Raw genomic sequence first — 113501 nt, forward strand, 5'->3', positions numbered from 1 at the left:
GTGTTGGCCCAGCCGATATCGGCGACGATCATCATCCCGCGCGCACCTGCCTTGCCCGCCGCCCGGCCCAGAACCCGCCGAGCCAGAGCGGGGCGCTCAGGGCCGCGAGCGTGCCCCCGAGCAGCACGCCGGACGCCACCGGGCTATCGAGCCGATACGGCACCTCGGCGGGGTTGGTGACAGCGAGGTAGGCCGCTGCCCCAAGCGCGGGCCACAGCGCGTTGACCAGCACGGGCCAGACGGCGGTTGCGCCGCGCCAGCCGAGCCACGCCGCAAGAAGGGTTGCAGGGGCGCCTACCATCAGCATCGCGATTATCGCCGCTGCAATCGGCATCAGCCCTTGCCCTCCAGGTATTGCCGCTTGGCTTCCTCGGTCAGCCGATACTCCCGCACCATCTGCGCGATCGCCGCTTCGTCGGAAGTATCGGCGTAGCGAAACTCGCTGTCAGCGTAGCGGTTGATCTCCTGGATCACCATGTCGACGGTGATCGGCTGGCGCAGCTCCTCGATCATCGCCTTCTTGGTCTCGTAATCGCGAAACAGGAAGAGCTCGGGGTTTTCCATCCATTCGTCGGGCAGTTCGAAATCCATCGCCCGCACCTTGATCGCGTCGGTGATGTTCTTGATCGCGCGCCCGGTGAAGCGTGCGTCGGCCTCCTGGATGCCCTTGAGGTAGGTGCCCAGCTTGGCGATGGTATCGAGCTTGCCGATATCCTTCGCCACCCGCTCGAACACCCGCTCCAGCCCCGCCTCCTGCGGGCGGGCATGGCGCGCGAAGCTCTCGGCCACGGCGCGCTTGATCTCCTGCGCAGCGTAAAGCTCGTGGTCGCCCAGCGGGATCGAATGGTTCCTGCCCATGAGCAGGTGCAGGATGTCGATGTAATCCTCCCGCGTCTGCGGCCCGTCGACGAGAAAGCGCGCGCCCGCCCGCTGGCGCAGGGCGTCGTCGACGTTCTCGGGGTAGTTCGAGAACATGCCGAAGGTGCAGTTGCCGCGCACAACCGTGTTTGCGCCGGAAAAGCTCTCCATCAGCACGGCGGTGATCTCGAGTTGCCCCGCGCTCGACTGCCGATCGCCGCGCTTGCCGGCGAGCTGGTCGATATCGTCGACCGTGCCGAAGCCGATCACGTTCGGGTCGAGGATGGTGTTGATGAAGGCCTTGGCGTTCTGGGCCGACTTGCCCTGGTAGCTGTCGATGCTCTCGGTGCTCAGGTTCTGGTAGCGGAACGGGTAGCCCGCCACCTCGCAATAGCCGTGGATCAGCCCCGCCATCATCCGGATCAGCGTGGTCTTGCCGGTGCCGGGCTTGCCATCGCCCATGAAGGTGAAGATGAAGCCGCCAAGCTCGGCGAAGGGGTTGAGCTTGCGGTCGAAGTCATAGGCCATCAGCATCTTGGCCAGCTTCATCGCCTGGTACTTGGCTATGTGGTTGCCGACCACCTCGTGCGGCTTCTTGAAACTCATGGTGAGCCGGGTGCCACGCGCCTTGCGGCTCGGCGTGAAGCCCGAGATGGCGAAGTCGTCGGCGGCGACGTGGTAGTTCACCCCGGTGAAGGGGGTGAGGCGCGGCGCGGTCTGGGCGCGCAGGGCCACCTGCTCCATCAGTTGCTCGGCAAAGGCCATCACCGTGGCCACCAGCCGTGCCTCGTCGCCCGCCAGCAGCGCGATATCCTGGTCAAGCTCCCAAAGGCAGCCGTGCAACGCCAGCATCGCGTTGTCGGTCAGCACCTCCTCGACGCGGCCCACCTCTACGCTCACCTCGCCGGCATGTGGCGCGAGCAGGAACGACGCGGCGTTGGCGAAGACCGAAAGCGCCACCAGCGCCTCGGCCCCGAGCAGTTCCGAGAAGGCCTCCGCCCGGTCCGCACCCAGCGCCGCCTCGAGGTTCTGCTTCTTCATCGCCGCAAGCCCGGTCTGCCCGGCGTAGGCTTCGGCCACCGCGAGCGAGATCGCCAGCGCCCGGCGCAGCGCGTGCAGCACGGTGGCCTGCACCGGCGAGACGATCGGGTCGTCGCCGTCGCTCGCCTCGATCCGCGCGATCAGCCGAACCCCCTCGGGCCGCGCCGTCGAGCGCGTCACCAGTCCCGGCGTGGTCGAGCGAAACCGCCGCCCCGTGCTCACCCCGGGCGAACGCTCCACCGCTTCGGCCGCCACCTTGGCCTTGCCGATCCTCGGGGTATGGTCGAAGCCTTCGAGCATCGCCGCCGCCGCCGGGTAATGCGCCCGTATCTCCTCCTCGCGAAGCTCCATCCGGTCTGCCGGTAGTGACATGCCCTGTTCCTTCATCCTGTCCCAAATACCTCGGGGGTCACCCCGGGGGCGCGCCGTCGGCACGACGGGCAGCGCCCCCGGCCCTCACACGTAACTCAACACCCGCCCGCCCGGGCTCACCACGAACTTGCGCATCTGCCGGAACCCGGCCGGGTTCTTCTCGGCCAGAACCTGGAACGGGCGCTGCGGCAGGATGATCGCGCGGCTCATCCGCGTCACGCCGCTGTCGGCGCCGGTTGCGGCGAACGGATCGAGGGCGAAGATCTCGCGCTCGACGCTGCCGAACCAGCCGGATTTCTCCGTTTCCACCCGCTCGCTCTCGAGGTCTTCCACCGTCCAGGCCAGCGCCCAGTCTTCGCCCGGTGGGCTCTTGGCCTCCTCGAGCACCTCGCGCAGCGGCCCGGTCTGGCGGGTGAAGGCGTGCGAATACATCGGCCCGACGTGAATGCGCCTGAGCCGCTTGGGGTGCAGGTCGTCGAAGTCACGGTCGAAGCCGCTGGCGATGGTGACGAGCTTCAGCCCCGCCACCGATTGCGCCATCAGGTGCGCCTGCACCTCGGGCCAGCGGCTTTCGTCCTTTGGCAGCGCGGTGCGGCCGGTGTCTTCCACGTCCATCAGGTAGATCGTGGGGATGTTGAGCGTCGAGTCGTAGACCGCCCAGTGCACGAGGTAGCGCCGCCTCGGCGCGCGGCCCTCGGCGAGATTGCCGAGCCAGACCACGTCGGCGTCCATCTGCGGCCAGAACAGATCGCCGCGCGCCAGTTCCTCGTAGTAGAGCCGCTGACTCATCGCGAATTGCAGACGGGTCGGCACCTCGAGGCTGCCGACGATCTCGCTCACCATCCGGGCCTTCAGCTCCTCCGGGCCGGGCATGTTCTTGAGGTGCCGGTGCGCCTGTGCCGCGTCGGAGGCCATCTGCATCAACTCGGCGTGGATCGGGAAGCCCGATTCCTCGCGGTCGAAGGTGAGCCGGCCCGGCAGCGGCCCCTCGATCCGCCCGGCCATGTGATACTTGTTGGCCAGCGCCCGGAAGGTGAAGCCCAGCGCCACCAGATAGCGCGCCAGCACCTCGACCTCGCGGCGGCTGAGCGCGCCTTCCGCCTCGAACTGCGCCGCCACCCGCGCCATATGCCCGGTGATCGCCCGGAACTTGGCGAAGTAGCGCCGGGTGACCCGGGTGTCTTCGAGCGTGACGTGGTCGCGCATAAGGGCGTCGGGTTCAGGCATCGTCTCGGTCGGCTTCGTCCCATTTTCCAAGGCGCATCAGGCGCATTGCGGCAATCGTGACGCCGCCGATCATCAGCCCGCGCAGCATCGCACCCATGGTGTCCTCGCCGAAGGGGAGGGCTTCACCGAACAGCGCCATCGCGAAGGCGGCGGCCAATGCAGCGCCCATCGCGATCACCCAACGCAGCGGCCTGGAGAGATCGGACACCTTCACGCCCCGTAGAGGTTCTTGTCGTGCTTCTCGACGATCGCGGCGAAGCGGCGGGCGAAGCGTTCGTCGGCCTTGGCCTTGGCCTCCAGCACATCACGGGCAAACACCATGTGCTCCTCGTGCGCCTCCATCATGTCGGCCATCTTCTGGTTCGTCGCGGTGCCGATCGAGGCCATGGCGGCCTGCGCCTCCTTGTCGGTCTCCACCCCGATCTCGTTGATCCGGTGCGCCACGTCCTGCTGCTGCGCAGTTTTCAGAGACTTGGACAGAGCGTCGTAGAGCACCACGCGCTGCTTGGTATCGGTCTGCAGCTTGTTGATCAGCACCATCTGGGTGGCGGCCTGGTTCTGCAGGCTGTCGACCCAGGTCTTGCCCTTCTCGATGTAGCGCTCCAGCGTCTGGCTGCGGGCGAGCTTGACCTGCTCCTCCTGCACCAGCGCGTTGTAGCGCGCGTTCATCTCGGCAAGTTCGGTCTCCAGCTTGGTGCGCGCGGCGGCGTCCTGCTCCACCGCGATCTTGTTTTCCAGCTCGATGATCGCCGGGTCCATGCCTGCGATCTCGGCCCGCACCTGCTCCAGTTCGCCCACCGTCATCTCGCGGTCGTCCAGCGTTTCGGAAAGGTTCGTCTCCACCCGGGATTTCTGGTCGTTGAGCATGTCGAGCTGCCCCTGAAGCAGCTTCACGATCACGTCGGACTTCGAGATCAGATCCTGCAGCTTGTCGTCGATGGAAGCGGTGCGCATCCGCTCCTGCCGCAGGCTCTCGGACTTGTGGCGCGAAAAGATCCCGACGAAGCTTTCCCACCCCGTCTTCGAGCGCATCTCGTTGAAATCCTTCGAGAAGGCCGCCGTCACGTCATCGAGCCCCATGATCAGCTCGGCGATGTTGGCGTTCATGATCTCGGTATGGGCGTGCACGTCATCGAGGGTCGCGGTCTCGATGTCGATGGCGATGTCGTCGCCGGTTTTCAGCTTCGCCCGCGCGGTTTCGATCCGGGTGGTCAGTTCGGCGATCTTGCCCTGGGCCTCGGCCACCTGGGCCTGGCTTTCCCTGATCCGGGTGTCGAGGTTGGCAGCCATGTGTATCCCCTCAAAGTAAATGATCGTAACATCAAGTTGGCGTCAGCCTAGCGCGATTTCAACGGCATGGGGAGGCGCAATCCGGCGGATGGAGCGGATTTTAGCGATCACATATTCGCATTGCGTTATGTTTCCCTTTGCCTCGTGACCGGCTTGAGTGTTACTGACTTTCGGACCGCGAAAAGAGTCACGGTGGGGGATACGAGGGGGAGACCGGGTGGAGGCTGTTACCCTTACAACCGAGATGATGGTGGTGCTGGGCATCCTCGGCTTCACCATGTTCCTGTTCGTGAGCGAGATCGTGCGGGTCGACCTTGCGGCGGTGATCGTGATGGTGCTGATCGGCCTGTTGAGCTACCTGCCCGGCCTTGGCAACCTCGCCGATATCAGCCAGCTTTTCGCAGGCTTCGGATCGAACGCGGTGATCTCGATCATCGCGGTGATGATCATCGGTGCGGGGCTGGACCGAACCGGGATCATGAACAAGGTGGCGGCCGTGATCCTGCGCTTCGGCGGCACCAGCGAAAAGCGGATCATCCCGATCATCTCCTCGACCGTCGGTGTCATCTCGTCCTTCATGCAGAACGTGGGCGCGGCGGCGCTGTTCCTGCCGGTGGTTTCGCGAATCTCGGCGCGCACCGGGCTTCCCCTGTCGCGGTTGCTGATGCCGATGGGCTTCACCGCGATCCTCGGCGGCACGATGACGATGGTCGGCTCCTCGCCGATGATCCTGCTGAACGACCTCATTGCCGGGGCCAACGCCGATCTGCCCGACGATGAACAAATCGGCATGTTCGGCCTCTTCGCGCCCGCGCCGATCGGGATCGCCCTGATCGTTTCGGGCATTCTCTATTTCGTGTTGTTCGGCAACTGGCTCCTGCCCGCCCGCTCCAAGGGCGACGACGCCACCACCGGCCAGTCGACGGCGGATTATCTCAAGGGCACCTACGGGCTGAAGGCCGACCTGGTGGAAGTGGTCGTGCCCGAGGGCAACATCCTCGTCGGCCACAAGATCGACGACATCATGAACGCCCACCACCTCTATATCATCGGCACCTCCTACGCCGGGCAGAAGGTGGTCAATCCGCGCGTCTCGACAACGATCCTCGCCCCCTGCCGGCTTGCGATTCTCGGGCGGCGCAAGGTGATCATGGAAATCTGCGACATCTACGGCATCGAGGTTCTGCCCGAGCTTGATGAATTCACCGACGATTTCGCCCCGACCCGCGCAGGTGTGGCCGAGATCGTCGTCAAGCCGGGATCGTCGGTGATCGGCAAGACCCCGACCGAGTTGCGCTTCCGGCAATCCTTCGGCATGAGCCTGCTGGCGATCCACCGCGGCGAAGAGACGATGAGCCACGTGGAAACCTCGGATCACCCCGCCGTGGTGCTTGGCACGCAGCCGCTGCAGGCGGGCGACACGCTCGTGGTGCACACGCCGTGGGACATGCTTTCGCTGATGAAGCAGAACCGCGATTTCGTGGTGATCACCTCCGACTTCCCGGAAGAGGAATTGCGCCCGCGCAAGATGGGCTGGGCGCTCATGTTCTTCGCCATCGCCCTGTCGCTGATCCTGTTCACCGATCTGCGGCTGTCGCTGGCGCTGCTGGTGGGCGCGGCGGGCATGATCGTGACCCGCGTGCTCTCGATGGACGAGGCCTATCGCGCGGTCGGATGGAATACCGTCTTCCTGCTCGCCTCGCTGATCCCGCTCGGCATGGCGGTGCAACATACCGGCACCGCCGACTGGATCGCGCACCAGGTGCTCCTGCTTCTGCAAGGCTGGCCGATCTGGGCGCTGCAGGTCGGGATCGCGGTGCTTGCCACCGGGTTCACGTTGGTGATGTCGAACGTCGGCGCCACCGTGCTCTTGGTGCCGCTGGCGATTTCGATCGCCCGCGAGGCCGGGGGCGATCCGGCGCTTTTCGCCCTCACCGTTGCGGTTTCGACGTCGAACTCCTTCCTGATCCCGACCCACCAGGTGAACGCGCTCCTGATGGCCCCCGCCGGCTACCGCGTGGCAGATTTCCTGCGCGCGGGCGGGATCATGACGATCTTGTTCGTCATCGTGTCGCAAGGGGTGATGGCGCTGTTCTACTGAGATTGTGCCGCGCGGCGAACCCGCCTAACGTGGCGCCATGACCGATCTCACCCAGACCCTGCTCGCCGAAATCGCCGCCCGCCGCGAGGCGCTGGTGGCGCTCACCCAAGGCCTCGTGCGCATCCCCACGCTGAACCCGCCGGGACGGCAATATCGCGAACTCGTGGATTGGCTCGCCGCGCGGCTGCAGACGCATGGCTGGGAGGTGGAGCTGATCCGCGCCGAGGGCGCGCCGGGCGACAGCGATCGCTGGCCGCGCTGGAACCTGGTCGCGCGCATCGAGGGCGCATCCCCCGGAGATTGCGTGCATTTCAACGGCCATCACGACGTGGTGGAGGTGGGCGAGGGCTGGACCCGCGATCCCTTCGCCGCCGAGATCGAAGACGGGCGGATCTACGGGCGCGGCACCTGCGACATGAAGGGCGGCATCGCCACCGCGATCATCGCGGCGGAGGCTTTCGTCGCGGCCAACCCCGGCTTCTCCGGCGCGATCGAACTGAGCGCCACGGCAGACGAGGAATCGGGCGGCTATGGCGGCGTGGCCTACCTTGCCGAGCGCGGTTATTTCAGCCCCGAGCGGGTGCAGCACGTCATCATCCCCGAGCCGCTCAACAAGGACCGGATCTGCCTTGGCCACCGAGGCGTCTGGTGGGCCGAGATCGAAACCAAGGGCCGGATCGCCCACGGCTCGATGCCCTTCCTCGGCGACAGCGCGATCCGCCACATGGGGGCGGTGCTCGAAGAGATGGAGCGCGCGCTCTTCCCCCTGCTCGCCGGCAAGCGCACCGAGATGCCGGTGGTGCCGGACGGCGCGAAGCAATCGACGCTCAACATCAACTCGATCCATGGCGGCGAAGCCGAGCCCGAGCCGGGGTTCACCGGCTTTCCCGCGCCTTGCGTGGCCGACCGCTGCCGCATCGTGATCGACCGGCGGTTCCTGATCGAAGAGGATATCGCCGAGGTCAAGGACGAGGTGCGCGCGCTGATGGAACGGGTGAAAGCGGAACGCCCGGGCTTCGCCTACGAGATCCGCGAGCTGCACGAGGTGATCCCGACGATGACCGACCGCGACGCACCGGTGGTGCGCTCGACGGCGGCGGCGATCGAGAAGGTGCTCGGCGCGCAGCCCGACTACGTGGTGAGCCCCGGCACCTACGACCAGAAGCACATCGACCGGATCGGCAGGCTGCGCAACTGCATCGCCTACGGCCCCGGCGTGCTCGATCTTGCCCACCAGCCCGATGAGTGGATCGGCATCGACGACATGGTCGACAGCGCCGGGGTGATGGCGCTGGTGCTGGCGGAGCTTCTCTGAGCGGCACGGGTTGGCATGAGTGAAGCGGTTGGGCGCAAGGCGCGCGGTTCGTCGGATCAGACCTTCACGCGATGTTCGGCCTGACCGGTGATCCCGGTTTCCACCGCGAAGGTCAGGCCATCGTTCTCGGCAGGCGAGGCGATCCCCTCCGAGGCGCTTGTGGCGAACAGGGTTGTGAGGTGGGGCCCGCCGAAGGCCGGGCAACTGACCTGCCTCGCCGGAAGCGCGACCGCCGAGAGAAACCGCCCGTCGGGGGCATAGCGCGCGACCCGCCCGGCGCCCCACTGGGCATTCCACAGGCAGCCCTCGGCATCCACCACCGCGCCATCGGGGTTCAAGCCATCGCGCGAGAGATCGACGAACACCTCCGGCGCGCCATCGGGCCAGCCGGCATCGTCGAGCGTCTGGCGCTGGATGATGCGCCTGGCGGTATCGGTGAAATAGGCGAGGCGCCGATCGGGCGAAAAAGAGATCGCATTGGAAATCGTGACGCCCGCGAAAAGCCGTTCGAGCCTTCCTTCGAAGAACCGGTAGATCGCCCCCGCCCCCGGCTCCGCCGCCTTGCCCATCGTGCCGATCCAGAAGCCGCCGAACGGATCGGCGCGGCCATCGTTGGAGCGCGTTGCCGGGTTGTCTGCCTCCAGCGCCACAAGATCCTCGCGCGCGCCGGTCTCGATGTCGAAGCGAAACAGCGCGGTTTCCGAGGCGATCAGCAGGCGATCGCGGTCGATCCAGCCCGCGGCGGAAACGTGCTCGTCGAATGGCCAGTGGCGCGGGCCGTCTTCATCGCGGGTGAGCAGGCGTTTGCCGAGGATATCGAACCAGAACAACTGCTTCCGCTCGGGGTGCCACAGCGGCCCCTCGCCCAGCGTGCAGCGGCGGTGATCGAAAACCTCCGCCGTTGTCATGCCCACGCCTCGTCGTATGCCGACACGATTTCCTCCGCGCGGGCACGGACCTCGACCGGCGAAAGCCCCGGCGTGTAGATCGCCGTGCCGATCCCGAAGCCGGTTGCGCCCGCCGCGCGCCAGGCGGCGAAGTTCTCCGGCCCGGCCCCGCCGACGGCATAGGTCTCGGTCCCCGCAGGCAGCACGGCGCGGATCGCCTTCAGCCCGTCCGGGCCGATCAGGCTGGCGGGAAACAGCTTGAGCCCGTCCGCCCCGGCACGCAGCGCGGCGAAGCACTCGCTCGGTGTCATCGCGCCGGGATAGGAAGCCATGCCCGCCGCTTTCGTCGCGGCGATCACCTGCGGATTGGTGTCGGGCGAAACGACAAGCGTGCCCCCCGCATCGCGCACCTGTTCAACCTCGTCCACCGTCAGAACCGTGCCGGCCCCGATCCGCGCCCGCGCGCCCAGCGCATCGGCCAGCGCGGCGATGCTGTCGAGCGGGTCGGGCGAGTTCAGCGGCACCTCGATGATGCCGATCCCGGCCTCGACCAGTTCCGTGCCGATCGCAACCGCCTCGGCCGGTGTCACCCCCCGCAGGATAGCGATGATCTTGCGCTCCATGTCTTTCCGCCTTTTCTAGTTTCGCCCGGCCGAAGCCGCTTTCAGCCCGGCCAGCACCATCTCGTCACCATCGGCCACCTCGGGCAGGGCCCCCTGCGCCCGCAGAGCGGCGGCGTATCGCGCGATGAGCCCCGCGGCGCCCACCAGCGCCAGCCGCGTGCCCAGCCAGTAACCGCGCGCGCCCGCCAGTTCGAGGCCGATCAGCAGCCCCGAGAGCCGCGAAGCGGCGGCATCGGCATCAAGCCCGTGCAACAGCGCCTCGGCGCGCAGCCCGAAGAGCCGCGCCGTCAGCGCCTCGGGCCGTGCCATGCCATCGGCGACGCCGTCGATGAACGCGGCCTCGTCACTCCCATGTCCGACCGTGTGGCGCAGAACCGTATGGCCGGAGATCGCGGCGAACAGCTCGCCCGTCATCACCGTGCGGAAACTCACCACCTCGCCCGCGCTGACCTGAACCCACTTCGTATGCGTGCCGGGCAGGCAGATCGTGCCGTCGAAGTCCGGCACCGTGGCGAGAAACCCCGCGATCTGGGTTTCCTCGCCGCGCATCACGTCGGCGGGCCTGTCCTGGCTCAACCCCGGCAAGATCATCACGTCGAGGCGCGGATCGGCGGCGGGCGCGCGGGTGGCATGGGCCAGCCCCGGCGGCGCGCAGGGCACGGCTTCATAGGCCGCCTCGATCCAGCCCTGACGTGCCCCCACCATGCCGCAGGCGATCACCGGGGTGGCGCGCCCCTCCGCGAGGTGTGGCCCGACAAGCTCCAGCAAGGCAGGCTCGAAGGCATCAGGGGCAAGCCCGCCCATGCCCCTGTCGGAGGCAAGATGCGCGATCTCGCGCCCGGCGCCATCCATCACCCAGGCCCTGAGCCGCGTCGTGCCCCAGTCCACCGCGATCCAGTCCGCCGGGGCGCTCATCCCGTCACCACCACGCCACCATCCACCACCAGCGCCTGCCCGGTCATCATCCGGCTGGCCTTTGAGGCGAGGAAGAGGGCCGCGTCGACCATGTCGGCCGGCACGAGATGTTGCGGCAGGCATTGCCGTGCGAGATGCGCGGCGAGCGCCTCGGGGGTGGCCCACTTCTTCAGTTGCTTATCGGTGAGCACCCATCCTGGTGCGAGGGCATTCACCCGGATACCATCGGGGCCGAACTCGCGCGCGAGGCTGCGGGTCAGCCCGTTCAGGCCGGAATTGGCGCTGGTGTAACCGGGATAGGCCCCCTGCCCCATCATGTAGCTGATCGAGGTGACGTTGATGATCGCCCCGCCACCGGCCGCACGCATCCCCGCCACCACCGCCTGAGCGGCGAAGAAATGTGCCTTGAGGTTGATCGCCTGGGCCTGGTCCCAGAACGCCTCGGTGACCTCCTCGGTCTTGTGGCGCTGATCATTCGCGGCGTTGTTGACGAGCACCGTCACCGGCCCGTGGGCCTCGGCGGCCTCGGCCACCGCCGCCCTGAGCGCGGCGATGTCGGTGATGTCGCACGGGATGAACAGGGGCCGCGCGCCGTGGCGCGCCTCGATCTCGTCGCAGAAGGCCGTGCCATCGGAGCGCTGCACAAAGGCAACCCGCGCGCCTTGGGCGATGAACCCCTCGGTCAGCGCCGCGCCGATCCCGGCACCGCCGCCGGAGATGAACACGCTCGCGCCCGCGAGGTCGTGGAAGGTGGCGTATTCACTCATCAGTGGCTCTCCCGCGTGACCGGTCGGGTATCCTGCCCGACGAGAAAATCGAGATCGGCCCCCCGGTCGGCCTGCATCACGTGGTCGACGTAGAGTTTCGCATAGCCGCGCGTGTAATGCGGCGGATCGGGCTGCCAGGCGGCGCGGCGGCGGTCCAGCTCGGCGGAATCCACGAGCAGCTCCAGCGCGCCCTGCGATGCCGACAGCCGCACCCGGTCGCCGGTTTTCACCAGCGCCAGCGGCCCGCCCGCCTGCGCCTCGGGCGAGACGTGCAAAACCACCGTGCCGAAGGCGGTGCCCGACATACGGCCATCGGAGATGCGGACCATGTCGCGCACCCCCTGTTTCACCAGCCGGGCCGGGATCGGCATGTTGCCGACCTCGGGCATACCCGGGTAGCCCTTCGGCCCGCAGCCTTTCAGCACCAGCACCGTATCGGGCGTGACCGGCAGATCTTCGCGGTCGATATTCGCCTTGAGGTCTTCGATGTTCTCGAAAACGTAAGCCTCGCCCTCGTGTTCGAGCAGATGCGCGGTGGCCGCGGAGGGCTTGATGATCGCCCCGTCGGGCGCGAGATTGCCGCGCAGAACCCGCACGCCGGAGGCGGGCTTGAGCGGGTTCGCAAAGGGGCGGATCACGTCGTCGTTGTAGCATTCGGCGCCCTCGGCATAGGCCGAGATATCGCCGCCCAGCACGGTGCGCGCGGGCCGCAGCAGCGATGCGAGTTCCTTGAGCACCACCGGCATGCCGCCGGCATAGGCGAAATCTTCCATCAGGTACTGCCCGGACGGCATGCAATTGACGAGCAGCGGCACCTCGCTGCCGATCTCGAAATCGTCGAGCGAGAGATCGAGGCCCAGCCGCCCGGCGATTGCCAGAAGGTGCACCACCGCGTTGGTCGACCCGCCCACCGCTGCGTTGGCGAGGATGGCGTTCTCGAGGCTCGCGCGTGTCACAACGTCGGAGAACTTCAGCTCCTCCTCGACCATCCCGACGATGCGCCCGCCGGTCATGTGCGCGAGCGCCATGCGGCGCGAGTCGACGGCCGGCAGCGCCGCGTTCAAGGGCAGGCTCATCCCCATCGCCTCGACCAGCGAGGCCATTGTGCTGGCCGTGCCCATCGTCATGCACACGCCCTTCGAGCGGCTCATCCCGCTTTCGGCGGCCATGAAATCCTGCAAGGTCATCTCGCCCGCCCGCACCGCTTCGGAGAATTTCCACACGTCGGTGCCCGAACCGATATCGCGCCCCTTCCACTTGCCGTTGAGCATCGGCCCGGCGCTGACCACGATGGTCGGCAGATCGACCGAGGCCGCCCCCATCAGCTGGCCCGGCGTGGTCTTGTCGCAGCCACCCAGTAGCACCACGCCATCCATGCCATAGGCGCGGATCGATTCCTCCACGTCCATCGCCAGCAGGTTGCGAAACAGCATCGCGGTGGGCTTCATCTGGGTTTCGCCCAGGCTCATCACCGGGAACTCCACCGGAAAGCCCCCCGCCTCCCAGACCCCGCGCTTGACCCCCTCGGCCAGTTCGCGCAGCCCCGAATTGCACGGCGTGAACTCCGACCAGGTGTTGCAGATGCCGATCACCGGGCGGCCATCGAACACGTGGTCGGGGAAGCCCTGGTTCTTCATCCACGAGCGGTGGATGAAACCGTCCTTGTCGAGCTTGCCATACCAGGCGCGGTTGCGGCGGGTTTTCGTCATCGCTGTGCTCCTTCCGGGCGCTGCATCAACTTGCGGCAATACATGACCATACTCGTACTCCGAAATGATCCGGCGGCAAAAGGCATCAACTTTTTTCCTGCCACGGCCCCGACGAACCGAGCCGCCCAAGCCTTCGCCGGTGGAGCGCACCCGCGGACAGCGAAACGGCGCAAGCATTCGGTTGTGAAAGGCGGGCAGCGGGTCTCTCTCGTCCGAACCATGCCGAACCGCCCGCGTCAAGCATGGGCCAACCGTCGCGCGCAGGCCCGGGCGCGATCGAGGTCTGACAGCGCGCGCAGGCAATGCGCCGCGAACGGGATGGCCCGCGCCCGTCGCCAGGGCGCGGCTCGCCCCCGACGCACAGGAAAACGGCGAAATTCCTTGCACACTCGGCCGCCGCCGCGTTTCAATGCGGCACAGGCCCAAGCAGGACCGACAGGAAGGACACCCATGAAACAGTTCACCCTCGCTGCCGCGCTCGCGCTCACCGCCGGCATCGCCCACGCCCAGCAGGATACGATCACCCTCGGCATGGTGCTCGAACCGCCGAACCTCGACCCGACCGCCGGCGCCGCCGCCGCGATCGACGAGGTGGTCTATGCCAATATCTTCGAGGGTCTGACCCGCTTCGGCCCCGATGGCGCTGTGCTGCCCGCGCTGGCCCACAGCTGGGACGTGAGCGAGGACGGCACCGTCTATACCTTCCAGCTGAACGAGGGCGTGACCTTCCACGACGGCACGACGATGGACGCCGATGACGTGGTGTTCTCGCTCGACCGCGCCCGCGCGGAAGACACGACCAATGCCCAGAAGGCGCTATTCGCCGGGATCGAGAACGTCGAGGCGGTGGACCCGCTCACCGTGCGCGTCACCCTTGCCGAACCGAACGGGAACCTGCCCTTCAACCTGGCCTGGGGCGACGCGGTGATCGTCGCGCCCGAAAGCATCGAGCAGGCCGCCACCGCGCCGGTGGGCACCGGGCCCTTCGTCTTCGCCGAATGGCTGCAGGGCGACCGCGTCACCCTCACCCGCAACCCCGATTACTGGGGCGAGGCCCCGGCGCTGGCGCAGGCCACCTTCAAGTTCATTGCCGACCCCAACGCCGCCTTCGCCGCGATGATGGCCGGCGATGTCGATGCCTTCCCGAACTTTCCCGCGCCCGAAACGCTGGCGCAGTTCGAGGCCGATTCCCGCTTCAAGGTGATCGTCGGCTCGACCGAGGGCGAAACCATCCTCGCGATGAACAACGCCGAGCCGCCGCTCGACGATATCCGCCTGCGCAAGGCGATCGCCCACGCGATCAACCGGCAGGACATCATCAACGGCGCGATGTTCGGCTTCGGCACCCCGATCGGCACCCATTTCGCGCCGCACAATCCCGACTACATAGATCTCACCGGCCTCTCCGAGCACGACCCCGAGGCGGCGAAGGCGCTGCTGGCCGAGGTCGGCGAGGTGCGCCCGCTGCGGCTGATGCTGCCGCCGCCCAGCTACGCCCGGCGCGGCGGCGAGATCATCGCGGCGCAGCTGCGCAGCGTCGGGATCGAGACCGAGATCAGCAACCTCGAATGGGCGCAATGGCTTGAACAGGTGTTCTCGGGCAAGGATTTCGATCTCACCATCGTCAGCCACACCGAACCGGCCGACATCAACATCTACGCCCGTCCGGATTACTACTTCCAGTATGACAACCCGGAGTTCCAGGCGCTGATCGCGGAACTCGGCGTCACCGCCGACCCGGCCAAGCGCAGCGAGCTGAACCAGGCGGCCCAGGAGATGATCGCGCGCGATTACGTGAACGGCTACCTGTTCCAGCTCGCCAAGACCGGCGTTGCCGATGCCAGGATCGAGGGCCTGTGGGAGAACGCGCCGACGCAGGCGAACGATCTCACCGCCGTGCGCTGGGTGGAGTGATCTGCCGCCAGGCTTGCGGAGGGCGTCGGGGCGACCCGGCGCCCTTTCGCTTTTCAGCGGAGCGCCTTCGGCGCACAGGTTTGCCGGGGTGGGGGTTCCACCCCCACACCCCCGAGGTATTTCGGCCAGGATGAAGGAGAGCCGCGTTTTGGGTCTTTTTCGCCCCCGCGTGCCGGCCTAGGCTGGCGGTCATGTTGCGTTACGCCCTTACCCGCGCCCTCTCGCTCGGCCTGAGCCTCGTCGTCGCCTCGGTGGTGATTTTCGCGGTGATCGAGGTGATCCCCGGCGATCCGGCGGCCTATATGCTGGGCATGAACGCGACGCCTGAGGCGGTGGCGGCGCTGCGCGGGCAACTGGGGCTGGAGGGCAGCGTGGTGTCGCGCTACCTCGGCTGGGCGGGGGGGATGCTGAGCGGCGATTTCGGGGTTTCCTATACCTACAAGGTGCCGGTGGCCGATCTGGTGGCGCAGCGGCTCTGGGTCTCGTTGCCGCTGGCGCTCTACGCGCTGGCGCTGTCGACGCTGATTGCCTTTCCGGTCGGGCTGATCGCCGCGGCGCGGCGCGGCGGGGCCACGGATTACGGCATCATGGGCGCAACCCAGCTCGGCATCGCCGTGCCCAACTTCTGGTTCGCGATGCTGCTCGTCATGGTCTTCGCGGTGAACTTGCGCTGGTTCTCGGCCGGCGGCTTTCCCGGCTGGGAGGACGGGCTGCTGGCGGGGCTGAAGGCGCTCACGCTGCCGGCCATCGCGCTGGCCCTGCCGCAGGCCTCGATCCTTGCGCGGGTGATGCGCTCGGCACTGATCGAGACCCTGGGGCAGGACTACATCCGCACCGCCCGCGCCAAGGGGCTCAGCCGGCGCCAGGCGGTGCTGCGCCACGCGCTCAGGAACGCGCTGATCCCGGTGCTCACGATCATCGGCCTGCAGTTTTCCTTCCTGCTCGCCGGGGCGATCATCATCGAGAACGTCTTCTTCCTGCCCGGCCTCGGGCGGCTGGTGTTCCAGGCGATCACCCAGCGCGACCTGATCGTGGTGGAAAGCCTGGTGATGCTGCTGGTCTTCGCGGTGATCGTGGTAACCTTCCTCGTCGATCTCGCTTATGCCGCGGTCGACCCGCGGCTGAGGCGGCGGACATGAGGCTGGGCGCGCAACTCTGGGTCGGGGCGGGCCTCACGGCGGTGTTCCTGCTCGCGGCGCTCCTGAGCTTCGCCTGGACGCCACATGACGTCGAGGCGCTCAACATCGCCGACCGGCTGAAGCCGATGGGCGCGATCTACCCGCTCGGCACCGACCATTTCGGCCGCGATATCCTGTCGATGCTGATGGTCGGCGCGCGCACCTCGATCGCGGTGGCGCTGGTGGCGGTGGGCATCGGCATCGGCATCGGGGTGCCGCTCGGGCTGATCGCCGCGGCCAATCGCGGCTCGCTGCTCGACGAGGTGGTGATGCGCGGCAATGACCTCATCTTCGCCTTTCCCTCGCTGGTGATCGCCATTCTGATCACCGCCGTCTTCGGCCCGAGCGCGCTGAACGCGATCCTCGCCATCGGCATCTTCAACATCCCCGTCTTCGCCCGCGTCACCCGCGGCGGCGCGCTCAGCCTCTGGACGCTCGATTACATCCTCGCCGCCCGCGTGGCGGGCAAGGGGCGGCTGCGCATCAGCCTCGAACATATCCTGCCCAACATCACCAACCTGTTGATCGTGCAAGGCACGATCCAGTTCTCACTCGGCATCCTCGCCGAGGCGGCGCTGTCCTACGTCGGCCTCGGCGCGCAGCCGCCCACGCCGTCCTGGGGCCGGATGCTCGCCGAGGCGCAGACGATGATCTACACCAACCCCGCGCTGGCCATCCTGCCCGGCCTCGCCATCGTCGCCATGGTGCTGGGGCTGAACCTGATGGGCGACGGACTGCGCGACCTGCTCGATCCCCGGGTGCGGAGGGCGCGCGGATGATCCGGCTCGAAGACCTCTCGGTCACGATCCACGGCGCGCCGATCCTGAGCGAGGTCTCGCTCGATATCGCGCCGGGCAAGGTTACCGGGCTGGTCGGCGAGAGCGGCTCGGGCAAGTCGATCACCGCGCTCGCGATGATGGGGCTGCTGCCCCATGGCAGCACCGCTTCCGGCCATGCCTGGCTCGAGGAGGGCGACGTGCTGGCCAAGACCGAGCGCGAGATGTGCACCCTGCGCGGCAACCGCGTGGGGATGATCTTCCAGGAGCCGATGACGGCGCTCAACCCGCTCAAGACCATCGGCGACCAGGTGGCCGAGACGCTGGTGATCCATGGCCGCGCCACCAAGCGCGAAGCGCTGGAGATCGCCCGCGCGCGCCTTGCCCGCGTCGGGTTGCCGGAAGACCGCTTCCCGCTCGGCCGCTATCCGCACGAGCTTTCCGGCGGCCAGCGCCAGCGCGTCTGCATCGCCATGGCGGTGGCATTGAACCCCGAGCTGCTGATCGCCGACGAGCCCACCACCGCGCTCGACGTCACCACGCAAGCCCAGATCCTCGACCTGCTGAAAAGGCTAGTGGCGGAGGAAGGCATGAGCCTCTTGCTGATCACCCATGATCTCGCCGTGGTCTCCGGGCTCGCCGACCACGTGGCGGTGATGCAGGCCGGGCGGATCGTCGAACAGGGGCCGACGGAAGCCCTGTTCCGCAGCATGGCGCATCCCTATACACGCAAACTCTTCGCCGCCTCGTCGCACCAGCCGGCCCGGGTGGCGCAGGCCGAAGACGTGCCCCTGCTCACGGTCGAGAACGCGGTGCGCGACTATGCCACCGCGCGGCTGGGCATTTTCGGCCAACCCGGCCGCTTCCGGGCGGTGAATGGAGTGAGCTTCACGCTCAGGCGCGGCGAGAGCCTCGGGCTGGTGGGCGAGTCGGGCTGCGGAAAGTCCACCCTCACCCGCGCGATCCTCGGGCTCGATGCCTTGCAAGGCGGCGCGATCCGGCTCGACGGGCAGGAGATTCACGCCGGGCCGCATCTCGACGCAACCATACGCCGCCGCATGCAGGTGGTGTTCCAGGACCCCTATGGCTCGTTCAACCCGCGCTGGCGTGTCGAGCGGCTGGTGGCCGAACCCTTCCACCTCAGCCCGGAGCACCTGCCTGACCGGCGCGACCGGGTGGCGCGCGCGCTCGAGGATGTCGGGCTGGAGCCGGAGGCGATGCACCGCTTCATCCACGAGTTTTCCGGCGGCCAGCGCCAGCGCATCGCCATCGCCCGGGCGCTGATCACCAACCCCGACCTGATCGTGCTCGACGAGGCGGTTTCGGCGCTCGACGTGCGGGTGCGGGCCCAGATCCTCGACCTGCTCGCCCGGTTGCAGGAAGAGCACGGGCTGGCCTACCTGTTCATCAGCCACGATCTTTCGGTGGTGCGCAGCGTGACCGACCGGGTGATGGTGATGAAGGGCGGCGAGATCGTGGAAGAAGGGCCGACCGAGGCGGTGTTCGCAGCACCCGCGCATGATTACACCAAGGCCCTGATCGCGGCCACGCCGCGCATTCCCGCCGATTGGCAAGGAGAGCAGAATGCTTGAAACGCTCTGGTATGACCCGACACGGGTTTTCATCGCAGGCCGCTGGCGCGCACCTGAAGGCGGCGGGCAACTGCCGCTCGAAAACCCCTCGACGGGCGAGGCGATCGGCACCATCGCGCGCGGCACCGCCGCCGATATAGACGCCGCGGTGAACGCCGCCCGGAACGCGCTCGAGGGTGACTGGGGGCGGATGACGGCGCTGGAACGCGGCCGCATCCTCGCCCGCATCGGCCAGTTCGTGCAGGCCCGGGTGGACGATCTCGCGCTGATCGAGGCCACCGACGTGGGCAAGCCCCTGACGCAGGCCCGCAACGACGCCATCGCGCTCGCGCGCTACATGGAATTCTACGCCGGGGCCGCCGACAAGGTGATGGGCGAAACCATCCCCTACCTCGCGGGCTACACCGTCTACACCTTGCGCGAACCTCACGGGGTGACCGGTCACATCATCCCGTGGAATTACCCGATGCAGATCATCGGCCGTTCGGTCGGCGCGGCGCTGGCCATGGGCAACGCCTGCGTGCTGAAACCGGCCGAGGAAGCCTGCCTCACCGCGCTCGCCTTCGCCGCACTGGCCGAGGAGGCCGGGCTACCGCCGGGCGTGCTGAACGTGGTGCCGGGCTTGGGCGAGGAGGCGGGCGCGGCGCTCACCGCGCATCCGGGGGTGAACCACCTCTCGTTCACCGGCTCGGTCGGGGTCGGCCGGCTGGTGCAGAAGGCCGCGGCCGACAACCTCGTGCCGGTCACGCTGGAACTGGGCGGCAAGAGCCCGCAGATCGTTTTCGACGACGCCGATCTCGACGCGGCGCTGCCCTTCCTCGTCGGCGCCTGCATCCAGAACGCCGGGCAAACCTGCTCCGCCGCCTCGCGGGTGCTGATCCAGCGCGGGGTTTACGACACGCTCGTGGCGCGCATGGCCGACAGCTACAACGGCATGATCTCGGCCCCGGCGACGATGGACGCCAACCTCGGCCCGCTGATCTCGGCGGGCCAAAAAGAGATCGTGGAAGGCTACCTCGCGCGCGGCGCCGATCTGGCGGTCGCAGGCCGGGGCACGGTGATCGAGGGCGCGCCCGAGGGCGGGCATTACCTGCCCGCCACGCTGTTTGCCGACGTGCCGCCGGACCACGTGCTCGCGCAGGAAGAAATCTTCGGCCCGGTGCAGGTGGCCATTCCATTCGACACCGAGGAGGAAGCGGTGGCCATCGCCAACGGCACCGGCTACGGCCTCGTCGCCTCGGTCTGGACCGAGAACGGTGCGCGGCAGATGCGGCTGGCAAAGCGGATCCGCGCCGGCCAGGTGTTCATCAACAACTACGGCGCGGGCGGCGGGGTCGAACTGCCCTTCGGCGGCAGCGGGCTTTCCGGGCACGGCCGCGAGAAGGGGTTCGAGGCGCTCTACGGTTTCTCCACGCTGAAAACCGTGGCCGCGCATCACGGCTGAAACCGGGCGCGGCGCGGGCCTTCGTCAGACTTCCTCGACGCTCATCACCCCGGGCAGGCTTTTCAGCGCGCCCTTGATCTGCGGCGTCAGCGGGTAATCGGCGCCCAGGTCCATCTCCACCTCACCGGGCAGGTCGCCCCCCATCAGGCAGAGCGAGACGCTGCCGGGCCGCGCACCCTTGGCCATCTCGCCCGCGCGCGCGAGCAGGCTCGCCACCGGCGTCACCGCCTCGGCGCGGTCAAGGAACACCCTGAGCGCCATGCCACCGGCATCGGCGACGATGGTATCGACCGGCGCGATCGACCGCGCCAGCAGCTTGAGCTGCTCGCTTTCCATGTTGGCCTCGACGGTCAGCACCACGTTCTGCCCGACCTCGAGGTGATCGCGCGATGCCTCCAGCGTGTCGGAGAACACGGTCACCTCGTAGATCCCGGTCGGGTCGGACAGCCCGACGAAGGCAAAACGGTTGCCACGTGCCGATTTGCGCTCCTGCTTCACCGAAACCGCGCCCGCCATCTTCGCCACCAGCGGCGCGCGCTCGGCCTTGGCTGTCACCTCTTCCAGCGTCAGCACGCCCTTGCGCCGGAGCGCGGGCAGGTAGTCGTCGAGCGGGTGGCCGGAGAGGTAGAAGCCGATCGCCTTGTGCTCCTCGGCGAGCCGCTCGGCGGGCAGCCAGTCGCCCACCGGGCTGAGCCTCGGCTCGGGCAGGTCGTCGCCCGCCTCGCCGAACAGCGAAACCTGGTTCGAGGCGCGCTGCTCGTGGATCGCGGCGGAATAGCTCACCAGCGCATCGAGACTGTCGAACACCCGGGCGCGGTTCGGATCGAGCACGTCGAAGGCCCCGGCGCGCGCCAGCATTTCGAGCGAGCGCTTGCCCACGCGCTTGAGATCGACCCGGCGGGCGAGGTCGAACAGTGTCACGAAGGGCTTCTCGCCACCGTCGACCGTGCGCGCCTCTACGATCAGCTTCATCGCCTCTACGCCGACGTTCTTGAGCGCCCCCAGCGCGTAATGAACCCGGCCCTGCGAGACCGTGAAGGTCGCGCCCGAGCGGTTGACGCAGGGCGGCACGATCTCCAGCCCCAATCCCCGGCGCACCTCCTCGGCGTAAACCCCGAGCTTGTCGGTGAGGTGGATATCGCAGTTCATCACCCCGGCCATGAACTCGACGGGGTGGTTGGCCTTGAGCCAGGCGGTCTGGTAGCTCACCACCGCGTAAGCCGCGGCGTGAGACTTGTTGAAGCCGTAGTTGGCGAATTTTTCGAGCAGGTCGAACACTTCGGAAGCCTTGGCCTCGTCGACGCCATTTTCCTTCGCGCCCGAAACGAACTTGGGCCGTTCCTTGGCCATTTCCTCGGCGATCTTCTTGCCCATGGCGCGGCGCAAAAGATCGGCGCCGCCGAGCGAATAGCCCGCCATCTCCTGCGCGATCTGCATCACCTGTTCCTGGTAAACGATGATGCCTTGCGTCTCTTCGAGGATGTGGTCGATCAGCGGGTGGATCGAGGCGCGTTCCTTCGCGCCGTTCTTCACGTCGCAATAGGTGGGGATGTTCTCCATCGGGCCGGGGCGGTAGAGCGCCACGAGGGCCACGATGTCCTCGATGCAGGTGGGTTTCATGCGCCGGAGCGCGTCCATCATGCCGGAACTTTCCACCTGGAACACCGCCACGGTCCGGGCGCTGGCGTAAAGCTCGTAGGTCGCCACGTCGTCGAGCGGGATCGCACCGATATCGTTCTCGGCCCCCTCGGGCGGGTCGTAGAGCCGCGTGCCATCCGGGCCGGTGTGCAGATCGCGGCCCTGCGAATGGATCAGGTCGATCGCGTTCTGGATCACGGTGAGCGTTTTCAGCCCGAGGAAGTCGAACTTCACCAGCCCCGCCTGTTCCACCCATTTCATGTTGAACTGGGTGGCGGGCATGTCGGAGCGCGGGTCCTGGTAGAGCGGCACCAGCTCGTCGAGCGGGCGGTCGCCGATCACCACGCCGGCGGCGTGGGTGGAGGCATTGCGCAACAGGCCCTCTACCCGCTGGGCATAATCCAGCAGCCGGGCCACCACCTCCTCGCGCCGCGCTTCCTCGCGCAGGCGCGGCTCGTCCTTCAGCGCCTTCTCGATCGAAACCGGCTTCACCCCCTCCACCGGGATCATCTTCGACAACCGGTCGACCTGCCCGTAGGGCATCTGCAGCACCCGGCCCACGTCGCGCACGGCGGCCTTCGAGAGCAGCGCGCCGAAGGTGATGATCTGGGCCACCTTCTCGCGGCCGTATTTCTCTTGCACATACTGGATCACTTCCTCGCGGCGATCCATGCAGAAGTCGATATCGAAGTCGGGCATGCTCACCCGCTCGGGGTTGAGGAAGCGCTCGAACAGAAGCGAGTAGCGCAAGGGATCAAGGTCGGTGATCGTGAGCGCATAGGCAACGAGGCTGCCCGCGCCCGAACCCCGGCCCGGCCCTACCGGGATGTCGTGTTCCTTCGCCCACTTGATGAAGTCGGCCACGATCAGGAAATAGCCGGGAAAGCCCATCGATTCGATGATGCCAAGCTCGAACGCGAGGCGCTTTTCATAGTCCTCCACCGGTGCGGCGTGGGGAATGACGGCAAGCCGCGCGGCGAGGCCCTCCTGCGCCTGCCGGCGCAGCTCCTCCACCTCGTCATCGGCGAAGCGCGGCAGGATCGGCTTGCGGCGCTCGGCCATGAAGGCGCAGCGCCTGGCAATCTCGACGGTGTTTTCCAGCGCCTCGGGCAGATCGGCGAACAGCGTCGCCATTTCCTGTGGGCTCTTGAAATAATGCTGCGGCGTGAGACGGCGGCGCGGCTCCTGCTGGTCGACGTAAGCGCCGTCGGCGATGCAGATCAGCGCGTCATGCGCCTCGTAGAGATCGGCCTTCGGGAAGTAGACATCGTTTGTGGCGACGATCGGCAAATCCATCGCGTAGGCCATCTCGACGAAGCCGCGCTCGGTGAGCCTCTCGGCCTCCGGCAGCCCGCCGCCCTCGCCCGGATGGCGCTGAAGCTCGACGTAGAGCCGCCCCGCATGGGCGCGCGCGAGCCGGGCCATCAGCGCCTCGGCCTCGGCGCGGTGGCCGATCTGCAGCAGCTGGCCCACCGGCCCCTCGGCGCCGCCCGACAGGCAGATCAGCCCCTCGGCATGCGCCTCCAGTTCCTCCAGCGTCACCTGCGGCAGCCCGTCGTGCTTGCCAACGTAGAGGCAGGAGTTGAGCTTCATCAGGTTCAGGTAGCCCGCCTCGTTCTGCGCCAGCAGCACCAGCGGCGCGGGCGGGCGGGGCTTGGAACCCGGCGCCGGCGCATCCCAGGCCACGGTGATCTGGCAGCCGAGGATCGGCTGCACCCCGGCGCCCGAGGCCAGCACCGAGAATTCCAGCGCGGCGAACATGTTGTCGGTGTCGGTTACCGCGACGGCAGGCATGCCGGCCGCCTCGCACATCCCGGCGAGCTTCTTGACCGGCATCGCCCCTTCGAGAAGCGAATACTCGGTGTGCAGGCGCAGGTGGATGAATCGGGGCTGATCGGGCATGGCGCGAGTGTAGGGCGGCAGGCCGCGGGGGCAAGCCGCGAAATCGTGAATCGGCGTCAGCCCCGGGGTGTGAGCGCGGTCACCCGCCCGCGGAAGTAGGCCTCGTACCCGTCGGGATAATCATACCCGACCTCGGCACCGGTGGGCACGCGCCGCCCGCCGATCTCGACATAATCGAAAAAGCGCCCGCGCCAGTCGAGCGGGGCCGGGGTGCCATCGGCCAGGGCGGCGGGGCGGTCGCGCGCGAGCACCGACACGATGTCGCCCGCCGCGTCGAGCGTGAAGATGACCTCGGCCGGCCCGCCCGCCGTCTCGATCCGGGCGGTGATGCCCTCGTCGGTTTCGCCCCAGGAAATCTGGCGGTTCACCAGCATCGCATCGGGGGCCCAGGGCAACTCGGCAAGGTAGCGCAGGCCTTCGCCCAGCGCCATTTCGGGGCCCGAGCTGGCATCGAGACGGATGGCGCCGAACAGGCGGACCTCGAGCAGCCCCTCGCCGTTTTCATAAGCGTCGAGCACGCGCACCACCGGCACCGGGCCAAGGCGCATCCGCGCCACCCATGCAAAGCCCGGCTGGGCGGTGGCGATCGTCTGGCGCGCCGCCATCGCCTGCCAGTTTGCGCCTTTCTTCAACCGCATCTCGGCGGCCTGTTCGAGGAAGATCGCGGGCGCCGGAACGCCACCCGCAAGGCCCCGCATGGCGAAGGCCCCGATCGCCTCGGGCAGATCGTCGCGCGCCGCGCCGGCGGGCGCTGCCGCCAGTCGCGCCTCGAGCCGGTCGAGGTCACGCGAGAACCGCGCGCCCAGCACCAGTAGCGCCACCAGCACCACGCCCAGTGCGAGAATGATCACGAAAACGGCGGTTTTCACGGCAAAGCCCTCCCTGTTCCGCCCCCTGATCGCACAGGTTTGATCCCGCGGCCTTGCCCCAGATCAAGCCCGGCTTGCCTTGAGCGGCTTTCTGCGCTTTTCTGGCGGCAACGATAACCCCGCCCTTCTACGCCGCATCGAAGGGTTGCCGGGGCCAACAGGGTAAGGCGGCGGACACTTGCATGGATATCGCGTTTCTTCTCAACGGAGAGACCGTCGCGCTGAGGAACGTCGATCCGACGGTCACGGCGCTTGACTGGCTGCGCGAGGCGCGCGGACTGACCGGCACCAAGGAAGGCTGCAACGAAGGCGATTGCGGCGCCTGCACGGTGATGGTGACCGACGCGCAGGACAGCCGCGCGCTCAACGCCTGCCTTCTGTTCCTGCCGCAGCTCGACGGCAAGGCACTCACCACCGTCGAGGGGCTGTCCGCGCCCGACGGCAGCCTGCACCCGGTGCAGGCGGCGATGGTCGAGCACCACGGCAGCCAGTGTGGCTTCTGCACGCCGGGCATCGTGGTGAGCCTCGCGGCCGGCCGGATCGCAGGCGAGACCGACCACGCCCGCCAGCTCGCGGGCAACCTCTGCCGCTGCACCGGCTACGCCCCGATTCTGAAGGCCGCCAATATCGCCGTGCACAAGCCGGTGCCGAAATGGCTGCGCGGCCTGCCCGCCGGCCCCGGCCCGCGCGGCGCTTCCGAGGCGCAATTGCCGGCGACGGCCGAGGCGCTCGCGGCGTTTCTCACTGCCCATCCCGAGGCCCGGATCATCGCCGGGGCGACCGATGTGGCGCTCTGGGTCAACAAGCAGTTCCGCGATCTCGGCGAAGTGGTCTTCGTCAGCCAGATCGAGGAGATGGCCCGGATCGAGACCGCGCCCTACATGATACGCATCGGCGCTTCGGCCAGCATCGAGGCGCTGCGCCTCGCCATGGCCGAACATCACCCGCATTTCGCCGCCATGCTCGCGCGCTTCGCCTCCGCCCAGGTGCGCGGCGCGGCCACCGTCGGCGGCAACATCGCCAACGGCTCGCCGATCGGCGACGCGCCGCCGCCGCTGATCGCGCTGGGAGCCACGCTGATCCTGCGCCGGGGCGATGCCACGCGCGAGATCGCGCTGGAGGATTTCTTCATCGACTACGGCAAGCAGGACATCGCACCCGGCGAATTCGTCGAGGCCGTGACGGTGCCGCGCGAGCCCGGACAGGCGAGCCGCCTGCGCGTCTACAAACTCTCAAAAAGGTTCGATCAGGATATTTCCGCCGTGCTCGGCGCCTTCAATATCGTCATCGAGGACGGAAAAGTGAAATCGGCGCGGATCGTCTACGGCGGCATGGCGGGCACGCCGAAACGCGCCCGTGCGGTCGAGGCAGCGCTCACCGGCCAGCCCTGGACAAGGGCCAGCGTCGAGGCCGCGATGGCGGCGATCGCGCAGGATTTCACCCCGCTCAGCGACATGCGCGCCTCGATGAGCTATCGCCTCGGCGGCGCAGCGAACCTGCTCATGCGCTACTGGCTCGAGGATCAGGGCGCGGTCGTGACCGTCGGGGAGGTGTCGCCATGAGCGTTTCCAAAGCCCTGCCGCACGACAGCGCCACCCTTCACGTCACCGGCGCGGCGCGCTACATCGACGACATCCCCACCCCGCCGGGCACGCTGCACCTTGCCTTCGGGCTCTCGGACGCGGCGCGCGGGGTAATCGCCTCGGCCGATCTTTCCGCCGTGCGCGCAGCGCCGGGGGTGGTGGCGGTGCTCACCGCCGCCGATCTCGACCGGCCCACCGATTGCTCCCCCGCCGCGCATGATGAACCGCTCCTCGCCACCGGCGAGGTGCATTACCACGGCCAGCCGATCTTCCTCGTGATCGCCACCAGCCACCGCGCGGCCCGGGCGGCGGCGCGGCTGGGCGAGATCGTGATCGACCCGCGCCCGGCGATCCTCAGCATCGACGACGCGCTCGCCGCCGGCAGCCATTTCGAGGGCGGCCCGCTCACCTGGGTGCGCGGCGATGTCGAGGCGGCGCTGGCCGAGGCGGCCCACGTGATCGAGGGCGAGATCGAGATCGGTGGCCAGGAGCATTTCTACCTCGAAGGCCAGGCCGCGCTGGCGCTGCCCGGCGAGGCGGGAGAGATGCAGGTGCACTCCTCCACCCAGCACCCCACCGAGGTTCAGCACAAGGTGGCCGAGGCGCTTGGGGTGCACATGAGCGCGGTCCGGGTCGAGACCCGGCGCATGGGCGGCGGTTTCGGCGGCAAGGAGAGCCAGGGCAACTGGCTCGCGGTGGCCTGTGCCGTCGCGGCGCAAAAAACCGGCCGTCCCTGCAAGATGCGCTACGACCGCGACGACGACATGACGATCACCGGCAAGCGCCACGATCTGCGCATCCGCTACCGCGCCGGGGTGAACGCGGGCGGGCGGCTGCTCGGCGTCGATTTCACCCATCATGTGCGCGCGGGCTGGTCGGCCGATCTCACCGCGCCGGTGGCCGACCGCGCCATGCTGCACGCCGACAACGCCTATTTCATCCCCGCGCTCCGGATCGAAAGCCACCGGCTGCGCACCAACACCGCCTCGGCCACCGCCTTTCGCGGCTTCGGCGGGCCGCAGGGCATGCTCGGCATCGAACGGGTGATCGACCACGTCGCCCATCACCTCGGGCTCGACCCGCTCGCCGTGCGGCGCAAGAATTTCTACACCAAGACCAAGGTGCAGGAGACGCATTACGGCCAGCCGGTGAAAGGCTTCGTGCTGCCCGACATGGTCAAGGTGCTGGTCGACAGCTCGAACTACGAGGAGCGGCGCGCGGCGATCGCGGCGTGGAACGCCGAGAACGACGTGCTCAAGCGCGGCATCGCGCTCACCCCGGTGAAATTCGGCATCAGCTTCACGCTCACCCACCTCAACCAGGCCGGCGCGCTGGTGCACGTCTACCAGGACGGCTCGGTGCACCTCAACCACGGCGGCACCGAGATGGGCCAGGGGCTGAACCAGAAGGTGGCGCAGGTGGCCGCCAGCGCGTTCGGCATCGGCATGGGCCGGGTGCAGATCACCGCGACCGATACCCACAAGGTGCCCAACACCTCCGCCACCGCCGCGTCCTCCGGCTCCGACTTGAACGGCATGGCGGTGAAGGCGGCCTGCGACGAGATCAGGGGCCGGATGGCTCGATATCTGTCAGCCACCCACGGGCTGAAACCGCGCCAGATCGCCTTCAAGGGCGGAAAAGTGCATGTCGGGGGCTTGCGCCTATCCTTCACCGAGGCCGCGAAGGCCTGCTACGAGGGCCGCGTGAGCCTTTCGGCCACGGGGTTCTACAAGACCCCCGAAATCAGCTGGGACCGCAGCACGGGCACCGGTCATCCGTTCTACTACTTCGCCCTCGGCGCGGCGGTGACGGAAGTGGTGATCGACACGCTCAGCGGCGAGTATCGCCTCTTGCGCACCGACATCCTGCACGATGTCGGCGAGAGCCTGAACCCGGCGATCGACATGGGCCAGATCGAGGGCGGCTTCGTGCAGGGCGCGGGCTGGCTCACCACCGAGGAACTGGTCTGGGATGACGAGGGCCGGCTGCGCACCCATGCCCCCTCCACCTACAAGATCCCCACCGCCTCCGACATGCCGGAAGTGTTCAATATCGCGCTCTGGGGCGAACCCAACAGCCTGCCGACGATCTACCGCTCGAAGGCGGTGGGCGAACCGCCGCTGATGCTCGGGATCTCGGCACTGATGGCGCTATCGGACGCGGTCGCGGCCTGTGGCACGGATTACCCCGCGCTCGATGCCCCCGCCACGCCCGAACGCGTGCTGATGGCCGCCCGGCGGGTGCGCCGGTGAGCCTCGACCGCGCCACCCTCGCCAGCGCCGTCGCTGCGCAGGGGAGCGTGGTGCGCGTGGTGGTGGCCGAGGTGCTCGGCTCGGCCCCGCGCGAAGTGGGGGCGGCGATGCTGGTCTGGCCCGGTGGGCAGGAAGGCACCATCGGCGGCGGCGCGCTGGAATACGAGGCGGCGGCACAGGCCCGCGAGATGCTTGCCCGGGGCGAGGCGCGCGCCAGCCGCAAGGCCCTGCTCGGGCCCGACCTCGGCCAATGCTGCGGCGGCGCGGTCACGCTCCTGTTCGAAGCTTGGGATGCCGACGCCCTCGCCGCGCTGACCGACACCCTCCACGCCCGCCCCGTCGATGACGGCGCCAGCCAAACGCCGCCGCTCGCGGTGGTGCGCCTGCGCGCGCAGGCGCGGCGCTCGGGCGCGCGCCCGAGCCCCCGCCTGGTCGAGGGCTGGTTCGTCGAACCCCTCAGCGCCACCCGGGCCCCGGTCTGGATCTGGGGCGCGGGCCATGTCGGGCGCGCGCTCGTGGAGACGCTCGCGCCACACCCCGGCCTCGCGCTCACCTGGCTCGACACCGGCGCGGACCGCTTTCCCGCCACGATCCCCGCGGGCGTCACCCACCGCAGCGCGCCGGATCTCGCCGCCGCCGCCGCCGATGCCCCGGCAAACGCGCATCACATCGTGCTCACCTATTCCCACGCCTTCGATCTTGCCCTCTGCGACGCCCTGCTCGGCCACGGCTTCGCCGGTCTCGGGCTGATCGGCTCCGCCACCAAGTGGGCCCGGTTCCGCGCAAGACTTGGGCAGATGGGCCACCGGCCCGATGCGATCGCACGCATCCGCTGCCCGGTGGGCGAAAAGCGCCTCGGCAAACATCCGCAGGCCATTGCCGTGGGCGTCGCCTACGGGCTACTCATGGAACTGGCACAAAACGAGGCGGAACGCCCGGCGCCAGGGGACGAGGGGAACGGGGATGACAGACGCGCTCTTGACGCTTGAGGGCCTGACCAAGGCCTATCCGGGCGTGGTCGCCAATGACGACGTGTCCTTTCAGATCAAGCCCGGCGAGGTGCACGCGCTTCTCGGCGAAAACGGCGCCGGCAAGTCGACGCTGGTCAAGACCATCTACGGGCTCGTCAAACCCGACGCCGGCCGGATGCTGCTGAACGGCACGCCCTTCGCCCCGGCCAACCCGCGCGCGGCGCGGGCCGCGGGCGTGGCGATGGTGTTTCAGCATTTCTCGCTGTTCGACGCGCTGAGCGTCGCCGAAAACGTCGCGCTCGGCATGGACGATCCACCCGGCCAGCGCCAACTCGGCGCGCGCATCCGCGAGGTCAGCGAAGCCTACGGCCTGCCGCTCGATCCCGACCGCACCGTCGGCGATCTCTCGGCCGGCGAGCGCCAGCGCGTCGAGATCGTGCGCTGCCTGCTGCAGAACCCCAAGCTCCTGATCATGGACGAGCCCACCTCGGTGCTCACCCCGCAGGAAGTGCAGATCCTGTTCACGACGCTGCGCAAGCTCGCCGCCGAGGGCACCTCGATCCTCTACATCAGCCACAAGCTCGAAGAGATCCGCAACCTGTGCGAAGATGCCACGGTGCTCCGGCTCGGCCGCGTGGTGGCCACCTGCGACCCGCGCGAGAAAACCGCGCGTGACCTGGCCGAGATGATGGTGGGGAGCGTGCTGCACCAGCCCGAACGCGAGGGCGGCGAATCCGGCGAGGTGCTGCTCGAGGTCACCGGCCTGAGCCTGCCCGCGCCCAGCGACTTCGGAACACCGCTGCGCGAGATCGGCTTCACCCTGCGCGCCGGCGAGGTGCTCGGGATCGGAGGGGTCGCGGGGAACGGTCAGGACGAACTGCTGGCCGCGCTCTCGGGCGAGCGCCCGGCGCCACCCGGCATGATCTCGCTGCGGGGGCGCGACGTCGGCCGCCTGCGCCCCACTGCGCGCCGCGCGCTCGGGCTGCTGGCCGCGCCGGAAGAACGCCTCGGCCACGCCGCCGCGCCGGAGATGAGCCTGACCGAAAACGCCCTGCTCACCGGCGACGTGCGCGAGCGGCTTTCGACGCGCGGTTTCATCCACTGGGGCAAGGCGCGCGATTTCGCCACCCGGGTGATCGAGCGTTTCGACGTGCGCACCCCGGGGGCCGAAACGGCGGCGGGCGCGCTCTCCGGCGGCAACCTGCAGAAATTCGTCATCGGGCGAGAAATCCTGCAAAAACCCGATGTCTTTGTCGTCAACCAGCCCACCTGGGGCGTCGACGCCTCCGCCGCCGCCGCGATCCGGCAGGCGCTGCTCGACCTCGCCGAGACCGGGGCCGGCGTGGTGGTGATCAGCCAGGATCTCGACGAGTTGATGGACATCGCCGACCATTTCACCGCACTCAATGAAGGCCGCCTCGCCCCGATCCGGCCCGCGCGCGGGCTGACCATCGAGGAGGTCGGCCTGATGATGGGCGGCGCGCATGACATGGACGTGGCCGACGAAAACGCCATCGCGGAGGTGCAGGCATGAGGTTCGCACTGGAAAAACGCCCCGCACCCTCGCGGCTGATGCTCGGGCTCACCCCTCTTTTCGCGGTGATCGCCACCATGCTGGCGGGCGGGGTGATGTTCTGGGCGCTCGGCGCCAACCCGGTTGAGGCGATCCGCACGATCTTCCTCGACCCGCTGTTCGATCCCACCTTCGGCGCCTATTCCCGCCCGCAGCTGCTGGTCAAGGCGGCCCCCCTGATCCTGATCGCCATCGGCCTCTCGCTCGGGTTCAAGGCCGGGATCTGGAACATCGGCGCCGAGGGGCAATACATCATCGGCGCGGTGGTGGGTGCGGCCGTGGGGCTGGCCTTCTACCCGACCGAAAGCCGCCTGATCTTCCCCGCCATGGTGATCGCCGGCGCGCTCGGCGGCTGGGCCTGGGCTATGATCCCGGCGATCCTGAAAACCCGCCTCGGCACCAACGAGATCCTGGTTTCGCTGATGCTGGTCTACGTCGCCGAGAACATTCTCGCCTCGGTCGCCTCGGGCGTGCTGAAAAACCCCGAGGGGCGCGGCTTTCCCGGCAGCCGCAACTTCGCGCGCGACTACCCGGCCGCCTCAAACCTCGAACTTCTTCCCGGCACGGGGATGCACTGGGGCGTCGTCGCCGCCTTCATCGCGGTGATCGCGGCCTACGTGCTGATGACGCGCCACAAGATGGGCTTTTCCATCCGGCTCACCGGCGAGGCCCCGCGCGCGGCGCGCTTCGCCGGGGTGAACCCCACGCGGCTGGTGGTGTTCAGCCTCGGCATGGCGGGCGCGCTCGCCGGCATGGCCGGGCTGTTCGAGGTCACCGGCCCCGCCGGGCAGATCTCGATCGACTTCGGCTCGGGCTATGGCTTCACCGCGATCATCGTCGCCTTCCTCGGTCGCCTCCACCCCGTCGGCATTCTGCTCGCGGGCCTCTTGATGGCGCTCACCTATATCGGCGGCGAACTGGCCCAGCTCATGCTCGGCATGCCCGCCGCCGCGATTCAGCTGTTCCAGGGGATGCTCTTGTTCTTCCTGCTGGCGATGGATGTCTTCGCCAACTACCGCATCCGCATCAAGACGAGGGAGGCGGCATGAAACCAAGGCACGCCCCCCTGTCTTCTTGGGTCCAGAAATACCTCGGGGGTTTGGGGGTGGAATCCCCAAGGCCTGCGTGGCCTGAACGCAAACAAGTCGAGCGCGCCGCAGGCGCACATTGTGAAAGGGCCGCGTGATGGACCTCGGACAGATCAACCCGGTCCTGCTCGCCGCCTCGCTGATGGTGGCGGCCACCCCGATCCTGCTGGCCGCGATCGGCGAGATGGTGGTGGAGAAAGCCGGCGTGCTGAACCTCGGGGTCGAAGGCATGATGATCACCGGCGCGGTGGTCGGCTTCGCCGTTGCGGTGAATTCCGGCAGCCCCGCAGCGGGATTCGTCGCCGCCGCGCTGGCGGGTGCGGGGCTCGCGCTGCTGTTCGGCCTGATCACCCAGGTGCTGAAGTCGAACCAGGTCGCCACCGGGCTGGGGCTCACGCTGTTCGGCCTCGGGCTGTCATCGCTGATCGGCAAACCCTACGAGGGGATCAAGGCGCCCTCGCTCGGCAAGCTCGACATTCCCCTGCTCTCCGACATCCCCGTGCTCGGACCTGTGCTGTTCCGCCACGATCCCATGGTCTACCTCTCGCTGCTGATCGTGCTCGGCGTCTGGGCCGGGCTGAAATACACCCGCGCGGGTCTTGTCTTGCGCGCGGTGGGCGAGAACCACACCGCCGCCCATGCGCTCGGCTACAAGGTGATCCGCGTGCGGCTCGCGGCGATCCTGTTCGGCGGCGCCTCGGCGGGCATGGGCGGGGCCTATCTCAGCCTCGTGCGGGTGCCCACCTGGGTCGAGGGGATGACCGCCGGCGCGGGCTGGATCGCGCTTGCCATCGTCGTCTTCGCCTCGTGGCGGGCGGGCCGAATTTTGCTCGGCGCCTATCTTTTCGGCGGCGTGAGCGTGTTGCAGCTCAACCTTCAGGCGGCGGGGGTGGCGATCCCGGTCGAATACCTCTCGATGTCGCCCTACCTTGTCACGATCCTCGTGCTGGTCATAATCTCGCTGCGCGGCAACCACGGCGCGCCGGGCTCGCTCGGGCGGGTGTTCCATGCCTCGAGCTGAACGTGAATCCGCGATGGGGGATCGCGGCATCGCACCGCTTCGGTGCCCAACCAAGGCGCCAGACCCGAGCGCCGTGAACAGAAACCTGACAACAAACCACGGAGACTGACATGAACCTTCTCAAAACCCTCGCAGTCGGCGCTGCCCTGGCCACCGGCGTCGCCGGCGCCGCGGTCGCGCAGGACAAGACCAAGGTGGGCTTCATCTACGTCGGCCCGATCGGCGACGGCGGCTGGACCTACGAGCACAACAAGGCCCGCCTGGCGGTTGAAGAGCACTACGGCGACGCGGTGGAAACGGTCTACCAGGAAAGCGTGCCCGAGGGCGCCGACGCCGAGCGCGCGATCACCCAGATGGCGCTTTCCGGCGCCGACCTGATCTTCACCACCTCCTTCGGCTTCATGGACGCGACCGTTGCCGTGGCCGAGAAATTCCCCGACGTGAAATTCGAGCACGCCACCGGCTACAAGACGGCCGACAACCTCGCGGTCTACTCCGCGCGGTTCTACGAGGGTCGCGCCGTGCAGGGCACCATCGCCGGGCACCTGACGGAATCGAACATCGTCGGCTACATCGCCTCCTACCCGATCCCGGAAGTGATCCGCGGCATCAACTCGGCCTATATCCACGCCAAGAAGGTCAACCCCGATATCCAGTTCAAGATCATCTGGGCCTACACCTGGTTTGATCCGGCCAAGGAAGCCGACGCCGCCAAGGCGCTGATCGAGCAGGGCGCCGACGTGATCCTGCAGCACACCGACTCCACCGCGCCGCAGGCCGCCGCCGCCGAGGCCGGCAACGTCTACACCTTCGGCCAGGCCTCCGACATGATCGAATACGCGCCGATGCCGCGGGTCTCCTCGATCATCGACGACTGGGCGCCCTACTACATCGAACGCGTGGGCGCCGTGATCGACGGCACCTGGGAAACCGCCGACACGTGGGACGGCATCGGCCCGGGCATGGTGGGCATCGGCGAGATCTCCGACGCCGTGCCGGCCGATGTGAAGGCCGAAGCGCTGGCGCTCAAGGACGCGATCGCGTCGGGCGAGTACCACCCCTTCACCGGCCCGCTCAACAAGCAGGACGGCTCGGTCTGGCTCGCCGAGGGCGAAACCGCCGACGACGGCACCCTGCTGGGCATGGATTTCTACGTCGAGGGCATCGAGGGCGAAATCCCCAACTGATCGCTTGACGGCACGAGAACGAAAGGCCCCGCGCGGCGCGCGGGGCCTTTTTTCGTGGTGCGAGGCCCTGTCTGCTCCCGTGTGGCGACGGAAACTGCCGCGCCGCGCGTTTGATGTTCAGTAACCAAGGATCATCCAAGAGGAGCCACGCTATGAAACGCCACGCCAAGACATCGCTTCTGTCCGCCGCCATGCTCGCGCTCGCCCTGCCCGTCGCGGCGCTGGCACAGGCGCCGGGTGCGAACTTTTTCACCAACTGGGACACCGATGGCGACGGTCAGGTGACGCTTGAGGAAGTGCTCGAGCGCCGCGGCGACCTGTTCACCACCTTCGATACCAACGATGACGGCTATCTCTCGGCCGAGGAACTCGCCGACCACAACGCCATGCGCGATGCGATGCAAGACAACAACGCGCGCGGCCCGGGCGAAGGATACGGCCCCGGTCCGGGCATGGGGCAACCCGGCATGAGTCCGCGCGGGCCGATGATGCAGGCACCCGGGCAAGGCTACGGCCCAATGCAGGGCTACGGCTACCGGATGCCGCACCCGGGTTGGGGCTATGGCCAGCCGAACCCTGGCTGGGGCACCGCGCCGGGTTGGGGCCAGCCGCAAGGTTACGGCCCGCAGCAAGGTTGGGGGCCGCAGCAAGGCTGGGGCCAACCGCAGGGCATGATGCAACCCGGATGGGGCCAACCTCAGGGCATGGGCCCCGGCGGCGGCATGGGATGGCAACCGGGTCAGCAGGGAACCGGGCCGCAGGCCATGCAGGAACGGATGGCCGGCGCGCTTGATGCCGACGGCGATGGCCGGATCAGCCTTGACGAATTCGTCAAGGCCGGCGAGGCCTGGCTGCCGCGCTTCGACCGCAACCGCGACGGCGTGGTGAACACGCAGGATTTCCCCTCCGTCCCGCAACAATGATCCCCGAGGCACCGCGGCAACGCCCCGCCCGGTGCAGGCCCCGCGCTCCCCGGCGCGGGGCCTTTTCTTTGCTGTCGGCCCGTGGCAGCCTGCAGGGATGGACGACTTCCTGATCATCGGCGGCGGCATCGCCGGCACCTCCGCAGGCGCCCGGCTGGCGGCACTCGGCCGGGTCACCTTGCTGGAAGCGGAAGACGGGCTCGGCCATCACGCCTCGGGCCGCTCGGCGGCGCTGTTCGAACAGCAATACGGGCTGGCCTCGACCGTCGCCCTGTCGCGCGCCTCGGCCGATTATCACGCCCACGCCAACGGCGGCGTGCTCAGCCCGCGCGGGATCATGTTCATCGCCGGCGACGGCGAGGAGAAAGCACTTGCCGCCGACATCGCCAATATCGGCCTGCATCCCATCGACGTCGACGAGGCCCGCACCATGGTGCCGGTGCTCAATCCGCAGGCCGTCCGCCTCGCCGCCTGGCACGAAGAGGCATGGGACATCGACACCGACCGGCTGATCCAGACCTTCGCCCGCGAGATCCGGGCGAACGGCGAGGTGGTGACCGGCGCGCAAGTGACCGCGATCCGGCGCATCCCGACCGGCTGGGAAGTGGAGGCCCGCGGCGAAACCTACACGGCCCGCAAGCTGGTGAACGCGGCCGGCGCCTGGGCCGACACGATCGCGCGGATGGCCGGGATACCCCCCATCGGCTTCACCCCCAAGCGCCGTTCGATGGCGCGCGTCGCCGCCCCCGAGGGCCATGACGTGCGCGGCTGGCCGATGGTCGTCGGCGCCGGCGAGACGTGGTACATGAAACCCGACGCGGGCGCGCTGCTGATCTCTCCCGCCGATGCAGAGCCGGTCGAGCCGCACGACGCCTGGGCCGACGACATGGTGCTGGCAACCGGTATCGCCGGCTGGGAGGCGCATGTGACCACGCCGGTGACCCGGATGCTCGCCAACTGGGCGGGCCTGCGCACCTTCTCGCCCGATGGCAACCTGGTGATCGGCCCTGCGCCGCAAGACCGCGATTTCCTCTGGTGCGCGGGCCAGGGCGGCTACGGTTTCCAGACCGCCCCCGCCGCGAGCCGGTTGCTGGCCGATCTGGTTGCGGATCGCCCGCCAGAGATCGACGCCGAAACCCGCGCCGCCCTCGATCCGGCCCGCTTCGGGTGACGCGAGATTGACGTTACGGCACCACGGCGCAAGCGCGCCCGTGTTGACCGATATCAAAGACCCGCTTGCGCTCGTGGGGCATCCCGCCCACACGGGGAGGATCGAGCAAGCCAACCGGGCGCGCATCGCCCGGCCCAAGGAGAGTGAACATGGACGCCAACCCCCTTGCGAAGATGATGAATCCGCGCTCCGTCGCCGTCTACGGGGCCTCGGAAAGCGGCAAGAGCGTTGGCAGTCTCGTGTTCGCCAACCTGCGCGCCGATGGTTTCGCCGGGCCGATCTACCCGATCAACCCGAAATACAAGAAGGTGGGCGGGCTCACCTGCTATCCCAGCATTCTCGATGTCGGCGAGGAGGTCGATCTCGCGGTGATCGCCACGCCGGCGCGCACCGTGCCCGGCATCATCCGCGATCTCGGCGAGGCGGGCACGAAGAACGCCATCATCCTGTCGGCGGGCTTCGGCGAGGGCGGGGGTGACGGCGCCGACGAGGAAAAAGAGCTGATCGCCGCGGCCCAGCGCGCCGGCGTGCGCTTCATGGGGCCCAACTGCGTTGGCCTCGTGCGGCCCTGGAACAACATGAACGCCACCTTCCTGCGCGCGGGCACACCGAAGGGCCGGATCGCGCTGATCAGCCAGTCGGGCGCGCTCAACTCGGCGATTTCCGACTGGGCCGGGCCGCATCACCTCGGGTTTTCCGCCCTGGTCAGCCTCGGCAACTCGACGAATATCGACTTCGGCGACGTGATGCAGTTTCTCGCCACCGACCCGCACACCGACGCGATCCTGCTCTATGTCGAGGGCATTCGGAACGCGCCCAGTTTTCTCTCGGCGATGAAGGCGACGACGCGGCTCAAGCCGGTGATCGTGCTGAAATCGGGCCGCCATGCCTCAAGCTCGGCGGCGGCGGCCACGCATACCGGCGCCCTGATGGGCACCGACACGGTGTTTGACGCCGCATTGGAGCGCACCGGGGCGGTGCGCGCGCTCTCCTTCGGCCAGCTCTTCGCGGCGGCCGAGATTCTCAGTTCCAACAAGCGCGCGGCGGGCAACAGGCTCGCCATCGTCACCAACGGCGGCGGTGCGGGCGTGCTTGCCGCCGACCGCGCGGGCGATACGCGGGTGGATCTCGCCAAGCTCTCGCCCAAGACGATCGAGGCGCTCGACAAGGTGCTGCCGCGCTACTGGAGCCACGGCAACCCGGTGGACGTGCTCGGCGACGCGGGCGCGAAGGAATACGGCGCGGCGGTGAAGGCGGTCTATGACGATCCGAACGTCGACGGGCTGCTCGTGCTGCTCACGCCGCAGGCGATGACCGAGGCCACCGCCATCGCCCGGGCGGTGATCGACGCGCTGCCGAAAAAGCGCACCAAGCCCTTGCTTGCGAGTTTCATGGGGGAAACCTCGGTGGCCGAGGCGCGCGAATTGCTCTCGTCGAACGGGATTCCCGATTTCGCCACGCCCGAACCGGCGGTGTCGGCGTTTTCCTACCTCGCCCAGCATCATCGCAACCGCCGGCTGGCGCTCGAAACCCCCTCGCCGCTGTCGGAGACCCATCACCCCGATCTCGAAGGCGCACGGATGATCGTCGACGCCGTGCTCGCGGAAGACCGCGACATGCTGTCGGACGTCGAGTCGAAGGCGCTGATGCGTGCCTTCCACATCCCGATCAACCTGACCGTCGAGGCCGACAGCGAAGCCGAGACGCTTGTGGCGGCCGAAACGGTGGGCTTTCCCGTCGCGGTGAAGATCAACTCGCCCGACATTTCGCACAAGTCCGACGTCGGCGGCGTGCGGATCAACATTTCCGATGCCGCAGAGGTGAAACGCGCGTTCCGCGCCATCGTCGACTCCGCGAAGAAGGCCCGGCCCAATGCGCGGATCAAGGGCGTGACCGTCGAGGCCATGGCCAAGGTCACCGACGGGCGCGAACTGGTGATCGGCGCCAGCCGCGACAAGGTGTTCGGACCCACCATCCTGTTCGGCGCCGGCGGCACCATGGTGGAGGTTCTGAAAGACAGCGCCGTCGCCCTGCCGCCGCTGAACTCGGTGCTGGCCGACCGGCTGATCAACCGCACCCGCGTGTCGCGCCTGCTCGACGCCTTCCGCGACAGGGCCGCCGTCGACCGCGAGGCGGTGATCGACGTGCTGATGCGGGTGTCCGACCTCGTGTGCGAACTGCCGCAGGTGGTGGAGCTTGATATCAACCCGCTCTTCGCAGGCCCCGACGGGGTGCTGGCGGTGGATGCCCGGGTGCGCGTGGCCCGCCCGCCGGCGCGCGACGGGCGCTACGATCACGTGTCGATCCACCCCTACCCGCGCCACCTCGTGCGCGAGGATTACCTAACCGATGGCACGCCGCTGATCATCCGTCCGATCCGCCCCGAAGACGCCGAGAGCGAGCAGACCTTCGTGCGCGAGCTTTCCGACGAGGCCAAGATGTTCCGCTTCATGGGCTCGATGAACGAGCTTTCGCCGGAGATGCTGGTGCAGTTCACCCAGATCGACTACCGCCGAGAGATGGCGATGGTGGCGATGGTGCAGCGCGGCAAAAGCTCGCAGCAGGTGGGCGTGGCGCGCTACGTCATCAACCCTGACGGCCGCAGCTGCGAGTTCGCCATCGTGGTGAACGACAAGGTCCAGCACCAGGGCATCGGCACGCGGCTGATGAAGGCGCTGTTCGGCGCCGCGCGCGATCACGGCATGACGGTGATGGAGGGCACGGTGCTCAGGAACAACGCCCCGATGCTGAAGCTGATGCACGAGCTCGGCTTCACCCAGCGCATGGACCCCGACGATCCCGAACTGGTGCTCGTCGAGCGTTACCTCTGAAGGGAAACCCGAATGCTGGGCTTCATCTCACACTACGAATGCCACGACCACGTGACCGGCGATCTGCACCCAGATGCGCCGGTGCGGCTGGAGGCGATCACCAACCAGCTGATCGCCTCGGGCATGGATTACGTGCTGCGCCATTACGATGCGCCGAAGGTCAGCCGCGCCGATCTCGAACGGGTGCACGACGCGGATTATCTCGACCGGGTTTACGCGATGGCGCCCGCGAAGGGCGCAGCCCCCGTGGAGATCGACGGCGACACGGTGATGAGCCCGGGCACGCTCGCCGCCGCCGAACGCGCGGCGGGGGCCGGGGTGCTCGCCGTCGACCTCGTGATGCAGGGCGAGGTGAACCCGGTGTTCTGCGCCGTCCGCCCGCCCGGCCACCACGCGGTGCGCGGGCAGGCGATGGGGTTTTGCCTGTTCAACAACATCGCGGTGGCGGCGGCCCATGCGATGGAGGTGCATGGGCTGAAACGGGTGGCGATCGTGGATTTCGACGTGCACCACGGCAACGGCACCGAGGATATCTTCAAAGCCGACAAGCGGGTGCTGTTCTGTTCCTCGTTCCAGCATCCTTTCTACCCCTTCACCGGCCACGAGAAGGAAACCGAAAACCTCGTCGACGTGCCGCTGCCCGCCGGAGCCGGATCGAAAGAGTTTCGCGCTGCGATCACGGATCACTGGCTGCCGCACCTCGACAGTTTCGCCCCCGAGATGCTGTTCATCTCCGCCGGGTTCGACGCCCACGTGGCCGACGACATGTCATCGCTCGCGCTCACCGATGACGATTACGGCTGGCTCACCGGCGAGCTCGTGAAGATCGCCGAGCGCCATGCGCAGGGGCGAATCGTGTCGATGCTCGAAGGCGGCTACGAGCCGCACGCGCTCGGCCGTTCGGTGGTGCGCCACCTCGACGTTCTGCTGGGGTAGGCGCGCCGCGGCCAGGGCGCTCACCCAAGCCGGAACGGGCGCGCCTTGGCCAGCCGGTCGAAGGCCGCGAGATCACCGATCAGCGCCGGCATGTCTTCGAGACGGATCATGTTCGGCCCGTCCGAAGGGGCATTGTCGGGGTCGGGGTGCGTTTCGAGGAACACGCCCGCGATGCCGAGAGAAACGGCGGCGCGGGCCAACGCCGGGGCCATGCGCCGGTCGCCGCCCGAGGCGCTGCCCTGCCCGCCCGGCATCTGAACCGCGTGGGTGGCGTCCATGATCACCGGGTAGCCGGTTTCGGCCATGATCGGCAGCGCCCGCATGTCGGCCACCAGCGCGTTGTACCCGAAGCTCGTGCCGCGCTCGGTGAGCAGGATTGCCTCGTTTCCGGTCGCCGCGACCTTCTGGGCGGCCTGCGCCATATCCCATGGCGCGAGAAACTGGCCCTTCTTGATGTTCACCGCCCGCCCGGTGCGCCCGGCCGCCTGCAACAGGTCGGTCTGGCGGCTGAGGAAGGCGGGAACCTGCAACACATCCACCACCTCGGCGACAGGCGCGGCCTGCTCGGGCAGGTGGATGTCGGTCAGCACCGGCACACCGAGCCGGGCCTTGACGCCCGCGAGCATGGCAAGCCCTTCCTCGAGGCCGGGGCCACGGACCGCGCCGGCGGAAGTTCGGTTGGCCTTGTCGAACGATGCCTTGAAGATGAAACCGAGCCCCTCGGCGGAGCAGGCCGCCTGCAGGGGTTCGGCGATGGCGAGCGCATGATCGAGCCCTTCGAGCTGGCAGGGCCCGGCGATCAGCACCAGCGGCGCGTCGTTGCCGATGGTGACACCGCCGATGTCCAGCCGGCGCGGTGATGTCATCCCGAGACCTGTTCGCGCAGGATCGAGGCGGTAAGCGAGAGCATCAGGTAGATCCCGGCGAAAACGAGGAAGGCGAGGATCGTGTTCTCGAAGGCGCGCGGATAGGTCGGCTGGTCCGGCGCGACCGGGTGCACGCCCATCTCGAGATAGCGCGTCTGCTTGTTGGCCTCGATACGCGCCGATTCGAGCTGCTGCAACGCCTGCTGCAACAGCGCGGTGCGGGTTTCGAGATCGGATTGCGCGATGGCGAGCTGGCCGGAAATCTCGGCCAGGCTTTCGCCAAAGGCGCTGGTGCCGCCCACCTCCGTCAGCTTGGCGCGCAGTTCGGCGATCAGCGCCTCGAGCCTGCGGATATCGCCGCGCACGCCGTCGACGCGGGCCTGGTTCGGGCGCGCGTTGTCGAGCAATTGCTGAAGCTGAAGCTGCTTCTCGGCGAGTTGGGTTTCAAACCCCGTGACCTGGCTCATCACCGCGCTGGCGTCGGACGTGGCATCGAACACGCCGAGTTCCCGCTGCAGCCGGAGCACCTCGTTCTGCGCTTCAACCCGCTTCGTCTCGGCCGCGAGGTAGCTTTCCATCGCCCCCGACATCTGGTCTTCACGCAGGCGCGAAGTGAGATTGTCGACCCGCTCCTCGGAGTAGCGGATCAGCGCCTCGGAGAATGCGGCGGAAAGCTCGGGGCTCGCCGCAACGACTTCCATCTTGATGATCCCCTCGGTCGGGTCGAAGCCGATCTTCACGTTGCGCTTGAAGAGCTTGTAGGCCTGTTCGTTGGTCGGGTTCGGATCGAGACGCTGGATCGGGTCGATGCTCGGATCGGAGAAATGATCCTTGAAGCCGAGTTCCGCATCGAGCCGCAACATCGCATCGCGTGAGGTGAGGTAGCTCTGCACGGTGATCGAATCCTGGCTCGTCGCCAGCCCGGAACCGGCGAACAGGCTGCCCAGCGTCGATTGCCCCGACTCGGCCTTCTGGATCACGAATTCGGATTTCGTCGCGTACATCGGCGTGGCGATGGCGTAGAAGTAATAGCCTGCGAGCAAGGTGGGCAGGAAGACGAAGAACGCCAGGCGGGTGAACAGAAGCAGCAGCTTGCGGCGGCGGCGGCGCGCGATGTCGCGCTGGATTTCCATCACCGAACGCGCGCGGTCGGCGGCATCCATCACGTTGGTCGAGGGCAGTTGGTTGTTTTTCGGCGGCATCGTCTGCGGCAGGTTGCCGCCGCCCGGCACCGTCTGCGGCAGGTTGCCCCCGCCCGGCCCCCGGGGCGGCTTGCCGTCGGCCGACACGAGTTCGAGCATGTTGGCGCGATGAAACGGGTCGATCCCGGCGCCGCGCAGAAGGCGCACCGCGTCGTAATCCGAGGTTGCGGGCAGGCCGTGCTTCTGCGCCAGCCGGCGGGCCATGCGCAGTTGCCGCCCGGTGAGCCCTTCCTTGCGGATCGCGGCCAGTTCGTCTTCGCCCTGGCCAACCTGGTTCGCGGCAGCGGCGCTGCCCTCGCCCTGCCCCTGGGCGGGCGCGGCCCGGCTGGCGGTGGTGAACCCCTCGTCGGGAAAGCCGTCCTCGGTGCCGTCGGCAACCGATTGTTCCAGCGGGTTGAGTTGACGCGGCGCCTGCGCGGCCTGCTCGGGGCGCGCCTCTTCCACCGGCTGCGCGCCGCCGATGACCGACGAGCGACGGATACGAAACTTCTTAGCCTTGGGTTTGGTAGTCATAAAGCTGCTTTGCCTCTTCCAAGGTATCAAACATGTAAAGCTGTCCGTCGCGCAGAACGGCGGCGGAGTGCGCGAATTTTTCGAGTGTCTTCGCCTGGTGGCTGACGATCACAACGGTTGCGTTCTCCAGCCGCTCCTTGAGCACATCGCCCGCCTTGCGATTGAACTCGGCATCCGTCGTCTGCGGCATGCCCTCGTCGATCAGGTAGATATCGAACTCGAGCGCGAGCAGCAGAGAGAACGAGAACCGCGCCCGCATTCCCGATGAAAACGTGCCGACGGGAAAATCGTAATATTCCTCCAACCCGCAAAGCCAGCGGGTGTAGGCCTCGATATAATCCGGATCGAGCCCGTAGAGCTTGGCGACGTAGCGGGCGTTTTCCTTGGCCGAGAGCCGCGAGACCACGCCCCCCATGAACCCGAGGGGAAAAGACACGCGCGAGGATTTGACGATCGCGCCCTCGTCCGGCTTTTCGAGTCCAGCCATCATGTTGATGACGGTGCTCTTGCCGGTGCCGTTAGGGGCGAGAATGCCGAGGTTGTTGCCAGGTTCGACCCGGAAAGACGCATTGTCGAGAATGACCTTGCGCTGCTTACCCGTCCAAAATGATTTGCTGACGTTCTTGAACTCGATCATCTTCGCGTGCCTCGGCCCCGCATACTGCCTTTTTGTGCCCGTATAGTCGAGCTTCGTTAACGAAGGGGTCTAAAGGTTCAATCTGGCACCAATATGTCGCGCAGATCGCCCGCGAAACAACGGTCACCAGGTCGATCTCGGCAAGACTGTGGCAATATCCCCCGCCGGATGTTTACGGTCTGATCGCGTTCCTGCCAAGCCGCAACTGTCCCAGCGACGGTTTTGGCGGATCGGCGCTGGCCCCCGGCGCATGTTTTTTCCCGCAGTGAGCGTAGTTCTGGCAAGAGTGCACGCTGCGCGGGAGCAGGCGGCGACCAGCCGGGGCGTTGCCCGCGGCCCAGCCCCGGCCTATCTGTTGTGGATGCCCGCGCTTGCCGACCAGATCGCCACCTGCCGCCTTTGCGCCGATGCCTTCGCCGCCACGGCCACCGGCCATGCGCCCCGCCCCGTGGCCTGGTTCGCGCCCAGCGCCCATGTGCGGGTGATCGGCCAGGCGCCGGGGCTGCGGGTGCACGAAACCGGCCTGCCGTTCAACGATGCGTCCGGCGACCGGCTGCGCGACTGGATGGGGGTGAGCCGCGAAACCTTCTACGATCGCGCCCGCATCGCGATCACGCCGATGGCCTTCTGCTTTCCCGGCTACGACGCCCGCGGCGCCGACCTGCCGCCGCCCCGGCTCTGCGCCGAAACCTGGGCCGACGCCGTCGACGCGGCGCTGCCGAACGTCCGGCTTACCCTGCTGATCGGCGCCCATGCCCAGCGCCACCATCTTGGCGCCAGGGGGCGGATGACCGATACCGTGCGCGGCTGGCGCGACCATGCGCCCTATGTCTTTCCCTTGCCACATCCGTCTTGGCGCAATACGGGATGGCTCAAGCAAAACCCGTGGTTCGAGGCCGAGCTTCTGCCGGTGCTCCGGGCCCGTGTCGCCGAAGAACTGGGAGGAGAAAACCGATGGCCCTGACCCCGCTCGATCATGCGCATGCCGACATGATGGAAGACCCCGATGACGACGCCGCGCGGCTGAAGTTCTACCAGCGGCTCGCCGACACCACGCTGTTCGTGCTGCTCTCGAAGGAACCCGAGGGCGAGGTTCTCGATCCCGAGGTGCTCGAGATCGACAACAAGGAAACCGCCAATATCGAGCGTTTCGCGCTGGCATTCGACACCGAGGATCGCCTTGGCGCCTTCGCCGCCGATTACCGCAACGAGCCCCTGCCCTACGCCGCTTTGCCGGGCCGGGTGGTCGCGCAGGCGATCGCGGGCCAGGGCGTGGGGCTCGCGCTCAACCTCGACGTGGCGGTTTCGTCGATCATGCTGCCGGCCGCGGCGATGGACTGGCTGGCCGACACGCTGGCGAACGAGCCCACCGAGGGCGAGGCCTCGCTGATCGCCATCGCCCCGCCCTTCGGGCTGCCCGACGGGCTGATCGAGGGGTTGGAGGAAAAGCTGGTGAGCGCCGCCGGACTGGCGAGCCACGCGGTCTTCGTCAAGGGCACCTATTCCGACGACCGCGAGGGCTGGCTTCTGGCCTTCATCGACGCCCAGCCCGGTGCCGAGCAGGCATTGGCGCGCGCCACCCACGAGGCGCTGATCTTCTCGGGCACCGATCTCGCCAGCGTCGACGTGGCCTTCTTCGCCGCGAACGACCCGATCTGCGAACATCTCGACCACATGGGCCTGCGCTACGAATTCCCCGACCCCGAAGCGGGCGAGCGCGACGATGACGGTTACGAGGAGATCCACCCCGCCCCGGGCAGCGACCCGGCGAAGCCGCCGATCCTGAAGTAACGCGAATTGACCATTTCGGGCATTCAAGACCAAAAACGCCGCTCCCACAGGGGCGGCGTTTTCACATTTCCCGCAATCGAAGGGAATTACTTCCCGGCGTAGACCATCACCCAGACGGGCCGTTCCTGCATCAGCGCCACACCCACGCCGTAGTCGTCGACGGAACCGAGCAGGATGTTCTTGCGGTGGCCCGATGACGCCATCCACTCGGCGATCACCTGCCCGCCTGTGGTCTGACCGAAGGCGATGTTCTCGGCAGTGAGCATCGGCCGGTAGCCGGTGGCGGTGATTCGCCGCTTGGGCAGGCTGCCGCGCGCGCCCTTGTGCGAGAAGCTGTTGGTTTCGGCCATCCAGCAGGCGTGGGCCTGAGCGGCCTTGTCGAGCCGGGCGTCGCGGTCGAGCGCCCTGCGCCCCCCCGCCTTGCGCTGGGCGTTCATGTTTGCGCCCGCATCGGCCATCAGGCCCGCGGCATTGGCCGGCAGATCACAAGCCGCAGCCGGGGTGGCGACGGCGAGAAGTCCCGCGAGCGCGAAAGCCCTCACTTCTTGCCCTTTGGCTTGGCCGCTGCCTCCAGCGCCTCGATCCGGGCCTTGAGCGCCTCGTTTTCCTCGCGCGCTTTCTGGGCCATGGCGCGCACCGCGTCGAATTCCTCGCGGGTCACCAGCTGGCGATCAGCCAGCCAGCGATCCATCCAGCTTTTCATCGCCGTCTCGGCCTCCGAGCGCGCGCCCTGCGCCACGCCCATGGCGTTGGTCATCAGCTGGGAAATGTCGTCGAGAACCTTGTTACGCGTCTGCATTGCCGCCTCCATGCGCTTTCGCCCTATATGGCGCAGCCGGTGGCGATCCACAAGGTTGACACCCCGCGCGCGCCGCCGCAACAAGACGCCATGTTTGCCGCGATCCCCTTTCCCGACCTCTCGCCGGAGATCTTTTCGATCGACCTCGGGAGCTTCCGCTTCGCGCTGCGCTGGTATGCCATGGGCTATATCGTCGGCATCCTGATCGCGTGGTGGATCATGTCGCGCGCCATCGCCAACGCCAGCTTGTGGCAAAGCGGCGCACCGATGACGCGGGCGCAACTCGAAGAGATGGTCACCTGGATGGTGGTGGGCATCATAGCGGGCGGGCGGCTTGGCTTCGTGCTGTTCTACCAGCCGGGCTATTACCTCTCCAATCCGCTCGAGATCCTGAAGGTCTGGCAAGGCGGCATGTCGTTCCACGGCGGCTTTCTCGGCGTGGTGCTGGGAGCGTGGCTGTTCTCGCGCCGCAACGGGTTGCCCACCGCCTCGGTGGCCGACCTGATCGCGCTCGCCACCCCGCCGGGGCTGGGGCTGGTGCGGGTGGCGAACTTCATCAACGCCGAGCTATGGGGCCGGCCGACGGATGCGCCCTGGGGCGTGATCTTCCCCGGCGCGCGGGCGCAGGATTGCCCCGGCGTCGAGGGCCTCTGCGCCCGCCACCCCTCGCAGCTCTACGAGGCGGCACTGGAGGGGCTGGTGCTGATGGCGGTGCTCGCCTTCCTCGCTTACGGGCGCGGCTGGCTGAAAACGCCCGGGCGCATCGCCGGCACCTTCTTCCTCGGCTACGGCCTTGCCCGTTTCACCGTGGAGTTCTTCCGCGAGTCCGATGCGCAGTTCGTCACCGCCGACAACCCGATGGGCCACGTGTTGCTTGGCATGACGATGGGGCAGGTGCTCAGCCTGCCGATGATCGTCGCGGGCGTGCTCACGCTGATCTGGGCCAGCCGGCGCGCGCGAGCATGAGCCTCGCTGCGGCGCTCCGGGCCCGGATCGCCGAGGCCGGGCCGATCACGGTGGGCGCGTTCATGGCCGAGTGCCTGTTGCACCCGAAATGGGGCTATTACACCACTCGTGACCCTCTGGGCACGGCCGGCGATTTCACCACCGCGCCGGAAATCAGCCAGATGTTCGGCGAGCTTGTCGGGCTGGCTCTCGCGCAAGCCTGGATGGACCAGGGCACGCCTGACGCCATCACGCTGGCCGAGCTTGGCCCCGGGCGCGGCACGCTGATGGCCGATATCCTGCGCGCCACCAAGGCCGTGCCGGGCTTTCACGCCGCGCTCGAAATTCACCTCGTCGAAGCCTCGCCCGCCTTGCGCGAAAAGCAGCGCGCGGCGCTGGCGGGCCATGACATCACCCACCACGACAGCGCGGGCACGCTCCCCGAGGCGCCGCTTTTCCTGATCGCCAACGAGTTCTTCGACGCGCTGCCGATCCGGCAGTTCATCCGCGCGGGCGACGCCTGGCGCGAGCGGCTGGTCGGGCTCGACGACGACACGCTCGCCTTCGGCCTCGGCGTGCCCGACATGCCGGCCGAGCTTGCCCACCGCGACGACGTGGCCGAGGGCGGGCTGGTGGAGACCTGCCCCGCCGCCGCCGCGATCATGGATCAGATCGCCCGCCGCATCGGCACCCACGGCGGCGCCGCGCTGATCGTCGACTACGGCGACTGGCGCTCGCTTGGCGATACGCTGCAGGCGCTGAAATCCCACGCGCCGGTGGACCCGCTCGCCACGCCGGGCGAGGCCGACCTGACGGCGCATGTCGATTTCGAGGCGCTGGCGCGCGCCGCCCCGGCGCTTGCCGCTTCGCGGCTCACGCCGCAGGGGGTGTTTCTCGAACGGCTCGGAATCACGCCACGCGCCGAGGCGCTTGCCCGGCGCTTGAGCGGCACGGCGCTTGACGCGCATGTCGCCGCGCATCGGCGGTTGACGCACCCCGACGAAATGGGAACCCTGTTCAAGGTGCTCGCCCTCGTGCCGCCGGGCGCACCGATGCTGCCCGGACTGGAGCCATGACGCTGGACGCCATCACTTCCCCCGCCCTCGAGGGCGCCGCCCACGGGTTCTTCACCCGTCGCGGCGGCGTGTCGTCGGGGGTTTATGCCGGGCTCAACTGCGGTGGCGGTTCGGGCGACCAGAACGAGGCGGTGGCGCTCAACCGGGCCCGGGTGGCAAAGGCGATGGGGGTGGGTCCGGAAGAACTCGTCACCGTGCACCAGACCCACAGCGCCGACGTGGTCACCGTGACCGGCCCGCTCGGCCAGCCCCGCCCCGAGGCCGACGCGATGGTGACCGCCACCCCCGGCGTCGCTTTGGCAGTGCTCACCGCCGATTGCGAGCCGGTGCTTTTCGCCGACCGCGCGGGCGGCGTCGTCGGTGCCGCGCATGCAGGCTGGAAGGGCGCGCTCGACGGCGTGCTCGAAGCCACGCTCGACGCGATGGAAGCCCTCGGCGCACGGCGCGACCGGATCGTTGCCGTGATCGGCCCGACGATCAGCCAGCCCAACTACGAGGTCGGCCCCGAATTCGTCGCCCGCTTCATCATCGCAAACCCCGACCACGCCCGTTTCTTCAAGCCCGGCAACGGCGACCGCGCGTTGTTCGACCTGCCCGCCTTCGGACTCGACCGACTGCATCGCGCCGGCGTGGGCCATGCCGAGTGGACCGGCGATTGCACCTATGGCGACGCGGGGCGCTTTTTTTCCTACCGCCGCTCGGTGCACCGCAAGGAGCCCGATTACGGCCGGCTGATCTCGGCGATCCGGCTTTGACCGGCAGGTCATCGCGCAGGTAGAAACGGCATCGCGCAACCTGGGCGATCGTCATCGCGGAAATCGCCCCCGACATTCCCCCGATGCGACAAAAACTTGCCCCATTCCGAGGCGACAAATCACTTTGAAACGTCGGGGAGGCCCGGCCTTGGTGAAGCCGCAGTAAAAAGGGCAAAGAGATGAAAAAACGCTGGATGAAATTGGCAGTCGAAGCGGCCGGAACCGAGGCCTTCGATCTTCCCTGGGCCCGTGGCAGCCGCCGCACACGCTGGAAGGCCGCCGCCCGCGCCCGCGCCCTGGCCGCCTGACGCACTTCCCTCACCTCACCGTGCGAAAACGAAAAGCCGCTCTCGAGAGCGGCTTTTTGGCTTTCATTTGGCTTTCAAACGCCCCTCAGCTGACCGCGTTGACCCGAGACTCGAGCACGTCGAAGGGCACGCCCGGCTCGTCCTTGGCGTCGCGGATCACCAGCGAGGTTTTCACGCTGGCCACGTTTTCCGCCGCCGTGAGCTGTTCGGTGAGGAAGCTCTGGAAGGTCGAGAGATCGGGCGAGACGCATTTGAGCAGGAAATCCACCTCCCCGTTCAGCATGTGGCACTCGCGCACCAGCGGCCATGCGCGGCAGCGGTCTTCGAAGGCGACGAGATCGGCCTCGGCCTGGCTTACCAGCCCGACCATGGCGAACACCTGCACCTCGAAACCGAGTTTTCGGGAATCCACCTTGGCATGATAGCCGCGAATGTAGCCGGCCTCTTCCAGCGTCCGCACCCGGCGCAGGCACGGCGGCGCGGAAATGCCGACGCGCTTGGCCAGTTCGACGTTGGTCATGCGACCGTCAGCCTGCAGTTCGGCAAGGATCATGCGGTCGATCGCGTCGAGCTTGTGGGCGGACATTGAGAATTCCCTGGCAAATTTGCGCGGAACTTACTCCCGCACGCAGGGATCCGCAATAAAGTTTCGCGATTGCGCAAGATCATTTCTCGCACACGTCGACCTAATTGGGCCCCCTGACAGCATGTCGCAAGGGGTTACGAGGCCGCGCTTAGCGGACTATATCGGGATCAACCATGAAATTCGAAGGATAACACCATGTCCGAAACACATCACACCAAGGTTCTCATCATCGGCTCGGGGCCGGCGGGCTACACCGCCGGGGTCTACGCCGCGCGCGCGATGCTCTCGCCGATCCTCGTTCAGGGAATGGAACCCGGCGGCCAGCTCACCACCACCACCGAGGTGGAAAACTACCCCGGCTTCACCGAGGTGCAGGGGCCCGAGTTGATGGTGAAGATGCAGGAACACGCCGAAGCCATGGGCACCAAGGTGATCCAGGACATCATCACCGATCTCGACCTTTCCAAGCGTCCGTTCACCGCCAAGGGCGATTCGGGCAACGTCTACACCGCCGACGCGGTGATCCTCGCCACCGGCGCGCGGGCCAAGTGGCTGGGGCTTCCGAGCGAAGACAAGTTCAAGGGCTTCGGCGTGTCGGCCTGTGCCACCTGTGACGGCTTCTTCTACCGCGAGAAGAACATCGTGGTGGTCGGCGGCGGTAACACCGCCGTGGAAGAGGCACTGTTCCTCACCAACTTCGGCAAGAAGGTCACGCTCATCCACCGCCGCGACGAGCTGCGCGCCGAGAAGATCCTGCAGAACCGCCTGTTCAAGCACCCGAAGGTCGAGGTGCTCTGGGATCACACCATCGACGAGATCGTCGGCACCGACATGCCGATGGGCGTCACCGGCGTTCGGGCCAAGCACGTCAAGACCGGCGAGATCACCGAGGTGCCTGCCGACGGCGTGTTCATCGCCATCGGCCACGCCCCGGCGTCGGAACTGGTGAAGGATGTGCTGGAGTTGCACAACGGCGGTTACGTGAAAGTCGAACCGGGAACGACGCGCACCTCCATCCCCGGCGTTTTCGCGGCGGGCGACCTCACCGACCACGTCTACCGCCAGGCAGTGACCTCGGCTGGCATGGGCTGCATGGCGGCGCTGGATGCGGAGAAGTTCATCGCCGAAACCGAGGACGAGGCCGCAATGGCCGAACCCGAAACGGCCTGATCGCCGCAGGCACCGCAAGGTCTGGCCGTCCCCGCTCGCGGGGGCGGCTTTTTCGTGGTTTCGAGCCATTTTTGCCGCAATCGCGAGATAATGCCGCCCGGCAAACTTGAAGTCCGGCGGCAACGCCGGATAGATGCCCCCATCAGGTCGCCCGCGAGGCGAGCCACCGAGCAGTAGTTAACAAGGCCCAAAGAATGATGTTGCCCAACCTCGCCCCGATTTCCGAACTCTATGTGTCCTACGACAGCGCGCAGAAGCTCAAGCAGGAGGCCGCCGATCTCGCAAGCTGGGATCTGACCCCGCGCCAGATCTGCGATCTCGAACTGCTGATGAACGGCGGCTTCAACCCGCTCAAGGGGTTCCTCTCGGAGGCGGACTACGACGGCGTCGTCGAGAACATGCGCCTTGCCGACGGCACGCTCTGGCCGATCCCGATCACCCTCGACGTTTCGGAAGATTTCGCCGCCAAGCTCGAAGAGGGGCAGGACATCGCCCTGCGCGACCAGGAAGGCGTGATCCTCGCCACGATGACGATCACCGACAGCTGGGTGCCGAACAAGGCGCGCGAGGCCGAGAAGGTGTTCGGCGCCGATGACGTGGCGCACCCGGCCGTCAACTACCTGCATCACACCGCCGGCAAGGTGTATCTCGGCGGGCCGGTCACCGGCATCCAGCAGCCGGTGCATTACGATTTCCGCGGCCGGCGCGATACGCCCAACGAGCTGCGCGCCTATTTCCGCAAGCTCGGCTGGCGCCGGATCGTGGCGTTCCAGACCCGCAACCCGCTGCACCGCGCGCACCAGGAACTCACCTTCCGCGCCGCCAAGGAAGCCCAGGCCAACCTGCTCATTCACCCGGTGGTGGGGCTGACCAAGCCCGGCGACGTGGATCACTTCACCCGCGTGCGCTGCTACGAAGCGGTGCTCGACCAGTATCCGCAATCCACCACCACGATGAGCCTGTTGAACCTCGCGATGCGCATGGCCGGCCCGCGCGAGGCGGTCTGGCACGGGCTGATCCGCGCCAACCACGGCGTGACCCACTTCATCGTCGGGCGCGACCATGCCGGCCCCGGCAAGAACTCGGCGGGTGAAGATTTCTACGGGCCCTACGACGCGCAGGAGCTGTTCAAGCAGCACCAGGACGAGATCGGCGTCGAGATGGTCGACTTCAAGCACATGGTCTACGTGCAGGAACGGGCGCAGTATTACCCGGTTTCGGAAGTGCCCGAGGACGCGACCGTGCTCGATATCTCCGGCACCGAACTGCGCCGCCGCCTCCGCGAGGGGATCGAGATCCCCGAGTGGTTCTCCTTCCCCGAGGTGGTGCAGGAGTTGCGCCGCACCTCGCCGCCACGCGCGCAGCAAGGCTTTACGGTGTTCTTCACCGGCCTCTCCGGCTCGGGCAAATCGACCATCGCCAACGCGCTGATGGTGAAGCTGATGGAGATGGGCGGCCGCCCGGTGACGCTGCTCGACGGCGACGTGGTGCGCAAGAACCTCTCGTCGGAACTGGGCTTCTCGAAAGAGCACCGCGACCTCAACATCCGCCGCATCGGCTACGTGGCAAGCGAGATCACCAAGAACGGCGGCATCGCGATCTGTGCGCCGATCGCGCCCTATACCGCCACCCGCCGCGCCGTGCGCGAAGAAATCGAGCAATACGGCGCCTTCGTCGAGGTGCACGTGGCGACCTCGCTGGAGGAATGCGAGAGGCGCGACCGCAAGGGGCTCTACAAGCTCGCACGCGAAGGCAAGATCAAGGAATTCACCGGCATCTCCGACCCCTACGAGGAACCGGCAACGCCCGAACTGCGCGTCGACACCGAGGGTGTCGAGGTCGACAACTGCGCGCACCAGGTGATCCTGAAGCTGGAATCGCTGGGGCTGATCAAGGCCTGACCCGTTGCCGCCCCCACGCGGGGTGGCGCGGCGCTACGCGAGGCGACCATCGGCGAAGGATTCTCCGGTCTGGCGCTGTTTTCCGCTCGAAAGCATCCCACATGAGCTACGCGCGCCACGCGCAGGCACCGGGCGGAGGAAACGGCGAAGAATGGACAAGGGCATGCAGAAACCGGACACCGAACAAACCGAACTCAGGCAGATCCCGCCGCTGCAGCCGGGCCCCCTGGGCCGGGTTCAGGCGCTGCTGGAATCGGCGCGGTTCCAGAATGCGATCATCGTGCTGATCATGGTCAACGCGATCACGCTCGGGCTGGAAACCAGCCCCGCCGTGATGGCGGTCATCGGCCCGCAGCTGCTGGTTTTCGACAAGATCGTGCTGGGGGTTTTCGCGCTCGAGATCTTCGCCAAGCTGATCGTCTACCGCAGCCGCTTCCACCGCGACCCGTGGAACCTGTTCGATTTCGCCGTGGTCTCGATTGCGCTGATGCCGGCGACCGGCCCGCTCTCGGTTCTGCGCGCACTGCGCATCCTGCGGGTTCTGCGGCTGGTTTCGGCGGTGCCATCGATGCGCCGCGTGGTGATGGCGCTGCTGGCCTCGATCCCCGGCATCAGTTCGATCGTCGGGCTGCTGCTCCTGGTGTTCTACGTCTTCGCGGTGATGGCGACCAAACTGTTCGGCGCCGCTTTCCCGGAATTCTTCGGCTCGATCGGGGCCTCGTTCTACTCGCTGTTCCAGATCATGACGCTGGAAAGCTGGTCGATGGGGATCGTGCGGCCGGTGATGGAGGTTTTCCCCCTCGCCTGGCTCTATTTCGTGCCCTTCATCCTCGTCACCTCGTTCACGGTGCTGAACCTGTTCATCGGCATCGTGGTCGATGCCATGCAACGCCAGCACGCGGCCGAGGATGCCGAGAATGCCCCCGAGGCGGCCTCGGCCGATGCGCAGGGGGAGATCCTCGCCGAGCTTCGCGCCCTGCGTCAGGAGGTCGCCCAGTTGCGGCAATCGCCGCGCGCCTGACGCGGTGACGAAAAACAAAAAAGCGCCCGCCAATGTGCGGGCGCCCCTTGATCAGGCACAAGTGCCATTGCGGTTCAGTGCACCGTCACCGGCGCAAAATCGTTCTGGCGGGCGAGCACGAAGGCCAGTTCACGGTCGCGCACCAGCGCCAGCCGCTCGCCATCGGCGCTATGCACCGCGTAAAGCTTCTTCAGCCCGCCAACCTGCGGACGAATATCTTCGGGAAGGTCGTCCACCGCAACCTCGCGCACGTAGACGATCCTGTCATCGCTCTCCGGCAGAGCCTTGTATTTCACATCCATCTCGCTCTCCTTCTCACTTGAGCGGGTGCCCCCATCGGGCTCACCCTTGGCGGATCTGGATCGTCTTAACGATCTTCTCGGGCTCGGCACGTTCCAGATCGATATGCAAAAGCCCGTTTTCGGTCGCCGCCCCCGTCACCTCGACACCATCGGCCAGCACGAAGCTCTTCATGAACTGCCGCGCGGCGATGCCCCGGTGCAGGAACACGCGGCCCTCTTCCTTTTTCGGGCTGCGGCCACGCACCACCAGCTTACGGTCTTCAACCGTGAGCGAGAGATCATCTTGCGAGAATCCGGCCACGGCCAGCGTGATCTGGTAAGCGCGTTCGCTCACCTGTTCGATGTTGAAGGGCGGATACCCCTCCGTGCCCGATTTCTCGGCCTGTTCGAGCATCCGCTCGAGCTGGTCAAACCCGAGAAGAAACGGGTGTGTCCCCAGCGTCAGTTTCGTCATCTCCACGTCCTTTACAAAAGCGACCTGTCAGATAGGCCCCGATTCCGGCGACCCGTGAGAGAAATATGGGGCTGCCCGCGCGGCCGTGCAAGAGCCGCAAAGGGCTTGGCGGATTCCCAGCCACGGGCTAAGTTCTTCCAACAGCAAAAAAAACGACTCGGTGCCGATGTCCAATGCCGAAGAGATGAAGACCGAGGATGTCTTGCGGATCGAGCTTGAAGTGCTCAAGCGCGAGCACCGCGATCTCGACGAGGCGATCGTGGCCCTGCAGGACCGCAGCACCGCCGACCAGCTCACGATCCGGCGGCTCAAGAAGCAAAAGCTCGTCCTGAAGGACAAGATCGCCCGGATCGAAGACCAACTCACCCCCGATATCATTGCGTAATCACGTGTTTGCGCGTAGAACGCCGCTTCCAAACACAAGCCGGACAGCGAGGCGCCCATGGCAGACGTGAAAGTGGGGATCATCATGGGCAGCCAGTCGGACTGGCCCACGATGAAGGAGGCCGCGCAGGTTCTCGATGAACTCGGCGTGGCTTATGAGGCGCGGATCGTCTCGGCCCACCGCACCCCCGACCGGCTGTGGGAATACGGCAAAACGGCCGTCGACCGCGGCCTGCATGTCATCATCGCCGGCGCGGGCGGCGCGGCCCACCTTCCCGGCATGATGGCGTCGAAAACCCGGGTGCCGGTGATCGGCGTGCCGGTGCAGACAAAGGCGCTCTCAGGCGTCGACAGCCTTTATTCCATCGTGCAGATGCCCAAGGGCTTTCCCGTCGCCACCATGGCAATCGGCGCGGCGGGCGCGGCCAATGCCGGGCTGATGGCCGCGGGCATCCTCGCGGTTTCCGATCCGGCCCTCGCCCAGCGCCTCGACGCCTGGCGCGCAGCGCTTTCCGCCGCCATTCCGCAAGAGCCGCAAGATGATTGATTTCGACACGCCCGATCCCGAAGAGATCGCCGAGATCCCCGCCCCGCTGCCGGTGGGCGCCACCATCGGCATCCTCGGCGGTGGCCAGCTTGGCCGCATGCTCTCGGTCGCCGCCTCGCGGCTGGGGATGAAAACCCATATCTTCGAACCGGGCGAGAACCCGCCGGCGGGGCAGGTCGCCGACCGCGTTACCACTGCCGGATATGACGACGAGGCGGCCCTGCGGGCATTTGGCGAGGCCGTCGACGTCATCACCTACGAGTTCGAGAACATTCCCACCAAGGCCCTCGACATCCTCGAAGAGCTTGCCCCGATCCGCCCCAACCGCGAGGCGCTGCGCATCAGCCAGGATCGGGCCATCGAGAAGGGCTTCATCCAGAGCTGCGGGCTGAATATCGCGCCCCATTGCGCGGTGTCCAACGCGCTTGATCTCATGGTCGCGCTGGAAACCGTCGGTGTGCCCTCGATCCTGAAAACCCGCACGCTCGGGTACGACGGCAAGGGACAGGCACGCCTGTCATCGCAAGAAGATGCCGCCGCGGCGCTCGAAGCGGTAGGCAACGCCCCGGCGATCCTCGAAGGCTTCGTTGATTTCGAGCGCGAGGTGAGCGTGATCGTGGCGCGCGGGGTCGACGGCTCGGTGGCGTTCTACGACCCCGGCGAGAACGTCCACAAAAACGGCATCCTCGCCACCACGACGGTGCCCGCGCGGCTCGGCGAGAACCGGCAGAAAGCCGCGAAGCTCGCAGCGCAAACCATCGCCGAAGGGTTGGATTACGTGGGCGTGATGGGGGTGGAAATGTTCGTCACCGCGTCCGGCCTCCTCGTGAACGAGATCGCGCCGCGGGTGCATAATTCAGGGCACTGGACCCAGAACGGCTGCGTGATCGACCAGTTCGAGCAACATATCCGCGCCATCGCGGGCTGGCCGCTGGGCGACGGCACCCGGCATTCGAACGTGGTGATGGAAAACCTCATCGGCGACGACATGGACCGCGTGCCGGAGCTTGCCGCCGACCCGGCCAACGCGCTGCACCTCTACGGCAAGGCCGAGGTGAAACCCGGGCGCAAGATGGGGCACGTCAACCGGATCACCGGTCCCGCCGAGGATCACTCGTAGCCGGCTTCCTTGCGGATCCTGTCGAGCACGTCGCCGTAATCGAGAGCCTCGTCGAAGCGCCCGGTTTCGAGGAACGTTACCACCTGGGCGATCACCAGCGGGCTGACCATGGTGAAGGTGTGGGTGACCGGCAGCACGATATGGTCGGCCATGCCGGCGACCTTGGTGCTCTCGACCGAAACCTTGCCGTCGTCCTCGCCCTCGATCAGCGCCGAGAAAACCGGGTTCATCGACTGGTTGCCCGCGATCACCCCAAGCTCGAAGGCGGGAAGACCGGCGGTGCGCGGCACCGAGCCCGCGCCGGTGCCCAGTTCCAGCCCGGCGGGGCCGTTCAGCCATTCGAACGGCTCGAAATCGCCAAGCTGGTAGTCGCGGAAAGCATCCACCAGTTGCGATCCCTGGTTGGGCGGGGCCAGCATCACCACGCGGCCCATGTTGGGCGGGCGGAAATCGCGCAGCCAGACACGCGCCAGGATGCCGCCCATGGAATGGGTGACGAAATGGGTGGTCATGCCGCCGCATTGTTGCACCGCGTCGGGCACGGCCAGTTCGACAAGCTCCTGGATCGGGGCCTCTGTCGATGGATAGCCGTCGTTCACCACCTTGTAGCCGAGTTGTAACAGCGCCTCCTCCATCACCCGCATCGAGGCGGCGCTGCGCGCGAGGCCGTGCAGCAGCACAACGCATTCGCCCGCGCCGGCGCGGGCCGGTGCGGCAGGCCCCGCGAGCGAGACCGAAAGTGCAAGGATGGCAGTGAGCAGGCGAATCATGGTGGAAAGATCAGCACATCAGGGGGCCTCGGCAAGGGCGCGCGCCGGCTTTCGGCGCGCGCCCGCCGTTTGTTTTCAGGCAGCCGGTTCAACCCCGAACGCGGGGCGCGTGATCCGCACCACCACCGCCCCGGCGCCGACGAGGAAGATCGCCATCACGGCAAGCCAGCCGAGCCAGGGGATAAGGCCGATCAGCGCGCCGATGGCGGCGCCCGAGAAGGCCGCGAGGGCCCGGTCGCCGATCGATTTCGGCATCGGCCGGCCAGCGACGGCGGTGGCCCAGACACCGATGGAATAGGTGCCGACCACGTAGCCGCCGATGCCGAGCAACACCGCTGCGATCAGCGCGACCGGGATCACCACGATGCCGATCCCGGTCATCGCGAGGAAGACGACGGACCCGACCAGCGCCGAAAGCCCGGCGAAGCCGAGAAGCCCGGTGCGCAGCGGACGGTCCAGCGCGCGTTCGCGCAGGGCCGCGAGCTGTTTCGGCGCGATCGCCCCGAACAGGGTGCCGATCAGGCCCACCGCGAGGATACCGCCAAGCCAGCCGCGCAGGCGGGTGAAGAAGCCGGGGCGTTCCTGAAGCACGTCGCCATCGACCGCGTCGAAGGCGCGCGCGGGGTGGAACGTCACGCGATCGGCGGACGCCACCCGCTCGGGCACGTCAACGTTGTCGGGATCGTCGGTGTAGATATGCACCTCGCCGGCGACCGAGGCCGCGTCGCCCCAGCTCACATCAGGCGTGGCAAGGGCCAGGTCGCCCATGATCGCGGCATTCAGGGTGATGGTTTCACCCGCGAGCAAAGCGTTGCCCGCGACCGGCGCATCAAGCCGGATACGTGACCCCGTGGCGCGCACATCGCCGGAAACGGGCTCGGTGATCGTCAACCGCTGGCCCATGATGGTCACGTCCCCCGCGACGGGCGCCTCGACGTCGACTTCCATCCCGGCGCCGTAGAAATTCTCGCCGACGCGGCTCATCAGGGTAACGTAGCGCCCGGCCATGTGGGCCGAGCCACCGATCTCGGTGCGCGCGGTGACCTTGTCGCCCGCGGCGAAGAGATCGTCGACCGCCTCGCCCGAGAGCGTGACCGTGCGCCCGGCAAGATAGGCATCGCCGCCAAAGCGCCAATCGGCGTCGTCCTGTGCCAACGTCGGCGTGGCGAGCGCGATGAAAAGAAAGGGAATGATAGCACGAAGCATGAGTCTGCCCCCGATATAATGTTACTTGGGTTAACATAGGCGTGCGCCATGTCATTTGTAAGACAGGCGTGCAAAAAATGTTTTCGCCGGTGTCAGGAAAAGGGGCCGCCCATTGGCGGCCCCTTCCCGGTCTTGCGTCTGGGCGAAGGCCCGGCGAGCATCGCCCGCCGGAGGCACTTACATCATGCCGCCCATGCCGCCCATGTCGCCCATGCCGCCGCCGGCACCGGCGCCGCCGTCCTTGGCGGGAAGCTCGGCCACCATCGCTTCGGTGGTGATCAGCAGGCCGGCGATCGAGGCCGCGTCTTCCAGCGCGGTGCGGGTCACCTTGGCCGGATCTATCACGCCGAACTTGAACATGTCGCCATATTCTTCGGTCTGGGCGTTGAAGCCGAATGTGAGATCGTCCGACTCGCGGATCTTGCCCGCGACTACGGCACCGTCGACACCGGCGTTATCGGCGATCTGGCGCAGCGGCGCTTCGAGCGCGCGGCGCACGATGGCGATCCCCGCGGTCTGGTCGGAGTTGTCGCCTTCAAAACCGGCGAGCTTCTTGGCAGCCTGGACCAGCGAAACGCCACCGCCGACGACGATGCCTTCCTGAACCGCAGCGCGGGTTGCGTTCAGCGCGTCATCGACGCGGTCCTTACGCTCCTTCACCTCGGTCTCGGTCATGCCGCCAACGCGGATCACGGCCACACCGCCGGCGAGCTTGGCAACCCGCTCCTGCAGTTTCTCCTTGTCGTAATCGGAGCTGGTTTCCTCGATCTGGGTGCGGATCTGGGCCACGCGCGCGTCGATCTCGGCCTTGTCGCCATGGCCGTCGACGATCGTGGTCTCTTCCTTCGAGATGGTGATCGACTTGGCGGTGCCGAGCATGTCCATGGTGACGCTCTCGAGCTTCATGCCGAGATCTTCCGAGATCACCTGGCCGCCGGTCAGGATCGCGATGTCCTGCAGCATGGCCTTGCGGCGGTCACCGAAGCCCGGCGCCTTGACGGCGGCGATTTTCAGGCCACCGCGCAGCTTGTTGACCACGAGGGTCGCGAGGGCTTCGCCTTCCACGTCCTCGGCGATGATCAGCAGCGGCTTCTGGCTCTGGATCACCTGCTCGAGCAGCGGCACCATCGGCTGCAGCGACGAGAGCTTCTTCTCGTGCAACAGGATGTAGCAATCCTCGAGCTCGGCGAGCATCTTGTCGGGGTTGGTGACAAAGTAGGGCGAGAGGTAGCCACGGTCGAACTGCATGCCTTCGACGACCTCAACCTCGGTCTCCATGCCGCGGTTTTCCTCGACGGTGATCACGCCCTCGTTGCCGACTTTCTGCATCGCGTCGGCGATGAAACGGCCGATGTTGGCTTCGCCGTTCGCCGAAATGGTGCCGACCTGGGCAACCTCGTCGGAATCGGTCACGTCACGCGCGGCCGCCTTGATCGCGTCCACCACCTTGCTGGTGGCGAGGTCGATGCCGCGCTTGAGATCCATCGGGTTCATGCCGGCGGCGACCGCCTTCATGCCCTCTTTCACGATCGCCTGGGCGAGCACGGTGGCGGTGGTGGTGCCGTCGCCGGCCTCGTCGTTGGTGCGGGAAGCGACTTCCTTAACCATCTGGGCGCCCATGTTCTCGAACTTGTCTTCCAGCTCGATTTCCTTGGCCACGGTGACGCCGTCCTTGGTGATGCGCGGCGAACCGAACGACTTGTCGAGCACCACGTTGCGGCCCTTGGGGCCGAGAGTCACCTTCACCGCGTCGGCGAGAACGTTCACGCCCTTCAGCATCTTGGTGCGGGCATCGTTGCCGAACTTGACTTCTTTTGCCATGTTCCTAGCTCCTGTGTTCTATTGTTTTGAAATCCGGTCCGAAATCAGGCGATGATGCCCATGATGTCGGATTCCTTCATGATCAGCATTTCGGTGCCGTCAACGGTCACCTCGGTGCCCGACCACTTGCCGAAAAGGACCTTGTCGCCTTCCTTCACATCCATCGGGATGCGGTCGCCGTCGTCGTCACGGGCGCCTTCGCCCACGGCCACAACGATGCCCTCGGCGGGCTTTTCCTTGGCGGTATCGGGGATGATCAGGCCACCGGCGGTTTTCTCTTCGCCTTCGAGGCGACGAACGAGTACGCGGTCATGCAGGGGAGTAAATGCCATTTCTGAGGCTCCTCAACTCGGTTATTCTGGCTTTGGCACTCACCATCGGCGAGTGCTAACGGCGCATAGCTAGGCGGACGCATCGGGGCTGTCAACAGGTGGCCGCGGGAAAAAAATTTCCGAAAACTTTCGACCGGGGCACGAGGCACGGCCCGCCGGCGTCCGCGCCGCCCGCTCAGTCCTCGACGAGATGCTCGTAACGTGCGTCGGTCAGCGTCTTCATGAAGGCCACCAGCGCGTCCACGCGCCGGTCATCCAGCGCGGGGCCGTGGGTGAGCTCTTCCATCGAGAGCGTGCCCGGCACCTCGGGGTCGCGAAAGGGGGCGCCCGTCTCGGGGTTGATCAGTCGCGCCGGGTCGCGGGTGTTGAACATGTTGTAGAACAGCACGACGGTGCGCAGATCCTCGAACACCCCGTTGTGCATGTAGGGCCCGGTCACCGCGACGTTGCGCAGGGTGGGCACCTTGAACTGACCGTCAGTCTCGGGTTCATCGACCTCGGGGTTGGCGAGAAGGCCGTGGTCGATCCCCTCGAAACCGGTCATCGAGCGCACCCGCTGGTTTAACGGCACGCCGATGTTGTGATACTCGTAGTTCGAAAAGGTCTCGTCTCCGGCCATCGGCGACGGGCGCAACTGGTGGCAAAGGTTGCAATTGGTAAACTGCTGCGAGAAGAACAGGACCCGCCCGAGTTCTTCTTCCGGGCTCAGTTCCGCCTCGCCGCGCAGAAACCTGTCATACTTGCTGTCGAAGGACGCGAAGGTGTCGGTGCGCTCGAAGGCGGCGATCGCCTCGGTCATGGCACGATAGGCGGCCTCGGTATCGGCCCAGACATCGCGGCCGAAATGGGCGGCGAAGGCCGCGACGTAATCGGGGTTTTCGGCCAGCCGGTCGACCACGCTGGCCTTGTCGGGCATCCCCATTTCGAGCGGGTTGAGCGGCGGACCACCCGCCTGCCCTTCCAGATCCGGCTCCCGTCCGTCGAGGAACTGGCCGCCGCGATAAACCCCGGGATCGAGTTTCTCGAAACGCGGCGAGAACATCGCGTAGGCCGCGGTGGGGGTGTTTCGGTCGCCAAGGCTGGTGCCGTCGTCACCAAGCGAAACCATCCGCCCGAGGTCGGTCTCGCGCGGGTCGGTGAAGGCGAAAGCCGGATCATGGCAAGTGGCACAGGATTGGGTGCGGTTCCACGAAAGGTTCACGTCGAAGAACAGGGCCTCGCCCAGCGCCTCGAGGCTGCCGAACTCCTCGCCGGACGCTGCGCTGGTGCTAAGGGCGAGCGCGGCGGCGAGAACGAGGCGTTTCATTACGGGGTCTCCGGTGTTTTTCGCCCCGATAGCGCGCCGGGCGCAGGAGCGCCTTGATCCTGATCGAAACAGTCAAGTTCTGCAAGCCCCACTTCGGTGAGCGCATACACCCCGCGCCCCTGCCGCTCGAACCAGCCGTAGTGGTTTGTCCGCATCATCTCGGTCGCCCGGGCCACGCCGGTAGCCCTTGCCACTTCCGCACCCCGGCAGGCGCCCTGCGCGGCGAGATGGGCGGCAAGGCGCTCGGCGTCCTGGCGGTAGGCCGTCATCACCTTGCCACGGGTGCCGCCGGTGTTGGGATCGCCCGCGCGCCGCGCGAACTCGCCCAGCAGCCGTGCCCGCCGCGCCGGCGACTTGCGGGGGCGGAACGGGGCCGGATCGGCGTGAACCTCGACGAAACCGTCTGCGAGGCGCACCGAGAGCACACCCAGCCCCAGCCGGCGGCACAGGCCGAGATTGCCCTTGAAGGCGCGCCAGCCCGCCCGGCCCCGCCAGCGCGGCACGGCAACATAAACCATGTCGGTGATCGCCTGTCGCGCCACCGCCTGCTGCAACAGCACGAGCGAGAACCCCGCCTTGAGTTCGACCAGGACCACCTCGTCGCCCGCCACGCCCATCACGTCGGCCGGCCCCACCTCGGCCTTGACGGTGTAGCCGGCGGCTTCGAGATGCGCCTTCACCGGGGCATAAAGATCGGTTTCGTAAAGATCGGCCATGCGGCCTTTTAGGGCAGTTTCCCGGCCGTGGGAATCCGCGCTGGATGTCACCCTAAGCACGCGCAATGCGGCCTGAGGCCCATTGCCCGGCGCGCCTCACCCACATGTGAGCGGCCCATGACTTGATTTCGCGGCACAAATGTTCTATTTTTGTTCCAAAGGATGAGGAGGTCAGTCATGTTTGAACCCACACCCCTGCCCCCCACGCAGAAACAGCTGGATTACGCCCGGGCCATCGCCCGCCGGCTCGACATGGCAATCCCCCGCGCCGGCCTTGAAGACCGTCAGGCGCTTTCGCGCTGGATCGACTCGCACAAGCCATCCGGCGGGGTGCATGGCCCCGGCGCCACCTCGCGGCAGGTCGCCTTCGCCGAGAAGATCGCCCGGATCAAGCGCCGCGCGATCCCCGACGAATGTTTCCGCGATGCCGGGCTGATGTCGCGCTGGATCGACGCGAACCGCTGATCGGTTCAGAACCGGCGCAATCGGCCCACCAGCGCCAGTTCGCCCACCGTCAGGAAGATGCGCACGAGGTGATGCAGCGTCACGAAAGCCGGGTTGGCCGCGATCGACAGCGCGATCAACCCCATCTCGACCACGCCGCCGGGCGCGAAGCTCACCACCAGCATGTCGACCGGCAGGCCGGAGAGCCGCGCCACGATCATCGAGAGCGCGACGCCGAGCGCCATCATTCCCGCGACCGAGACGAGCGAGAGCCCCATACCCTTGACCAGGATCGCCCGGGTCATGCCGGTGAAGCGCACGCCGAGCCCGGTGCCGAGCACCACCTGCGCCATCGCCAGCAGCCAGGGCGGCGCGCTGATCTCGACCAGCCCGGTCAGCACCAGCGCCCCGGCGAGCGCCAAGGGCCCGAGCAATTGGCCCGCGGGCAGGCGCAGCCAAACGCCGAGCGCCACCCCGACAACCGCCAGCGCCATCACCTGCGCCACACCGAGCCAGTCTCCGCCCGCGTTCGGCCCCAGGCTCAGCCCCGACGCCGAGCCCACCGGGTGGCCCTCCCAGATCGACATGCCCACGGGCACCAGCGCCACCACCACGATGATGCGAAGGAACTGCATGAGGGTGAGCAGCCGCACGTCGGCCCCCGCCGCCTCGCCCATGGTGATCGATTCGATCAGCCCGCCCGGGCTGCCGGCGAAATAGGCGGTGGACCGATCGTAGCCGCCGAGGTGGCGGAAAATGGCGTAATTCATCGCGTGGGCCGCCAGCACGAAGAGCGCCATGGCCGGGATCGAAACCAGCATGAGCGGCAGGAGCGCGGCAACCTCCGGTGTGAGCTGCGCCCCGATCATCACCCCGATCACGCCGACGAAGAGCATCCGGAACCGTTGCGAGAACAGGTAATCTTTAGGGAACCTGTGCTGGAAGAACGCCACCGCCAGCGCCGAGGTCAGCAGGCTGCCCAGCATGTAGGGCAAGGGCGCGCCCAGTTGTGCCAGCGACCAGCCGCCGCCGGCCCCGAGCAGGAGCAAAAACGCGGTCAGCGCGAGGTGCGAAGCGGGCGGCCGGGTCATGAGGGCATCTAGCGCGGGTATGCGACGGGATACAAGCGCACCTATGTGTTACCATATTCAAGATCGAAGGGCATTCCCGTAACGTTTCACTTGCGCCGAATCGCGCGCGGATGTATCCCTGACCATGCGGTCGGCTTTACTGCCGGCAGGATCAGGGAGGACAAGCCAAACATGGCAGACGCGTTTATCTGCGACGCGCAGCGCACACCCATTGGTCGTCACGGCGGCGCGCTCGCCTCGGTGCGCACCGACGATCTCGCGGCGATCCCGATCGCCGCCCTCGTCGCGCGCAATCCAGGCGTGGACTGGTCGAAGGTCGATGACGTGATCTTCGGCGACGCCAACCAGGCCGGCGAAGACAATCGCGACGTGGCCCGCATGGCGGCCCTGCTCGCCGGGTTGCCCGTCGACGTGCCGGGCACCACGATGAACCGGCTCTGCGCCTCGGGGATGGACGCCGTGGGCACCGCCGCGCGCGGGATCAAGGCTGGCGATTACGATCTGGTCATCGCCGGCGGGGTGGAGAGCATGAGCCGCGCCCCCTTCGTGATGCCGAAGGCCGAAACCGCCTATTCCCGGTCCAACGCCGTTTACGACACCTCGATCGGCTGGCGCTTCATCAACCCGAAGATGCAGGCGCAGTACGGCACGGACTCGATGCCGGAAACCGCCGATAACGTGGCCGAGGATTACAACGTCAGCCGCGAAGACCAGGACGCCTTCGCCGCTCGCAGCCAGGCCCGCTGGGCCGCCGCCCATGCCGCCGGGCGCTTCGCCGAGGAGATCTGCCCGGTGAGCGTGCCGCAGCGCAAGGGCGAGCCGGTCGTCGTCGATACCGACGAACACCCCCGCCCCGGCACCACCGTCGAGATGCTGGCGAAACTGCGCGGCGTCAACGGCCCCGGCAAGACCGTGACCGCGGGCAATGCCTCGGGCGTGAACGATGGCGCCGCGGCGCTGCTGATCGCATCCGAAGCCGGTCTGCAGGCGCACGGCCTCAAGCCGATGGCCCGGATCGTGACGATGCAGGCGGCCGGGGTGCCGCCCCGGATCATGGGGATCGGGCCGGTGCCCGCCTCGCGCAAGGCGCTGGCGAAGGCCGGGCTCAGCATCGACCAGATCGACGTGATCGAACTCAACGAGGCCTTCGCGAGCCAGGGCCTCGCCACCCTGCGCGAACTCGGCCTGCCCGACGACGCGGCGCACGTGAACCCCAACGGCGGCGCCATCGCCATGGGCCACCCGCTCGGCATGTCGGGCGCGCGGCTGGTGCTCACGGCGGCTTATGAACTGCAACGAACCGGCGGGCGCTATGCCCTGTGCACGATGTGCGTGGGCGTGGGGCAAGGCGTCGCCATCATCCTCGAAAGGGTCTGACCATGTATGCACAAATGGTGAAATCGACCGGCAAGGGCGTGAAATCGCGCGAGGAAATGACCGAGGAAGAACGGCATTTCCAGGATCGCGTCGATGCCGACGAGAAGATCGAGCCGAAGGACTGGATGCCCGAGGGCTACCGCAAGACGCTCATTCGCCAGATCGCCCAGCACGCGCATTCCGAGGTGGTCGGCCAGCTTCCCGAGGGCAACTGGATCACCCGCGCGCCGACGCTGGAGCGCAAGGCGATCCTGCTCGCCAAGGTGCAGGACGAGGCGGGCCACGGGCTCTACCTCTACTGCGCCGCCGAGACGCTCGGTATCAGCCGCGACGAGCTGACCGAAAAGCTTCTCGACGGGTCGATGAAATACAGTTCGATCTTCAACTACCCCACCCTCAACTGGGCCGACATCGGCGCGGTGGGCTGGCTGGTGGACGGCGCCGCGATCATGAACCAGGTGCCGCTGCAGCGCACCTCCTACGGCCCCTACTCCCGCGCGATGATCCGGATCTGCAAGGAAGAGAGCTTCCACCAGCGCCAAGGCTACGACATCATGATGAAGATGGCGAAAGGCACGCCGGAGCAGAAGCGCATGGCGCAGGATGCGATGAACCGCTTCTGGTATCCCGCGCTGATGATGTTCGGCCCGTCCGACAAGGACAGCGTGCACTCGGCGCAGTCGATGGCGTGGAAGATCAAGATCAACACCAACGACGAGCTGCGCCAGAAATTCGTCGACCAGACCGTGCCGCAGGCCGAATACCTCGGCCTCACCATCCCCGATCCCGACCTGAAGTGGAACGAGGAAACCGGGCACTACGACTTCTCTGAGCCGGACTGGAGCGAGTTCTACGAGGTGCTCAAGGGCAACGGACCCTGCAACACCGAGCGGCTGGAAGCCCGGCGCAAGGCCTGGGACGACGGCGCATGGGTGCGTGACGGGCTCATGGCCCACGCCGAGAAACGCGCCGCCCGGCGCACTGCCGCCGAATAAGGGAGAACGCAATGTCGAAAGAATGGCCCCTTTGGGAAGTTTTCATCCGCGGCCAGCACGGGATGAGCCACCGCCATGTCGGAAGCCTGCACGCACCCGACGCCGAGATGGCGATCAAGAACGCGCGTGACGTCTACACGCGACGCAACGAGGGCGTGTCGATCTGGGTTGTCGAGGCGAAGCATATCGCCGCCTCCTCGCCTTCCGAAAAAGGCCCGCTCTACGAGCCCAGCGAGTCGAAGGTCTACCGTCACCCGACGTTCTTCGACATTCCCGACGACGTGGGAGCGATGTGATGGACACCGCATTGTTCGAATTCTGCTTGCGGATGGGGGATAACACCCTCGTTCTCGGCCACCGCGTATCGGAATGGTGCGGACATGCCCCGGTGCTGGAGGAGGATATCGCGCTCGCCAACACCGCGCTCGACCTGATCGGCCAGACCCAGTTCTGGCTCGGGCTGGCAGGCGAGGTGGAGGGCAAGGGGCGGGACGCCGATACGCTCGCCTTCCGCCGAGATGCCTGGGATTTCCGCTCGGTTCTGCTGGTGGAACAGCCCAACGGCGATTTCGGCCAGACGATGATGCGCCAGTTTCTGTTCGACGCATGGCAATCGCTCATGCTCGACCGTCTCAAGGACTCGTCGGACGTGCGGGTGAAGGCGATCGCCGAGAAGGCATCGAAAGAGGTGGCCTATCACCTCGACCGCTCGCGCGACACCGTGGTCGGCCTTGGCGACGGAACCGCCGAGAGCCATTCCCGGATGCAGGCGGCGCTCGACAAGCTCTATCCTTACGTCGGCGAGCTCTTCGGTGCCGACGAGATCGACGCCGAGATCGCCGAACGCGGTATCGCCCCGCTGCCCGCCGATCTGCGCGGGGCCTATGACGCGCTGATCGCGGATATTATGGCCGAGGCCACGCTCACCATCCCCGACAGCCGCTGGACGCATACCGGCGGGCGTGACGGCACGCGCCACTCCGAGCACCTCGGCCACATGCTGACCGAGATGCAATGGCTCCAGCGCGCCTATCCGGACGCGAGATGGTGATGGGCCGGCGATTTCCGTACGGAAATCGGGGCGGAAATCGTACGATTTCCGGCGCCGCGAGGGATGTGGCATGACGCGCGCGACCATCGACGAGGTCTGGGCCTGGCTGGCCGAGGTGCCCGACCCCGAGATCCCGGCGATCTCGCTGGTCGATCTCGGCATCATCCGGGCCGTGGATTGGGACGGCGACACCCTCGCCGTGACCGTCACGCCCACCTATTCCGGCTGCCCCGCCACCTCGCTGATCAATTTCGAGATCGAGCGGGCGCTGCGCGAGCACGGGGTGGAGAAGATCGCGCTCAAGCGCCAGATCTCGCCGCCCTGGACAACCGACTGGCTCTCCGAGGAGGGCCGCGCCAAGCTCGAAGCCTACGGTATCGCGCCGCCCCAGCCCGCCGGCGGCCCGGACAAGTGCCCGCACTGCGGCGGCACGAACGTGGAGCGCATCAGCCAGTTCGGCTCGACCCCCTGCAAGGCGCAGTGGCGCTGCAAGGACTGTCTCGAGCCATTCGACTATTTCAAATGTATCTGAGGGACACATGGCACGATTTCACAAGCTGACCGTGACGGATGTGCAAAACACCATCCGCGACGCCGTGGTGGTCACCCTCGCCCCCGAGACGGGCGAGACGGCGGCCTTCGACTTCATCCCCGGCCAGTATCTCACCTTCCGCCGCGATTTCGACGGCGAAGAACTGCGCCGCAGCTATTCGATCTGCGCCGGCAAGGCCGAGGGCAAACTTCAGGTCGGGATCAAGCGCGTCGAGGGCGGGGCGTTTTCCAACTGGGCCAACGACAACCTCAAGCCCGGCGAGGTGATCGAGGCGATGCCCCCGATGGGCAGCTTCCACACCCCGCTCGATCCGGCGGCCCGCAAGGCCTACCTCGGCTTTGCCGGTGGCTCGGGGATCACGCCCGTGCTCTCGATCCTGAAATCGGTTCTGGAGGCCGAGCCGCACAGCGAGTTCACGCTGGTCTATGCCAACCGCGCGGTCAACACGATCATGTTCCGCGAGGAGCTGGAAGACCTCAAGAACCGCTACATGGGCCGCTTCACGGTGATCCACGTGCTCGAAAGCGACGCGCAGGAGATCGAGCTGTTCACTGGCCGGGTCGACGAGGAAAAATGCGCCCGGCTGTTCGAGCACTGGATCGACGTGGGCAGCGTCGACACCGCTTTCATCTGCGGCCCCGAACCGATGATGCTGGGGATCGCGAAGAGCCTGCGCGACCACGGGCTGACCGACGCCCAGATCAAGTTCGAGCTGTTCGCCTCGGCCCAGCCGGGACGGCTGAAGCAGAAAACCACGGCCAAGGGCGCCAGCACCGGCCCCGGCACCGAAGCGGTGATAACCCTCGACGGCTCCTGCCGCACGATCACCATGGACCGCGACACCTCGATCCTCCAGGCTGCGCTCGCGCACGACCTCGACGCACCCTATGCCTGCACCGCGGGCGTGTGCTCGACCTGCCGGGCCAAGGTGACCGAGGGCGAGGTCGAGATGCGCGCCAACCACGCGCTGGAAGATTACGAGGTCGAACGCGGCTACGTGCTCACCTGCCAATGCTACCCGCTCACCGACCGGGTGGCGGTGGACTACGACCAGTGAGGAGGCCGACATGAAGATCGAGGAATATCTCGCACAGGGCGGCGTGCTGACCTCGCCCGAGAACGCCCCGCCGCGTTACCGCGCCGAGCTGCTCAGGCTGATGGCCACCTTCGTCGACAGCGAGCTGGCGGCGGCGGCGGGCTTTGCCGAGATGATAAACGCCGGCCCCGGCATTCCCGAACGGATCGCCGCGGCCCGGATCGTGATGGAGAAAACCGCCCACGCGGGCCGGGTGCTGCGGGTTATGGGCGATTTCGGCGCCAATACCGCGCGCTACGTCGGCGCCCACCCCTGGGCCGCGCGGCTGCCGCGCGAGGCCGATATCGGCACCACCCGGCGCGAGGGCGACATGCGGCTCTCGGTGTTCAATTACCCGCTTTCGGGCTGGGCGGATTCGGTGGCGATGCACCTGCTCATGGGGCTGGCCGCCGACGAACAGCTCGGCGAGTTCGCCCGCGTCTCCTACGGACCCCTTGCCGAGGTGTTCCGCGAGATCGCCCCGGTCGAGGCCGCCCACACCGCCTCCGCCCGCAAGGGGATGGAACGGCTGATCGAGACCGGCACCGAAAAGGCCGCGCTTCAGGCCAGCGTCGATTACTGGTGGCCGCGCGTCGCCGTGAGTTTCGGCCACGAAGTCTCGACGCGCGCCGCCACGCTGGCCGCCTTCGGCCTGCGCCACCAGACCAACGCCGAACTGCGCGGCTGCTGGGAGCGCCGCGCCGCCACCGCGCTGGCGGATCTCGGCCTGACCTCCCCCGAAGGATAAGACATGACCTCTCTCAAAGTGCACAGCTACGCCGCCGGTGACTGGATCGCCCCGGGCAGCGCCGCCCGCCCCATCCATAGCGCGGTGAGCGGAAAAGTGATCGCCGAGTCCGGCGGCGGCGCGCTCGACTTCGCCCGAATGTTGGATTTCGCCAAATCGAAGGGCGGCCCCGCCTTGCGCGCGATGGGCTTTCACGAGCGTGCGACGATGCTCAAGCAACTTGCGCTCTACCTCAACGAGCGGCGCGAGGCACTCTACGAGATCTCCTACGATACGGGTGCCACGCTGGGCGACCACAAGTTCGATATCGACGGCGGCATCGGCACGCTCTTCGTGTTCTCCTCGAAGGGCCGGCGCGAGATGCCCGACGGCAACGTCTACCTCGATGGCGATCTCGAACGCTTCGGCAAGACCGGCAGCTTCATGGGCCAGCATGTGGCAGTGCCGTTGCACGGCGTCGCAGTGCATATCAACGCTTTCAACTTCCCGGTCTGGGGGATGCTGGAAAAGCTCGCCCCGACGCTGCTCGCGGGCGTGCCCGCCATCGTAAAGCCGGCGACGGCCACCGCTTACGTCACCGAACTTGCGGTGCGGATGATGCTGGAAAGCGGGCTGCTGCCCGAGGGCGCGCTCCAGTTCATCGCTGGCGACACCGGCGATCTGCTCGACCGGCTGGGTGGGCAGGACGTGGTGAGCTTCACCGGTTCGGCCGCCACCGGCACCATGCTGCGTTCCACCCCGGGCATCCTTGCCAACGCGGTGCGCTTCGTGGCCGAGCAGGACAGCCTCAACGCCTCGATCCTCGGGCCGGACGTGGCGCCCGGCTCGCCCGCCTTCGACATCTTCATCAAGGAAGTGCACCGGGAGATGACGGTGAAGGCGGGGCAGAAATGCACGGCCATTCGCCGCATCATCGTGCCCGAGGAACAGCAACAGGCGGTGATCGAGGCGCTTTCGGCCCGGCTCGCCAAGACCGTGATCGGCAACCCGCGCGAGAAAGACACCCGCATGGGCGCGCTGGTCTCCGCCGACCAGAAGGCCGACGTGCTGACCAAGGCCGCGATCATCGGCGAGGAGGCGGAACGGGTGTTCGGCGATCCCGATGATTTCGCCGTTCACGGCAACGTCGACCGCGGCGCCTTCCTGCCGCCGATGCTGTTCCACTGTGCCGATCCCGACGCCGCCACCAAGGTGCACGAAACCGAGGCCTTCGGCCCGGTGTCGACGGTGATGCCCTACCGCGACCTTGCTCACGCCATCGCCCTTGCCAACCGGGGCGAGGGCTCGCTGGTGGCTTCCGTCATCACCGAATCGGGCGACGTGGCGCGCGAGGTGGTGATGGATGCCGGGCCAAGCCACGGGCGGCTCTATTTCAACAACCCCACCAGCGCCGCCGAGGCCACCGGCCATGGCGCGCCGATGCCGCACATGATCCACGGCGGGCCGGGCCGCGCGGGTGGCGGCGAAGAGATGGGCGGCGTGCGCGGCGTGCTGCACTACATGCAGCGCACCGCCGTTCAGGGCTCGCCCGACCTCATCACCGCCATAGGCCGGCGCTGGGTGCCGGGGGCTGCCGAGATCGAAGGCCCGGCGCACCCGTTCACGCGGAGCTTCCACGATCTCGACATCGGTGAAACGATCCACACCGCCGCGCGCGAGATCAGCCTCGACGACATCGAGCATTTCGCCGATTTCACCGGCGACACCTTCTATGCCCACATGAACGAGGAGGCAGCGGCGGCCAACCCGTTCTTCCCGGGCCGGGTGGCGCATGGCTACCTGCTGCTCGCCTTCGCCGCCGGGCTTTTCGTCCAGCCCGATCCGGGGCCGGTGCTCGCCAATACCGGGCTCGACAACTTGCGCTTCATGAAGCCGGTGGTGCCGGGTGACTCGCTGCGCGTGCGTCTTACGGTGAAGCAGAAAACCCGCCGCACCGCCGAATATGGCGAGGTGCGCTGGCACGTCACCCTCTACAATCAGGATGACGAGGTGGTGGCCGAATACGAGCTTCTCACCATGAACGCCTATTGATGAGCACGGACGCCGCGATATCGGCGCTCGCGCAGGATGCCGAACTGCGCACATGGTCGCTGATCGTGACGATCTTCGGCGACCTGGCCCGCGCGCCGGGGGCCGAGATCCCCGGCCCGGTGCTCTCTGCGATCACCGGGCGGATCGGGGTGAAGCCCGAAGCGATGCGCGTGGCGCTCCACCGGCTGCGCAAGGATGACTGGCTCACCTCACGCCGCGAGGGCCGCGTGTCGCATTACCTGCTCACCGAGGCGGGCCGTGCGGAATCCGAAACCGCCACCGGCCGGATCTATGCAACCCGGCCCGCCACGCCGGAGCGGTGGCACCTGCTCGTCGCCGGCCCGATGGACCAGGCGCAGCGGCTCGAACAGGATGGCGCCCTCGCCGCGCGCGGCTACATCGCGGTGGCCCCCGGCACGTGGCTCGGCCCCGGCCCCGCGCCCGCCGAGGTCGGCGCGATGCTGGCGTTCGAAGGGCACCCCGCCGCCGTGCCCGGCTGGCTGCGCGCGGAGCTCATGCCGCCCGCGCTCGAAACCGCCTACGCCCGCTTCGCTGACAGTCTCGAGGCCGCAATCGCGGCGCTTGGCGCCGCCGCGGTGTCGCCGCTCGACCGGGCCGTCCTCCGCGTGCTGATCGTTCACGGCTGGCGCCGCCTCGTGCTGCGCCATCCCGACCTGCCCGAGGCATTCTTTCCCGAAAGCTGGACCGGCCCGCGCACCCGCCGCCTCGTGCACGGCCTCCTCGACCGACTGGGCAAACCCTCGGTGGCCGAAGTCTCGGCCGATCTCGCCGAAGTCTGACCCGCACGGGCCACCGCGGCGGCACCGCCGGGCCATAGTGCCGCGAAATTCCCGCGCGTTTAACAGAAATCCGCCACATCGTCGGCGCGTTTCGCCTCTACTTCCGGGCGAGTAGATGAACTTCGCTCGGGAGCACAGGATGATCAGGGTCTTCATTCAGGACGAAAACGGTGCCGTCACCGTCGATTACGTCGTCTTTCTCGGCGGCGTCGTCTGGATGGGCATGACCATCGTCGGCGACGTTGCGCGGGCCACCATGCACCTGACGGACCGGGTCAACGAGCGCACCTCCTACGAGCTCATCATCTCCGAGATCCAGCAATCCTACAGTTCCGGCGTTGCGCCGGTCGCCGACGACACCGGCGATCAGGGCGGCAACGACAACGGCGATGAACCGGACGACGACGGCGACTCGGGCTCGTCCGACGAAGGCCTCGGCAACCCGGGCAACGACAAGAACGTCGGGCGGGCGGGCGAGAACCCGAACGGCAAGGGCGGATGGGGCAACGGCTCGAAGGGACGTTCCGAGTAAACCGGCGTCACCGACGCCTGACCCGGAACCGGCTCGATCCCGTGGTGACGGGAAAGAGCAAGATGGTGCGGTCGAGAAGACTCGAACTTCCACGGGAGTTACCCCACAGCGACCTCAACGCTGCGCGTCTACCAATTCCGCCACGACCGCACTGTCTTGGCTTGGTGGGGGGCTATTTAGCGCCCCTGCTTCGGGAAGCCAAGAGGGAATCTCAACGATTTGACACCGCCCCGAAGCGGTGCAATCTGGCGCCATGACCGATGCCCCTGCCCTGCCCCGGCCCGAGTGGCGTATCGCACCGGGCCTGACCGATTACGCCGAGGCCGAGGCCTTCATGGAGGCGCGCGCCGATGCGATCGCGCGCGCCGAGGCGGGCGAGCTGATCTGGCTGGTCGAGCACCCGCCGCTCTATACCGCCGGAACGTCCGCCAACCCCGCCGATCTCGTCGCGCCCGACCGCTTCCCGGTCCACGCCACGCGGCGCGGCGGACAATACACCTACCACGGCCCCGGCCAGCGCGTGGTTTACGTGATGCTCGATCTCGGCCAGCGCGGCCGCGACGTGCGCGCCTTCGTGAAAAGCCTTGAAGACTGGGTGATCGCGGCGCTGGAGGAGTTCAACGTCAAAGGCGAAATCCGGCCCGGCCGCGTCGGCGTCTGGGTGAGCCGCCCCGAGCGCCCGCCCGGCCCCGACGGCGCGCCCGCCGAGGACAAGATCGCCGCCATCGGTGTGCGGCTCCGGCGCTGGGTAAGCTTTCACGGCCTGTCGATCAACGTCGATCCCGACCTCGAGCATTTTTCCGGCATCGTGCCCTGCGGCATCCGCCAGCATGGCGTGACCTCGCTTGTCGACCTAGGCCTGCCGGTGACCATGGCCGACCTCGACCTGGCACTCGAGCGCAGGTTCGAAGGGGTTTTCGGCCCGCATGGCGCGCGGGCCGTTTGACCACCAGGCGAATCCCTCACGCCAATGCGACAGGACGCCGCTTGAGAATCATTCCAAAAATGCCCAAGTATCTCTCAACGACATGCATGCGTGTGCCGACGGAGGAGATTTGCTTTGGCGCGCGCCACCGAACCTGCGACCCAACCCGTAGTCAACTCACGAGGAACGACATGAAGACCATTCTCTCCACCGCCGCCGCCCTTCTTGCCCTGTCCGGCACCGCGGCCTTCGCCGAGGGCGATGTCGCCGCCGGCGAAAAGGACTTCAACAAGTGCAAGGCCTGCCACGCGATCGTTTCGCCCGATGACGAAGTGATCGTGAAGGGCGGCAAGACCGGGCCCAACCTCTGGGGCGTCGTCGGCCGCACGGCCGGGACGGAAGAATCGTTCAAGCGCTACTCGGACGAGATGCAACAACTCGGCGCCGAGGGCTTCGTCTGGACGGTCGAGGAAATCGCCGCCTACACGCCCAACGCCTCCGATTTTCTCGAAGAGAAGCTCGGGCTCGACAAGGTCCGCACCGCGATGACGCCGCAGCGCCTGAAGGATCCGACCGATGTGGCCGCCTTCCTTGCCCAGTACGGCCCCGAAGACGACGAGGACGGCGAGGACGACGCCGAGGAATAATCCTCGGCCAAGGCCGAGATCGAAACCGCCCGCGTTTTCGCGGGCGGTTTTTTTGTGCAGATTGTCGCTGTGACAACTTGCCCCAACACGATTCCCCCTTTAAACAAATTCCAAATTCTGCTTGCGACCTCTGGCCGCAGACAGCCTTCAGCAAAGGGAGACGTCCATGGCCGACGCAGCCATTCACGGGCAAGAACATCACGACGACCGCGGGTTCTTCACCCGCTGGTTCATGTCCACAAACCACAAGGACATCGGGATCCTCTACCTGTTCACCTCGGGTCTCGTCGGCCTGATCTCGGTGGGCTTCACCGTGTTCATGCGCCTCGAGCTGATGGACCCGGGCGTGCAATACATGTGCCTCGAAGGCCTGATGGCCGATCCCTGCACCCCGAACGGGCACCTGTGGAACGTGATGATCACCTACCACGGTGTGCTGATGATGTTCTTCGTGGTCATCCCGGCGCTGTTCGGCGGGTTCGGCAACTACTTCATGCCGTTGCAGATCGGCGCGCCGGACATGGCGTTCCCGCGGATGAACAACCTGTCGTTCTGGCTCTACGTCGCCGGCACCTCGCTCGGCGTCGCCTCGCTGCTCGCCCCGGGCGGGAACGGCCAAGCCGGCTCCGGTGTGGGCTGGGTGCTCTACCCACCGCTCTCCACCACCGAGCAGGGCTATTCGATGGACCTCGCGATCTTCGCGGTCCACGTCTCGGGCGCCAGCTCGATCCTCGGCGCGATCAACATGATCACCACCTTCCTCAACATGCGCGCACCGGGCATGACCCTGTTCAAGGTGCCGCTGTTCGCGTGGTCGATCTTCGTCACCGCATGGCTGATCCTGCTGGCCCTGCCGGTGCTCGCCGGCGCCATCACCATGCTGCTGATGGACCGCAACTTCGGCACCACCTTCTTCGATCCTTCGGGAGGCGGCGACCCGGTGCTCTACCAGCACATCCTGTGGTTCTTCGGCCACCCGGAGGTCTACATCGTGATCCTGCCCGGCTTCGGCCTGGTCAGCCACGTCTTCGCCACCTTCGCGCGCAAGCCGATCTTCGGCTACCTGCCGATGGTCTGGGCGCTGATCGCGATCGGCGTGATCGGCTTCGTGGTCTGGGCGCACCACATGTACACCGTCGGCCTCAGCCTGACCCAGCAGAGCTACTTCATGCTGGCGACGATGGTGATCGCGGTGCCCACCGGCATCAAGATCTTCTCGTGGATCGCCACGCTCTGGGGCGGCTCGATCGAGTTCAAGACGCCGATGCTCTTCGGCTTCGGCTTCCTGATCCTGTTCACCATCGGCGGCGTCACCGGCGTGGTGCTCAGCCAGGCGGGCGTGGACCGGCTGTATCACGATACCTACTACGTCGTGGCGCACTTCCACTACACCATGTCGATGGGCGCGGCCTTCACCATCTTCGCCGGCGTCTACTACTGGATCGGCAAGATGTCTGGCCGGCAATACCCCGAATGGGCCGGCAAGCTTCACTTCTGGCTGTTCTTCATCGGCGTCAACCTGACCTTCTTCCCGCAGCACTTCCTCGGGCGTCAGGGCATGCCGCGTCGTTACATCGACTACCCGGAAGCATTCGCCTATTGGAACAAGATCTCGTCCTACGGCGCGCTGCTGTCGTTCGCCTCGTTCCTGCTGTTCATCGGCATCGTGTTCTACACGCTCTTCGCCGGGCGCCGCGTGACCGAGAACAACTACTGGAACGAATACGCCGACACCCTGGAGTGGACCCTGCCCTCGCCGCCGCCGGAGCACACCTTCGAGCAGCTGCCGAAGCAGGAAGACTGGGACAAGTCGCACGTCCACTGAGGGCCGCGGACAGGAACCAGAAGGCCCGGGTCGATCGCCCGGGCCTTTTTTGTGGAGCCCCTCAGATGCCCTTTGAATGGGATAGGCCGCTCACCACCGCCCCCGCGCTCGATGCGCCAGGCAGGGCCCAGGGCGCCGCGCCGATCGCCGTGCTGCACGCCTGGCCGTTCCGCTCGCTGCCCAAGCGCGGTTTCGCCTTCATCATCGGCATGGCCTACGTTCTCTTCCTGATCCCGATCTCGGCTTTCGTCGGCACGCTCGCGATCTGGTGGCTGCTGGTGCCGGGACTGATCGCCATCGGCGGCCTGTGGTGGTTCATCGGCAAGAGCTACCGCGACGGCGAGATACTGGAAGAGCTCGACATCTGGCCAGACATGATCCGCCTCACCCGGCACGGCCCGCATGGGCGCCACGCGGAGTGGGAGGCGAATCCCTACTGGGTGACGGTTCAACTGCACAAGACGGGCGGGCCCGTGCCGGATTACGTCACGCTGAAGGGGGGCGGCCGCGAGGTCGAGATCGGGGCCTTCCTGTCGGAAGATGAACGCCCGCGGCTGCACGCCGAGATCGAGCGCGCGCTTGTGCTGGCGAAATCGAGGCAGGGCGGATAGCCGCCGGCTGGTTCCAACCGGAGACGCGGTTTCACCTGAGTCAAAAGGCGCGTCGCCGCGCCTTGATCGCCCTCAGCCCAGCCGCGCCTTGATCGCCGGGCCCACCTTGCCGAAGTCCATCCGCCCGGTGAACCGGCCCTTGAGCACGGCCATGACCTTGCCCATGTCGCGAATCGAGGTGGCACCGACCTCGGCAATCGCGGTCTCGATCGCGGCCTCGGCCTCGCGCTCGCTGAGCGGCTTGGGCAGGAACTCCTCGATCACCTTGATCTCGGCCAGTTCCTTCTCGGCCAGTTCCAGCCGCCCGCCTTCTTCGTAGGCGCGCGCGCTTTCCTGGCGCTGTTTGACCATCTTGCCGAGAATACCGAGAATATCGTCGTCCGACACTTCGCTGGCCTCCACGTCGGAGCCCCTGAGCGCAATGTCGCGGTCCTTGATCGCGGCGTTGATGAGCCTGAGCGTGGAGAGACGGGCTGCGTCCTTCTCCTTCATCGCGGTCTTGAGCGCCTCGCTGAGGCGGCTGCGCATGTCCATCGGTCAATGCCCCGGAGTGGTTGCGGTTGCCAAGCCCCGCACATACCTGCTTGGAACCGGCAAGACAAGCCGTGCGGATCGGCCCCGCCCGCGCTTGACCCCGCCCGCGCCCGCCCGTAGGAAAGCGACAATTTGGCCAGAGGGGAACCGCCATGCCTGCTGCCGCGCCCACATCCCGGACCCGCAAACCCACCGCCTGCCTCGCGCTCGCCGATGGCACGATCTTCTACGGCGAAGGTTTCGGCGCCGTAGGCGACACCACCGCCGAGCTGTGCTTCAACACCGCGATGACCGGCTACCAGGAAATCATGACCGATCCCTCCTACGCCGGCCAGGTCGTCACCTTCACCTTCCCGCATGTCGGCAACGTCGGCACGAACCCGGAAGACGACGAGGCGAACGAGCCCGTCGCCGCCGGCATGGTGGTGAAATGGGATCCGACCGAACCCTCGAACTGGCGCGCGGCCGAACCGCTCACCGACTGGCTCACCAAGCGCGGCCGGATCGGCATCGGCGGCGTCGACACCCGCCGCCTCACCCGCGCGATTCGCCAGCAGGGCAGCCCGCACGTGGCGCTCGCGCACGATCCCGAAGGCAATTTCGACATCGAGGCACTGGTCGCCAAGGCCCGCGCCTTCCCCGGCCTCGTCGGGCTCGATCTCGCCAAGGAGGTCACCTGCCGGCAGTCCTACCGCTGGGACGAGATGCGCTGGGCCTGGCCCGACGGCTACCCGAAACAGGAAAACCCCGTCCACAAGGTCGTGGCGATCGACTACGGCGCCAAGCGCAACATCCTGCGCTCGCTGGCGTCGGCGGGTTGCGAGGTGACCGTTCTGCCCGCCACCGCCACCGCCGAGGAGGTGAAGGCGCTCGGCCCCGACGGGATCTTCCTCTCCAACGGCCCGGGCGATCCGGCGGCAACCGGCGAATATGCCGTGCCGATGATCCGCGAACTGCTCGACACCACCGACCTGCCGGTTTTCGGCATCTGCCTTGGTCATCAGATGCTGGCGCTGGCGCTGGGCGCCAAAACCGTGAAGATGAACCACGGCCACCACGGCGCCAACCACCCGGTGAAGGACTACACCACCGGCAAGGTCGAGATCACCTCGATGAACCACGGCTTCACCGTCGACAGCCAGACCCTGCCCAAGGGCGTGAAGGAAACCCACGTCTCGCTGTTCGACGGCTCGAATTGCGGCATCGCGATGGAGGATCGCCCGGTGTTCTCGGTGCAATACCACCCCGAGGCCAGCCCCGGCCCGATGGACAGCTACTACCTGTTCGAGCGTTTCGCCGAGGCGATGGCCGCCCGGAAATAGCCCGCGCGTCGCGTCTTGGGCCCGCGTTAACCTTGCATTAACCCGCCCGCGCGCATCCTGCCCGAAACAACAGCTCGGGCAGGGCAATGGCAATCGCGCCGGATCAGGTTTCGCTTCCCCGCTTCCTCACCGTTCCCGGTGCGGGCGGCGCGGCGCGCGCGCCCGCACCGCCGCCGCCGGGCGACGGGGGCCTGATCGCCTTCCCGGCCCCCGCCACCCCGCCGCTGCGCATCTTCCGCGCCGAGCCGCCACGCATCATCGAACCGCTCCGGAGCCTGCGCGTCGTCGCCCGGCGCACAAGGCCCTCCGCCAGCAGCCAGACGCCGCGCCGGCTGGTGGGCCAGATGCTGCTGGAACGCGGCGCACTCAGCCCGGAAGACCTCGCCCGCGCGCTGGCCCTGCAGGCCCGCGAAGAGGCCCGCTTCGGCGATATCCTGCTCGCCCACGGCATGGTGACCACCGAGGCGCTCTATGCCACGCTGGCCGAGCAATACGGCACCGTCGTCGCCGACCTGCGCCGCGAACGGCCCGATCCGAGGCTGATCGACGCGCTCGGCGCCGATTTCTGCATCCGCAACGGCATCTTGCCGTGGAAGCGCGCGGGCGGGGCCACGGTGGTGATCTGTTCGCGACCCGACGAATTCGCCCGTCTTGCCCCCACGCTGCCCGAAAGCTTCGGCCGGGTCCGCCTCGCCGTCGCGCCTGAGGACGACATCCAGGCCGCCCTCGTCGCCGCCCGTCACCGTGCGCTGGCCGGGCGCGCCGAAACCCGCGTTGCCGAGCACGAAAGCTGCCGGAGTTGGAAGAGTGGCCCGGTCTGGCGCTATACCGCCGCCTTTCTCGCCGCGATAACCGCCGTCTTCCTGCTGTCGCCGGTGTGGGGGTTTGCCCTGCTGGTGGCCTGGGCGGTGGCCACGCTCGTCGCCAATACCGGCCTGAAGCTGATCGCCGCGATCACCCACATGCGCCACCGCAGCCGGGTGGAGTCGGCCCCCCCGCAGATCCCCGGCGGCCCCGGTTTCCTGCGCCTGCCCACGGTTTCGATCATGGTGCCCCTGTTCAAGGAACGCGAGATCGCCGGGCGGCTGGTCAAGCGCCTCGCCGCGATCGACTACCCGCGCGAATTGCTCGACATCTGCCTCGTCGTCGAGGAGGACGACACCACCACGCAAGACACGCTGGCGCGCTCGGATCTGCCACGCTGGATGCGCCAGATCATCGTGCCGCGCGGCGCGGTGCGCACCAAGCCGCGCGCGCTCAACTTCGCGCTCGATTTCTGCCGCGGCTCGATCATCGGGGTCTACGACGCCGAGGACGCCCCGGAGCCGGCGCAGATCCACAAGGCGGTGCGCCGCTTTGCCGAACGCGGGCCATCGGTTGCCTGCCTGCAGGGCGTGCTCGATTTCTACAATCCGCGAACCAACTGGCTCGCCCGCGCCTTCACGGTGGAATATGCCACCTGGTTCCGCATCATCCTGCCGGGGCTGGAGCGGATGGGCTTCGCCGTGCCGCTCGGCGGCACCACGCTGTTCTTTCGCCGCGCGGCGCTCGAAGAGCTGGGCGGGTGGGACGCCCACAATGTCACCGAAGACGCCGATCTCGGCATCCGCCTTGCCCGCCACGGCTACCGCACCGAGTTGATCGACACGGTGACGCGGGAAGAGGCCAATTGCCGTCCCTGGCCATGGATCAAGCAGCGCTCGCGCTGGATCAAGGGCTACGCGATGACATGGGTCGTGCACATGCGCCGCCCGCGCCGGCTTCTGGCAGAGGTCGGGCTGCGCAAGTTCCTCGGTGTGCAGCTCCTGTTCCTGGGCTCGCTGAGCCAGTTCCTGCTGGCGCCGGTGCTGTGGAGCTTCTGGGCCCTGCCGCTCGGCCTGCCGCACCCGCTGATCGAGGTAATGCCCGCGCCGATGTTCTGGGGCCTGGCGGCCGTGTTCGCCTTTTCCGAGATCCTCACCATCGCGGTGGGCATGCTCGCCGTCTCCGGGCCCGACCACCGTTTCCTGATGAAATGGGTGCCGACGCTGCATGTCTACTGGCCGCTCGCCTCGCTGGCGGCGATGAAGGCGATGATCGAACTGGTCACCAGGCCGTTCTACTGGGACAAGACCCAGCACGGCCACTACCACCGCGATGGCGAGGTGTGGGGTATCAGGCGCGGGATTCTGCGCCGGTCGAATCGAGCCTGAGCCGGGTTTCGAAGGCGCGGCTGATATGGATGCGCAGGGCCTCGTCGGCGCCATCGCCATCGCGCGCCTCGATCGCGCGCACGATCGCGTCGTGCTCGTCGATCGCGGTCTGCGACCGGCCCTCGACCGCGAGCGAGGTGGTGGCGAGCAGCGCCATGGTGCGATGCACGAGATCGAGTTGCTGGACCAGGTAGCGATTGTGGCTGGCAAGGTGGATCTGCTTGTGGAACCGCCGGTTGGCCCGGGCGAGCGCGCCGGGATCGTTCACCAGCCCGCGGTCGTCCTCGACCATCTCGCGCAGCACCCGCACCTCCTCCGGCGCGGCATGCTGGGCGGCGAGCCGCGCGGCCAGCCCCTCCAGCTCGGCGCGCACCGCGTAAAGCTCGGCGAGCTGGTTGTGATCGAGCGAAGCCACCACGAGCGAGCGGCCATCGCGGGTGAGCAGGCTTTGCGTCTCCAGCCGCTGCAGCGCCTCGCGGATCGGCGTACGCGAAACGCCGAAGCGCTCCGCCAACTCGCTCTCCACCATGCGCTCGCCGGGCTTGTAGAGCCCCGCGTCGATCGCATCGAGGATGAGGCCGTAGGCGTCTTTCTGGGCGGTCTTCTCGTCTGACACGTATGCCTCCGTATACAATTGCATCGAATATGCACGGCTTGGGCAGAGGATCAACCCGTGCGAGGGCATGGTATGCCAGCGGGCGGGATCATCGCACCGGGGCTCGCCAACACGTGTTTGCGCTTGCCCACCGGCCCCATTGCCCGGACCCGAGCGCCGACGTAGGGTCGCCGCATGCTGCACCAACGCTTCTCGCACGTCACCACCTGGGTCTTCGACCTCGACAACACGCTTTACCCGCCCTCGGCGCGCCTCTTCGACCAGATCGAGACGCGGATGACCGGGTGGGTGATGGCGGCGCTCGGCGTCGATCATGCCGAGGCCGACCGGCTGCGGCACCATTACTGGCGCAAATACGGCACCACGCTGGCCGGCCTGATGATCGAGCACGGCGTCGATCCCGGCCCCTATCTCGTCGAGGTGCATGACATTTCCTTCGCCCCGCTGAAGCCCGATCCCGACCTTGCCGCGCGGATCGGCGATCTGCCCGGCCGGCGGATCGTCTACACCAACGCCACCGTGCCCTATGCCGAACGGGTGATCGAGGCGCGCGGGCTGTCGGGGCTGTTCGACGCGATCTATGGCGTCGAGGAAGCCAAGTTTCATCCCAAGCCCGCGCGCGAGGCTTTCGAGACGGTGTTCGCCGCCGACGGGCTCGATCCGCTGGCGGCGGCGATGTTCGAGGACGATCCGCGCAACCTCGCGGTGCCCCACGCCCTGGGCATGCGCACCGTCCACGTCGCCCCCGAAGCCGCGCCGGCCGACCACATCCACTACCACACCGACAACCTGCCGGGCTTTCTGTCGCAGCTGTCCGAGGCCCCCTTCCCGCCGTCCGGGAACGGGAGTAGGGATTGACCATGCAGACGCATGACGCCGATATCTTCATCTCCGGCGGCGGGATCGCCGGCCAGGTGGCCGCCGCCGTCTTCGCCGCGCGCGGCTTCTCCGTGGTTCTGGCCGATCCGGTGCCGCCGGTCACCGAGGCCGATCTCGACGGCTCCGATCTGCGCTCCACCGCCTTCCTGCGGCCGGCGCGCGACCTGTTCGAGGCCTGCGGCCTCTGGCCCCTGCTCGAACCCCACTCCAAGCCGCTCGACAGCCTCGCGGTGATCGACACCACCGGCTGGCCCCCGGTGGTGCGTGACCGGCGCACCTTCGTTGCCTCCGACATGGGCGATGAACCCTTCGGCTGGAACCTGATGAACTGGGTCGTGCGCCGCGAGCTCTGGGGCTACCTGCAGGACGCCCCGGGCGTCACCGCGCTCTATGGCACTGGGTTCAAGACCATCGTGCAGCGCACCGGCGAGGCGATCATCGGCCTCGACAACGGCGACCGGGTGCGCACCCGCCTCGCCATCGCCGCCGACGGCAAGTTTTCCCCCCTGCGCGAGGCGGCGGGGATCGAGGTTGCCACCACGCGCTACGGCCAGAAATCGCTCGCCTTCACCGTCACCCACGAATTGCCGCACGACAATATCTCGACCGAGATCTACAACGAGGGTGGGCCTTTCACCATCGTGCCGCTGCCCGACATCGGCGGCAAACCCGCCTCGGCCATCGTCTGGATGAATTTCGGCCCCCGCGCAGTCGAGTTGATGGAGATGGAGGTGCCCGCCTTCGAGGAGGTGATGTTCATTCGCTCCACCGGCCTGCTCGGCTGGATGCACCTCGAAGGCCGCCGCTCGATCTGGCCGATCATCACCCAGACCGCCAAGCGGCTCACCGAGGGTCGCGTGGCGGTGGTGGCCGAAGCTGCCCATGCCCTGCCACCTATCGGCGCGCAGGGGCTCAACACCTCGCTCAACGACATTATCGCCCTGCTCGACGCGGCGGGGAAATCGCCCGGTGATCCCGGCACGCCTGCCGCGCTCGCCGCCTACGAGGCCGCCCGCAAACCCGATATCGCCGCGCGCGCCCGGGTGATCGACGCCTTCAACCGCGTCGCCCGCTCCGGCGATGCGGCGGTGCAGGCGCTGCGGCTTGCCGGGTTAAAGGCGGTGCACGATATCTCACCGGTGCGCAAGGGCGTGATGCGGGCGGGCCTCGGCCCGCGCTGAACCGCGACGTCATGGGCCTTCACAAACGCGCGATCATGGCGTTATGCTGAGGCGGAAACGTGCTTCTATCCACCCGAAAGGAGGCCTGACCATGTTGCCCGCACTCGTTCTGGCGATGCTCGCCGTCACGTTGCTCATGTTCGTCGTGATGATGGTCGTGTCGGTCGGTCGCTGAGAACCGTCCATCGGCTGCGGGCGGGCTGACGCTGGCGGCCTGCCCCGTTTCCCACCCGGTTGCGCCCGGTCGCGCCGGGCAACGTGGCGTCTTGCCGCATTCAGACAGCCAGATACATGGTTCAAAAAGCGCGTCACACTCTAGGAGACGCGCTCATGAACAAGAACACATCCACCGAACCCACCACGCACGGCCGCTACAAGTCGAACCCCGGCGAGATCGGAGCCTTCCTGCTCGCGCTCGTGCTCGTCGCGGCGCTCGCCCTTGGCTTCGTCTTCGCCGGTGTCGCCGGGCTGACCATGGTGATGGTCGTGCTGGTCCCGCTGATCTACGTGGTGCTCATCACGATCTCGGTCGGCAAGTAGCGCCTCAGCCGAACACCTTGTCGAGCGCGGCCTCCAACCGGGCCACGCTCGCCTCGACATCGTAGAGCTTGTCGAGGCCGAACAGGCCGAGGCGGAAGCTGCGGTAATCGTCGCCCTCGCCCACCATCAGCGGCACCCCGGCGGCAATCTGAAGCCCGAGCGCGGCGAAGGCCCGCCCGGCCTGCACCTCCGGGTCGCCGGTGTAGGACACCACGACGCCCGGCGCCTCGAAGCCTTCGGCGGCAACCGACTGGATGCCGCGCGCCTTCAGCGCCGCGCGCACCCGGCGGCCCTGCTCCCACTGCGCCTCGGCGAGTTTTTCAAAACCGTATTCCTTCGTTTCCAGCATCACGTCGCGGAAGGCACGCAGAGCGTCCGTCGGCATCGTGGCGTGATAGGCATGGCCTCCGTTCTCGTAGGCTTCCATGATCGAGAGCCACTTGCCCAGGTCGATGGCGAAGGAGGTGGACTGCGCCGCCTTGACCGTGTCCCGGGCGCGGGCGTTCATCATCACGAGCCCCGCCGAGGGCTGCGCCGACCATCCCTTCTGCGGCGCCGAGATCAGCACGTCGACGCCCAGCGCCTTCATGTCGATCCAGACCGTGCCCGAGGCGATGCAATCGAGCACGAACAGCCCGCCCACCTCGTGCACCGCCTGCGTCACCGCGGCGATGTAATCGTCGGGCAGGATCATGCCGCTCGAGGTTTCCACGTGCGGGGCGAAAACCACCTCGGGCCGCTCGTCGTGGATCTTCGCCACCACCTCGTCGATCGGGGCCGGCGCGAAGGGCGCGGTCGGCGCGTTGCCGGTGCGCCGGGCCATCATCACCGTTTCCTCCTCGGGGATCCCGCCCATCTCGAAAATCTGGCTCCAGCGGAAGGAAAAAAAGCCGTTGCGGATCACCATGGCGCGCTTGCCGGTGGCCAGTTGCCGCGCCACCGCTTCCATCGCGTAGGTTCCACCCCCCGGCACCAGCGCCACCGCGTCGGCGTTGTAGACCTCCTTGAGGATGCCCGAGATGTCGCGCATCACCTGCTGGAACGCGGCCGACATGTGGTTGAGCGAGCGGTCGGTGAACACCACCGAGAATTCAAGCAGCCCGTCGGGGTCGATATCGTTGCGAAGCGCGGTCATGTGATCCTCCATCCTGTCGTCGCCTTGACCTAGCGCGCAGGCGCGGCCTTGGCAAAGCCTACCTTCGCATACCGCGCAACGCCCGCCGCGAAAGCCATGAAAAACGCCCGCCGGGTCGGGCGGGCGTTTGTCGGGATGGCGTGGCGCGCGGTGCTACTCCCAGCAGCTCACCAACACGGTGATATCCGCCGCCAGCGCCGAGAGATCGTAGGGCGTGAGCGCGCCTTGCGTCTCGGTGAGCGAGGCGGTCACACCGTTGGCGGCGAGAAAATCCGCAAGCGTGGCGGACTTGGCGGCGAAGCCCACGTCAGCGGGCAGCAGCCGCTCCCCGCCGGTGAGCGAGGCCAGCAACATGCCAACCACCGCACCGCCCTGGTCGAGCACCGGGCCGCCGGTGTCGCCATCCTGCGCGCGGATGTCGAGGCGGGCGATGGTATCCTCGCCCGCAAGCCCGCGCACATCGGCCAGTTTGCCGTAGGTCAGCGTCGGCGAAGACAGCCGCCCGCCGTAGGAATAACCCGCCACCGCGAGTTCCGACTGCAGCCGCGGCTCGAAGGTCAGCAGTTCGGCCACCCGCATCGGCGCAAGCTGCCGCGTGGGCCGGAGCAGCGCGATCCCGATCGTGTCGTCGGTGGCCGCCACGGTGGCGTCATAGCTTTCATCGAGCGTGATCCGGCCGCAGCCGGCGACCGCCTCGGTGGTGGTCAACACCGCGCCCTGCGCCGAGACATAGACCCCCGAGCGCGCCTTCTCGGCGCGGCGGATCTCGAGCCCCGAGATCAGGTCGATCGACTGGGTGGTGGTGTCGAGCCCGGCGTTGTCGTCAAGCACGGCGGCGCCGGTGGATGTGAAGCTCGAGCGCATCGCGTCGAGCACCATGGCGCGGCGGCGGTCGATCTCGCGGGTGGTCTCCCCGGTTTCGGGGTCGGTCACCGCATCGCCCTGAGGCCAGATCAGCATGAAGCCCTTCACCGCGCCATCGGCAAGCGTGGCGTAGGTGTAGGAGATCAGCTCATCGTTCGCACCCTCGATGGTGAAATCGCTGTCGCGCCGGCGGCGTTCGCCCTCGACCGGCACCACTTCGAGCGTCTGCAGGATGTCGTAAAGCCCGTAGAGCGTTGCCCGGTCGCCGCGTTGGCTGATCAGGATCACGCGCACGCCCTCGTCGCCCTCGTAGTGGGCGAAGGGCGCTTCGTAGCGGGAGAAGCCGACCATCGCGGCCGGCAGGGTAATCTCGATCCCGGCCTCGGCGTCGGTCACGCTGGCCAGCCCCATCGAGTCGAGCACATCGTAATAGCCCTTGAGCAGCAGCGCGCGCTGCCGGGTGGTGAGCACGCCGGTGATCTCGAAACCGTTGGCTTCCTGCCAGGCCGACATCGCGCCCCGGGTGCCGGGGCCGAACGCGCCGTCGATCATCGAGCGGTAGTAGCCCTCCCATTGCAGCGCGACCTGGAGTTCCTTGCGCTGGTCGAAATCCAGCGTCTGCTCGGAGCGCAGCGCCTCTTGCCGGGTCTCCTCCGGCGCCTGGAGCGGATCGGGTTCGGGCGCGGGCTCGGGGGCGGTCTCGGCCAACTCCTGGCTTGCCTCCGCAGGTTCCGGCGCCGCCGGTTCCACCGCCATCGGAGCCGCGCCCAGCGCGTTCGCCCCCACCGGCCAGAATTGCTGGCCATAGGCCGTGCTGTCGGAAACATAGGCGTCGCCGGGAAGCAGGCCGCGCCCGCGCAGTTCGAGCAACGTCTCGGTCGCGCCGGTCTCGGTGTAGGGCCCGAGCGCGACCGCATACCAGCCGCTCTGGCCAAGTCGGAAGCCGTTCACGTCGGCGATGGCCTGGGAATAGCGCCGGGCCGCGGCCTCGGCTTCGCGCAGCGTGGCGTTGGCCTCGACCTGCACCCAATAGCTTTGCTGCGCCTGCGCGGCGCTGGTGGAAAAAATGCTGACAAAAAGAATGAATGCGGCAACCGCGCGTGACATATCCCTGTAACCCCCCGGGTTTTCATACAAACCGTTCGAGCCAGTAACACCAAGGCGGGGCCGGAGGTCAAGCAGGCCCGGCCCCCTCCCCGCGGGGTTGTGATCCGGCCGGGGCCGATTGACCCGCCCCGGCGCAAAGCCTATTGAGTGCGCGCACTTCCCGCGCGAGGACGCATGCCATGGCCAACACCACGCTCACCCAACCGAAGAGCTTCCAGGAGATCATCCTCAGGCTTCAGAACTACTGGGCCGAGAAGGGTTGCGCGGTGCTGCAGCCCTACGACATGGAAGTGGGCGCGGGCACCTTTCATCCCGCCACCACGCTGCGCGCGCTCGGCAGCCAGCCCTGGGCCGCGGCCTACGTCCAGCCCTCGCGCCGGCCCACCGACGGGCGCTACGGCGAAAACCCCAACCGGCTGCAGCACTACTACCAATACCAGGTGCTGATCAAACCCAGCCCGCCCGACCTGCAGGAGCTCTACCTCGGCTCGCTCGAAGCCATCGGCATCGACATGGCGATGCACGATATCCGCTTCGTCGAGGACGACTGGGAAAGCCCCACCCTGGGCGCCTGGGGGCTGGGCTGGGAGGTCTGGTGCGACGGCATGGAGGTGAGCCAGTTCACCTATTTCCAGCAGGTCGGCGGGCATGACTGCCGCCCGGTCTCGGGTGAGCTCACCTACGGGCTCGAACGGCTGGCGATGTATGTGCTCGGCATCGACCACGTGATGGACATGCCGTTCAACGCCCCCACCGCGCCGATCCCGCTGAGCTACGGCGACATTTTCCGCCAGACCGAGCGCGAATACTCCCGCTTCAACTTCGACGTGGCCGAAACCGAGATCCTGTTTCGCCACTTCGAAGACGCCGAGGCCGAGTGCAAGGCGATCCTTGACCACCCGGCGACCGACCCGAAAACCGGCCGCGAGATCGTCATGGCCCACCCGGCCTATGACCAGTGCATCAAGGCCAGCCACATCTTCAACCTGCTCGACGCCCGCGGCGTGATCTCGGTCACCGAGCGGCAGGCCTATATCGGCCGGGTGCGGGCGCTGGCCAAGATGTGCGCCGACGCCTTCGTGCTGACCGAAGCCGGGGGAGCTGGCGCGTGAGTGGCAAGATCGTCGGGAGTTTCGTCGTGTTGACCGCGCTCATCGCCGGGGTGGCGATCTACTGGCTGCAGCTTTACGCCTTCTACGACGAGGTATCGGCGGACGATGCCGCGATCACCCTCGTCAACGTCGCCACCGGCCAGCCCGAGCCGATCGTGATCTCGGGCTTCGAGGGGATCGACGCCACCTCGTCGCCGCTGCGCTACCGCGCCTGTTTCGAAACCGGGCAGAGCCTGGCAACCCTCACCGAAACCTACGCCGCCTACCCCGAGGCCGCGCCGCTCACCGGCCCCGGATGGTTCGGCTGCTACGACGCGGTGACCATCGGCGAGGCGCTGGAACGCGGCGAGGCGCTGGCCTTCCTCGGGCAGCGCAACATCTCCGACGGGGTCGATCTCGTCGTCGCCGTCTTCCCCGATGGCCGGGCCTTCGCCTGGCGTCAACTCAACGAAAAATATCAGGACTGACCGCATGGACCTGCTGATCGAACTCTTCTCGGAGGAAATCCCGGCGCGGATGCAGGCGCGGGCGGCGCAAGACCTGAAGAAGCTCGTCACCGACGGGCTGGTGGAAGCCGGGCTCACCTACGCCGCCGCCGCCGCCGCCGCCACCCCGCGCCGCCTCGCGCTCACGCTGGAGGGATTGCCGGCGGTGAGCCCGGATCGGCGCGAGGAGCGCAAGGGGCCCAAGGTGGGCGCGCCCGACAAGGCGATCGAGGGCTTCCTGCGCGGCGCCGGGGTGACCCGCGACCAGCTGGAGGAGCGCGACACGCCGAAGGGTGCTGTCTGGTTCGCGACGATCGAACACAAGGGCCGCCCCGCCGCCGAGATCGTGGCGGAGGTGCTGGAGGCCACGGTGCGTGGCTTTCCCTGGCCGAAGTCGATGCGATGGGGCGTGGGCTCCTTGCGCTGGGTGCGGCCGCTGCACTCGATCCTCTGCATCCTCACCGATGAGCACGGGCCGCAGGTGGTGCCGCTCGAGATCGACGGCCTCAAGGCGGGCGACACCACGCGCGGCCACCGCTTCATGGCGCCGGGCGAGATCCGGGTGGCGTCCTTCGAGGATTACGTGGCGAAGCTGAAGGCCGCCCATGTCGTGCTTGACCCCACCGAGCGGGCCGGGACGATCTGGCACGACGCGCAGCAAAAGGCCTTCGCGCTGGGCTTCGAGGTGGTCGAAGACGCAGGCCTCCTCGCCGAGGTGGCGGGGCTGGTGGAATGGCCGGTGGTGCTTCTGGGCGATATCGCCGACGAGTTCATCGAGCTGCCGCCGGAGGTGCTGCAAACCTCGATGAAGGAGCACCAGAAGTTCTTCTCGGTGAAGAACCCCGGCAGCGGCCGGATCGAGAAATTCGTCACCGTCGCCAACCGCGACACCGCCGATCACGGCGTCACCATCCTTGCGGGCAACCAGAAGGTGCTCGCCGCCCGGCTCTCGGATGCCAAGTTTTTCTGGGAAAACGATCTGCGGCAGGCCAAGGCGCAGGGCCTTGAGGCCTGGACCGACCGGCTCGGCAACGTCACCTTCCACAACAAGCTGGGCAGCCAGCGCGACCGGATCGAGCGCATTGCCGCGCTGGCGCGCGAGATCGCCCCGGTGGTGGGCGCGGATGCCGACCTTGCCGCGCAGGCGGCGAAGGTGGCCAAGGCCGATCTCTCGTCGGAAATGGTCTACGAATTCCCCGAGTTGCAGGGGATCATGGGGCGCTATTACGCCGAGGCCGCCGGGCTTGATCCGCAGGTGGCCGCGGCCTGCGAGGAACATTATTCGCCGCTCGGGCCGTCTGACGACGTGCCCACCGCGCCGGTCTCCGTCGCCGTGGCGCTGGCCGACAAGCTCGATACCCTCACCGGGTTCTGGGCGATCGACGAGAAACCCACCGGGTCGAAAGACCCGTTTGCGCTGCGGCGCGCGGCGCTCGGGGTGATCCGGCTGGTGCTGGCGAACGGGGTGCGCCTGCGGCTCGACCAGTTCATCGACGCCCAGCTCCTGAAGCACGAAATCGCCCGCGCCCGGGCGGACGATGCCCACGAGACGGAGATCGACGCGCTCGAGCAGACGCTTCAAGAGATCGCCAAGCACGGCGTATTCGGCGCGGCCTTCGACGTGGTTCTGAAAGCCCTGCACAAGGCAGACAAGGCGCCGCCAACCCACGATGGCAGCTACCTCGCGCGTGTCCGCGAGACCATGCCGGACCTGTCGGACGACCTCCTCGCCTTCATCCACGACCGCCTCAAGGTGCACCTGCGCGAGGAGGGTATCCGTCACGACGTGATCGACGCCTGCGTGAACATGCCCGGCAACGACGATCTCACCCTCCTGGTCGCCCGCGCCCGCGCGCTTCAGGCGGTGCTCGACACCGACGACGGCGCCAACCTGATCCAGGGCTTCAAGCGGGCCAACAACATTCTCGCCCAAGCCGAGGAAGCGGACGGGGTGGAGTATTCTTACGGGCCGGACGTGAAATTCGCCGAGGACGAGACCGAGAAGGCATTGTTTGCCGCGCTCGATGCGGCCGAGGCGAAGATCGGCCCGGCGATGATCTCGGAGGATTTCGCCGCCGCGATGGGAGCGATGGCGGAGCTGCGCGGCCCGATCGACGCCTTCTTCGAGGCGGTGCAGATCAACACCGAAAACCAGATCCTGCGCCGCAACCGGCTCAACCTGCTCGCCCGCATCCGCGATATCTGCCTGCGGGTGGCCGATCTCACCCGGATCGAGGGCTGAAACCGGGGCACGCGATTTCGCAATCGCGTGTAAGGCGTTTTGAAACGCCTTGCCTCCGGCGGACGTATTTGGGCCAGGATGAAGGGGATCGGGCGTTTTCCGCGCCGCGGCGCTTGTCTCGCGGCGGTTCGGCGCTATCTTCGGCTCAAAGGAGTTGCTGCGGTGCAGAAAAAACAGGGCCTGTCAGAGATCACCGGGTTCGACGAGATCACCCCCACGGCGGCGATCTCGGCCGAGCGGCATGGCGGGCGGGCGAAGTGCCTGCAACGCCTGATCCGGCTCGACATGCCGGTGCCGCGCACTCTGGCGCTCGATTTCGACGCGGTGCATGCGCTGTCGGCCGGTGACATGCCCGATCTCGACGCCATGCTGGCGCTGTTCGGCCCCGACCCGCTGGTTTCGGTGCGCCCCTCCTCGCAGGATCCCGACTGGGGCGGGCCGGGCGCGATCCTGAACATCGGCATGAACGATGCGCTGCACGCCCGGCTCGCGGCCAGCCACGGCGAGCCGGCGGCGAACGCGCTCTACCTGCGTTTCATCCAGTCTTTCGCCGTGCACGTCGCCCGGCTCGACGCGGACGAGTTCGAAACCGTGGCGATCCCAACCGCCGAAGCTCTGCAACGCGCGCTCGCCGCCTACGAGGCGGAAACCGACGAGCGGTTTCCGCAAGACCCCAAGCGCCAGCTCGGCGAGGTTCTGCGCTCGATGGCGCGGGCCTGGGAGGGCACCACGGCACGGCTTCTGCGCGAGGCCAAGGGCGCGCCCGCCGATGCCGGGCTGGGGCTGGTGGTGCAGAAGATGGCGCTCGGCGTCGGCAACGGGCTCTCGGGCTCGGGGGTGATCCAGTTCGTCGACGGCAGCACCGGCCAACGCGAGATCCGCGGCCGCTACATGTGCCAGGCGCAGGGGCGCGATGCGCTCACCGCCAAGGAGGACGAGGGCGCGATCCTCTACCTCGCCGCCGATGCGCGCGGGCGTTCGATCGAGCAGGTTCTGCCCGGTGTCTGGGACGACCTGATGCGCTACGGCGATCTTGCCCGGCGCCGGCTGCGCGAGGAAATGCAGATCGAGTTCGCCGTCGAGAACGAGCGCTTGTTCATCCTCGACGCGGTGCGCGTGCCGCGCAACTCGCGCGCCAACCTGCGCATCGCGGTGGCGCTGGCGAAGGACGGGATCATCTCGGAGGACGAGGCGGTGCTGCGCGTGCCGCCGCGCTCGCTGCCGGAGCTTCTGCACAGCCAGGTCGATCCCGAGGGCGCGCGCGAGGTGATTGCGCGGGGCATTCCCGCATCGCCGGGCGGCGCCACCGGCAAGATCGTGTTTTCGTCGCGCGCGGCGCAGGCGATGGCGGCGCAGGACGAGCCGAGCATCCTCGTGCGCCGTGAAACCACGCCGGAGGACATTCGCGGTATGCACGCGGCGCGCGCGGTGCTCACCGAGCGCGGCGGGGTGACGAGCCACGCCGCGGTGATCGCGCGCGGGCTGGGGCTGCCCTGTGTCGTCGGCGTGTCCGACATGGCGCTCGACCTCAGGGCCGGCACGATGACGCTGCCCAACGGCCGGGTTTTGCGCGAGGGCGACGTAATCACCATCGACGGCACCCGGGGCCACGCCATTTCCGGGGCCGCGCCGATGCTGGCGCCGGCGCTGGGCGAGAACTTTTCCACCCTGCTCGCCTGGGCCGATGCCGCGCGCGACATCGGTGTGCGCGCCAATGCCGATACGCCGGAAGACGCGCGCAAGGCCCGCATGTTCGAGGCCGAGGGGATCGGGCTTGCACGCACCGAGCACATGTTCTTCGCCGAAGACCGCCTGCTCGCGATGCGCGAGATGATCTTCGCCGACGACGCCGAGGACCGCCGCTCGATCCTCGACCGCATCCTGCCTATGCAGCGCGCCGATTTCATCGAGCTGTTCTCGATCATGCACGACAGGCCGGTGACGATCCGGCTGTTCGATTTGCCGTTGCACGAGTTTCTGCCGCAAGGGCGCGAGGGGCTGCGCGAGTTGGCGGAAGCTCTCGATCTTCCGCTTTCGGACGTGACCCGCCGCGCCGAGGCGCTGTCCGAGTTCAACCCGATGCTGGGGATGCGCGGCGTGCGGCTGGGCCTGACCGTGCCCGAAATCTACGACATGCAGGCGCGCGCGATCTTCGAGGCGCTGGTGGACGTGGCGCAATCGGGCGGCGCTGTGGTGCCGGAGATCATGATCCCGCTGGTTTCGGCGCGCCGCGAGGTCGAGATCGTGAAGGCGCGGATCGACGCCGTGGCGGCGGCGGTGCGGGTCGAGCGCGGCGCGGCGTTCGACTACCGGCTGGGCGTGATGGTGGAAACGCCGCGCGCGGCGCTGCGCGCGGGTGAAATCGCGCCTTACACCGCCTTTCTCAGCTTCGGCACCAACGACCTGACGCAGATGACATACGGACTCTCGCGCGACGACGCCGGGCGCTTCATGAGCCAGTACGTGAACCAGGGCGTCTACGACGAAGACCCGTTTCACGTGCTCGACCCGGACGGCGTGGGAGAGCTTCTGACCATCGGCGCGGAGCGTGGGCGGGCCGCCAACCCCGGCGTCACGCTGTCGGTCTGTGGCGAGCATGGCGGCAACCCTGAATCGATCGCCTTCTGCCGCGCCGCGGGCTTCGATTACGTCTCCTGTTCGCCGTTCCGTGTGCCGGTGGCGCGACTCGCCGCCGCGCATCTCGCCATCGCCGAACGCGGTGCGGAGCGCCCGCCCCGGATGTATTGAGCCGCGCGGGATCGCGATAACACGCCCCAAGATATACGTGGCCAACACCACATCTTGTAGGTGGTGATACCTGCACCACTATAGAGGTCGCAAAACGTGGACGAATCCCCCGTTTTGCGCTATGTCCGCCCGCAACCGGGCGTCGCCCCGCAACGCCCGAGAATGGGGGGATACATGGGACGGATCGTTCTTGGCGCGCTCGCCGCGCTGGGCATCTTCACATCGGCCGCCGTCGCCGAGGGCCCCGGCGCGCCGGAGGCCCTGATCGCGAAACTGATCGGCAACGAGCGCGCGGCGCTGGCCGGCGTTGGCTCCAGCCGGATCGCACGCCTCGCGTCGGTCAACCCTTCGTCCGCGCTGGCCGCGCTGCATTCGGAGGACTGGATCTCAAGCCAGCCTGTCGCAAAGGGCGGGGAACAGTGGCGGTGCCTCTCCGAAGCGCTCTATTTCGAGGCCCGCGGCGAGACCGCGCCGGGGCTTTTCGCGGTCGCCGAGGTGATCCTCAACCGCGTCGAATCGGCCCGCTACCCCGACAGCGTCTGCGGCGTCGTCAAGCAGGGCACCGGCAAGCGTTACGCCTGCCAGTTCACCTATACCTGCGACGGCGCACCCGAGCACATCAACAATCCCGCCGCGTTCGTGCGGGTGGGCAAGGTTGCCCGCGCGATGCTCGAGGGTGCGCCGCGCAGCCTTACCAAGGGCGCGCTGTTCTACCACACCGACGCGGTGGCCCCGAGCTGGTCGCGCAAGTTCGACCGCACGGCCTCGATCGGGGTGCACCACTTCTACCGCTGAGCCGGTGCGGGGCGTCGGCGGTGGTCAGCCGCATATGGCGACCGGGGGCTGGCAAATCGCATGGCTTTGTCCCATGGTGCCGCCCGGAAGGAGACCGCCGCGATGACATCCGATACCCGCCTCGCCTTCGAGCACCCCTTGGCCCGGGCCGAGGCCACCGGCCAGCCCACCCGCCCGCACGACCGGATCTCGCTGCGCGATCACGTTGTCGAAGCCGATATCGGCGCTTTCCAGCAGGAACGCGGCAAGCGGCAGCGGCTGAATTTCAGCGTGGTCGTCGAGGTCGCGCCGCCGGGCGCGCCGCTCGACGATGACGTCGACAAGATCCTGTCCTACGACACGATCACCGAGGCGATTGCCCACGAACTGGCCGAGGAACGGCTGAACCTGCTGGAGACGCTGGCCGACAAGGTCGCCGACCGCATCCTCCACGCCCCGCAGGCTTTGCGTGTTTTCGTCCGGATCGAGAAGCTCGACCGGGGGCCCGGCGCACTGGGTGTGGAAATCGTGCGCTCGCGGGGCCAGACCCCGCCCGCCGCGCCGGATGACGACGAGGTGCCCCACCCGCTGGTGCTGCATTTTGCCAACGAGGCGATCCGGGATGCGCGCCTGCCGAGCCTGCTGGACGCGCTCGCCGCCGATCCGCGCCCGGTGATCCTCTGCGTTGGCCCCAACGACCTGCCCGCACCGCAGACCGGCCACGCGATGACCCAGCGCCGGATCGACCTGCTGGCGATCGAGCAGAATGCCTGGGTGCTCGCCGCACGCGATGACCGTTGCGTCGTCGTCTCCACCCGCACCGAGCTGGACTGGGCGATGAAACACGGCCAGATCAGCGTCTGGGCACCGTCGAAGATCGTGCTCGATGCGGTCGACGGCCCCTCAGCCAGCCCGCGCGATGCGGCCGCGCTCACGGCCTGGTTCGCGGCGCTGATGCACGCGACCGAGCTGGTTTGCGTCGGCCTGGATGCGCCGGAGGCGGAGGTTCCCGCCCGCAGCCTCGCCCCCGGGGAGCTGCCATGACGATCCGTTACCGCCCGGTTCCCCGCCTCGGGCAGCGGTCCACCGGCCATGGCGGCAGCCTGCCGCTCGCCGGCAGCCGCAGCGCCTGGTTCAACACCATCGAGCGGCGCGGCGAGGATGGCGGCGTGAAGGTGATCTCGCCCGGCGGTCTCAACGCCGAGGGCCGCGCCCGGCTCAGCGCCGAGCGGCCCGCACTCTGTGGCCTGAGCCTCGACCGGCCCCGGGTCATGGGCATTCTCAACGTCACGCCCGACAGCTTTTCCGACGGCGGCGACCACGCCGAATTGAGCAAGGCGGTGGCGGGCGCGATCCGCATGGCGGACGAGGCCGACATCATCGACATCGGCGGCGAAAGCACCCGGCCGGGGGCGGAAGACGTGAGCGTGACGGAAGAGATCAACCGCACCGCGCCGGTGATCCGGGCGATCCGCGAGGCCGGCGTGACCACGCCGATCTCGATCGACACGCGCAAGGCCGCCGTCGCCGAAGTCGCGCTCGACGCCGGCGCCGACATGGTAAACGACGTGGCCGCCTTCGGCTATGATCCGGAGCTTGCCGCCCTTTGCGCCGAGCGCGGCGTGCCGGTCTGCCTTATGCACGCCAAGGGCACGCCTGCCGACATGCAGAAGGCGCCGGCCTACGATGACGTTCTGGCCGAGGTGCTCGGCTTTCTCGAAGAGCGGATCGACTACGCCCTGGGCCAGGGCATCGCCCGCGACCGGATCATCACCGATCCGGGCATCGGCTTCGGCAAGACCGGGGCGCACAACATGACCCTTCTGCGCAACCTCGCCGCCTTCCACGATCTCGGCCTTCCGCTGCTGCTCGGGGTTTCGCGCAAGCGTTTCATCGGCGAGATCGGCGGCGCGCCGGAGGCGAAAGACCGCATGGCGGGTTCGCTCGCGGTGGCGCTGCACGGCGCCGCCGAAGGGGTGCACATCCTGCGCGTGCATGATACCTTCGAGACCACCCAGGCGCTGCGGCTGTTCGCGGCACTGCATGGAGACCCGTGACACGATGAGCCGAAAACTGTTTGGCACCGACGGTGTGAGAGGGTTGGCCAACAGCCACCCGATGACGGCAGCGTCCGCGTTGCGGCTGGGCGCTGCGGCAGGCCAGTTCTTCCGCGGCGACGGCCACAACCATCACCGCGTGGTGATCGGGAAGGACACCCGCCTTTCGGGCTACATGATCGAAAACGCGCTCACCGCGGGGCTGACCTCGACGGGCATGAACGTGCTGCTCCTCGGCCCGGTGCCCACGCCCGCGGTCGGCCACCTCACCCACTCGATGCGCGCCGATCTCGGGATCATGATCTCGGCCTCGCACAACCCCTACCAGGACAACGGCATCAAGCTTTTCGGCCCCGACGGCTACAAGCTCTCCGACAAGGACGAAATGGCGATCGAGGCGATCCTCGAAGGCGAGATCGAACCCTCGAAACCCGAGGAGATCGGCCGCGCCAAGCGCATCGACGAGGGCCGCCAGCGTTATGTCGAGTTCATCAAGACGACCATCCCCGCCGGTCACCGGCTCGACGGGCTGAAGGTGGTGATCGACTGCGCCAACGGCGCCGCCTACCGCGCCGCGCCCGAGGCCCTGTGGGAGCTTGGCGCCGACGTGGTGCCGCTCGGGGTTTCGCCGAACGGGCGCAACATCAACGATGGCGTCGGCTCGACGGCAACCGCGCGGGCGCAGGAGCTGGTGGTGAAATCCGGGGCCGATCTCGGCATCTGCCTCGACGGCGATGCCGACCGGGTGATGCTGATCGACGAAACCGGGCGGGTGGCCGATGGCGACCAGATCATGGCGCTCTTCGCCAGGCAATGGGCCAAGGAAGGCCGGTTGCGCCACGGCACGCTGGTGGCGACCGTGATGTCGAACCTCGGGCTCGAGCGCTACCTCGAAGCCGAAGGATTGACGCTGCTGCGCACCGGCGTCGGCGATCGCTACGTCGTCGAAGCGATGCGGGCCGGCGGCTACAACCTCGGCGGCGAGCAATCTGGCCATATCGTGATGACCGATTATGCCACCACCGGCGACGGCCTGCTCGCGGCGCTGCACTTTCTCGCCGAGATGATCAACACCGGCAAACGCGCCTCCGAGTTGACCCGGATTTTCGAGACCGTGCCCCAGATGTTGAAAAACGTGCGCTTCACGGCCGGGGCGCTGCCCCTGGAGAACGAAAAGGTGCGAAAGGTGATTGCCGACAGCGAGGGGCTGCTCTCCGGCAAGGGACGCCTCCTGATCCGCAAATCGGGCACCGAGCCGCTGATCCGGGTGATGGCGGAATGCGAGGACAAGGCGCTGATGGAAGACGTGGTCGACCGGATCGTCGACGAGGTCACCCGGGTGGCGGGCTAGGCGCGGTTCGGCAGCGCCTCGGGTTCGGTCGTCACGCCGAGGAATTCGTCGAGCACCTGCGCCAGGAATTCCGCGCGGGTCGAAACACCGACCTTTCTGAAAATGCTCGAAAGCTGTGCCTTCACGGTGCCTTCACGCGTGTTTCGTGCCTCGGCGATCTGGGTGATCCGCAGGCCGCGCACGGTGAGCAGGGCAACGTCCTTTTCCGCGCTCGTAAGCATCCACTCCTCGAACCGCCGGTTGACGAACCTGTCGAAATCGCCACGAAGACGGCGCAACCGATCGGTTTCCGTTTCCAGCTCAGTCACGGTCAGCCGCATCCGTCGGACAATCTCGAAAAACGCGACCGCCACCCCGAAGGACGCGATCAATTCGAAGCCGAGGTGCAGCCACATCCCCACGCCGACGTTGGGCGGATCGCGCAAGGCGATGCGAAACTCCTCCGCCACGTCGATCACGAGCACGATCCCACTTGCGAAAAGAAGCGCCGCGACCAGCTTCAAGCTGTTGAACTGTGCCCGTTCGCCCAAGCCCGCCACCTGATCCCCTCGCCCTCCCACCGGATACGGCCCCGGATTGCCTGAATTCCGGGATAAACCTTTGTGCAATGTCGCATAAAATTGCGTTTTCTCAAAACGTTGGAATGGGTCGCGGCGTTTGCTCGATCATCGGCGGTGCGCCAAAATGACACAGGTGGGCTGGTGAGGGCGTCGTGGGCCAAAGGGTCGGCGCATCCCTCTTCATGAAATCAACGGCTTGCAGTCCGCCTTCAACCGAGAAGCCGATCAACAATCGGCTTTTCTCACAAACAGGAAGAGGGAGGGACGAACGGTGATCAAAAAAACAACGAATAGCGGAATACTTGCCCTGCTCATGGCGCTTGGCGCCGTCAGCGCCACGGCGCAGACCGTGTCGATTACGCCCCAGGAGCACGGCCCACAGCAACAGGAATTCGTTCACGGTGCGCCGCATGTCGCATCGCTTGAATGGACAATCGCGGCCGGCGGACGGATCTACGACAACTGGTGGGAGGCGCTCGACCGGGACGAGCCAGAAGCCACCAACCCGGCCTACCCGGTTGACGTGAATGGCGAACAATCGGGCGCGGGCACCTGGCGCTGCAAGGAGTGCCATGGCTGGGATTACATGGGAGCCGGCGGCGTTTACAGCAAAGGCAGCCACTTCACCGGCATCAAGGGTTTGCTCGCCATGCGCGGCGTGCCGCCGGAATCCCTGCTGGCAACGCTGCGTGACGAAAACCACCCCTACACCGAAGAGATGATTTCGGCGGAGGAGATGATGCGGGTGGCAACCTTCGTCGCCAAGGGCCTCGTCGACATGCGCCCCTTCATCAACCTCGAAACCCGTCAGGTTATTCCCGGGGTGGGCGATGTGGATCGTGGCCGCGCGATCTTCCAGACCACCTGCGCGGCCTGCCACGGCTTCGATGGCCGGGCGCTCGATTGGGGCGAAGGCGACGAGCACAATTTCGTCGGCACCGAAGCGGCGGAACTGCCCGACGAGGTCTTCAACAAGCTCTCGAACGCGCACCCCGGCGTTGCAATGATCAACTTGAGCGCCTTCTCGGTCGAAGATCGTGTCAGTGTATTGCGCTACATCGCCTCACTTCCGACGGGTCTGGACGACTGAACGGTCCCGCCGAAACAAGAAAGGGGCTCCAGGCGGAGCCCCTTTTTTTCGTGACGGCCCTGCGGCTCAGTTCTTTTCCTTGTCGACCATCTTGCCGGCCGAGATCCACGGCATCATCGCGCGCAGCTTCTCGCCGGTCTGCTCGATCTGGTGCTCGTCGTTGATCCGGCGGGTCGCCTTGAAGAACGGCTGGCCGACGGCGTTTTCCTGCATGAAGTCGCGCACGAACTTGCCGGTCTGGATGTCGGTCAGGATCTCTTTCATCGCCTTCTTGGTCTGCTCGTAGGGCAGAACGCGGGGGCCCGAAACGTATTCGCCATACTCGGCGGTGTTCGAGATCGAGTAGTTCATGTTGGCGATGCCGCCCTCGTAGATCAGGTCGACGATCAGCTTCACCTCGTGCAGCGTTTCGAAATAGGCCATCTCGGGGGCGTAGCCGCCTTCGACGAGGGTTTCGAACCCGGCGCGGATCAGTTCCACGAGGCCGCCGCAAAGCACCGCCTGCTCGCCGAACAGATCGGTTTCGCATTCCTCGCGGAAGTTGGTCTCGATGATCCCCGAGCGCCCGCCGCCGATCGCCGCGCAGTAGGAAAGACCGATGTCGAGCGCCTTGCCGGAGGCGTCATTGTCGACGGCGACGAGGCAGGGCACGCCGCCGCCCTTGACGTATTCGCCGCGCACGGTGTGGCCCGGGCCTTTCGGCGCCATCATGATCACGTCAACGCCGGGCTTCGGCTCGATCAGGCCGAAATGCACGTTCAGGCCATGGGCGAAGGCGATCGCGGCGCCTTCCTTCAGGTTGTCGTGGACGTATTTCTTGTAGGTCTCGGCCTGAAGTTCGTCGGGCATGGTGAACATGATGAGGTCGCACCAGGCCGCCGCCTCGGCGATGCCCATCACCTTAAGCCCTTCGGCCTCGGCCTTCTTGGCGGAAGCCGAGCCTTCGCGCAGGGCGACGACGATGTTCTTCGCGCCCGAATCGCGCAGGTTCAGCGCATGGGCGTGACCCTGGCTGCCGTAGCCGAGAATGGCCACCTTCTTGTCCTTGATGAGGTTGATGTCGCAATCGCGGTCGTAATACACGCGCATGGAGAGGCTCCCTTGGTGGATGTTTCGCCGGGCATCCTAGCGATCTTTCCTGAATATGGCTTGCAAAAGCGGGTGGATTTGCTCAAAAGGGCTGAATTCAATTCGCCAAAATGATGATTGGTGCAATATTCATGCAGATCGACGATACCGACCGCCGCCTCCTGCGCCGCCTCCAGGCCAATCCCGCCCTCAGCGCGGGCGAGCTGGCCGAGCTGGCCGGCGTCACCCCCGCCACCTGCTCGCGGCGGATCGAGAAGCTCACCCGCGGCGGCGTGATCCGAGGCCAGCACGCGGTGATCGACTGGGCAAGGCTCGGCTACGAGGTCGAGGTGTCGCTCCGCTTCACCCTCGACAAGACCAACCCGCGCGCCTTCGACGAGTTTCTCGCCGCCGCCCGCGCCGTGCCGGAGGTGACCGAGATCCAGACCCTCCTCGGCCGCGTCGACGTGCGCCTGCACGTGATCGCGCGCGACATGGGGCATTACCAGCAGATCTACCGCGAAAAGATCCTCACCCTGCCGCATATCGCCGATATCGAGGCGCTGATGCAGGTGGCGGTGATCGCCGAGGGCGAGGCGCTGCCGCTGTGATCCGGCTCGACGACACCGACCGCGCCTTCCTGCGCGCGCTGGCCGAGGATGCCACGCTGTCGGCCGGCGCCCTCGGACGGCGTTTCGGGCTGAGCCAGCCGGCGGCCTGGCGGCGGGTGAAACGTCTGCACGACGAGGGCGTGATCCGCGGCCGCCGCCTCGATCTCGACCACGAGGCGCTCGGCTTCGGGGTGACGGTGTTTCTGGGCGTGAAACTCGCCGCCAAAGGCCGGGTCAGCCTCGAGGATTTCGAACGCGCGGTGCGGGCGATCCCCGAGGTGCAACTCGTCCACCACGTGCTCGGGCTCTACGATTACCGCCTGCGCGTCGTGGCGCGCGACCTCGCCGATTTCGAACGCATCCTGCGCCGCCGGATCATGACGCTGCCGGGTGCGGGCGAGGTGGAGGCCAACGTGCTCCTGAGCGAAGAACGCCGCCCGGGGCCGATCTGAGCGGGGGCCTGCGCGCGGTCAACCAGCCGCATAGCTGGTATAGACCTCGGTCGACCCGTCGCCTCGAATGAGGAATACCTCATAGGCTTCGCGTTCGCTTTCCGGCCCCATACCGGGCGATCCGTAAGGCATGCCCGGCACCGCGAGGCCAACCGCATCGGGGCGTTCATCCAGCAGACGGCGGATATCGGCGACCGGGACGTGGCCCTCGATCATGTAGCCCTCGACCCGCGCGGTGTGACACGAAACCATCTCCTGCGGGATGCCGTTCGCGGCTTTGTAGTTCATCAGGAGCGTCCCGGCGCCGGGCTCGGTCGTGACGCGGAAACCACGCCCCTCGAGGATCTCGATCCAGCTACCGCAGCAGCCGCAGTTCGGGTCCTTGAGCACGTGGATCGACGGTCCGGCACCCTGCGCCATGGCCCTCAGGGGCGAAGCCGCCAGCAATGCAGCCCCCCCGAACAGCAGCCTGCGGCGGGAAAAAGTCACTTCGGTCATTTTGGTTCTCCTTCTTGGGTTGGATATTGTGCCGGCAGGTCAGAGCGCGACCCGCCGGAGCCGCAAGGCGTTCGTGATCACCGACACCGACGAGAGGCTCATGGCCGCCGCCGCGATCATCGGTGAGAGCAGGAGGCCGGTGGCGGGGTAGAGCACGCCGGCCGCGATCGGCACGCCGAGCGAATTGTAGGCAAAGGCGAAGAACAGGTTCTGCTTGATGTTCCTCAGGGTGGCCTTGGCCAGCTTCCGCGCCCGCACGAGCCCCACGAGATCCCCCCGCATCAGGGTGATCCCGGCGCTTTCAACGGCCACGTCGGCCCCGGTGCTCATGGCGATGCCGACGTCGGCGGCGGCCAGCGCCGGGGCGTCGTTGACCCCGTCACCGGCCATCGCCACCGACGCGCCTTTCGCGCGCAGTTCCTCGACCAGCTTCTGCTTGTCCTCCGGCAGCACTCCCGCGCGGACTTCGTCGATGCCCAGCCTGGAAGCCACGGCTTCCGCCGTGCGCTGGTTGTCGCCGGTGGCCATGATGATGGTCAGGCCAAGGGCATGAAGATCGCCGATCGCGGCCTCGGTCGTCTCCTTGATCGGATCGGCCACGGCGACGATCCCGGCCAGCACCCCGTCCACGGCCACGAACATCGCCGTCTTGCCTTCCGAGCGGAGCGTATCGGCCTGCGCTTCGGCCTCGCCCGTCTCGAGCCCGAGTTCCGTCATCATCGCCGGATTGCCGAGCGCGACCTTGCGTCCGTCGACGGTGCCGTGCACCCCTTTGCCGGTGACCGCCTCGAAATCCTCCGCCGTCGCGAGCGACAGACCACGGTCCTCCGCACCGTTCAGGATCGCCTCTGCAAGCGGGTGTTCGGAACCGCGTTCCAGCGCGGCGGCAAGGCCGAGCACCTCTTTCTCGTCCCCCTGCAGCGCCACCACATCGGTCAGCCGCGGCTTGCCTTCGGTCAGCGTCCCGGTCTTGTCGACGATCACCGTGTCGACCCGCGCCATGCGTTCGAGCGCCTCGGCGTCCTTGATCAGGACGCCGGCCTGCGCGCCGCGGCCCGCGGCCGTGGTGATCGAGATCGGCGTGGCGAGGCCGAGGGCGCAAGGGCAGGCGATGATGAGAACCGAAACCGCCGAGGCGATGGCGAAGGCCAGCGCCGGCTCCGGCCCGGCCCACAGCCAGACGCCGAAGGCGACGATGGCCACCAGCACCACCGTCGGCACGAAGATCGACGAGACCCGGTCGGCCAGCCCCTGGATCGGCGCCCGCGATCTCCGCGCACCGGCGACCATCTCGACGATCTGCGCGAGCACCGTGTCCGCGCCGACCTGGGTCGCCCGAATGGCCAGCGCGCCGTTCTTGTTGATCGTACCGCCCGTCACGCGGTCGCCCTCGACCTTCTCCACCGGCACCGGTTCGCCGGTGATCATGCTCTCGTCCACCGAGGACCGGCCTTCAACAACCTCGCCGTCCACCGGCATGCTGTCGCCCGGCCGAACACGCAGGAGATCGCCCTCGACGATGTTCTCGAGCGGCGCGTCGTATTCCGAGCCGTCGGGCAGGATGCGGCGCGCGGTCTTGGGTGCGAGGTCGAGCAGGGCGCGGATGGCGTCGCCCGTGCGCTCGCGCGCCCGCAATTCGAGCACCTGGCCCACGAAGATCAGCGCCACGATGACAACGGCAGCCTCGTAATATGTGCCCACGCCCTCGCCCATCCGGTATTGTTCGGGGAACACCCCCGGGGCGAAGGTCGCCACCAGCGAATAGAGGTAGGCCGCGCCCACGCCGAGCGCGATCAGCGTCCACATGTTCGGTGAGAGGTTGCGGATCGAGTCGCGTCCGCGCCGGAAGAACGGCAGCGCCGCCCACAGGATGACCGGTGTCGCCAGCACGAACTCCGCATAGACGGACATCTGGTGTCCGAGCCAGCCGCGCACATCGAGCCCGACGAATTCGCCCATCGTGATGATGACGAGCGGGACCGCCGCCCCGACGCTGATCCACATCCGGCGGGTGAAGTCGGCCAATTCCTCGCTGGGTTCGTCGGAGGGCACCATCGGCTCCAGCGCCATGCCGCAGATCGGGCAATTGCCGGGTTCGTCGCGCTGGATCTCGGGGTGCATCGGGCAGGTGTATTGCGCGCCGGGCTGCGCGCGCCGCCCCGCCTTCCGGGCATTTCCCGAGGCGTAGAAATAGGGATCGCCGTCGAATTTCTCCTGGCAGTCGGCCGAACAGAAATGGAAGGTCTCGTCGCCGTAATCTCGGCTGCGGGTGCCCTCCTTGATCTCGACCTCCATGCCGCAGACCGGATCGGTCGCGATGTCGGCGCCGGGGGTAATTTCGGGGGCGTCGTGATCGTGGTGATGGTTTGCCATGGTATCATGTCCTTTCGGCACAGATATGGGGCTTCCAGTCATTGGAAGGTCAAGCGTCGGAGCGATCGTTTTCGGGCGCGGAAGCGTGGTCGCCGTGGGCCTCCCCGCGTGGGGCCGGGTTCAGCCCGAGGAAGACGCGCTCGAACAGGAAGACGGCCGCCATCCCCACAAGCGCGATGGCCACGATCAGTGGATCGCTCTGCCACTTGAGCGTCGCGAAGGCCGCCAGCACGATACCGTCCAGCGCGATTGCGGTAAGAAGGATCCAGCCCCGGGCGCCGATTTGCGCGCGCAGCGTTCGCCAGACGCCCCAATGGATCAGGATGTCCATCACGAGGTAGAAGAAAACCCCGAGCGAGGCGATGCGGCTGAGATCGAAGAAGACGGTCAGCGCCCCGGCGATCACCACCGTGTAGACCAGCGTGTGGTCGCGGATCGTGCCGGGCATCCCGAAATGGCTGTGCGGGATCAGCTTCATGTCGGTCAGCATCGCCAGCATCCGCGACACCGCGAAGATGCTGGCGATCACGCCCGACGCGGTCGCGACCAAAGCCAGCGCGACCGTCAGGTAGAAGCCGACACGGCCCAGCGCCGGCTCGGCGGCTTCGGCGAGCGCATAATCCTTCGCCGCGACGATCTGGTCGAGCGGAAGGCTGGAGCCGACCGCGAAGGCGACGAGAAGATAGACGACCACGCAGATCGCGATCGAAATCACGATCGCGCGCCCGACGTTGCGGTGCGGGTCGGAAATCTCGGCGCCGCTGTTGGTGATGGTGGTGAACCCTTTGAAGGCGAGGATGGCGAGCGCGACCGACGCCAGAAATCCGGCCGCCACGCCCCCGTCACCTCCGCCGTCGCTCGCGGCCTCGAACGAAATGCCGCCGGCCCAGAGCCCCGCGATGCCGAAGGCCGCGATCCCGCCCACCTTGAGCACCGCCATGAGCTGAGACAGAAGGCCGACGGAACGGTTGCCCGCCGCGTTGACGAGGTAGGCGAAGACGATCAGCCCGACGCCGATCGCCGGGACGGACCAGCCCTCGGGATCGAGGCCGAGGCCGCGCATCAGGTATGTCGCGAAGGTGCGCGCGACGAGGCTTTCGTTGATGACCATCGACAGCGCCATCAGAAGCGCGGCCCCGGCCGCGACGGTGGTCGGGCCATAGGCTTTCGTGAGGATCATCCCGATCCCGCCCGCCGAGGGCCAGGCGTTCGACATCTTCACGTAGGTATAGGCGCTGAAGGCCGTCACCACCGCACCGGCCACGAAGGCCAGCGGGAACAAGGACCCGGCCAGTTCGGCTATCTGACCCGTGAGCGCGAGGATCCCGGCCCCGATCATCACCCCGGTGCCCATCGCCACGGCGTCGAACAGCGACAGGCTGTTCTTCTCGTATTGCTGCGCCATCACTCTTTCCTTCCATCCTTTGTTCGCGTCGCCACCCAGAGCAGCGGCACCGCCGTGACAAGCCCGAGGACGAGCGCGGCCGTTGTCGTCCGGCCCAGGTCCCCGCTGACCGCCTCGCCCCCGAAATGGGCGAGCAGAAAGCTCGCCGGGATGATCCCCGCCAAAGTCGCGAGGGCGAACCGCCAGGCATGAAGCCGGCTGAGCCCGGCGGCGTAGCTTATCATGTCGAACGACACGAAGGGCATCAGGCGGCTGGCGAAGACCGTTGCCGTCAGGGCAGTCTGTGACCCGAGCAGCCCCGCATCGACGCGCTCTCCGAACACCCTGCGCAAGACGTCATGCCCCAGCACCCGGGCGAGGCCGAACGCGATCAGCGCCCCCAGCTGGGCGCCGATCACGACCTGCACGGTTCCCCAGAAATGCCCGTAGGCCGCCCCGGCCGCGAGCGCGATCGGCGCGCTGGGGATCGGGCTGGCCACGACGGCGACGGTCATCAGCGCGACGATCAGGAACGGCCCCCAGAGGCCGGCGCGCGTGACCAGGATCTCCAGTCGTTCACCGTCCATCAGCACGCTTGCCCCGGCAAGGACCGAGGGCGCGACCAACCAAACGCCGAGCAGGACGATCCCGAGGATCGCCAGGCCTGTGAGGATGCCGGCGCGCAGGCTCATCGCAAACCGCCGCGCTCGACCTGCACCACTTCCGGGTCAGACAGGGCCCGTTCATTGACGAGACAGGCGTCCCGGCCGTAGTCGTTCAGGTCCACGGCCATTCCGCCCATCATCCCGGCATGCTCCCTGCCCGGCCGCGCGGGGCAGCTGTGCCACGCGATGGCGGCCGCTCTTGCGGCGAGAAAGCCGCGTCGCGAATGAATGTTCATGGTTGTCTCCTCGGGACATCCCGTCCCGTTCATCAAGGCCCAGGTGACGCCGCAGACGTCCGCCGCGGCGCGATCAGAGGAAACGGAGCTTCGGCGGGCGTTCGTTCAGTCCCGGCGCGCGGCCGATGTGGCTTGCCGCGGGCGGAAGGTCATGGGTGGCGGCGCCACGGCTGCGCGCGGCTTGCGCGTCAGGCAGGGTCAGGAAAGCCGAAAGGCCCGCGCAGACCACCGCGCAGGCCGCGGAATCGGCCGACCCACAGTTCTGCGCACCGTCACAGCCGAGCTGCGCAAGGTCGGGCGCGTGGACCATCTCGCCCAGATGCGCCGCGTGATCCGGGGCGGACCCGATGCCCATGCGCGCGGCATGTGCCGAGGTCACCGTCGCCGACACGGTGATCGCGAGTATGGCCAGCATGATGGCGAACCGTTCGATCATGCCGGCAGGATAGGCACGGGTCGCGGGATTGTCCATTCTCGCACGGGGCGCTGGCCTGGCAGAAGGTCTGCTCCCCGTGCAGCGAATGAAATTCGGCAAGGCTCGGGGATCGCTTGCGTGAGAGAACCGCCCCCGGTTTGCGGCGGCGTTCGCTGCACATGCCACGGAGGGCCGGTATGGCCGGTCACGTTCCGACGGGCGTTCGCTATTCGCAGCTTTGCCGGGTCCGCTTCCCGCGCATTACCGCCTCTCAGGACGGCTCGCGCAGGCCCTGCGTCAGCGGCATTCCCCTCACCCCTGCAACTGCCTGAGCAGGGCCTTCGAGGCGATCCCGGTTACCGGCAGGCGGCGGGCCTGTTCGAAGGCGCGGATGGCGGCGGTGGTCTTGTCGCCGATCACCCCGTCGGTGCCCTCGGTGTCGAAGCCGGCGGCGGTGAGGCGGGCCTGGATTTCCTTGCGTTCCTCCAGCGTCAGCCCCTGCGCGTCGGGGCCGAAGGTGCCAACGAGCGGGCCGCCGCCAGCGAGCCTGTCGGCGAGGTGGCCCACGCCGAGGGCGTATTTCATCGAGTTGTTGTAGGCCCGGAACACCTTGTAATTGCGGAACAACAGGAAAGCCGGGCCGCCCGCGCCGCTTGGCAGGATCAGCGTTGCCGGCCCGTGATCCGGCACCGCGCCGCCGGCGGCCTGCGTCACCCCCCGCGCGCGCCAGTCGGCCACGCTGCGGGTCACCAGATCGTCGCTTCCCGAGGGCAAGCGCACCTCCACGCCCCATGGCCGCCCGGCCTGCCAGCCCGATTGCGCCAGATAATTTGCGGCCGAGGCGAGCGCGTCGGTCGGGTCGTCAGACCAGATGTCGCGCCGACCGTCGCCGGTGAAATCGACGGCATGGGCCCGGTAGGTGGTGGGAATGAACTGGGTGTGCCCCATCGCCCCGGCCCAGCTCCCGGTCATCTTCGCCGGGGTGATGTCGCCGCTTTGCAGGATGGCGAGCGCGGCGACGAGCTGGCCCTCGAAGAAGGCCGCGCGGCGGCTCTTGTAGCCCAGCGTCGACAGCGCCGAGACCACCGGAATGCTGCCGCGCCGCGTGCCATAGGAGCTTTCCATCCCCCAGATCGCGACGAGCACCTCCTTCTGCACCCCGTAGCGCGCCTCGATCCGGTCGAGCACGCGGGCGTGGCGGGAAAGCATCCCGCCACCGGTCTCGAGCCGGGCGTCGGAGGCGGCGATGGCGATGTAATCCTCCAGCGTGCGCCGCGATTCAAACTGGGCGCGGTCGTTCTCGATCACCTTCGGCAGGTAGCCCGCGCTTTTGAAGGCGGCCTCGAGCGTGGCCTGCGAAATCCCCTTCGACGAGGCGCGGCCGCGAAACGCGCGCACCCAGGCATCGTAACCGCTGTCGGGGCTCGCCTTCGGCGCCGGGTCCGGGGCGGCCTGTGAAGACCCCATCGCCACCACCGGGCCGCGCATCGCGGGAGCGCAGCCCGCAAGCCCCGCCGCCACGAGCCCGAGGCCAACCGTTCTGCGTGTTACATTCATTGCCGCCTCCAGTTCAACGCGAGCCTAGCGCGCCGCACCTCGGGCGGCAAAGCCTTCGCGAAACCTCGGCGGAATCTGGCGCGGCCGCACGAAAAACGCGCCCGGCCGACAGGCCGCGCGCGTTGATCGCGAACGGGCGGCGGCTCAGCTGTCGCCCTGCCCCACGCGGCGCTGCTCGGGATGCATGCTCGCGCCGAGGATATGGTCGGCCCCGTGGATCACCTGGCTGGCGTGGCCAATGATCAGCGGGTCGGGAACATAGGCCAGTGCATGGTCCTTGTCGGGATAGTCGAGCGAGAACAGGAAATGCCGCATCGCTTCGAGCCGCGCGCGCTTCTTGTCGTTCGACTTCACGATCGTCCATGGCGCGTCGGCGGTGTCGGTGTAGAAGAACATCGCTTCCTTGGCCTCGGTGTAATCGTCCCACTTGCCGAGGCTGGCCTTGTCGATCGGGCTGAGCTTCCACTGCTTGAGCGGATCGTGCTCGCGCGCCTGGAACCGCGCGCGCTGCTCCTCCCGGGTCACCGAGAACCAGTATTTGTAAAGCCGGATGCCGGTGCGGGTCAGCATGCGCTCGAACTCCGGCGTCTGGCGCATGAACTCGAGGTATTCGTTCGGGGTGCAGAATCCCATCACCCGTTCCACGCCGGCGCGGTTATACCACGACCGGTCATAGAAAACCATTTCGCCCCGGGTCGGCAGGTGTTCGATATAGCGTTGAAAGAACCACTGGCCCTTTTCCTTCTCGGTCGGCGTGCCCAGAGCCACCACCCGGGCCTCGCGCGGGTTGAGGTGCTCCATGAAGCGCTTGATCGTGCCGCCCTTGCCGGCCGCGTCGCGCCCCTCGAACAGGACCACGAACTTCTGCCCGGTCTCCTTGGCCCATTTCTGAACCTTCAGGAGTTCCGCCTGCAACATCGCCTTCTCGCGTTCGTACGTCTTGCGGTCGAGCTTGCCCTCGTAGGGGTACTCACCGTTCTCGAAGGTCTGACGGATCAGATCGGCGGTCACCTGCGGAAACTTGGCAGTTTGCGCCTGCTCGGCAGCCTTTTCAGCTTGCCGCTTCCGGGCCAGTTCCGCCCGCGCCTTCAGGCGCAGGGATTCCTTGTCGCCGGGCCCGTTCTCCACCTTTTCCGATTCCTTTTCGGCGGTCACGGAAGGTTTCTGCGTGGAAATCGCCATTACGTTACTCTCCATCGTTCGTTCAGCAACGATTTTAGGCGCAACCGGCCGCGCGCGCCTTGATCCGAGTCAATCCGCGCCGCCGGGCCGGGATGACCCACACGCGGCAAAATCTTCCCCGCCGTGCGCGATTGTCGATGGCCGTCCGACCAAGGTCATGCGCTTTGCAAGATTGCGCCACGATCTCGCCGGGATTCGGGGCGAGGTTTGAACCGTGATCCGGACGGGAGATGACAGATGCCACTCTTTGAAACCATGACCGCAGATCAGGTCATCATCGCGCTGCTGGCGACGGTGGCCTTGCGCGAGGCAATGCTGCTCCTGTTGCCCGATTCCATCGCCGGGCCGCGGGGCTGGCTCGTGCGCACCGGCTCGGAACGCTGACAAACGGCAACCGCCCCGGCGCGGGGCCGGGGCGGTGCTGGGGTGCTGGCGCTCTTGCGCACGTCAGAGGGGGCGGTCGACCCGTGCGGTCACGTGCACGGTGCCCTTGCAGGGACGGGGCCAGACGAGCTGGACGTAATCGTTGTTCGGCCCCTCGTTGACCCGCACGAAAGGCATCGCCTCGACACGGTCACCGTTGCTGTCGGTGATCGCGCTTTCGGCCACCACCGATGTCACCGTGCGTGCATTGCCGCCGAAGGGCATGTAGGCGCTCACATCCAGCGTCCAGGTGCTCTGGTCGGAATTCTGCTGGAACTTGAGCGGGATCGGGCTCGACGCCGGCTGAACCACGCCGTGGAACGTGTTGCGCTCGAACACAAGGTTGCGGCAGCGCCACGGGTCGAGATCGGCGAAGGTGGTATCGACCCCGTCGACCCTGTCGATATCGCCCTTGATCGAGCGGAACACGTTCTGGTTCACGTGCAGTCCCGAGATGAAATGACCTGTGCCGTAGGGCTTGACCACGATGAACCGGAACGAGGGCAGCGTGTTGCCGGTGAGGAAGATGTTCCCGGTGATCGTGAGCCCGCCGAAAGAGAACTCGTTGTTGTGGTCGGGCGTGGCGTCATGCTCGTTGGTCCACTCGATATAGCAGTTGTCCACGTAGTTGCCGTTGAAGATGCTCGTCACCGGCTCGTAGGTGAACACCCAACCCGGCGCCAGCGCCCCGCCCGCCAGATCATCGCCCTGAAACAGGTGGTTGCCGATGATCAGGTGGTGCGTGCCGCACATCACCGCGGTGAGGCCGAACCGCTGGAACCGGTTGTTGCGGATCTTGGCGTCATTGGCGTTGACGTTGAACGCGACAGACGCGCGATCGACGGCCGGCTGATCGGAATCGGGCGAGGTGAAATGGCACCGGTCGATATGCAGATCCTGGCAGCCGGTGCCCACCGAGCTTATCCCGCGCGCCGCGACCTTGTTGAAATAGCAATCCTTGACCTGGAAATTCATCCCGCTGCGCGGCAGCATGATCCCCGATCCCCGCTTGAGCATCTGGAACTCGACGTTCTGGATCGTCATCCGCGAGAGCGCGGCGAAACCGACGAAGTCGAGCGCATATTTGTGGCGGGTGAAGGTGTAGGTCTGGGTCGTGTTGGGGCCGTGGAGCGGCTCGCTGAGCGTCAAGCTCGCACCGCTCACGTCCACGTCGCGCACGTAGATCTCCCGGCCCACGCCATGGCCGGTAACGAGCGAACCCGGCTGGATCTGTGCCGCGTTGCCCAGCGCGGTGATCTTGAACGGGTTCGCCGGGTTGTAGGTGCCCTGGCTGGTGCTCTGCTCCGGATCCCACGCGGTGGACTCCACCGCGTAGAACTGCCCGTTGCGGATGGTGCGCGGGATCTCGAACGCATCCACATCCGCCACCGCCGCCTGCATGTCGATCGGGCCATCCAGCTCGACGCGCCGCCCCTTCATGTCGAAGGCGTCGTGGTCGGCGTAGTTCATCAGCGCCTGAAACCCTTTCTTGAAGGCGAGCAGCTCGTCGCCGAAGGCGTCGATGTAATTCGGCAGGTCGAAGTTGCGGATCAGGATCAGCCGGGTGGCGTCATCCATCGTTACCGTGCCGTCAAACCGCATCTTCGACTGCATGGTCAGGCTGGACCCGATGAAATAGGTGCCATCTGGCACCACCACCGTGCGCCCGTCCGCCGCGGTGTCGGCGGCCACGAAGGCGGCGCGGTCATCGGTCACGCCATCCCCCACGGCACCGTAATCACGCACGTCCACGAGGTCGATCATGTCGCGCAGGAAGGCGCTGGTCACATCCTCGATCTCGAGATCGTCGATCCGAACAATTCCGCCCGAGCCGCCGGTCAGGTCCAGCCCGAAATGGCCATAGGACGCGCCGAGGCCCCAGGCCATGTGAACACCCGGGCGCGCCCCGGTGCCGACGATGGCGCTCACTTCCACGATCTCGCCGTATTGCGTGAGCGTCACCGAGGGGCCGACCTGGTCGAGCGCCACGAGGTTGTTGCCGCCCGCGTCGGCGGGATAGGCCGCAATCCGCACGCTCGGAAAAACGCCGCTCACCGCCTTCACGCGCGCGCGGATGCGCAGGTAGACCCCGGGCATGATCGGGGTCTGGCCGGTCCAGCGCAGCTTCTGCACCGCTTGCGTCTTGAGCAGTTCGAGGCAGCCGCCGAAATCCTGGTCGGCGGGCACGAAGGCGGCATTGGCGGCGCCGTCATAGGTGGCCGAGCCAGGGGTGCCGTCCTCGCTCGACCAGGCATCGAGGCCATTGGCGAAGGGAGGGGGCATCAGGTCCAGCCCCTCGGTAATTGCGATGTTCATTCAATTCCCTTTCAGGTCACAAATCTGCAAGAACCCGGGGTCGGCGGCGGGCGCGCGGTGTCGCGCGCGGGCAGGCCTCGCGGGCGCCGGTTGGAAGGCCGGCAGCGCGAAAGGGGTAGCAACGCGGGGTTAACCGGCGTTAAGGCGAGCGTTCGGTGTCAGGAGGCGGGGTGCGGCCGGCGTGTCACAACAGCCAACGGAACGCGCGTTCGAGTTCCGCCGTGCCGTCACGCTCGAACCAGCGGCCATGCGCGAGGATGACCCGCTCGGGCTGCCAGCCGATCATCCGCAGAACGTCTTCCCGCAGAGCCGCGCGGTCGCGGAAGGTGGCACGCATGTCGCGCG

The 113501-nt window shown here is 67.3% G+C and carries 106 protein-coding genes and 1 tRNA gene (2 of these 107 only partly in view); 62 read left to right on the plus strand and 45 right to left on the minus strand.

Annotated features, from left to right (window positions below; translation table 11 throughout):
- The 6 genes from IEW01_RS16640 to IEW01_RS16665 all read right to left on the minus strand — a co-directional run.
- Positions 1-35, minus strand: the start of a protein-coding gene (locus IEW01_RS16640) for a hypothetical protein (RefSeq protein ID WP_188529921.1). Its footprint begins 343 nt before the window's first position; the window shows 35 of its 378 coding nt (coding positions 1-35); it begins with the start codon at positions 33-35; its stop codon lies beyond the left edge, outside the window.
- Positions 32-334 carry a hypothetical protein gene (locus IEW01_RS16645; protein WP_188529923.1) on the minus strand — a complete coding sequence of 101 codons (303 nt, stop codon included), beginning with the start codon at positions 332-334 and terminating at the stop codon, positions 32-34. Before IEW01_RS16645 ends, IEW01_RS16640 begins: the two co-directional genes overlap by 4 nt.
- Positions 334-2271 (minus strand): AAA family ATPase, encoded by a 1938-nt coding sequence (locus tag IEW01_RS16650; RefSeq protein WP_188529925.1) that lies wholly within the window; start codon positions 2269-2271, stop codon positions 334-336. The genes IEW01_RS16645 and IEW01_RS16650 overlap by 1 nt, the downstream gene beginning before the upstream one ends.
- 84 nt (positions 2272-2355) lie before the next feature.
- A complete protein-coding gene (locus IEW01_RS16655; RefSeq protein ID WP_188529927.1) occupies positions 2356-3498 on the minus strand; it encodes a hypothetical protein in 1143 nt (380 codons plus the stop codon).
- Entirely contained in the window at positions 3491-3706 is a 216-nt protein-coding gene (locus IEW01_RS16660; protein ID WP_229738324.1) for a hypothetical protein, read from the minus strand. Before IEW01_RS16660 ends, IEW01_RS16655 begins: the two co-directional genes overlap by 8 nt.
- A 2-nt stretch (positions 3707-3708) precedes the next feature.
- A complete protein-coding gene (locus IEW01_RS16665; protein WP_188529931.1) occupies positions 3709-4788 on the minus strand; it encodes a hypothetical protein in 1080 nt (359 codons plus the stop codon).
- 217 nt (positions 4789-5005) lie between these two features.
- Here IEW01_RS16665 and IEW01_RS16670 point away from each other — a divergent pair, with 217 nt between their 5' ends.
- A complete protein-coding gene (locus IEW01_RS16670; RefSeq protein ID WP_188529933.1) occupies positions 5006-6889 on the plus strand; it encodes an SLC13 family permease in 1884 nt (627 codons plus the stop codon).
- A 37-nt stretch (positions 6890-6926) separates the two neighbouring features.
- Positions 6927-8204 carry an acetylornithine deacetylase/succinyl-diaminopimelate desuccinylase family protein gene (locus IEW01_RS16675; protein WP_188529935.1) on the plus strand — a complete coding sequence of 426 codons (1278 nt, stop codon included), beginning with the start codon at positions 6927-6929 and terminating at the stop codon, positions 8202-8204.
- A gap of 56 nt (positions 8205-8260) precedes the next feature.
- Here the strand turns inward: IEW01_RS16675 and IEW01_RS16680 are convergent, their stop codons facing one another.
- The 5 genes from IEW01_RS16680 to IEW01_RS16700 are packed head-to-tail and all read right to left on the minus strand — an operon-like array spanning position 8261 to position 13105.
- Positions 8261-9112, minus strand: a complete 852-nt coding sequence (locus IEW01_RS16680) for an SMP-30/gluconolactonase/LRE family protein (protein ID WP_188529938.1) — start codon at positions 9110-9112, stop codon at positions 8261-8263.
- Positions 9109-9714: a 2-dehydro-3-deoxy-6-phosphogalactonate aldolase gene (locus IEW01_RS16685; RefSeq protein WP_188529940.1), complete on the minus strand. Its 606-nt coding sequence runs from the start codon at positions 9712-9714 to the stop codon at positions 9109-9111. Before IEW01_RS16685 ends, IEW01_RS16680 begins: the two co-directional genes overlap by 4 nt.
- 15 nt (positions 9715-9729) lie before the next feature.
- On the minus strand, positions 9730-10629 hold the full coding sequence (locus IEW01_RS16690; protein ID WP_188529942.1) for a 2-dehydro-3-deoxygalactonokinase: 900 nt from the start codon (positions 10627-10629) through the stop codon (positions 9730-9732).
- A complete protein-coding gene (locus tag IEW01_RS16695; RefSeq protein ID WP_188529944.1) occupies positions 10626-11396 on the minus strand; it encodes an SDR family NAD(P)-dependent oxidoreductase in 771 nt (256 codons plus the stop codon). The genes IEW01_RS16690 and IEW01_RS16695 overlap by 4 nt, the downstream gene beginning before the upstream one ends.
- Positions 11396-13105, minus strand: a complete 1710-nt coding sequence (locus IEW01_RS16700) for an IlvD/Edd family dehydratase (RefSeq protein WP_188529946.1) — start codon at positions 13103-13105, stop codon at positions 11396-11398. Before IEW01_RS16700 ends, IEW01_RS16695 begins: the two co-directional genes overlap by 1 nt.
- A gap of 450 nt (positions 13106-13555) precedes the next feature.
- On the opposite strand from IEW01_RS16700, the gene IEW01_RS16705 reads away from it, so the two are divergent.
- From IEW01_RS16705 to IEW01_RS16725, 5 genes are all read left to right on the plus strand, one after another.
- A complete protein-coding gene (locus IEW01_RS16705) occupies positions 13556-15019 on the plus strand; it encodes an ABC transporter substrate-binding protein (protein ID WP_188529948.1) in 1464 nt (487 codons plus the stop codon).
- 191 nt (positions 15020-15210) lie between these two features.
- Positions 15211-16158 carry an ABC transporter permease gene (locus IEW01_RS16710; protein ID WP_188529951.1) on the plus strand — a complete coding sequence of 316 codons (948 nt, stop codon included), beginning with the start codon at positions 15211-15213 and terminating at the stop codon, positions 16156-16158.
- Complete coding sequence (locus IEW01_RS16715; protein WP_229738325.1) at positions 16155-16976, plus strand: ABC transporter permease; 822 nt, start codon at positions 16155-16157, stop codon at positions 16974-16976. The genes IEW01_RS16710 and IEW01_RS16715 overlap by 4 nt, the downstream gene beginning before the upstream one ends.
- Entirely contained in the window at positions 16973-18565 is a 1593-nt protein-coding gene (locus IEW01_RS16720; RefSeq protein ID WP_188529953.1) for an ABC transporter ATP-binding protein, read from the plus strand. The genes IEW01_RS16715 and IEW01_RS16720 overlap by 4 nt, the downstream gene beginning before the upstream one ends.
- Positions 18558-20009, plus strand: coding sequence for an aldehyde dehydrogenase family protein (locus tag IEW01_RS16725; protein ID WP_188529955.1), 1452 nt, complete (start codon positions 18558-18560; stop codon positions 20007-20009). The genes IEW01_RS16720 and IEW01_RS16725 overlap by 8 nt, the downstream gene beginning before the upstream one ends.
- A 24-nt stretch (positions 20010-20033) precedes the next feature.
- On the opposite strand, the gene dnaE is transcribed toward IEW01_RS16725, so the two are convergent.
- Positions 20034-23549: a DNA polymerase III subunit alpha gene (gene dnaE / locus IEW01_RS16730; protein WP_188529957.1), complete on the minus strand. Its 3516-nt coding sequence runs from the start codon at positions 23547-23549 to the stop codon at positions 20034-20036.
- Positions 23550-23605: 56 nt separating this feature from the next.
- A complete protein-coding gene (locus tag IEW01_RS16735; RefSeq protein WP_188529959.1) occupies positions 23606-24418 on the minus strand; it encodes a DUF6544 family protein in 813 nt (270 codons plus the stop codon).
- 182 nt (positions 24419-24600) lie between these two features.
- Here IEW01_RS16735 and IEW01_RS16740 point away from each other — a divergent pair, with 182 nt between their 5' ends.
- From IEW01_RS16740 to IEW01_RS16790, 11 genes are all read left to right on the plus strand, one after another.
- Positions 24601-25980: a xanthine dehydrogenase small subunit gene (locus tag IEW01_RS16740; protein WP_188529961.1), complete on the plus strand. Its 1380-nt coding sequence runs from the start codon at positions 24601-24603 to the stop codon at positions 25978-25980.
- Positions 25977-28253 (plus strand): xanthine dehydrogenase molybdopterin binding subunit, encoded by a 2277-nt coding sequence (gene xdhB / locus IEW01_RS16745; RefSeq protein ID WP_188529963.1) that lies wholly within the window; start codon positions 25977-25979, stop codon positions 28251-28253. The genes IEW01_RS16740 and xdhB overlap by 4 nt, the downstream gene beginning before the upstream one ends.
- Complete coding sequence (gene xdhC, locus IEW01_RS16750) at positions 28250-29242, plus strand: xanthine dehydrogenase accessory protein XdhC (RefSeq protein ID WP_188529965.1); 993 nt, start codon at positions 28250-28252, stop codon at positions 29240-29242. The genes xdhB and xdhC overlap by 4 nt, the downstream gene beginning before the upstream one ends.
- Entirely contained in the window at positions 29217-30758 is a 1542-nt protein-coding gene (locus tag IEW01_RS16755; RefSeq protein ID WP_188529967.1) for an ABC transporter ATP-binding protein, read from the plus strand. Before xdhC ends, IEW01_RS16755 begins: the two co-directional genes overlap by 26 nt.
- On the plus strand, positions 30755-31846 hold the full coding sequence (locus tag IEW01_RS16760) for an ABC transporter permease (protein WP_188529969.1): 1092 nt from the start codon (positions 30755-30757) through the stop codon (positions 31844-31846). The genes IEW01_RS16755 and IEW01_RS16760 overlap by 4 nt, the downstream gene beginning before the upstream one ends.
- 136 nt (positions 31847-31982) lie before the next feature.
- Entirely contained in the window at positions 31983-32906 is a 924-nt protein-coding gene (locus IEW01_RS16765; RefSeq protein WP_188529971.1) for an ABC transporter permease, read from the plus strand.
- Between the two features lie 110 nt (positions 32907-33016).
- Positions 33017-34093: a BMP family ABC transporter substrate-binding protein gene (locus IEW01_RS16770; RefSeq protein WP_188529973.1), complete on the plus strand. Its 1077-nt coding sequence runs from the start codon at positions 33017-33019 to the stop codon at positions 34091-34093.
- A gap of 152 nt (positions 34094-34245) precedes the next feature.
- A complete protein-coding gene (locus tag IEW01_RS16775; protein WP_188529975.1) occupies positions 34246-35016 on the plus strand; it encodes an EF-hand domain-containing protein in 771 nt (256 codons plus the stop codon).
- Between the two features lie 97 nt (positions 35017-35113).
- Positions 35114-36187 (plus strand): NAD(P)/FAD-dependent oxidoreductase, encoded by a 1074-nt coding sequence (locus tag IEW01_RS16780; RefSeq protein ID WP_188529977.1) that lies wholly within the window; start codon positions 35114-35116, stop codon positions 36185-36187.
- A gap of 149 nt (positions 36188-36336) precedes the next feature.
- Positions 36337-39018 carry a bifunctional acetate--CoA ligase family protein/GNAT family N-acetyltransferase gene (locus IEW01_RS16785; RefSeq protein WP_188529979.1) on the plus strand — a complete coding sequence of 894 codons (2682 nt, stop codon included), beginning with the start codon at positions 36337-36339 and terminating at the stop codon, positions 39016-39018.
- 12 nt (positions 39019-39030) lie between these two features.
- Complete coding sequence (locus IEW01_RS16790; RefSeq protein WP_188529981.1) at positions 39031-39954, plus strand: histone deacetylase family protein; 924 nt, start codon at positions 39031-39033, stop codon at positions 39952-39954.
- A 20-nt stretch (positions 39955-39974) separates the two neighbouring features.
- Here IEW01_RS16790 and kdsA read toward each other — a convergent pair whose 3' ends face one another.
- The 3 genes from kdsA to IEW01_RS16805 are packed head-to-tail and all read right to left on the minus strand — an operon-like array spanning position 39975 to position 43172.
- Entirely contained in the window at positions 39975-40820 is an 846-nt protein-coding gene (kdsA, locus tag IEW01_RS16795) for a 3-deoxy-8-phosphooctulonate synthase (RefSeq protein WP_188529983.1), read from the minus strand.
- A complete protein-coding gene (locus IEW01_RS16800) occupies positions 40817-42535 on the minus strand; it encodes a KpsE/RkpR family capsule polysaccharide export protein (protein WP_188529985.1) in 1719 nt (572 codons plus the stop codon). Before IEW01_RS16800 ends, kdsA begins: the two co-directional genes overlap by 4 nt.
- Entirely contained in the window at positions 42513-43172 is a 660-nt protein-coding gene (locus tag IEW01_RS16805; RefSeq protein ID WP_188529987.1) for an ABC transporter ATP-binding protein, read from the minus strand. The genes IEW01_RS16800 and IEW01_RS16805 overlap by 23 nt, the downstream gene beginning before the upstream one ends.
- 361 nt (positions 43173-43533) lie before the next feature.
- Here IEW01_RS16805 and IEW01_RS16810 point away from each other — a divergent pair, with 361 nt between their 5' ends.
- Positions 43534-44136, plus strand: a complete 603-nt coding sequence (locus IEW01_RS16810; protein WP_188529989.1) for a uracil-DNA glycosylase family protein — start codon at positions 43534-43536, stop codon at positions 44134-44136.
- The gene (locus tag IEW01_RS16815) at positions 44127-44963 is read left to right on the plus strand and encodes an SseB family protein (RefSeq protein WP_308418955.1); all 837 of its coding nucleotides are present in this window, start codon (positions 44127-44129) and stop codon (positions 44961-44963) included. The genes IEW01_RS16810 and IEW01_RS16815 overlap by 10 nt, the downstream gene beginning before the upstream one ends.
- An 86-nt stretch (positions 44964-45049) precedes the next feature.
- Here IEW01_RS16815 and IEW01_RS16820 read toward each other — a convergent pair whose 3' ends face one another.
- Both IEW01_RS16820 and IEW01_RS16825 read right to left on the minus strand, forming a co-directional pair.
- Positions 45050-45505, minus strand: a complete 456-nt coding sequence (locus IEW01_RS16820; RefSeq protein ID WP_188529991.1) for a CAP domain-containing protein — start codon at positions 45503-45505, stop codon at positions 45050-45052.
- A complete protein-coding gene (locus IEW01_RS16825; protein ID WP_188529993.1) occupies positions 45502-45762 on the minus strand; it encodes an accessory factor UbiK family protein in 261 nt (86 codons plus the stop codon). Before IEW01_RS16825 ends, IEW01_RS16820 begins: the two co-directional genes overlap by 4 nt.
- A gap of 90 nt (positions 45763-45852) precedes the next feature.
- On the opposite strand from IEW01_RS16825, the gene lgt reads away from it, so the two are divergent.
- From lgt to IEW01_RS17800, 4 genes are all read left to right on the plus strand, one after another.
- Positions 45853-46728, plus strand: a complete 876-nt coding sequence (lgt, locus tag IEW01_RS16830) for a prolipoprotein diacylglyceryl transferase (protein WP_188529995.1) — start codon at positions 45853-45855, stop codon at positions 46726-46728.
- On the plus strand, positions 46725-47783 hold the full coding sequence (locus IEW01_RS16835; RefSeq protein ID WP_188529997.1) for a class I SAM-dependent methyltransferase: 1059 nt from the start codon (positions 46725-46727) through the stop codon (positions 47781-47783). Before lgt ends, IEW01_RS16835 begins: the two co-directional genes overlap by 4 nt.
- Complete coding sequence (pgeF, locus tag IEW01_RS16840) at positions 47780-48538, plus strand: peptidoglycan editing factor PgeF (RefSeq protein WP_188529999.1); 759 nt, start codon at positions 47780-47782, stop codon at positions 48536-48538. Before IEW01_RS16835 ends, pgeF begins: the two co-directional genes overlap by 4 nt.
- A 179-nt stretch (positions 48539-48717) precedes the next feature.
- Positions 48718-48846: a hypothetical protein gene (locus IEW01_RS17800; RefSeq protein ID WP_268236840.1), complete on the plus strand. Its 129-nt coding sequence runs from the start codon at positions 48718-48720 to the stop codon at positions 48844-48846.
- 85 nt (positions 48847-48931) lie between these two features.
- Here IEW01_RS17800 and IEW01_RS16845 read toward each other — a convergent pair whose 3' ends face one another.
- Positions 48932-49432, minus strand: a complete 501-nt coding sequence (locus tag IEW01_RS16845; RefSeq protein WP_188530001.1) for an Lrp/AsnC family transcriptional regulator — start codon at positions 49430-49432, stop codon at positions 48932-48934.
- Positions 49433-49627: 195 nt separating this feature from the next.
- Between IEW01_RS16845 and trxB the strand changes: the two genes are divergently transcribed.
- The 3 genes from trxB to IEW01_RS16860 all read left to right on the plus strand — a co-directional run bounded on the left by trxB (position 49628) and on the right by IEW01_RS16860 (position 53524).
- Entirely contained in the window at positions 49628-50602 is a 975-nt protein-coding gene (gene trxB, locus IEW01_RS16850; RefSeq protein WP_188530003.1) for a thioredoxin-disulfide reductase, read from the plus strand.
- 194 nt (positions 50603-50796) lie between these two features.
- Complete coding sequence (locus IEW01_RS16855; protein ID WP_188530005.1) at positions 50797-52503, plus strand: bifunctional sulfate adenylyltransferase/adenylylsulfate kinase; 1707 nt, start codon at positions 50797-50799, stop codon at positions 52501-52503.
- Positions 52504-52666: 163 nt separating this feature from the next.
- Positions 52667-53524 (plus strand): ion transporter, encoded by an 858-nt coding sequence (locus tag IEW01_RS16860; protein WP_188530007.1) that lies wholly within the window; start codon positions 52667-52669, stop codon positions 53522-53524.
- A 74-nt stretch (positions 53525-53598) separates the two neighbouring features.
- Here the strand turns inward: IEW01_RS16860 and IEW01_RS16865 are convergent, their stop codons facing one another.
- Positions 53599-53826 carry a DUF1150 family protein gene (locus tag IEW01_RS16865; RefSeq protein ID WP_188530009.1) on the minus strand — a complete coding sequence of 76 codons (228 nt, stop codon included), beginning with the start codon at positions 53824-53826 and terminating at the stop codon, positions 53599-53601.
- Between the two features lie 40 nt (positions 53827-53866).
- Entirely contained in the window at positions 53867-54280 is a 414-nt protein-coding gene (locus IEW01_RS16870; protein WP_188530011.1) for an Hsp20 family protein, read from the minus strand.
- A 166-nt stretch (positions 54281-54446) separates the two neighbouring features.
- Here IEW01_RS16870 and IEW01_RS16875 point away from each other — a divergent pair, with 166 nt between their 5' ends.
- Genes IEW01_RS16875 through IEW01_RS16885 form a run of 3 tightly spaced genes read left to right on the plus strand, consistent with a single transcriptional unit; the run spans position 54447 to position 56331 of the window.
- Positions 54447-54665, plus strand: coding sequence for a YdcH family protein (locus IEW01_RS16875; RefSeq protein WP_188530013.1), 219 nt, complete (start codon positions 54447-54449; stop codon positions 54663-54665).
- A 57-nt stretch (positions 54666-54722) separates the two neighbouring features.
- Positions 54723-55211 (plus strand): 5-(carboxyamino)imidazole ribonucleotide mutase, encoded by a 489-nt coding sequence (gene purE, locus IEW01_RS16880; RefSeq protein ID WP_188530015.1) that lies wholly within the window; start codon positions 54723-54725, stop codon positions 55209-55211.
- Positions 55204-56331, plus strand: coding sequence for a 5-(carboxyamino)imidazole ribonucleotide synthase (locus tag IEW01_RS16885; RefSeq protein WP_188530017.1), 1128 nt, complete (start codon positions 55204-55206; stop codon positions 56329-56331). The genes purE and IEW01_RS16885 overlap by 8 nt, the downstream gene beginning before the upstream one ends.
- Here IEW01_RS16885 and IEW01_RS16890 read toward each other — a convergent pair.
- From IEW01_RS16890 to IEW01_RS16915, 6 genes are all read right to left on the minus strand, one after another.
- Entirely contained in the window at positions 56322-57101 is a 780-nt protein-coding gene (locus IEW01_RS16890; protein WP_188530019.1) for an esterase/lipase family protein, read from the minus strand. The genes IEW01_RS16885 and IEW01_RS16890 overlap by 10 nt on opposite strands.
- Positions 57102-57176: 75 nt before the next feature.
- A complete protein-coding gene (locus IEW01_RS16895; RefSeq protein WP_188530022.1) occupies positions 57177-58307 on the minus strand; it encodes a DUF8173 domain-containing protein in 1131 nt (376 codons plus the stop codon).
- Between the two features lie 177 nt (positions 58308-58484).
- The gene (gene groL / locus IEW01_RS16900) at positions 58485-60128 is read right to left on the minus strand and encodes a chaperonin GroEL (RefSeq protein ID WP_188530024.1); all 1644 of its coding nucleotides are present in this window, start codon (positions 60126-60128) and stop codon (positions 58485-58487) included.
- Positions 60129-60172: 44 nt separating this feature from the next.
- Entirely contained in the window at positions 60173-60460 is a 288-nt protein-coding gene (gene groES / locus IEW01_RS16905) for a co-chaperone GroES (protein ID WP_188530026.1), read from the minus strand.
- A gap of 175 nt (positions 60461-60635) precedes the next feature.
- The gene (locus IEW01_RS16910) at positions 60636-61766 is read right to left on the minus strand and encodes a cytochrome-c peroxidase (protein WP_188530028.1); all 1131 of its coding nucleotides are present in this window, start codon (positions 61764-61766) and stop codon (positions 60636-60638) included.
- Positions 61766-62482 (minus strand): DUF2161 domain-containing phosphodiesterase, encoded by a 717-nt coding sequence (locus IEW01_RS16915; RefSeq protein WP_188530030.1) that lies wholly within the window; start codon positions 62480-62482, stop codon positions 61766-61768. Before IEW01_RS16915 ends, IEW01_RS16910 begins: the two co-directional genes overlap by 1 nt.
- A gap of 177 nt (positions 62483-62659) precedes the next feature.
- On the opposite strand from IEW01_RS16915, the gene IEW01_RS16920 reads away from it, so the two are divergent.
- The gene (locus IEW01_RS16920) at positions 62660-62947 is read left to right on the plus strand and encodes a hypothetical protein (protein WP_188530032.1); all 288 of its coding nucleotides are present in this window, start codon (positions 62660-62662) and stop codon (positions 62945-62947) included.
- 5 nt (positions 62948-62952) lie between these two features.
- On the opposite strand, the gene IEW01_RS16925 is transcribed toward IEW01_RS16920, so the two are convergent.
- Complete coding sequence (locus IEW01_RS16925) at positions 62953-64017, minus strand: AbrB family transcriptional regulator (protein ID WP_188530034.1); 1065 nt, start codon at positions 64015-64017, stop codon at positions 62953-62955.
- A 171-nt stretch (positions 64018-64188) separates the two neighbouring features.
- On the opposite strand from IEW01_RS16925, the gene pcaF reads away from it, so the two are divergent.
- From pcaF to IEW01_RS16975, 10 genes are all read left to right on the plus strand, one after another.
- Complete coding sequence (gene pcaF / locus IEW01_RS16930) at positions 64189-65394, plus strand: 3-oxoadipyl-CoA thiolase (protein ID WP_188530036.1); 1206 nt, start codon at positions 64189-64191, stop codon at positions 65392-65394.
- A gap of 2 nt (positions 65395-65396) precedes the next feature.
- Positions 65397-66389: a 1,2-phenylacetyl-CoA epoxidase subunit PaaA gene (gene paaA, locus IEW01_RS16935; protein ID WP_188530038.1), complete on the plus strand. Its 993-nt coding sequence runs from the start codon at positions 65397-65399 to the stop codon at positions 66387-66389.
- Between the two features lie 11 nt (positions 66390-66400).
- On the plus strand, positions 66401-66685 hold the full coding sequence (paaB, locus tag IEW01_RS16940) for a 1,2-phenylacetyl-CoA epoxidase subunit PaaB (protein ID WP_188530040.1): 285 nt from the start codon (positions 66401-66403) through the stop codon (positions 66683-66685).
- Positions 66685-67440, plus strand: a complete 756-nt coding sequence (gene paaC / locus IEW01_RS16945; RefSeq protein WP_188530042.1) for a 1,2-phenylacetyl-CoA epoxidase subunit PaaC — start codon at positions 66685-66687, stop codon at positions 67438-67440. The genes paaB and paaC overlap by 1 nt, the downstream gene beginning before the upstream one ends.
- 70 nt (positions 67441-67510) lie before the next feature.
- A complete protein-coding gene (gene paaD / locus IEW01_RS16950) occupies positions 67511-67972 on the plus strand; it encodes a 1,2-phenylacetyl-CoA epoxidase subunit PaaD (RefSeq protein WP_188530044.1) in 462 nt (153 codons plus the stop codon).
- Positions 67973-67979: 7 nt separating this feature from the next.
- Entirely contained in the window at positions 67980-69050 is a 1071-nt protein-coding gene (locus IEW01_RS16955; protein WP_188530046.1) for a 2Fe-2S iron-sulfur cluster-binding protein, read from the plus strand.
- Positions 69051-69060: 10 nt separating this feature from the next.
- On the plus strand, positions 69061-69816 hold the full coding sequence (locus IEW01_RS16960) for a Phenylacetic acid catabolic protein (protein ID WP_188530048.1): 756 nt from the start codon (positions 69061-69063) through the stop codon (positions 69814-69816).
- Positions 69817-69819: 3 nt separating this feature from the next.
- On the plus strand, positions 69820-71847 hold the full coding sequence (gene paaZ, locus IEW01_RS16965) for a phenylacetic acid degradation bifunctional protein PaaZ (protein ID WP_188530050.1): 2028 nt from the start codon (positions 69820-69822) through the stop codon (positions 71845-71847).
- A complete protein-coding gene (locus tag IEW01_RS16970) occupies positions 71847-72647 on the plus strand; it encodes a PaaX family transcriptional regulator (RefSeq protein ID WP_188530053.1) in 801 nt (266 codons plus the stop codon). The genes paaZ and IEW01_RS16970 overlap by 1 nt, the downstream gene beginning before the upstream one ends.
- A gap of 139 nt (positions 72648-72786) precedes the next feature.
- On the plus strand, positions 72787-73179 hold the full coding sequence (locus tag IEW01_RS16975; RefSeq protein ID WP_188530054.1) for a hypothetical protein: 393 nt from the start codon (positions 72787-72789) through the stop codon (positions 73177-73179).
- 63 nt (positions 73180-73242) lie between these two features.
- Here IEW01_RS16975 and IEW01_RS16980 read toward each other — a convergent pair.
- Positions 73243-73329: transfer RNA gene (locus tag IEW01_RS16980), tRNA-Leu, on the minus strand.
- Between the two features lie 103 nt (positions 73330-73432).
- Between IEW01_RS16980 and lipB the strand changes: the two genes are divergently transcribed.
- The 4 genes from lipB to IEW01_RS17000 all read left to right on the plus strand — a co-directional run bounded on the left by lipB (position 73433) and on the right by IEW01_RS17000 (position 77187).
- A complete protein-coding gene (lipB, locus tag IEW01_RS16985; RefSeq protein ID WP_188530056.1) occupies positions 73433-74125 on the plus strand; it encodes a lipoyl(octanoyl) transferase LipB in 693 nt (230 codons plus the stop codon).
- Positions 74126-74295: 170 nt separating this feature from the next.
- Positions 74296-74751: a c-type cytochrome gene (locus IEW01_RS16990; RefSeq protein ID WP_188530058.1), complete on the plus strand. Its 456-nt coding sequence runs from the start codon at positions 74296-74298 to the stop codon at positions 74749-74751.
- 166 nt (positions 74752-74917) lie between these two features.
- Positions 74918-76576 carry a cytochrome c oxidase subunit I gene (locus IEW01_RS16995; protein ID WP_188530060.1) on the plus strand — a complete coding sequence of 553 codons (1659 nt, stop codon included), beginning with the start codon at positions 74918-74920 and terminating at the stop codon, positions 76574-76576.
- A gap of 65 nt (positions 76577-76641) precedes the next feature.
- A complete protein-coding gene (locus tag IEW01_RS17000) occupies positions 76642-77187 on the plus strand; it encodes a DUF2244 domain-containing protein (RefSeq protein WP_188530062.1) in 546 nt (181 codons plus the stop codon).
- A 72-nt stretch (positions 77188-77259) separates the two neighbouring features.
- On the opposite strand, the gene IEW01_RS17005 is transcribed toward IEW01_RS17000, so the two are convergent.
- Positions 77260-77721 carry a GatB/YqeY domain-containing protein gene (locus IEW01_RS17005; RefSeq protein WP_188530064.1) on the minus strand — a complete coding sequence of 154 codons (462 nt, stop codon included), beginning with the start codon at positions 77719-77721 and terminating at the stop codon, positions 77260-77262.
- A gap of 152 nt (positions 77722-77873) precedes the next feature.
- Here IEW01_RS17005 and carA point away from each other — a divergent pair, with 152 nt between their 5' ends.
- Positions 77874-79043, plus strand: coding sequence for a glutamine-hydrolyzing carbamoyl-phosphate synthase small subunit (carA, locus tag IEW01_RS17010; RefSeq protein WP_188530073.1), 1170 nt, complete (start codon positions 77874-77876; stop codon positions 79041-79043).
- 86 nt (positions 79044-79129) lie between these two features.
- Positions 79130-81235: a glycosyltransferase gene (locus IEW01_RS17015; RefSeq protein WP_229738326.1), complete on the plus strand. Its 2106-nt coding sequence runs from the start codon at positions 79130-79132 to the stop codon at positions 81233-81235.
- Here the strand turns inward: IEW01_RS17015 and IEW01_RS17020 are convergent.
- Positions 81198-81851 (minus strand): GntR family transcriptional regulator, encoded by a 654-nt coding sequence (locus tag IEW01_RS17020; protein WP_188530075.1) that lies wholly within the window; start codon positions 81849-81851, stop codon positions 81198-81200. The genes IEW01_RS17015 and IEW01_RS17020 overlap by 38 nt on opposite strands.
- 174 nt (positions 81852-82025) lie before the next feature.
- Here IEW01_RS17020 and IEW01_RS17025 point away from each other — a divergent pair, with 174 nt between their 5' ends.
- From IEW01_RS17025 to IEW01_RS17035, 3 genes are all read left to right on the plus strand, one after another.
- A complete protein-coding gene (locus IEW01_RS17025) occupies positions 82026-82709 on the plus strand; it encodes a pyrimidine 5'-nucleotidase (RefSeq protein ID WP_188530077.1) in 684 nt (227 codons plus the stop codon).
- A gap of 2 nt (positions 82710-82711) precedes the next feature.
- A complete protein-coding gene (locus IEW01_RS17030) occupies positions 82712-83911 on the plus strand; it encodes an FAD-dependent monooxygenase (protein WP_188530284.1) in 1200 nt (399 codons plus the stop codon).
- 330 nt (positions 83912-84241) lie between these two features.
- Positions 84242-84451 carry a hypothetical protein gene (locus IEW01_RS17035; RefSeq protein ID WP_188530079.1) on the plus strand — a complete coding sequence of 70 codons (210 nt, stop codon included), beginning with the start codon at positions 84242-84244 and terminating at the stop codon, positions 84449-84451.
- Between the two features lie 4 nt (positions 84452-84455).
- On the opposite strand, the gene IEW01_RS17040 is transcribed toward IEW01_RS17035, so the two are convergent.
- Together IEW01_RS17040 and IEW01_RS17045 are read right to left on the minus strand one after the other, a co-directional pair.
- Entirely contained in the window at positions 84456-85586 is a 1131-nt protein-coding gene (locus IEW01_RS17040) for an aminotransferase class V-fold PLP-dependent enzyme (protein WP_188530081.1), read from the minus strand.
- A gap of 153 nt (positions 85587-85739) precedes the next feature.
- Positions 85740-87557 (minus strand): serine protease, encoded by a 1818-nt coding sequence (locus tag IEW01_RS17045; RefSeq protein ID WP_188530083.1) that lies wholly within the window; start codon positions 87555-87557, stop codon positions 85740-85742.
- Positions 87558-87736: 179 nt separating this feature from the next.
- On the opposite strand from IEW01_RS17045, the gene IEW01_RS17050 reads away from it, so the two are divergent.
- The 8 genes from IEW01_RS17050 to glmM all read left to right on the plus strand — a co-directional run bounded on the left by IEW01_RS17050 (position 87737) and on the right by glmM (position 98326).
- On the plus strand, positions 87737-88669 hold the full coding sequence (locus IEW01_RS17050; protein WP_188530084.1) for a glycine--tRNA ligase subunit alpha: 933 nt from the start codon (positions 87737-87739) through the stop codon (positions 88667-88669).
- Entirely contained in the window at positions 88666-89136 is a 471-nt protein-coding gene (locus IEW01_RS17055) for a DUF6446 family protein (RefSeq protein ID WP_188530086.1), read from the plus strand. Before IEW01_RS17050 ends, IEW01_RS17055 begins: the two co-directional genes overlap by 4 nt.
- Before the next feature lie 4 nt (positions 89137-89140).
- On the plus strand, positions 89141-91396 hold the full coding sequence (glyS, locus tag IEW01_RS17060) for a glycine--tRNA ligase subunit beta (RefSeq protein ID WP_188530088.1): 2256 nt from the start codon (positions 89141-89143) through the stop codon (positions 91394-91396).
- Positions 91397-91558: 162 nt separating this feature from the next.
- Complete coding sequence (locus IEW01_RS17065) at positions 91559-94144, plus strand: putative PEP-binding protein (RefSeq protein WP_229738327.1); 2586 nt, start codon at positions 91559-91561, stop codon at positions 94142-94144.
- Positions 94145-94318: 174 nt separating this feature from the next.
- A complete protein-coding gene (locus tag IEW01_RS17070; protein ID WP_188530092.1) occupies positions 94319-94939 on the plus strand; it encodes a cell wall hydrolase in 621 nt (206 codons plus the stop codon).
- Between the two features lie 102 nt (positions 94940-95041).
- Positions 95042-95962: a dihydroneopterin aldolase gene (locus IEW01_RS17075; protein ID WP_188530094.1), complete on the plus strand. Its 921-nt coding sequence runs from the start codon at positions 95042-95044 to the stop codon at positions 95960-95962.
- A complete protein-coding gene (gene folP / locus IEW01_RS17080; protein WP_188530096.1) occupies positions 95959-96975 on the plus strand; it encodes a dihydropteroate synthase in 1017 nt (338 codons plus the stop codon). Before IEW01_RS17075 ends, folP begins: the two co-directional genes overlap by 4 nt.
- Before the next feature lie 4 nt (positions 96976-96979).
- Complete coding sequence (gene glmM / locus IEW01_RS17085; protein WP_188530098.1) at positions 96980-98326, plus strand: phosphoglucosamine mutase; 1347 nt, start codon at positions 96980-96982, stop codon at positions 98324-98326.
- On the opposite strand, the gene IEW01_RS17090 is transcribed toward glmM, so the two are convergent.
- Positions 98323-98856 carry a helix-turn-helix transcriptional regulator gene (locus IEW01_RS17090; protein ID WP_188530100.1) on the minus strand — a complete coding sequence of 178 codons (534 nt, stop codon included), beginning with the start codon at positions 98854-98856 and terminating at the stop codon, positions 98323-98325. The two genes, glmM and IEW01_RS17090, sit on opposite strands and share 4 nt — an antisense overlap.
- Before the next feature lie 301 nt (positions 98857-99157).
- Between IEW01_RS17090 and IEW01_RS17095 the strand changes: the two genes are divergently transcribed.
- Positions 99158-99976, plus strand: a complete 819-nt coding sequence (locus tag IEW01_RS17095) for a c-type cytochrome (protein WP_188530102.1) — start codon at positions 99158-99160, stop codon at positions 99974-99976.
- A gap of 66 nt (positions 99977-100042) precedes the next feature.
- Here IEW01_RS17095 and ilvC read toward each other — a convergent pair whose 3' ends face one another.
- Positions 100043-101086: a ketol-acid reductoisomerase gene (gene ilvC / locus IEW01_RS17100; protein ID WP_368855202.1), complete on the minus strand. Its 1044-nt coding sequence runs from the start codon at positions 101084-101086 to the stop codon at positions 100043-100045.
- A gap of 92 nt (positions 101087-101178) precedes the next feature.
- On the opposite strand from ilvC, the gene IEW01_RS17105 reads away from it, so the two are divergent.
- Positions 101179-101655 (plus strand): Lrp/AsnC family transcriptional regulator, encoded by a 477-nt coding sequence (locus IEW01_RS17105; RefSeq protein WP_229738328.1) that lies wholly within the window; start codon positions 101179-101181, stop codon positions 101653-101655.
- Complete coding sequence (locus IEW01_RS17110) at positions 101652-102107, plus strand: Lrp/AsnC family transcriptional regulator (protein ID WP_188530106.1); 456 nt, start codon at positions 101652-101654, stop codon at positions 102105-102107. Before IEW01_RS17105 ends, IEW01_RS17110 begins: the two co-directional genes overlap by 4 nt.
- A gap of 18 nt (positions 102108-102125) precedes the next feature.
- On the opposite strand, the gene IEW01_RS17115 is transcribed toward IEW01_RS17110, so the two are convergent.
- The 8 genes from IEW01_RS17115 to ppk2 form a co-directional block, all read right to left on the minus strand.
- Positions 102126-102605 carry a DUF411 domain-containing protein gene (locus tag IEW01_RS17115; protein ID WP_188530109.1) on the minus strand — a complete coding sequence of 160 codons (480 nt, stop codon included), beginning with the start codon at positions 102603-102605 and terminating at the stop codon, positions 102126-102128.
- Between the two features lie 39 nt (positions 102606-102644).
- Entirely contained in the window at positions 102645-104978 is a 2334-nt protein-coding gene (locus IEW01_RS17120; RefSeq protein ID WP_188530111.1) for a heavy metal translocating P-type ATPase, read from the minus strand.
- 49 nt (positions 104979-105027) lie between these two features.
- A complete protein-coding gene (locus IEW01_RS17125) occupies positions 105028-106383 on the minus strand; it encodes an APC family permease (RefSeq protein WP_188530113.1) in 1356 nt (451 codons plus the stop codon).
- Positions 106383-107054, minus strand: coding sequence for a TVP38/TMEM64 family protein (locus tag IEW01_RS17130; RefSeq protein ID WP_188530115.1), 672 nt, complete (start codon positions 107052-107054; stop codon positions 106383-106385). Before IEW01_RS17130 ends, IEW01_RS17125 begins: the two co-directional genes overlap by 1 nt.
- Entirely contained in the window at positions 107051-107263 is a 213-nt protein-coding gene (locus IEW01_RS17135) for a cupredoxin domain-containing protein (RefSeq protein ID WP_188530303.1), read from the minus strand. Before IEW01_RS17135 ends, IEW01_RS17130 begins: the two co-directional genes overlap by 4 nt.
- 73 nt (positions 107264-107336) lie before the next feature.
- Complete coding sequence (locus IEW01_RS17140) at positions 107337-107699, minus strand: hypothetical protein (protein ID WP_229738329.1); 363 nt, start codon at positions 107697-107699, stop codon at positions 107337-107339.
- 291 nt (positions 107700-107990) lie between these two features.
- Positions 107991-109235, minus strand: a complete 1245-nt coding sequence (locus IEW01_RS17145; RefSeq protein WP_188530119.1) for a lytic murein transglycosylase — start codon at positions 109233-109235, stop codon at positions 107991-107993.
- A 144-nt stretch (positions 109236-109379) separates the two neighbouring features.
- Positions 109380-110417, minus strand: coding sequence for a polyphosphate kinase 2 (gene ppk2 / locus IEW01_RS17150; protein ID WP_188530121.1), 1038 nt, complete (start codon positions 110415-110417; stop codon positions 109380-109382).
- A 237-nt stretch (positions 110418-110654) separates the two neighbouring features.
- Here ppk2 and IEW01_RS17155 point away from each other — a divergent pair, with 237 nt between their 5' ends.
- Entirely contained in the window at positions 110655-110801 is a 147-nt protein-coding gene (locus IEW01_RS17155; RefSeq protein WP_188530123.1) for a hypothetical protein, read from the plus strand.
- 63 nt (positions 110802-110864) lie between these two features.
- On the opposite strand, the gene IEW01_RS17160 is transcribed toward IEW01_RS17155, so the two are convergent.
- Positions 110865-113156: a glycosyl hydrolase family 28-related protein gene (locus tag IEW01_RS17160; RefSeq protein ID WP_188530125.1), complete on the minus strand. Its 2292-nt coding sequence runs from the start codon at positions 113154-113156 to the stop codon at positions 110865-110867.
- A gap of 184 nt (positions 113157-113340) precedes the next feature.
- On the minus strand, positions 113341-113501 hold the 3' portion of the coding sequence (locus IEW01_RS17165) for a DUF4336 domain-containing protein (RefSeq protein WP_229738330.1). Its footprint extends 565 nt past the window's final position; the window shows 161 of its 726 coding nt (coding positions 566-726); its start codon lies beyond the right edge, outside the window — the gene reads right to left on this strand; its stop codon occupies positions 113341-113343.

The sequence above is a fragment of the Sinisalibacter lacisalsi genome (assembly GCF_014640115.1).
Classification (GTDB): Bacteria; Pseudomonadota; Alphaproteobacteria; order Rhodobacterales; family Rhodobacteraceae; genus Sinisalibacter; species Sinisalibacter lacisalsi.

Bases quoted from the DNA above. Each gene is read 5' to 3' on its own strand.
- IEW01_RS16725 (WP_188529955.1), top strand. From the start codon at position 18,558: ATGCTTGAAACGCTCTGGTATGACCCGACACGGGTTTTCATCGCAGGC.
- IEW01_RS16675 (WP_188529935.1), top strand. From the start codon at position 6,927: ATGACCGATCTCACCCAGACCCTGCTCGCCGAAATCGCCGCCCGCCGC.
- paaC (WP_188530042.1), top strand. From the start codon at position 66,685: ATGGACACCGCATTGTTCGAATTCTGCTTGCGGATGGGGGATAACACC.
- paaA (WP_188530038.1), top strand. From the start codon at position 65,397: ATGTATGCACAAATGGTGAAATCGACCGGCAAGGGCGTGAAATCGCGC.
- IEW01_RS16870 (WP_188530011.1), bottom strand. From the start codon at position 54,280: ATGACGAAACTGACGCTGGGGACACACCCGTTTCTTCTCGGGTTTGAC.
- groES (WP_188530026.1), bottom strand. From the start codon at position 60,460: ATGGCATTTACTCCCCTGCATGACCGCGTACTCGTTCGTCGCCTCGAA.
- IEW01_RS17045 (WP_188530083.1), bottom strand. From the start codon at position 87,557: ATGTCACGCGCGGTTGCCGCATTCATTCTTTTTGTCAGCATTTTTTCC.
- groL (WP_188530024.1), bottom strand. From the start codon at position 60,128: ATGGCAAAAGAAGTCAAGTTCGGCAACGATGCCCGCACCAAGATGCTG.
- paaD (WP_188530044.1), top strand. From the start codon at position 67,511: ATGACGCGCGCGACCATCGACGAGGTCTGGGCCTGGCTGGCCGAGGTG.
- IEW01_RS16645 (WP_188529923.1), bottom strand. From the start codon at position 334: ATGCCGATTGCAGCGGCGATAATCGCGATGCTGATGGTAGGCGCCCCT.
- IEW01_RS16895 (WP_188530022.1), bottom strand. From the start codon at position 58,307: ATGCTTCGTGCTATCATTCCCTTTCTTTTCATCGCGCTCGCCACGCCG.
- IEW01_RS17025 (WP_188530077.1), top strand. From the start codon at position 82,026: ATGCTGCACCAACGCTTCTCGCACGTCACCACCTGGGTCTTCGACCTC.
- IEW01_RS17030 (WP_188530284.1), top strand. From the start codon at position 82,712: ATGCAGACGCATGACGCCGATATCTTCATCTCCGGCGGCGGGATCGCC.
- IEW01_RS16695 (WP_188529944.1), bottom strand. From the start codon at position 11,396: ATGAGTGAATACGCCACCTTCCACGACCTCGCGGGCGCGAGCGTGTTC.
- IEW01_RS16805 (WP_188529987.1), bottom strand. From the start codon at position 43,172: ATGATCGAGTTCAAGAACGTCAGCAAATCATTTTGGACGGGTAAGCAG.
- trxB (WP_188530003.1), top strand. From the start codon at position 49,628: ATGTCCGAAACACATCACACCAAGGTTCTCATCATCGGCTCGGGGCCG.
- ppk2 (WP_188530121.1), bottom strand. From the start codon at position 110,417: ATGGCGATTTCCACGCAGAAACCTTCCGTGACCGCCGAAAAGGAATCG.
- pgeF (WP_188529999.1), top strand. From the start codon at position 47,780: ATGACGCTGGACGCCATCACTTCCCCCGCCCTCGAGGGCGCCGCCCAC.
- IEW01_RS16790 (WP_188529981.1), top strand. From the start codon at position 39,031: ATGCTGGGCTTCATCTCACACTACGAATGCCACGACCACGTGACCGGC.
- IEW01_RS16690 (WP_188529942.1), bottom strand. From the start codon at position 10,629: ATGAGCGCCCCGGCGGACTGGATCGCGGTGGACTGGGGCACGACGCGG.
- paaB (WP_188530040.1), top strand. From the start codon at position 66,401: ATGTCGAAAGAATGGCCCCTTTGGGAAGTTTTCATCCGCGGCCAGCAC.
- IEW01_RS16700 (WP_188529946.1), bottom strand. From the start codon at position 13,105: ATGACGAAAACCCGCCGCAACCGCGCCTGGTATGGCAAGCTCGACAAG.
- IEW01_RS17000 (WP_188530062.1), top strand. From the start codon at position 76,642: ATGCCCTTTGAATGGGATAGGCCGCTCACCACCGCCCCCGCGCTCGAT.
- IEW01_RS17155 (WP_188530123.1), top strand. From the start codon at position 110,655: ATGCCACTCTTTGAAACCATGACCGCAGATCAGGTCATCATCGCGCTG.
- IEW01_RS17160 (WP_188530125.1), bottom strand. From the start codon at position 113,156: ATGAACATCGCAATTACCGAGGGGCTGGACCTGATGCCCCCTCCCTTC.
- IEW01_RS16810 (WP_188529989.1), top strand. From the start codon at position 43,534: ATGCCCGCGCTTGCCGACCAGATCGCCACCTGCCGCCTTTGCGCCGAT.
- IEW01_RS16815 (WP_308418955.1), top strand. From the start codon at position 44,127: ATGGCCCTGACCCCGCTCGATCATGCGCATGCCGACATGATGGAAGAC.
- IEW01_RS16910 (WP_188530028.1), bottom strand. From the start codon at position 61,766: ATGAAACGCCTCGTTCTCGCCGCCGCGCTCGCCCTTAGCACCAGCGCA.
- IEW01_RS16680 (WP_188529938.1), bottom strand. From the start codon at position 9,112: ATGACAACGGCGGAGGTTTTCGATCACCGCCGCTGCACGCTGGGCGAG.
- IEW01_RS17050 (WP_188530084.1), top strand. From the start codon at position 87,737: ATGGCCAACACCACGCTCACCCAACCGAAGAGCTTCCAGGAGATCATC.
- IEW01_RS16720 (WP_188529953.1), top strand. From the start codon at position 16,973: ATGATCCGGCTCGAAGACCTCTCGGTCACGATCCACGGCGCGCCGATC.
- IEW01_RS16875 (WP_188530013.1), top strand. From the start codon at position 54,447: ATGTCCAATGCCGAAGAGATGAAGACCGAGGATGTCTTGCGGATCGAG.
- purE (WP_188530015.1), top strand. From the start codon at position 54,723: ATGGCAGACGTGAAAGTGGGGATCATCATGGGCAGCCAGTCGGACTGG.
- IEW01_RS16960 (WP_188530048.1), top strand. From the start codon at position 69,061: ATGAAGATCGAGGAATATCTCGCACAGGGCGGCGTGCTGACCTCGCCC.
- IEW01_RS16715 (WP_229738325.1), top strand. From the start codon at position 16,155: ATGAGGCTGGGCGCGCAACTCTGGGTCGGGGCGGGCCTCACGGCGGTG.
- IEW01_RS16865 (WP_188530009.1), bottom strand. From the start codon at position 53,826: ATGGATGTGAAATACAAGGCTCTGCCGGAGAGCGATGACAGGATCGTC.
- IEW01_RS17070 (WP_188530092.1), top strand. From the start codon at position 94,319: ATGGGACGGATCGTTCTTGGCGCGCTCGCCGCGCTGGGCATCTTCACA.
- IEW01_RS16710 (WP_188529951.1), top strand. From the start codon at position 15,211: ATGTTGCGTTACGCCCTTACCCGCGCCCTCTCGCTCGGCCTGAGCCTC.
- IEW01_RS17130 (WP_188530115.1), bottom strand. From the start codon at position 107,054: ATGAGCCTGCGCGCCGGCATCCTCACAGGCCTGGCGATCCTCGGGATC.
- lgt (WP_188529995.1), top strand. From the start codon at position 45,853: ATGTTTGCCGCGATCCCCTTTCCCGACCTCTCGCCGGAGATCTTTTCG.
- IEW01_RS16890 (WP_188530019.1), bottom strand. From the start codon at position 57,101: ATGATTCGCCTGCTCACTGCCATCCTTGCACTTTCGGTCTCGCTCGCG.
- IEW01_RS16995 (WP_188530060.1), top strand. From the start codon at position 74,918: ATGGCCGACGCAGCCATTCACGGGCAAGAACATCACGACGACCGCGGG.
- lipB (WP_188530056.1), top strand. From the start codon at position 73,433: ATGACCGATGCCCCTGCCCTGCCCCGGCCCGAGTGGCGTATCGCACCG.
- IEW01_RS16970 (WP_188530053.1), top strand. From the start codon at position 71,847: ATGAGCACGGACGCCGCGATATCGGCGCTCGCGCAGGATGCCGAACTG.
- IEW01_RS17015 (WP_229738326.1), top strand. From the start codon at position 79,130: ATGGCAATCGCGCCGGATCAGGTTTCGCTTCCCCGCTTCCTCACCGTT.
- IEW01_RS17135 (WP_188530303.1), bottom strand. From the start codon at position 107,263: ATGAACATTCATTCGCGACGCGGCTTTCTCGCCGCAAGAGCGGCCGCC.
- IEW01_RS17005 (WP_188530064.1), bottom strand. From the start codon at position 77,721: ATGGACATGCGCAGCCGCCTCAGCGAGGCGCTCAAGACCGCGATGAAG.
- IEW01_RS16800 (WP_188529985.1), bottom strand. From the start codon at position 42,535: ATGACTACCAAACCCAAGGCTAAGAAGTTTCGTATCCGTCGCTCGTCG.
- IEW01_RS16920 (WP_188530032.1), top strand. From the start codon at position 62,660: ATGTTTGAACCCACACCCCTGCCCCCCACGCAGAAACAGCTGGATTAC.
- IEW01_RS16860 (WP_188530007.1), top strand. From the start codon at position 52,667: ATGCAGAAACCGGACACCGAACAAACCGAACTCAGGCAGATCCCGCCG.
- IEW01_RS16855 (WP_188530005.1), top strand. From the start codon at position 50,797: ATGATGTTGCCCAACCTCGCCCCGATTTCCGAACTCTATGTGTCCTAC.
- IEW01_RS16780 (WP_188529977.1), top strand. From the start codon at position 35,114: ATGGACGACTTCCTGATCATCGGCGGCGGCATCGCCGGCACCTCCGCA.
- IEW01_RS17140 (WP_229738329.1), bottom strand. From the start codon at position 107,699: ATGATCGAACGGTTCGCCATCATGCTGGCCATACTCGCGATCACCGTG.
- IEW01_RS17105 (WP_229738328.1), top strand. From the start codon at position 101,179: ATGATTGGTGCAATATTCATGCAGATCGACGATACCGACCGCCGCCTC.
- IEW01_RS17145 (WP_188530119.1), bottom strand. From the start codon at position 109,235: ATGAATGTAACACGCAGAACGGTTGGCCTCGGGCTCGTGGCGGCGGGG.
- carA (WP_188530073.1), top strand. From the start codon at position 77,874: ATGCCTGCTGCCGCGCCCACATCCCGGACCCGCAAACCCACCGCCTGC.
- IEW01_RS16925 (WP_188530034.1), bottom strand. From the start codon at position 64,017: ATGACCCGGCCGCCCGCTTCGCACCTCGCGCTGACCGCGTTTTTGCTC.
- IEW01_RS16685 (WP_188529940.1), bottom strand. From the start codon at position 9,714: ATGGAGCGCAAGATCATCGCTATCCTGCGGGGGGTGACACCGGCCGAG.
- IEW01_RS16665 (WP_188529931.1), bottom strand. From the start codon at position 4,788: ATGGCTGCCAACCTCGACACCCGGATCAGGGAAAGCCAGGCCCAGGTG.
- xdhB (WP_188529963.1), top strand. From the start codon at position 25,977: ATGAGCGTTTCCAAAGCCCTGCCGCACGACAGCGCCACCCTTCACGTC.
- IEW01_RS16650 (WP_188529925.1), bottom strand. From the start codon at position 2,271: ATGTCACTACCGGCAGACCGGATGGAGCTTCGCGAGGAGGAGATACGG.
- glyS (WP_188530088.1), top strand. From the start codon at position 89,141: ATGGACCTGCTGATCGAACTCTTCTCGGAGGAAATCCCGGCGCGGATG.
- IEW01_RS17035 (WP_188530079.1), top strand. From the start codon at position 84,242: ATGAACAAGAACACATCCACCGAACCCACCACGCACGGCCGCTACAAG.
- glmM (WP_188530098.1), top strand. From the start codon at position 96,980: ATGAGCCGAAAACTGTTTGGCACCGACGGTGTGAGAGGGTTGGCCAAC.
- IEW01_RS16760 (WP_188529969.1), top strand. From the start codon at position 30,755: ATGAGGTTCGCACTGGAAAAACGCCCCGCACCCTCGCGGCTGATGCTC.
- IEW01_RS16835 (WP_188529997.1), top strand. From the start codon at position 46,725: ATGAGCCTCGCTGCGGCGCTCCGGGCCCGGATCGCCGAGGCCGGGCCG.
- IEW01_RS16770 (WP_188529973.1), top strand. From the start codon at position 33,017: ATGAACCTTCTCAAAACCCTCGCAGTCGGCGCTGCCCTGGCCACCGGC.
- IEW01_RS16765 (WP_188529971.1), top strand. From the start codon at position 31,983: ATGGACCTCGGACAGATCAACCCGGTCCTGCTCGCCGCCTCGCTGATG.
- IEW01_RS16915 (WP_188530030.1), bottom strand. From the start codon at position 62,482: ATGGCCGATCTTTACGAAACCGATCTTTATGCCCCGGTGAAGGCGCAT.
- folP (WP_188530096.1), top strand. From the start codon at position 95,959: ATGACGATCCGTTACCGCCCGGTTCCCCGCCTCGGGCAGCGGTCCACC.
- IEW01_RS16825 (WP_188529993.1), bottom strand. From the start codon at position 45,762: ATGCAGACGCGTAACAAGGTTCTCGACGACATTTCCCAGCTGATGACC.
- IEW01_RS17075 (WP_188530094.1), top strand. From the start codon at position 95,042: ATGACATCCGATACCCGCCTCGCCTTCGAGCACCCCTTGGCCCGGGCC.
- IEW01_RS16975 (WP_188530054.1), top strand. From the start codon at position 72,787: ATGATCAGGGTCTTCATTCAGGACGAAAACGGTGCCGTCACCGTCGAT.
- IEW01_RS16955 (WP_188530046.1), top strand. From the start codon at position 67,980: ATGGCACGATTTCACAAGCTGACCGTGACGGATGTGCAAAACACCATC.
- IEW01_RS16655 (WP_188529927.1), bottom strand. From the start codon at position 3,498: ATGCCTGAACCCGACGCCCTTATGCGCGACCACGTCACGCTCGAAGAC.
- dnaE (WP_188529957.1), bottom strand. From the start codon at position 23,549: ATGCCCGATCAGCCCCGATTCATCCACCTGCGCCTGCACACCGAGTAT.
- IEW01_RS16885 (WP_188530017.1), top strand. From the start codon at position 55,204: ATGATTGATTTCGACACGCCCGATCCCGAAGAGATCGCCGAGATCCCC.
- IEW01_RS16845 (WP_188530001.1), bottom strand. From the start codon at position 49,432: ATGTCCGCCCACAAGCTCGACGCGATCGACCGCATGATCCTTGCCGAA.
- kdsA (WP_188529983.1), bottom strand. From the start codon at position 40,820: ATGACATCACCGCGCCGGCTGGACATCGGCGGTGTCACCATCGGCAAC.
- IEW01_RS16740 (WP_188529961.1), top strand. From the start codon at position 24,601: ATGGATATCGCGTTTCTTCTCAACGGAGAGACCGTCGCGCTGAGGAAC.
- pcaF (WP_188530036.1), top strand. From the start codon at position 64,189: ATGGCAGACGCGTTTATCTGCGACGCGCAGCGCACACCCATTGGTCGT.
- IEW01_RS17120 (WP_188530111.1), bottom strand. From the start codon at position 104,978: ATGGCAAACCATCACCACGATCACGACGCCCCCGAAATTACCCCCGGC.
- IEW01_RS16990 (WP_188530058.1), top strand. From the start codon at position 74,296: ATGAAGACCATTCTCTCCACCGCCGCCGCCCTTCTTGCCCTGTCCGGC.
- IEW01_RS16785 (WP_188529979.1), top strand. From the start codon at position 36,337: ATGGACGCCAACCCCCTTGCGAAGATGATGAATCCGCGCTCCGTCGCC.
- IEW01_RS17800 (WP_268236840.1), top strand. From the start codon at position 48,718: ATGAAAAAACGCTGGATGAAATTGGCAGTCGAAGCGGCCGGAACCGAG.
- IEW01_RS16705 (WP_188529948.1), top strand. From the start codon at position 13,556: ATGAAACAGTTCACCCTCGCTGCCGCGCTCGCGCTCACCGCCGGCATC.
- IEW01_RS17125 (WP_188530113.1), bottom strand. From the start codon at position 106,383: ATGGCGCAGCAATACGAGAAGAACAGCCTGTCGCTGTTCGACGCCGTG.
- paaZ (WP_188530050.1), top strand. From the start codon at position 69,820: ATGACCTCTCTCAAAGTGCACAGCTACGCCGCCGGTGACTGGATCGCC.
- IEW01_RS17115 (WP_188530109.1), bottom strand. From the start codon at position 102,605: ATGACCGAAGTGACTTTTTCCCGCCGCAGGCTGCTGTTCGGGGGGGCT.
- IEW01_RS16755 (WP_188529967.1), top strand. From the start codon at position 29,217: ATGACAGACGCGCTCTTGACGCTTGAGGGCCTGACCAAGGCCTATCCG.
- IEW01_RS17040 (WP_188530081.1), bottom strand. From the start codon at position 85,586: ATGACCGCGCTTCGCAACGATATCGACCCCGACGGGCTGCTTGAATTC.
- IEW01_RS16775 (WP_188529975.1), top strand. From the start codon at position 34,246: ATGAAACGCCACGCCAAGACATCGCTTCTGTCCGCCGCCATGCTCGCG.